The 110,062-nt window shown below is 68.3% G+C and carries 106 protein-coding genes and 1 other RNA gene (2 of these 107 only partly in view); 61 read left to right on the forward strand and 46 right to left on the reverse strand.

The window, feature by feature from the left end; genetic code table 11:
* Together cysD and cysN are read left to right on the forward strand one after the other, a co-directional pair.
* On the forward strand, nt 1-144 hold the 3' end of the coding sequence (gene cysD, locus BLT78_RS00570; RefSeq protein ID WP_090347120.1) for a sulfate adenylyltransferase subunit CysD. 774 nt of this gene lie to the left of the window's left edge; the window shows 144 of its 918 coding nt (coding positions 775-918); its start codon lies beyond the left edge, outside the window; the stop codon is at nt 142-144.
* Nucleotides 145-156: 12 nt separating this feature from the next.
* Complete coding sequence (cysN, locus tag BLT78_RS00575) at nt 157-2,058, forward strand: sulfate adenylyltransferase subunit CysN (RefSeq protein ID WP_090347121.1); 1,902 nt, start codon at nt 157-159, stop codon at nt 2,056-2,058.
* 122 nt (nt 2,059-2,180) lie between these two features.
* Here the strand turns inward: cysN and BLT78_RS00580 are convergent, their stop codons facing one another.
* Nucleotides 2,181-2,606: a YhcB family protein gene (locus tag BLT78_RS00580; RefSeq protein ID WP_090347122.1), complete on the reverse strand. Its 426-nt coding sequence runs from the start codon at nt 2,604-2,606 to the stop codon at nt 2,181-2,183.
* A gap of 147 nt (nt 2,607-2,753) precedes the next feature.
* Nucleotides 2,754-4,493 carry a group II intron reverse transcriptase/maturase gene (gene ltrA, locus BLT78_RS00585; RefSeq protein WP_090347123.1) on the reverse strand — a complete coding sequence of 580 codons (1,740 nt, stop codon included), beginning with the start codon at nt 4,491-4,493 and terminating at the stop codon, nt 2,754-2,756.
* Nucleotides 4,494-5,654: 1,161 nt separating this feature from the next.
* Between ltrA and BLT78_RS00590 the strand changes: the two genes are divergently transcribed.
* The 5 genes from BLT78_RS00590 (at nt 5,655) to BLT78_RS00610 (ending at nt 10,225) form a co-directional block, all read left to right on the forward strand.
* Complete coding sequence (locus BLT78_RS00590) at nt 5,655-6,290, forward strand: alpha/beta hydrolase (protein ID WP_090347124.1); 636 nt, start codon at nt 5,655-5,657, stop codon at nt 6,288-6,290.
* Between the two features lie 23 nt (nt 6,291-6,313).
* Nucleotides 6,314-7,660, forward strand: coding sequence for a tryptophan--tRNA ligase (locus BLT78_RS00595; protein ID WP_090352059.1), 1,347 nt, complete (start codon nt 6,314-6,316; stop codon nt 7,658-7,660).
* 177 nt (nt 7,661-7,837) lie between these two features.
* On the forward strand, nt 7,838-8,935 hold the full coding sequence (gene zapE, locus BLT78_RS00600; protein WP_090347125.1) for a cell division protein ZapE: 1,098 nt from the start codon (nt 7,838-7,840) through the stop codon (nt 8,933-8,935).
* Nucleotides 8,936-9,088: 153 nt separating this feature from the next.
* Entirely contained in the window at nt 9,089-9,676 is a 588-nt protein-coding gene (locus BLT78_RS00605) for a YajG family lipoprotein (protein ID WP_090347126.1), read from the forward strand.
* A 243-nt stretch (nt 9,677-9,919) separates the two neighbouring features.
* Complete coding sequence (locus tag BLT78_RS00610; RefSeq protein WP_090347127.1) at nt 9,920-10,225, forward strand: hypothetical protein; 306 nt, start codon at nt 9,920-9,922, stop codon at nt 10,223-10,225.
* Nucleotides 10,226-10,273: 48 nt separating this feature from the next.
* On the opposite strand, the gene BLT78_RS00615 is transcribed toward BLT78_RS00610, so the two are convergent.
* Nucleotides 10,274-11,434 (reverse strand): 1-acyl-sn-glycerol-3-phosphate acyltransferase, encoded by a 1,161-nt coding sequence (locus BLT78_RS00615; protein ID WP_090347128.1) that lies wholly within the window; start codon nt 11,432-11,434, stop codon nt 10,274-10,276.
* Nucleotides 11,435-11,528: 94 nt separating this feature from the next.
* On the opposite strand from BLT78_RS00615, the gene BLT78_RS00620 reads away from it, so the two are divergent.
* The 11 genes from BLT78_RS00620 to BLT78_RS00670 all read left to right on the forward strand — a co-directional run bounded on the left by BLT78_RS00620 (nt 11,529) and on the right by BLT78_RS00670 (nt 18,575).
* Complete coding sequence (locus tag BLT78_RS00620) at nt 11,529-11,711, forward strand: CPXCG motif-containing cysteine-rich protein (protein ID WP_090347129.1); 183 nt, start codon at nt 11,529-11,531, stop codon at nt 11,709-11,711.
* Complete coding sequence (locus BLT78_RS00625; protein ID WP_090347130.1) at nt 11,711-11,986, forward strand: putative signal transducing protein; 276 nt, start codon at nt 11,711-11,713, stop codon at nt 11,984-11,986. Before BLT78_RS00620 ends, BLT78_RS00625 begins: the two co-directional genes overlap by 1 nt.
* Before the next feature lie 31 nt (nt 11,987-12,017).
* Nucleotides 12,018-12,635 (forward strand): SOS response-associated peptidase, encoded by a 618-nt coding sequence (locus BLT78_RS00630; protein ID WP_090347131.1) that lies wholly within the window; start codon nt 12,018-12,020, stop codon nt 12,633-12,635.
* 76 nt (nt 12,636-12,711) lie between these two features.
* Entirely contained in the window at nt 12,712-13,533 is an 822-nt protein-coding gene (locus BLT78_RS00635) for a M48 family metallopeptidase (RefSeq protein ID WP_090347132.1), read from the forward strand.
* 253 nt (nt 13,534-13,786) lie between these two features.
* A complete protein-coding gene (gene rplM, locus BLT78_RS00640) occupies nt 13,787-14,215 on the forward strand; it encodes a 50S ribosomal protein L13 (RefSeq protein ID WP_090347133.1) in 429 nt (142 codons plus the stop codon).
* Nucleotides 14,216-14,230: 15 nt separating this feature from the next.
* On the forward strand, nt 14,231-14,623 hold the full coding sequence (gene rpsI / locus BLT78_RS00645) for a 30S ribosomal protein S9 (RefSeq protein WP_090211329.1): 393 nt from the start codon (nt 14,231-14,233) through the stop codon (nt 14,621-14,623).
* A 252-nt stretch (nt 14,624-14,875) separates the two neighbouring features.
* Complete coding sequence (gene petA / locus BLT78_RS00650) at nt 14,876-15,469, forward strand: ubiquinol-cytochrome c reductase iron-sulfur subunit (protein ID WP_090347134.1); 594 nt, start codon at nt 14,876-14,878, stop codon at nt 15,467-15,469.
* Entirely contained in the window at nt 15,469-16,680 is a 1,212-nt protein-coding gene (locus BLT78_RS00655) for a cytochrome b (RefSeq protein WP_090347135.1), read from the forward strand. The genes petA and BLT78_RS00655 overlap by 1 nt, the downstream gene beginning before the upstream one ends.
* Nucleotides 16,680-17,459 carry a cytochrome c1 gene (locus BLT78_RS00660; RefSeq protein WP_090347136.1) on the forward strand — a complete coding sequence of 260 codons (780 nt, stop codon included), beginning with the start codon at nt 16,680-16,682 and terminating at the stop codon, nt 17,457-17,459. Before BLT78_RS00655 ends, BLT78_RS00660 begins: the two co-directional genes overlap by 1 nt.
* Before the next feature lie 86 nt (nt 17,460-17,545).
* The gene (locus tag BLT78_RS00665) at nt 17,546-18,163 is read left to right on the forward strand and encodes a glutathione S-transferase N-terminal domain-containing protein (protein WP_090347137.1); all 618 of its coding nucleotides are present in this window, start codon (nt 17,546-17,548) and stop codon (nt 18,161-18,163) included.
* Between the two features lie 13 nt (nt 18,164-18,176).
* Nucleotides 18,177-18,575 carry a ClpXP protease specificity-enhancing factor gene (locus BLT78_RS00670; protein ID WP_090347138.1) on the forward strand — a complete coding sequence of 133 codons (399 nt, stop codon included), beginning with the start codon at nt 18,177-18,179 and terminating at the stop codon, nt 18,573-18,575.
* 71 nt (nt 18,576-18,646) lie between these two features.
* Here the strand turns inward: BLT78_RS00670 and BLT78_RS00675 are convergent, their stop codons facing one another.
* From BLT78_RS00675 to BLT78_RS00690, 4 genes are read right to left on the reverse strand one after another with little or no spacing between them, the layout of a single operon-like run.
* Entirely contained in the window at nt 18,647-19,180 is a 534-nt protein-coding gene (locus tag BLT78_RS00675; protein ID WP_090347139.1) for a BON domain-containing protein, read from the reverse strand.
* Nucleotides 19,177-19,770 (reverse strand): phosphoheptose isomerase, encoded by a 594-nt coding sequence (locus tag BLT78_RS00680; protein WP_090347140.1) that lies wholly within the window; start codon nt 19,768-19,770, stop codon nt 19,177-19,179. Before BLT78_RS00680 ends, BLT78_RS00675 begins: the two co-directional genes overlap by 4 nt.
* 25 nt (nt 19,771-19,795) lie before the next feature.
* A complete protein-coding gene (locus BLT78_RS00685; protein ID WP_090347141.1) occupies nt 19,796-20,170 on the reverse strand; it encodes a YraN family protein in 375 nt (124 codons plus the stop codon).
* Nucleotides 20,167-21,975, reverse strand: coding sequence for a penicillin-binding protein activator (locus tag BLT78_RS00690; protein ID WP_090347142.1), 1,809 nt, complete (start codon nt 21,973-21,975; stop codon nt 20,167-20,169). The genes BLT78_RS00685 and BLT78_RS00690 overlap by 4 nt, the downstream gene beginning before the upstream one ends.
* Before the next feature lie 121 nt (nt 21,976-22,096).
* On the opposite strand from BLT78_RS00690, the gene rsmI reads away from it, so the two are divergent.
* From rsmI to lpxC, 18 genes are all read left to right on the forward strand, one after another.
* Nucleotides 22,097-22,951: a 16S rRNA (cytidine(1402)-2'-O)-methyltransferase gene (gene rsmI / locus BLT78_RS00695; RefSeq protein WP_090347143.1), complete on the forward strand. Its 855-nt coding sequence runs from the start codon at nt 22,097-22,099 to the stop codon at nt 22,949-22,951.
* Between the two features lie 40 nt (nt 22,952-22,991).
* Nucleotides 22,992-23,339: RNase P RNA component class A (gene rnpB / locus BLT78_RS00700), an RNA gene on the forward strand.
* A 310-nt stretch (nt 23,340-23,649) separates the two neighbouring features.
* A complete protein-coding gene (gene mraZ, locus BLT78_RS00705; RefSeq protein WP_090347144.1) occupies nt 23,650-24,105 on the forward strand; it encodes a division/cell wall cluster transcriptional repressor MraZ in 456 nt (151 codons plus the stop codon).
* 3 nt (nt 24,106-24,108) lie between these two features.
* Complete coding sequence (rsmH, locus tag BLT78_RS00710; RefSeq protein ID WP_090347145.1) at nt 24,109-25,053, forward strand: 16S rRNA (cytosine(1402)-N(4))-methyltransferase RsmH; 945 nt, start codon at nt 24,109-24,111, stop codon at nt 25,051-25,053.
* 23 nt (nt 25,054-25,076) lie between these two features.
* The gene (ftsL, locus tag BLT78_RS00715; RefSeq protein ID WP_090352061.1) at nt 25,077-25,346 is read left to right on the forward strand and encodes a cell division protein FtsL; all 270 of its coding nucleotides are present in this window, start codon (nt 25,077-25,079) and stop codon (nt 25,344-25,346) included.
* Complete coding sequence (locus BLT78_RS00720) at nt 25,343-27,082, forward strand: peptidoglycan D,D-transpeptidase FtsI family protein (protein ID WP_090347146.1); 1,740 nt, start codon at nt 25,343-25,345, stop codon at nt 27,080-27,082. The genes ftsL and BLT78_RS00720 overlap by 4 nt, the downstream gene beginning before the upstream one ends.
* The gene (locus tag BLT78_RS00725; protein ID WP_090347147.1) at nt 27,082-28,548 is read left to right on the forward strand and encodes a UDP-N-acetylmuramoyl-L-alanyl-D-glutamate--2,6-diaminopimelate ligase; all 1,467 of its coding nucleotides are present in this window, start codon (nt 27,082-27,084) and stop codon (nt 28,546-28,548) included. Before BLT78_RS00720 ends, BLT78_RS00725 begins: the two co-directional genes overlap by 1 nt.
* Nucleotides 28,541-29,917 carry a UDP-N-acetylmuramoyl-tripeptide--D-alanyl-D-alanine ligase gene (locus tag BLT78_RS00730; RefSeq protein WP_090347148.1) on the forward strand — a complete coding sequence of 459 codons (1,377 nt, stop codon included), beginning with the start codon at nt 28,541-28,543 and terminating at the stop codon, nt 29,915-29,917. Before BLT78_RS00725 ends, BLT78_RS00730 begins: the two co-directional genes overlap by 8 nt.
* On the forward strand, nt 29,918-31,000 hold the full coding sequence (gene mraY, locus BLT78_RS00735; RefSeq protein WP_090347149.1) for a phospho-N-acetylmuramoyl-pentapeptide-transferase: 1,083 nt from the start codon (nt 29,918-29,920) through the stop codon (nt 30,998-31,000).
* A 5-nt stretch (nt 31,001-31,005) separates the two neighbouring features.
* A complete protein-coding gene (gene murD / locus BLT78_RS00740) occupies nt 31,006-32,367 on the forward strand; it encodes a UDP-N-acetylmuramoyl-L-alanine--D-glutamate ligase (protein WP_090347150.1) in 1,362 nt (453 codons plus the stop codon).
* Nucleotides 32,367-33,581, forward strand: a complete 1,215-nt coding sequence (gene ftsW, locus BLT78_RS00745; protein WP_090347151.1) for a putative lipid II flippase FtsW — start codon at nt 32,367-32,369, stop codon at nt 33,579-33,581. The genes murD and ftsW overlap by 1 nt, the downstream gene beginning before the upstream one ends.
* Nucleotides 33,571-34,641 carry an undecaprenyldiphospho-muramoylpentapeptide beta-N-acetylglucosaminyltransferase gene (gene murG, locus BLT78_RS00750; protein ID WP_090347152.1) on the forward strand — a complete coding sequence of 357 codons (1,071 nt, stop codon included), beginning with the start codon at nt 33,571-33,573 and terminating at the stop codon, nt 34,639-34,641. Before ftsW ends, murG begins: the two co-directional genes overlap by 11 nt.
* A complete protein-coding gene (murC, locus tag BLT78_RS00755; RefSeq protein WP_090347153.1) occupies nt 34,634-36,082 on the forward strand; it encodes a UDP-N-acetylmuramate--L-alanine ligase in 1,449 nt (482 codons plus the stop codon). Before murG ends, murC begins: the two co-directional genes overlap by 8 nt.
* Complete coding sequence (locus tag BLT78_RS00760; protein WP_090347154.1) at nt 36,079-37,020, forward strand: D-alanine--D-alanine ligase; 942 nt, start codon at nt 36,079-36,081, stop codon at nt 37,018-37,020. Before murC ends, BLT78_RS00760 begins: the two co-directional genes overlap by 4 nt.
* A gap of 3 nt (nt 37,021-37,023) precedes the next feature.
* Nucleotides 37,024-37,884 carry a cell division protein FtsQ/DivIB gene (locus BLT78_RS00765; protein WP_090347155.1) on the forward strand — a complete coding sequence of 287 codons (861 nt, stop codon included), beginning with the start codon at nt 37,024-37,026 and terminating at the stop codon, nt 37,882-37,884.
* Nucleotides 37,885-37,905: 21 nt separating this feature from the next.
* Entirely contained in the window at nt 37,906-39,150 is a 1,245-nt protein-coding gene (ftsA, locus tag BLT78_RS00770) for a cell division protein FtsA (protein WP_090347156.1), read from the forward strand.
* A gap of 55 nt (nt 39,151-39,205) precedes the next feature.
* A complete protein-coding gene (gene ftsZ, locus BLT78_RS00775; protein ID WP_090347157.1) occupies nt 39,206-40,372 on the forward strand; it encodes a cell division protein FtsZ in 1,167 nt (388 codons plus the stop codon).
* 111 nt (nt 40,373-40,483) lie between these two features.
* Nucleotides 40,484-41,395, forward strand: coding sequence for a UDP-3-O-acyl-N-acetylglucosamine deacetylase (lpxC, locus tag BLT78_RS00780; protein ID WP_090347158.1), 912 nt, complete (start codon nt 40,484-40,486; stop codon nt 41,393-41,395).
* 64 nt (nt 41,396-41,459) lie between these two features.
* Here the strand turns inward: lpxC and BLT78_RS00785 are convergent, their stop codons facing one another.
* On the reverse strand, nt 41,460-41,927 hold the full coding sequence (locus BLT78_RS00785) for a DUF721 domain-containing protein (RefSeq protein WP_090347159.1): 468 nt from the start codon (nt 41,925-41,927) through the stop codon (nt 41,460-41,462).
* 71 nt (nt 41,928-41,998) lie between these two features.
* On the opposite strand from BLT78_RS00785, the gene BLT78_RS00790 reads away from it, so the two are divergent.
* From BLT78_RS00790 to BLT78_RS00805, 4 genes are all read left to right on the forward strand, one after another.
* Nucleotides 41,999-42,919 (forward strand): M23 family metallopeptidase, encoded by a 921-nt coding sequence (locus tag BLT78_RS00790; protein WP_090347160.1) that lies wholly within the window; start codon nt 41,999-42,001, stop codon nt 42,917-42,919.
* Between the two features lie 115 nt (nt 42,920-43,034).
* Nucleotides 43,035-45,773, forward strand: coding sequence for a preprotein translocase subunit SecA (gene secA / locus BLT78_RS00795; protein ID WP_090347161.1), 2,739 nt, complete (start codon nt 43,035-43,037; stop codon nt 45,771-45,773).
* Nucleotides 45,774-45,876: 103 nt separating this feature from the next.
* Nucleotides 45,877-47,094, forward strand: a complete 1,218-nt coding sequence (gene argJ / locus BLT78_RS00800; RefSeq protein WP_090347162.1) for a bifunctional glutamate N-acetyltransferase/amino-acid acetyltransferase ArgJ — start codon at nt 45,877-45,879, stop codon at nt 47,092-47,094.
* Nucleotides 47,095-47,146: 52 nt separating this feature from the next.
* Entirely contained in the window at nt 47,147-48,088 is a 942-nt protein-coding gene (locus BLT78_RS00805; RefSeq protein ID WP_090347163.1) for a Nudix family hydrolase, read from the forward strand.
* Between the two features lie 123 nt (nt 48,089-48,211).
* Here BLT78_RS00805 and BLT78_RS00810 read toward each other — a convergent pair whose 3' ends face one another.
* The 4 genes from BLT78_RS00810 to BLT78_RS00825 are packed head-to-tail and all read right to left on the reverse strand — an operon-like array spanning nt 48,212 to nt 50,932.
* Nucleotides 48,212-48,436 carry a DUF3820 family protein gene (locus BLT78_RS00810; RefSeq protein WP_090347164.1) on the reverse strand — a complete coding sequence of 75 codons (225 nt, stop codon included), beginning with the start codon at nt 48,434-48,436 and terminating at the stop codon, nt 48,212-48,214.
* Nucleotides 48,433-49,011, reverse strand: a complete 579-nt coding sequence (locus BLT78_RS00815; protein ID WP_090347165.1) for a cob(I)yrinic acid a,c-diamide adenosyltransferase — start codon at nt 49,009-49,011, stop codon at nt 48,433-48,435. Before BLT78_RS00815 ends, BLT78_RS00810 begins: the two co-directional genes overlap by 4 nt.
* Before the next feature lie 50 nt (nt 49,012-49,061).
* Nucleotides 49,062-49,973: a putative 2-dehydropantoate 2-reductase gene (locus tag BLT78_RS00820; protein WP_172830754.1), complete on the reverse strand. Its 912-nt coding sequence runs from the start codon at nt 49,971-49,973 to the stop codon at nt 49,062-49,064.
* Nucleotides 49,970-50,932: a GGDEF domain-containing response regulator gene (locus BLT78_RS00825; protein ID WP_090347166.1), complete on the reverse strand. Its 963-nt coding sequence runs from the start codon at nt 50,930-50,932 to the stop codon at nt 49,970-49,972. Before BLT78_RS00825 ends, BLT78_RS00820 begins: the two co-directional genes overlap by 4 nt.
* 139 nt (nt 50,933-51,071) lie before the next feature.
* On the opposite strand from BLT78_RS00825, the gene BLT78_RS00830 reads away from it, so the two are divergent.
* On the forward strand, nt 51,072-51,551 hold the full coding sequence (locus BLT78_RS00830) for a YajQ family cyclic di-GMP-binding protein (protein WP_090347167.1): 480 nt from the start codon (nt 51,072-51,074) through the stop codon (nt 51,549-51,551).
* Nucleotides 51,552-51,626: 75 nt separating this feature from the next.
* On the opposite strand, the gene BLT78_RS00835 is transcribed toward BLT78_RS00830, so the two are convergent.
* On the reverse strand, nt 51,627-53,180 hold the full coding sequence (locus BLT78_RS00835) for an AmpG family muropeptide MFS transporter (protein WP_090347168.1): 1,554 nt from the start codon (nt 53,178-53,180) through the stop codon (nt 51,627-51,629).
* A gap of 40 nt (nt 53,181-53,220) precedes the next feature.
* Complete coding sequence (locus tag BLT78_RS00840) at nt 53,221-53,568, reverse strand: MGMT family protein (RefSeq protein WP_090347169.1); 348 nt, start codon at nt 53,566-53,568, stop codon at nt 53,221-53,223.
* Between the two features lie 122 nt (nt 53,569-53,690).
* Here BLT78_RS00840 and BLT78_RS00845 point away from each other — a divergent pair, with 122 nt between their 5' ends.
* Nucleotides 53,691-54,695 carry a DUF481 domain-containing protein gene (locus tag BLT78_RS00845; RefSeq protein ID WP_090352065.1) on the forward strand — a complete coding sequence of 335 codons (1,005 nt, stop codon included), beginning with the start codon at nt 53,691-53,693 and terminating at the stop codon, nt 54,693-54,695.
* A gap of 37 nt (nt 54,696-54,732) precedes the next feature.
* On the opposite strand, the gene BLT78_RS00850 is transcribed toward BLT78_RS00845, so the two are convergent.
* Nucleotides 54,733-55,491 carry an SDR family oxidoreductase gene (locus tag BLT78_RS00850; protein ID WP_090347170.1) on the reverse strand — a complete coding sequence of 253 codons (759 nt, stop codon included), beginning with the start codon at nt 55,489-55,491 and terminating at the stop codon, nt 54,733-54,735.
* A gap of 279 nt (nt 55,492-55,770) precedes the next feature.
* On the opposite strand from BLT78_RS00850, the gene BLT78_RS00855 reads away from it, so the two are divergent.
* The 3 genes from BLT78_RS00855 to groL all read left to right on the forward strand — a co-directional run bounded on the left by BLT78_RS00855 (nt 55,771) and on the right by groL (nt 58,392).
* A complete protein-coding gene (locus BLT78_RS00855) occupies nt 55,771-56,211 on the forward strand; it encodes an FxsA family protein (protein WP_090347171.1) in 441 nt (146 codons plus the stop codon).
* A gap of 193 nt (nt 56,212-56,404) precedes the next feature.
* Nucleotides 56,405-56,698, forward strand: coding sequence for a co-chaperone GroES (locus tag BLT78_RS00860; RefSeq protein ID WP_090347172.1), 294 nt, complete (start codon nt 56,405-56,407; stop codon nt 56,696-56,698).
* Between the two features lie 53 nt (nt 56,699-56,751).
* Complete coding sequence (groL, locus tag BLT78_RS00865; protein WP_090347173.1) at nt 56,752-58,392, forward strand: chaperonin GroEL; 1,641 nt, start codon at nt 56,752-56,754, stop codon at nt 58,390-58,392.
* A gap of 69 nt (nt 58,393-58,461) precedes the next feature.
* On the opposite strand, the gene BLT78_RS00870 is transcribed toward groL, so the two are convergent.
* The gene (locus tag BLT78_RS00870; protein ID WP_231975664.1) at nt 58,462-59,211 is read right to left on the reverse strand and encodes a phosphatase PAP2 family protein; all 750 of its coding nucleotides are present in this window, start codon (nt 59,209-59,211) and stop codon (nt 58,462-58,464) included.
* A complete protein-coding gene (locus BLT78_RS00875; RefSeq protein ID WP_090347174.1) occupies nt 59,211-61,190 on the reverse strand; it encodes an LTA synthase family protein in 1,980 nt (659 codons plus the stop codon). The genes BLT78_RS00870 and BLT78_RS00875 overlap by 1 nt, the downstream gene beginning before the upstream one ends.
* 164 nt (nt 61,191-61,354) lie before the next feature.
* Here BLT78_RS00875 and BLT78_RS00880 point away from each other — a divergent pair, with 164 nt between their 5' ends.
* From BLT78_RS00880 to BLT78_RS00900, 5 genes are all read left to right on the forward strand, one after another.
* Nucleotides 61,355-62,038: a response regulator transcription factor gene (locus BLT78_RS00880; protein WP_090347175.1), complete on the forward strand. Its 684-nt coding sequence runs from the start codon at nt 61,355-61,357 to the stop codon at nt 62,036-62,038.
* Complete coding sequence (locus BLT78_RS00885; protein ID WP_090347176.1) at nt 62,028-63,293, forward strand: sensor histidine kinase; 1,266 nt, start codon at nt 62,028-62,030, stop codon at nt 63,291-63,293. Before BLT78_RS00880 ends, BLT78_RS00885 begins: the two co-directional genes overlap by 11 nt.
* 92 nt (nt 63,294-63,385) lie before the next feature.
* A complete protein-coding gene (locus BLT78_RS00890; RefSeq protein WP_090347177.1) occupies nt 63,386-64,066 on the forward strand; it encodes a class I SAM-dependent methyltransferase in 681 nt (226 codons plus the stop codon).
* A gap of 3 nt (nt 64,067-64,069) precedes the next feature.
* Nucleotides 64,070-64,768: a lipopolysaccharide kinase InaA family protein gene (locus BLT78_RS00895; RefSeq protein WP_090347178.1), complete on the forward strand. Its 699-nt coding sequence runs from the start codon at nt 64,070-64,072 to the stop codon at nt 64,766-64,768.
* A gap of 3 nt (nt 64,769-64,771) precedes the next feature.
* Nucleotides 64,772-64,996, forward strand: a complete 225-nt coding sequence (locus BLT78_RS00900; protein ID WP_090347179.1) for a hypothetical protein — start codon at nt 64,772-64,774, stop codon at nt 64,994-64,996.
* 72 nt (nt 64,997-65,068) lie between these two features.
* On the opposite strand, the gene BLT78_RS00905 is transcribed toward BLT78_RS00900, so the two are convergent.
* The 4 genes from BLT78_RS00905 to BLT78_RS00920 form a co-directional block, all read right to left on the reverse strand.
* Entirely contained in the window at nt 65,069-66,169 is a 1,101-nt protein-coding gene (locus tag BLT78_RS00905) for a DUF1513 domain-containing protein (protein ID WP_090347180.1), read from the reverse strand.
* A 2-nt stretch (nt 66,170-66,171) separates the two neighbouring features.
* Entirely contained in the window at nt 66,172-67,242 is a 1,071-nt protein-coding gene (locus BLT78_RS00910) for an imelysin family protein (protein ID WP_090347181.1), read from the reverse strand.
* Nucleotides 67,243-67,252: 10 nt separating this feature from the next.
* On the reverse strand, nt 67,253-68,674 hold the full coding sequence (locus BLT78_RS00915) for a di-heme oxidoreductase family protein (protein WP_090347182.1): 1,422 nt from the start codon (nt 68,672-68,674) through the stop codon (nt 67,253-67,255).
* Between the two features lie 165 nt (nt 68,675-68,839).
* A complete protein-coding gene (locus BLT78_RS00920) occupies nt 68,840-70,177 on the reverse strand; it encodes an imelysin family protein (RefSeq protein WP_090347183.1) in 1,338 nt (445 codons plus the stop codon).
* 158 nt (nt 70,178-70,335) lie between these two features.
* Here BLT78_RS00920 and BLT78_RS00925 point away from each other — a divergent pair, with 158 nt between their 5' ends.
* Entirely contained in the window at nt 70,336-70,908 is a 573-nt protein-coding gene (locus BLT78_RS00925) for a LemA family protein (RefSeq protein ID WP_090347184.1), read from the forward strand.
* Nucleotides 70,908-71,813, forward strand: coding sequence for a hypothetical protein (locus BLT78_RS00930; RefSeq protein WP_090347185.1), 906 nt, complete (start codon nt 70,908-70,910; stop codon nt 71,811-71,813). Before BLT78_RS00925 ends, BLT78_RS00930 begins: the two co-directional genes overlap by 1 nt.
* Nucleotides 71,814-71,883: 70 nt before the next feature.
* Here BLT78_RS00930 and BLT78_RS00935 read toward each other — a convergent pair whose 3' ends face one another.
* Both BLT78_RS00935 and BLT78_RS00940 read right to left on the reverse strand, forming a co-directional pair.
* Nucleotides 71,884-72,465 carry a superoxide dismutase gene (locus tag BLT78_RS00935; protein WP_090347186.1) on the reverse strand — a complete coding sequence of 194 codons (582 nt, stop codon included), beginning with the start codon at nt 72,463-72,465 and terminating at the stop codon, nt 71,884-71,886.
* Nucleotides 72,466-72,644: 179 nt separating this feature from the next.
* Nucleotides 72,645-73,247, reverse strand: a complete 603-nt coding sequence (locus BLT78_RS00940) for a LysE/ArgO family amino acid transporter (protein ID WP_090347187.1) — start codon at nt 73,245-73,247, stop codon at nt 72,645-72,647.
* A gap of 98 nt (nt 73,248-73,345) precedes the next feature.
* Between BLT78_RS00940 and BLT78_RS00945 the strand changes: the two genes are divergently transcribed.
* Nucleotides 73,346-74,245, forward strand: a complete 900-nt coding sequence (locus BLT78_RS00945) for a LysR family transcriptional regulator ArgP (protein ID WP_090347188.1) — start codon at nt 73,346-73,348, stop codon at nt 74,243-74,245.
* A 9-nt stretch (nt 74,246-74,254) separates the two neighbouring features.
* Here BLT78_RS00945 and BLT78_RS00950 read toward each other — a convergent pair whose 3' ends face one another.
* Nucleotides 74,255-74,578 carry a hypothetical protein gene (locus BLT78_RS00950; protein ID WP_090347189.1) on the reverse strand — a complete coding sequence of 108 codons (324 nt, stop codon included), beginning with the start codon at nt 74,576-74,578 and terminating at the stop codon, nt 74,255-74,257.
* A gap of 228 nt (nt 74,579-74,806) precedes the next feature.
* Between BLT78_RS00950 and BLT78_RS00955 the strand changes: the two genes are divergently transcribed.
* Nucleotides 74,807-75,664 (forward strand): ATPase, encoded by an 858-nt coding sequence (locus tag BLT78_RS00955; RefSeq protein WP_090347190.1) that lies wholly within the window; start codon nt 74,807-74,809, stop codon nt 75,662-75,664.
* 66 nt (nt 75,665-75,730) lie between these two features.
* Here the strand turns inward: BLT78_RS00955 and BLT78_RS00960 are convergent, their stop codons facing one another.
* Nucleotides 75,731-76,780 carry an alkene reductase gene (locus tag BLT78_RS00960; protein ID WP_090347191.1) on the reverse strand — a complete coding sequence of 350 codons (1,050 nt, stop codon included), beginning with the start codon at nt 76,778-76,780 and terminating at the stop codon, nt 75,731-75,733.
* A gap of 24 nt (nt 76,781-76,804) precedes the next feature.
* Nucleotides 76,805-77,107, reverse strand: coding sequence for an ArsR/SmtB family transcription factor (locus BLT78_RS00965; protein ID WP_090347192.1), 303 nt, complete (start codon nt 77,105-77,107; stop codon nt 76,805-76,807).
* A gap of 142 nt (nt 77,108-77,249) precedes the next feature.
* Here BLT78_RS00965 and BLT78_RS00970 point away from each other — a divergent pair, with 142 nt between their 5' ends.
* Complete coding sequence (locus BLT78_RS00970; RefSeq protein WP_090347193.1) at nt 77,250-77,828, forward strand: acyl carrier protein phosphodiesterase; 579 nt, start codon at nt 77,250-77,252, stop codon at nt 77,826-77,828.
* Between the two features lies 1 nt (nt 77,829).
* Here BLT78_RS00970 and BLT78_RS00975 read toward each other — a convergent pair whose 3' ends face one another.
* Both BLT78_RS00975 and olsB read right to left on the reverse strand, forming a co-directional pair.
* Nucleotides 77,830-78,600, reverse strand: a complete 771-nt coding sequence (locus BLT78_RS00975) for a lysophospholipid acyltransferase family protein (protein WP_090347194.1) — start codon at nt 78,598-78,600, stop codon at nt 77,830-77,832.
* Complete coding sequence (olsB, locus tag BLT78_RS00980; protein WP_090347195.1) at nt 78,600-79,358, reverse strand: L-ornithine N(alpha)-acyltransferase; 759 nt, start codon at nt 79,356-79,358, stop codon at nt 78,600-78,602. Before olsB ends, BLT78_RS00975 begins: the two co-directional genes overlap by 1 nt.
* 248 nt (nt 79,359-79,606) lie before the next feature.
* Here olsB and BLT78_RS00985 point away from each other — a divergent pair, with 248 nt between their 5' ends.
* Together BLT78_RS00985 and BLT78_RS00990 are read left to right on the forward strand one after the other, a co-directional pair.
* Complete coding sequence (locus BLT78_RS00985) at nt 79,607-80,392, forward strand: oxygen-binding di-iron domain-containing protein (RefSeq protein ID WP_090347196.1); 786 nt, start codon at nt 79,607-79,609, stop codon at nt 80,390-80,392.
* 181 nt (nt 80,393-80,573) lie between these two features.
* Nucleotides 80,574-81,728, forward strand: coding sequence for a phospholipase D-like domain-containing protein (locus BLT78_RS00990; protein ID WP_090347197.1), 1,155 nt, complete (start codon nt 80,574-80,576; stop codon nt 81,726-81,728).
* Here BLT78_RS00990 and BLT78_RS21785 read toward each other — a convergent pair.
* From BLT78_RS21785 to BLT78_RS01035, 10 genes are all read right to left on the reverse strand, one after another.
* Nucleotides 81,703-81,837, reverse strand: a complete 135-nt coding sequence (locus tag BLT78_RS21785) for a hypothetical protein (protein ID WP_269458063.1) — start codon at nt 81,835-81,837, stop codon at nt 81,703-81,705. The two genes, BLT78_RS00990 and BLT78_RS21785, sit on opposite strands and share 26 nt — an antisense overlap.
* Before the next feature lie 167 nt (nt 81,838-82,004).
* Nucleotides 82,005-83,528 (reverse strand): fumarate hydratase, encoded by a 1,524-nt coding sequence (locus tag BLT78_RS00995; RefSeq protein WP_090347198.1) that lies wholly within the window; start codon nt 83,526-83,528, stop codon nt 82,005-82,007.
* 201 nt (nt 83,529-83,729) lie between these two features.
* On the reverse strand, nt 83,730-85,181 hold the full coding sequence (gene pyk / locus BLT78_RS01000; protein ID WP_090347199.1) for a pyruvate kinase: 1,452 nt from the start codon (nt 85,179-85,181) through the stop codon (nt 83,730-83,732).
* A 120-nt stretch (nt 85,182-85,301) separates the two neighbouring features.
* Complete coding sequence (locus tag BLT78_RS01005; RefSeq protein WP_090347200.1) at nt 85,302-86,222, reverse strand: universal stress protein; 921 nt, start codon at nt 86,220-86,222, stop codon at nt 85,302-85,304.
* Between the two features lie 148 nt (nt 86,223-86,370).
* Nucleotides 86,371-87,702, reverse strand: a complete 1,332-nt coding sequence (locus BLT78_RS01010; RefSeq protein WP_090347201.1) for a DUF58 domain-containing protein — start codon at nt 87,700-87,702, stop codon at nt 86,371-86,373.
* On the reverse strand, nt 87,699-88,790 hold the full coding sequence (locus BLT78_RS01015) for an AAA family ATPase (protein WP_090352069.1): 1,092 nt from the start codon (nt 88,788-88,790) through the stop codon (nt 87,699-87,701). The genes BLT78_RS01010 and BLT78_RS01015 overlap by 4 nt, the downstream gene beginning before the upstream one ends.
* Complete coding sequence (locus BLT78_RS01020; RefSeq protein ID WP_090347202.1) at nt 88,790-89,962, reverse strand: DUF4350 domain-containing protein; 1,173 nt, start codon at nt 89,960-89,962, stop codon at nt 88,790-88,792. Before BLT78_RS01020 ends, BLT78_RS01015 begins: the two co-directional genes overlap by 1 nt.
* On the reverse strand, nt 89,959-91,518 hold the full coding sequence (locus tag BLT78_RS01025; RefSeq protein WP_090347203.1) for a DUF4129 domain-containing protein: 1,560 nt from the start codon (nt 91,516-91,518) through the stop codon (nt 89,959-89,961). The genes BLT78_RS01020 and BLT78_RS01025 overlap by 4 nt, the downstream gene beginning before the upstream one ends.
* A gap of 79 nt (nt 91,519-91,597) precedes the next feature.
* Nucleotides 91,598-92,566, reverse strand: coding sequence for a stage II sporulation protein M (locus BLT78_RS01030; protein ID WP_090347204.1), 969 nt, complete (start codon nt 92,564-92,566; stop codon nt 91,598-91,600).
* On the reverse strand, nt 92,563-93,270 hold the full coding sequence (locus BLT78_RS01035) for an RDD family protein (RefSeq protein ID WP_090347205.1): 708 nt from the start codon (nt 93,268-93,270) through the stop codon (nt 92,563-92,565). Before BLT78_RS01035 ends, BLT78_RS01030 begins: the two co-directional genes overlap by 4 nt.
* A 115-nt stretch (nt 93,271-93,385) precedes the next feature.
* Here BLT78_RS01035 and sbcB point away from each other — a divergent pair, with 115 nt between their 5' ends.
* Complete coding sequence (sbcB, locus tag BLT78_RS01040; RefSeq protein WP_090347206.1) at nt 93,386-94,819, forward strand: exodeoxyribonuclease I; 1,434 nt, start codon at nt 93,386-93,388, stop codon at nt 94,817-94,819.
* A gap of 126 nt (nt 94,820-94,945) precedes the next feature.
* Here sbcB and mvaT read toward each other — a convergent pair whose 3' ends face one another.
* Nucleotides 94,946-95,332, reverse strand: a complete 387-nt coding sequence (mvaT, locus tag BLT78_RS01045) for a histone-like nucleoid-structuring protein MvaT (protein WP_090347207.1) — start codon at nt 95,330-95,332, stop codon at nt 94,946-94,948.
* 256 nt (nt 95,333-95,588) lie between these two features.
* Between mvaT and purU the strand changes: the two genes are divergently transcribed.
* From purU to BLT78_RS01060, 3 genes are all read left to right on the forward strand, one after another.
* A complete protein-coding gene (gene purU, locus BLT78_RS01050; RefSeq protein ID WP_090347208.1) occupies nt 95,589-96,440 on the forward strand; it encodes a formyltetrahydrofolate deformylase in 852 nt (283 codons plus the stop codon).
* Between the two features lie 84 nt (nt 96,441-96,524).
* Nucleotides 96,525-96,947 carry a CBS domain-containing protein gene (locus BLT78_RS01055; RefSeq protein ID WP_090347209.1) on the forward strand — a complete coding sequence of 141 codons (423 nt, stop codon included), beginning with the start codon at nt 96,525-96,527 and terminating at the stop codon, nt 96,945-96,947.
* Between the two features lie 72 nt (nt 96,948-97,019).
* Complete coding sequence (locus BLT78_RS01060; protein WP_090347210.1) at nt 97,020-98,507, forward strand: helicase HerA-like domain-containing protein; 1,488 nt, start codon at nt 97,020-97,022, stop codon at nt 98,505-98,507.
* Between the two features lie 172 nt (nt 98,508-98,679).
* Here the strand turns inward: BLT78_RS01060 and BLT78_RS01065 are convergent, their stop codons facing one another.
* From BLT78_RS01065 to chrA, 7 genes are all read right to left on the reverse strand, one after another.
* Complete coding sequence (locus BLT78_RS01065; RefSeq protein ID WP_090347211.1) at nt 98,680-101,013, reverse strand: FdhF/YdeP family oxidoreductase; 2,334 nt, start codon at nt 101,011-101,013, stop codon at nt 98,680-98,682.
* Between the two features lie 23 nt (nt 101,014-101,036).
* On the reverse strand, nt 101,037-101,864 hold the full coding sequence (gene fdhD / locus BLT78_RS01070; RefSeq protein WP_090347212.1) for a formate dehydrogenase accessory sulfurtransferase FdhD: 828 nt from the start codon (nt 101,862-101,864) through the stop codon (nt 101,037-101,039).
* Nucleotides 101,865-101,985: 121 nt separating this feature from the next.
* Nucleotides 101,986-102,876, reverse strand: a complete 891-nt coding sequence (locus BLT78_RS01075) for a LysR substrate-binding domain-containing protein (RefSeq protein ID WP_090347213.1) — start codon at nt 102,874-102,876, stop codon at nt 101,986-101,988.
* Between the two features lie 79 nt (nt 102,877-102,955).
* Nucleotides 102,956-103,435: a DUF7673 family protein gene (locus BLT78_RS01080; protein WP_090347214.1), complete on the reverse strand. Its 480-nt coding sequence runs from the start codon at nt 103,433-103,435 to the stop codon at nt 102,956-102,958.
* A 340-nt stretch (nt 103,436-103,775) separates the two neighbouring features.
* Nucleotides 103,776-107,711 carry a trifunctional transcriptional regulator/proline dehydrogenase/L-glutamate gamma-semialdehyde dehydrogenase gene (gene putA, locus BLT78_RS01085; RefSeq protein ID WP_090347215.1) on the reverse strand — a complete coding sequence of 1,312 codons (3,936 nt, stop codon included), beginning with the start codon at nt 107,709-107,711 and terminating at the stop codon, nt 103,776-103,778.
* Nucleotides 107,712-108,103: 392 nt separating this feature from the next.
* On the reverse strand, nt 108,104-109,360 hold the full coding sequence (locus BLT78_RS01090) for an aromatic amino acid transport family protein (RefSeq protein WP_090347216.1): 1,257 nt from the start codon (nt 109,358-109,360) through the stop codon (nt 108,104-108,106).
* A gap of 290 nt (nt 109,361-109,650) precedes the next feature.
* On the reverse strand, nt 109,651-110,062 hold the 3' portion of the coding sequence (gene chrA, locus BLT78_RS01095) for a chromate efflux transporter (protein WP_090347217.1). 947 nt of this gene lie beyond the right edge of the window; the window shows 412 of its 1,359 coding nt (coding positions 948-1,359); the start codon falls outside the window, past its right edge; it ends in the stop codon at nt 109,651-109,653.

Consider the following 110,062-nt stretch of genomic DNA (forward strand, 5'->3'; position numbering starts at 1 on the left):
GGCGCCGTGGAGTCCACCGCGACCACCCTGCCGGAGATCATCCAGGAGATGCTGCTGACCAGGACTTCCGAGCGCCAGGGCCGGGTGATCGACCACGATCAGGCCGGTTCGATGGAAGAAAAGAAACGTCAGGGCTACTTCTAAGGTTTTCGCATCATGTCGCATCAATCTGATCTGATCAGCGAGGACATCCTCGCCTACCTGGCCCAGCACGAGCGCAAGGAACTGCTGCGCTTCCTGACCTGCGGCAACGTCGACGACGGCAAGAGCACCCTGATCGGCCGCCTGTTGCACGACTCCAAGATGATCTACGAGGATCACCTGGAGGCGATCACCCGCGACTCCAAGAAGGTCGGCACCACCGGCGACGAGGTCGACCTGGCGCTGCTGGTCGACGGCTTGCAGGCCGAGCGCGAGCAGGGCATCACCATCGATGTGGCCTACCGCTACTTCTCCACCGCCAAGCGCAAGTTCATCATCGCCGACACCCCCGGCCATGAGCAGTACACCCGCAACATGGCCACCGGCGCCTCGACCTGCGACCTGGCGATCATCCTGATCGACGCCCGCTACGGCGTGCAGACCCAGACCCGCCGGCACAGCTTCATCGCCTCGCTGCTGGGCATCAAGCACATCGTGGTCGCCGTCAACAAGATGGACCTGATGGACTTCGATCAGGGCGTGTTCGAGGCGATCAAGGCCGACTACCTGCAGTTCGCCGAGCGCATCAACCTCAAGCCCAGCTCGCTGCACTTCGTGCCGATGTCGGCGCTGAAGGGCGAGAACGTGGTCAACAAGAGCGAGCGCGCGCCCTGGTACCAGGGGCCGACGCTGATGGAGATCCTCGAGACCGTCGAGATCGCCGCCGACCGCAACCTGACCGACATGCGCTTCCCGGTGCAGTACGTCAACCGCCCGAACCTCAACTTCCGCGGCTTCGCCGGCACCCTGGCCAGCGGCATCGTGCACAAGGGCGACGAGATCGCCGTGCTGCCGTCGGGCAAGACCAGCAAGGTGCGCTCCATCGTCACCTTCGACGGCGAGCTGGAGCAGGCGATTCCCGGCCAGGCGGTGACCCTGACCCTCGAAGACGAGATCGACGTGTCGCGCGGCGACATGCTGGTGCACGCCGACAACCGCCCGCAGGTCACCGACAGCTTCGACGCCATGCTGGTGTGGATGGCCGAGGAGCCGATGCTGCCGGGCAAGAAGTACGACATCAAGCGCGCCACCAGCTACGTGCCGGGCAACATCGTCGCCATCGAGCACCGTGTCGACGTCAACAGCCTCGAGCAGCTGGCCGCCAGCGAGCTGAAGCTCAACGAGATCGGCAAGGTGCGCGTCAGCCTGGATGCGCCCATCGCCCTCGACGGCTACGCGCACAACCGCACCACCGGCGCGTTCATCGTCATCGATCGCCTGACCAACGGCACCGTCGGCGCCGGCATGATCATCGCCGACCCGCTGGCCGGGCAGAACACCATCGGCCACCACGGCCAACTGGCCCACGTCAGCGCCGAGGAGCGCGCCGCGCGCTTCGGTCAGCTGCCGGCCACCGTGCTGTTCTCCGGTCTCTCCGGCGCCGGCAAGAGCACCCTGGCCTACGCCGTCGAGCGCAAGCTGTTCGACAGCGGTCGCGCGGTGTACGTGCTGGACGGTCAGAACCTGCGCCACGACCTCAACAAGGGCCTGCCGCTGGATCGCGCCGGACGTGCCGAGAACTGGCGGCGCGCCGCCCAGGTGGCCAGGCAGTTCAACGAGGCCGGTCTGCTGACCCTGGCGGCCTTCGTCGCCCCGGACGCCGAGGGCCGCGAGCAGGCCAGGGCGATCATCGGTGCCGAGCGGCTGATCACCGTGTACGTGCAGGCTTCGCCGCAGGCCTGCCGCGAGCGTGATCCGCAGGGGCTCTACGCTGCAGGTGGCGACCACATCCCCGGCGAGTCCTTCCCCTACGACGTGCCGCTGGATGCCGACCTGGTGATCGACACCCAGTCCACCTCGGTGGAAGAGGGCGTGAAGCAGGTTCTCGCCCTGCTGCGTTCGCGCGGCGCGATCTGATCCGTTCGTGCTGAAACGCCAGAGCCCCGGCAGCGCTGCCGGGGCTCTGGCGTTTTCGGGCAGGCAAAAAGAAGCCCCGCAAGGGCGGGGCTTCTTTTTGCCTGATCATCCTGATGCTGCGATCAGGCGTTCTTCAGCACCTGCTCGTCGCTGAGCACGCCGGAGTGACCGGGCGCGTAGTCCTTCGGAGGCTCGGTGCCGACCTGGCTGGTGATGCGCTCGCGGGCCGGTTGGCCGGATTCGCTGAGGGCGGCGAGCAGACGCTGACGCGACAGCTCGTCGAGGGCCAGGCGGCTGGCGCCCTCGGAGAGGTGCTCCTGGATCTCCTGGTAGTTCTGGCTCAGCTTCTGCATCAGGCTGGCGCTGGTGTTGAAGTGGCTGACCACTTCGCTCTGGTAGCTTTCGAAGCGTTCCTGCAGCTCGTCCAGCTGGTGCTGGACTCGGCCGGGGGCAGTGCCGGGCAGCAGGCGCGCCAGCAGGAAACCGATGGCCACGCCGACGATCAGGGCCAGGGCTGGCAGCAGCCAGGAGGCGATTGACTGTTCCACGAATCCTTCCTCTATACACGGGTCGGGTAGGGACAGGCCATTACTGGCCCGTCCCCCCCTAAGAACCGTACGTGCGAGTTTCCCCGCATACGGCTCAAGTTTATGAAAGCCAACCAAAGGGTTGGCCGGCAACGGCTGGCAACGATCTTAACACTTCAGACCGCTGTGTCGCAGTGTCACCTGTTGTTGCTGGCTGTGAACCAGCGCATGGCAGTTGGGGTGCAGCAGTGCACGGTTTTGCAAGGTATCCGGCCCGCCGTCCGCACGTCGGATGACGTGATGGTCGTGCCAACCGGTTTCCTTGCTGATCGCATGCCCGCACAGGGCGCAGTGGCCCTGCTGCCGACGGAAGAGGCTGAGGATTTCTCCGCGGTAACGCAGCTTGTGCTGCATTCGTTGGACTCTCAGCGCCTCCCATTTCAGCTCGTGCTCCGCGTCGTAGGGTTGGTACTCGCCCGGCAGACGCTTGTGGCGCACGATTGCGGTGTCCGCCAGCCTATACAGCTGTCGGAACTGTCGCTCGCCCTTGCCATTCTTGTAGGAGTGCGCGAACACCCAGTTTCGCCCGCCTATGGATCGGAAGTACTTGTTCCTGATCCAGTCAGCCGACTTCTTCGAGTGCCTGCGCTTCGCCCACCTCCAGACTCGCCAGAAGATCAGATGATCCAGCTTGCTGAAGGTCTGCTTTGCCACGACCGGGGAGTGGTATTGCGCCCACCCCTTCAGTACCGGGTTCAGTTGGCCGATCAACGCTTCCTGCGTCAGTTCCCCGCTGTGTTTGATGACCTCGCGCACCTTCCGATAGAACGCCGAGGCATTCTTCTTCGACGGCTTGATCAGCAGCTTGGCTTTCCTGTAGGGAGACTTCGGCACGTACTTCCTGAAATTCCACCCCAGAAAGTCGAAGCCTTCGGTGATGTGCGTGAGCCGCGTTTTCTCGCGGGACAGCGCAACCCCTCGTACCGACAGAAATTGCTCCACCCACGGTTTGACCTCCTCCTCCAGCAGCTCTTTCGAAGCCGCCAGAATCACGAAGTCGTCCGCGTAGCGCACACACTTCAACTTGGCTTTCTTGGCTCCGGCTTTGCCCAGCTTATCCGCCAGATGGCGTCTCAGCTGCGTTTCCAGGCCGTTCAGGGTGGCGTTGGCCAGACACGGCGAGATGATCCCGCCCTGTGGCGTCCCGGCCTCCGTGGCTGTGAACTGCTTTCTGTCGATGACTCCGACCTTCAACCACTTGCGCAGCACCGTCTTGTCCATGGGGATATTCCGGCACAGCCATTCATGGTTGATGTTGTCGAAGAAGCCCTTGATGTCGCCCTCCAGAACCCAGACTGGCGCCGTTTCCCGCGCCAGCAGGTAGAAGAGCTCGACCATCGCGTCGGTCGTCGAGCGATCCGGACGGAAGCCATAGCTCCTGGGATCGCTGGTACTTTCCACGACGGGCTCCAAGGCCAGCAGGTAGAGCGCTTGCATGGCCCGATCCAGCATCGTCGGGATGCCCAGCGGGCGCTTTTCCTGCTTGCCGGGCTTCGGGATCCACACCCGCCGTAGCGGTTGAGGCCGATAGCCGCGTTTCTTCGACAGTTGCATCACGGCCCGGAGCTTCGCACTTGGCGTTCCCCAGGTTTCACCGTCGACTCCCGGCGTCTTGCGACCCCGGTTCTCCGTTACTCGCCGCACGGCCAGACAGCGACCGTAGAACGAGTGGGTCAGCATCCGTTGCAGGCGTTTAACCCTGCGCCAGTGGCCTTCCCGTGTTGCCTGCGCGATTTGCAGCTGCGTTTTCCGAACGGCGCGCTGGATGGTGGCCCAGTCGAGACTGTGCCAATCCGTCACGCCATCGAAGGACGCAGACGAGAGCGGTGTTGCTGCTTGCGTTTTCATACAGTCCTCCTGAACAGAACAGACCTTCAGGACGGACTTCTCCCCCTATGGGCAGTCGTCCGCCCATAGGGTCGTTTTTGGTCGCTGGAATCAGCGGTGGTTTTCGCGCTCATAAACCAGATGCACGTCAGCCAGGGTTGCCCCTGCCGGTGATGTTTCAACCGGTATGCCGACCATTACAGGTGGCCCTTCGCTTCTTGCATCCTCCCATTCCCCACACTCCTCAGCGCCCCTTGCGGTTTGCCTGCCTGGCCGTTGTGCTGGTCAGGCGAGTGGTCGGGATTGCCACGTTCCCCGAGTCGCATCGATTCCCCGTTTAGGCTCCGTCTCTCCCCCGGCAGTCGTGTGGGTACCGCATCACCTCAAACCACGGTGATGTCCGATCTGCATTGCCATTTTGGCTGGGGCCAATAATTGCCGTAGGCCCGACCGTAATAACGAGGGTTCTGGCGACGATTCACATGCGTTAGCCGTGCGGGTTGGGTCACTAGCCTCCGGGCATCCGTGCAATTCGGACACCCAGCCGTCTCCGTTACCGGATCGGGCTTCTCTGACGAGACGAGACATTGTCGATCGGGCTTCATACCCCAGGGTTGGCCCCCGACGCATGCCGATCTAGTGAACTAATGGGTACACATTAGGCTCGGTACCTCCTGAATCAGCGAGGCTGAGCAATGCGATTCGGAGCTATCGCTCCGCGCCTTGAAGCAGCACCTCCAACGTCTCGCGACGGTGGCGATGGATTGCCGGAACATGTCCAGGCCGTTGAGGTGCGTTTGTTCGCCCCGTAGGGTGAAGTTGCACCCCTTGGGTTTGATATATTCCGTAACACTCTGGGTTGCCCAGAATGCGCTTTGCGGACCATGTGGCCCCCAAAATCGATCATAAAATGATCAGCCTGAGTGCTTTTTGTCTGCCATGAGAGTACGAGACTCATGTGGCAGGCTTTCTTGGTACCGTGGCAAAGCCAGGTGCTTGCTTGCTGTTTTTGACTTCAACCCTTTGATAACAAAAGGTTTTGGCGTCACGGCCAGCTACCACCAAGGCGCGACACGAGTATTCGTGTCGCACGATTTGCATTACGTTAACGGCTCAGGCCGGCGCTGTATAGCACTGGCATTAGAGACGAGTCTCCCCCGTCCGGGGTCACGGAGCTTTCCAGTGTCACTGACTGAAACCCCTTTGCTGCTCGACGGGCCCTGCGGCGCCCTCGAGGCGCTGTACCTGGATCGTGCCGATGCGTGCGGTCTGGCGCTGATCTGCCACCCCCATCCGTTGTTCGCCGGCACCATGCACAACAAGGTGGTGTCCACCCTGCAGCGCACTGCACGCGATGCCGGCTACGCCACCCTGCGTTTCAACTTTCGCGGTGTCGGCCAGAGCGCCGGCACGCACGCCCATGGCGAGGGCGAGATCGACGATGCCGAGGCCGCCGCGCGCTGGCTGCTCGCGCAGCGCCCCGGGCTGCCGTTGACCCTGCTGGGCTTCTCCTTCGGCGCCAGCGTCGCCGCCTGCCTGGGTGGCCGTCTGGAAGGGCAGGGCGTTCCCGTCGCGCGTCTGCTGATGCTGGCGCCGCCGGTCGAGCGTTTCGCCGTCGACGGCCGCCTGCCGCAGGATTGCCCGCTCACCGTGATCCAGCCGGAGGACGACGAGGTGGTCACGCCGGCGGCGGTGTACGCCTGGTCGGCGCAGCTTCCGCGTCCCCATGAGCTGCTCAAAGTGGCAGAATGCGGCCACTTTTTTCACGGCAAGCTGACCGAGCTGAAAGAGCTGGTGCTGCCGCGCCTCCAATCCTGATGCAGTCCGACAAGCGATCGACCATGACCACCCGTATCCTCACCGGCATCACCACCACCGGCACCCCGCACCTGGGCAACTATGCCGGCGCCATCCGCCCGGCCATCGTCGCCAGTCGCGCCAGCGACGCCGACTCCTTCTACTTTCTCGCCGACTACCACGCGCTGATCAAGTGCGACGACCCGCAGCGCATCCAGCGCTCGCGCCTGGAGATCGCCGCCACCTGGCTGGCCTGCGGCCTGGACCCGCAGCGGGTGACCTTCTATCGCCAGTCGGACATCCCCGAGATTCCCGAGCTGACCTGGCTGCTCACCTGCGTGGCGGCCAAGGGCCTGCTCAACCGCGCGCATGCCTACAAGGCCTCGGTGGACAAGAACGTCGAGGCTGGTGAGGACCCCGATGCCGGAGTGACCATGGGCCTGTTCAGCTACCCGGTGCTGATGGCCGCGGACATCCTTATGTTCAACGCCCACAAGGTGCCGGTCGGCCGCGACCAGATCCAGCACGTGGAGATGGCGCGCGACATCGGTCAGCGCTTCAACCACCTGTTCGGTCAGGGCCGCGAGCTGTTCACCCTGCCCGAGGCGGTGATCGAGGAGAGTGTGGCGACCCTGCCGGGTCTCGATGGCCGCAAGATGTCGAAGAGCTACGACAACACCATCCCGCTGTTCGGTACCAGCAAGCAGCTGAAGGACGCGGTGGCGCGCATCGTCACCGACTCGCGCCTGCCGGGTGAGCCCAAGGACGCCGACGGCTCGCACCTGTTCACCCTGTACCAGGCCTTCGCCACGCCCGCACAGAGCGCCGAGTTCCGCGCCGCTCTGGAAGGCGGCCTGGCCTGGGGCGAGGCCAAGCAGCAGCTCACCGCGCTGCTGGAAGCCGAGCTGGGCGAGGCCCGCGAGCGCTACAACGCGCTGATCGCCCGCCCGGCCGATCTCGAGGACATCCTGCTGGCCGGCGCCGCCAAGGCGCGCAAGACCGCCACGCCGTTCCTCGGCGAACTGCGCGAAGCGGTCGGTCTGCGCTCGTTCCGCAACGAGGTGCAGGTGGCCGCCAGCAGCAAGAAGAAGTCCGCCAAGGGCGCGCGCTTCGTCAGCTTCCGCGACGACGACGGCAGTTTCCGTTTCCGCCTGCTGGACGCCGACGGCAGCCAGCTGCTGCTCTCGGTGAGCTTCGCCGATGGCAAGGGCGCCGGTGCCGCGAGCAAGCGCCTGCAGGCCGGCGAGCTGGATCTGCGCGCCGAGGGCGAGGGCTTCGCCCTGTGGCTGGACGATGCGCCGGTGGCGCACAGCCCGGCCTACGCCGACGCTGCCACCCGCGAGGCGGCGATGACGCGCCTGAGCGAGGCGCTGGCACCGCAGGAAGACTGATCTTGCCATTCTCCCGGCGGCAGCCCGCCGCCGGGATTTGCCGGTACGCCCGGGGAGGGGCGCATCCGTAGCTTCGAGCCCAGCATGAGGGAGGCCGTGTTGAACGATCTGAGTAAATTGCCAATAGCCGAGGGCGCCGCTAAAGTGTCGACCCCGTTTTCCTACCCCGACGCCGCCATGACTCCGCTCGAACGCTACCAGGCCGATCTGAAACGTCCCGACTTCTTCCACGATGCCGCGCAGGAAAACGCCGTGCGTCACCTGCAGCGCCTGTACGACGATCTGGTGCATGGCGGTCAGCAGGACGCGGGGCTCTTGGGCAAGCTGTTCGGACGCAAGAAGCCGCAGGGGCCGATCAAGGGCATCTACTTCTGGGGCGGCGTCGGTCGCGGCAAGACCTACCTGGTCGACACCTTCTTCGATGCGCTGCCGTTCAAGCAGAAGATGCGCACCCACTTCCACCGCTTCATGAAGCGCGTGCACGAGGAAATGAAGACCCTCAAGGGCGAGAAGAACCCGCTGACCATCATCGCCAAGCGTTTCGCCGACGAGGCGCGGGTGATCTGCTTCGACGAGTTCTTCGTTTCCGACATCACCGACGCCATGATCCTCGCCACCCTGCTCGACGAGCTGTTCAAGAACGGCGTCAGCCTGGTGGCCACCTCCAACATCGTGCCGGACGGCCTGTATCGCGACGGCCTGCAGCGTGCACGCTTCCTGCCGGCGATCGCCCTGCTCAAGCAGCACACCGAGATCGTCAACGTCGACAGCGGCATCGACTACCGTCTGCGCGCCCTCGAGCAGGCCGAGCTGTACCACTTCCCGTTGGACGCCGAGGCCGAGCAGAGCCTGGAGCGCAGCTTCAAGAGCCTGCTCACCGAGAACTGCCACGTGGTGGAGAACGAGGTGCTGCTGATCGAGAACCGCGAGATCCGCGCCCGCAAGACTGCCAACGACGTGGCCTGGTTCGAGTTCCGCGAGCTGTGCGACGGCCCGCGCAGCCAGAACGACTACATCGAGCTGGGCAAGATCTACGGCGCCGTGCTGCTGGCCAACGTCGAGCAGATGAACGTGACCAAGGACGACATCGCCCGCCGCTTCATCAACCTGGTGGACGAGTTCTACGACCGCAACGTCAAGCTGATCATCTCCGCCGAGGTGGAGCTGAAGGACCTGTACACCGGTGGTCGCCTGGAGTTCGAATTCCAGCGCACCCTGAGCCGTCTGCTGGAGATGCAGTCCCACGAGTTCCTCGCCCGGCCGCACAAGCCGTGACTGCAAGACAAGGGCGCCGCTGGCGCCCTTGTCGTTGATGGCACGGAACCCGCGGCGCGATGGCAGGTCGCAATGACATGCCGCCCGTCGCGGCGAATGGAGCGGCTGGGTATACTGCCGCGCATTTCCCGTCCATTGCTCGGAGAACCCCACATGCTGCCCCGCCTGCTGCTTGGCCTGCTCGCTGCCGCCTGCCTGACCCTCGTCGGTTGTGCCCACAGTCCGCAACACCTGAGCCTGCAACCCATGGTGACCGCTCAGCTCAATCCGATCGGTCAGGGCCAGCCGGTGGTCGTGCGCGTGGTCGACGGCCGTCCCTCGCCGGTGCTCGGCACGCGCGGCGGCCTGTATCCGGAAACCAGCACCATCAGCGTGGCCAGTCAGGATCTGCTGCCCAAGCTGCAGGGCCAGGCCGAGGCGGCGGTGCGCCTGCTCGGCTTCACGCCGACGCCCAACGCCTACAATGCGCCGCAGCTGACCCTGACCGTGACCGACATGAAGTACCAGTCGCCGAAGGACGGCAGCTACGTCACCGAAGCCAATATCAGCGCCAGCATCCGTGCCGACGTGCAGAACAGCGCGCGCCGTTACAGCGGCCGTTACGCCGCGACCCTCAACCAGCGCTTCGGCATGGCGCCCAACCAGCAGACCAATACCAAGCTGGTCAGCGACGTGGTCAGCGATGCGCTGACCCGCGTGTTCAAGGATCCGACCATCGGCCAGGTGCTCAACAACCAGTGAGCGCGCCGGTAACCGGGCGATGCACGAGGCGGTGGCGTAGCCGCCGCCTTTTTTCTGCCCGGCGGAAGCTGCGCTGGTCGGAAAGACGGTGAACAGCGCCGGGGCCCGGCGCTAGACTGCGGCCTATTCTTGTATGGAAGGTGACTGCGCGCGCTGCCCTTTTCGTCGAGAGCCGAGTCTCTCTGTCGGCCCTGCCCGGTAGAAGGCCTGTCCTTGTCCCCTCACCCAGCCGGGAGGTCGTTGATGTCGTTGCAGCTGTTGTGGTCGTGGTGTCTGAGCTATCCGTCCCAGGTGGTCAACGGCCTGGCCCTGTTCCTGGCCCTGGCGGGGGGCTGGCTGTTGCTGGCCACCCGGCGTCGCGAGCAGCGGGCGGCCGCCCGCCTGCTGCTGGACGGCGAGCTGAGTACCCTGGATGAGGAGGCGGTCGGTGGGGACGCCCAGGTCGAGCGGCTCAACCGCTTCTTCTACCGCTTCGGCAGCCTGAGCCTGCTGGCGGCGCTGCTGCTGTCCTGGCTGAGCACCACCCTGCAGCCGGTCAGCGCTCTCTGAGTATCGGCCAGCGGCGCCGCTCCCGCCGCTGGCAAGCTTTGCTCGCGCTTACAGCAGGCCGGCGCGGCTGCGGTACTGGTTCCGCACCGGATTGGCGTACTGCATGATCAGGTACGGGCGGTGCTCCGCCGGGCAGGCGTCCAGGCGCCGCTGCCATTCCGCTTCGGCGCGGGCCAGTTCCTCGGCGCCGAACACATCACTGGCCGCTGGCACCGCCAGCTGCGCCTCGCGCTCTTCCCACATCGCATAGGCCAGGTAGTGCACCGGGAACAGTCGGTAATTGCCGAGAATCGCCTGGTCGATGCTCAGGGCCAGCTGCTTGGGGTCGGTATCCGGGGCGCTCACCTCCGGGGTGAAGCCGATGTGCACGCGCCCCTTGTAGCCGGTGATGCCCAGGGCGATGCTGGCGTCATCCTCGCCCGGCGCCTTGGTGTAGCTGCCGGTGGTGGCGCGCACGAACAGCTCGCGGGCCTTGGCCAGGTCGCAGGGGTCGTATTCGTAGCTGATCGACACCGGCACCAGATGCAGGTCGCGCAGCACCTCGGCGAACCCTTCGTCCTTGCGGCTCATGTGGAACATCTTGAGGATCGCCGAGTCGGTGCGGTCGTCACCGTCCTTGGCGCGTCCCTCGGCCTGGGCGATCCAGATCGACTCGCCATCGTGGCGGATCGAATGGTTGATGTAGGCGGACAGGGTCTGGTACGCCGCCAGCTTCTCGCGTCGACCGGTCAGCGAGCGGTGCACGATGAAGCTCTTGTTCAGCCGCATCAGATCGCTGACGAAGGGTTTCTGCAGCAGGTTGTCGCCGATGGCGATGCGCGGGGTGGGCATGCCGGCGTGGTATAGCGCATAGTTGGTAAAGGCCGGGTCCATCACGATATCGCGGTGGTTGGCCAGGAACAGATAGGCGCGGCCCTTCTGCAGGTGCTCGAGGCCCGAGTAGCTGATGCCGTCGCTGGCCTTCTCGATGCTGCGGTCGACGTAGGGTTCGATCTTGTCCTGCAGCTTGGCCACGCTGTCGACCCCCTGGATCTCTCGGCGCAGGTAATGCGCGATGACCGGCTTGAGCAGCCAGCCGAGCGGGCCGGCCAGACGGGGGAAGCGATAGCGGGTGAGCGTGGCGAGGAAGGCGTCGTCGGCGAGCAGGCGCTCAAGGACGGGTTTGACTTCCGCGTCGGCGTAGGGGCGGATGGCTTCGAACTCGGCCATGGGGGTCTCTTGAACAGGGAATGAGGTGTGCGGCGGCAGGCAGTGCCCCGCCCGGTGGGGCACCAATTATAAACAAGAAGTAACCGGAGGCGTCGTGCTGGAATTCGACTCCTACAGCTGTCCCTGGTGCGGTGAGCCGGCCGAGGCGGCGCTCGATCTGTCCGCGGGCGACCAGCAGTACATCGAGGACTGTCCGGTATGCTGCCGGCCGATTCTCTTCGATCTGCGCACCGACGGCGTGGCCTGGACCCTCGAGGTGCGTCGGGAGGACGACTGATGCAGCGTGTCCATGAGCCGCTGGCGCTGGGCGAAGGTGAGCTGCTGGTGCGCATGCTGGCCAGCGAGGGGATCCGCGCCCATCTGCTCGGCGAGCACCTGCTGGGTGCGCAGGGCGAGCTGCCGCTGGCCGGCCTGCTGGCCATCCTGGTGGCCGATGAGGACGCGCAACGCGCCCGTCGGTTGATAGCCGAGTACAATGCCGCCCTGCCGTTGCCGGCCGAGCCCGGCGAGGGCGATGCTTCCGGCAGTCAGCCCGACGTGCTGCTCTGCTGATCTTTCCTTTCTCGCTCCCGGTAGGCTTGCCATGTGTGGACGTTTCGCCCTGTTTCGCTGGTCGCCGGCGCTCGCCGCGTTGCCCGGGTTTCCGGACCGGCTCGAGCCGCGCTGGAACGTCGCCCCGGGGCAGCAGGTGCTGCTGGTGCGGGCGGGCGAGCAGGGACGCGAGGCGGGCCTGGTGCACTGGGGGCTGACCCCGGCCTGGCTCGCCGACCTGTCGCGGGCGCCGGCGCAGGCGCGTGCGGAGACCATCGCCGAGCAGCCGCTGTTTCGCGAGGCGTTCGTCCAGCGCCGCGGGGTGCTGCCCGCCAACGGTTTCTACGAGTGGCGGGGCGCGCGTCGGCGTCCGTACTGGATGAGTTGCGCCGAGCATCCGCAACTGGCGCTGGCGGCGCTGTGGGAGGCCTATCCGGTGGGTGGGCGGGTGTACCTGAGCGCTGCTGTGGTCACGGTGGCTGCGGGAGCGCAGCGGCGGCCGCTGCTCCTGGATGCCGAGAGGGAGGCGCTATGGCTGGATCCGCAGACCCCGTCCGATCGGTTGCAGGCTCTGCTGGCGGCGTCGCCCCTGGCGCTGCGCGAGCGCCTGCTCGCCGGGCTGGGCAACAGTCCCGCCGAGGAAGGACCGCAGTGCCTGACGCCGGCCTGAACTCCGCGAGGCGCGGATTGTCTGATTCGTGGTCGGGGCCTACGATGATGGCCTTGTGCTTTGGGGAGTGACGTTGATGAGGTCCGTGTTTCGCCTGGCCGGGGTGGCCGTTGCCCTGCTGCTGGCCGGCTGTCAGTCAGTGAATACCACCAGTGGCGGGGCGGTCGGCGTCAACCGCCAGCAGTACATGTTCAGCATGCTCTCCAGTGAGCAGCTGAACCAGATGTATGCCCAGTCCTACCAGCAGACCCTGAGCGAGGCGGCCAGTGCCGGCAAGCTGGATCGCAGCAGCGCTCTGGCGCAGCGGGTGAACAACGTCACCCGCCGGCTGATCGCGCAGACGCCGGTGTTCCGCCCCGATGCGGTGCGCTGGAACTGGGAAACCAATGTGATCGCCAGCGACGAGCTGAACGCTAACGTCGGCCCGGGCGGCAAGGTCATCGTCTACAGCGGCCTGATCCAGAAGCTGAACCTCACCGACGACGAACTGGCCGCGGTGCTGGGACACGAGATCGCCCATGCCTTGCGCGAGCACAGTCGCGAGGCCATGTCCAAGGCCTACGGCGCCGAGATCGCCAAGCAGAGCGCCGCGACGCTGCTGGGCCTGGGGCAGGTCGGCAGCGAGCTGACCGGGGCCGCGCTGCAGTACGGCATGACCCTGCCCAACAGCCGTGGCAACGAGAACGAGGCCGACCTGATCGGTCTCGAGCTGGCGGCGCGGGCCGGCTACGATCCCAACGCGGCGATCACCCTGTGGAACAAGATGAGCCGGGCCGGCAATGGTGCGCCACCGGAGTTCATGAGTACCCACCCGTCGTCCTCCACCCGCGTCGCCAACCTCAAGGCGGCCATCCCGCGCGTCATGCCGCTGTACCAGCAGGCGAGGGGGCAGCGCTGAAGGCAGGAGAAGGCTGCGATTGCGGCTTGTGTTTTTCGTGCGAATCGGTAAAATTCGCCAGCTTTCGTGACGGGGGATGCCTAGCCCGTCCTGCTCGGTGGGAATGCCTGGCCCGCCGATTTTGCTGAAGCAGACGCACTGACCCGAGCCCCCGATTAGTGTCTGCAGAGGCTGCCGTTGCCTTGAAAGAGGCAAGAACTGTCCAGTAAGATTCGCCGCTCAATTTTTTGGGTGGCCTCTGAGGCTATAACGAATGAAAACTTTCTCTGCGAAACCGGAAACCGTTAAGCGCGACTGGTACGTCGTCGACGCTGCTGGCCAGACCCTGGGTCGTCTGGCCACTGAAATCGCCAGCCGCCTGCGTGGCAAGCACAAGCCTGAGTACACTCCGCACGTCGATACCGGCGACTACATCGTCGTGATCAACGCCGAGCAGGTGCGTGTGACCGGTGCCAAGAGCTCCGACAAGATGTACTACCATCACTCCGGTTTCCCGGGTGGCATCAAGTCGATCAGCTTCGAGAAGCTGATCGCCAAGGCGCCCGAGCGCGTGATCGAGACCGCAGTCAAAGGCATGCTGCCGAAGAACCCGCTGGGTCGCGACATGTATCGCAAGCTGAAAGTGTATGCCGGTGCCAGCCACCCGCACACCGCTCAGCAGCCCCAAGAACTGAAGATTTAACGGAATAGGCTCAATATGTCGGCGACTCAAAACTACGGCACCGGCCGTCGCAAGACCGCTACCGCGCGTGTATTCCTGCGTCCGGGCACTGGCAAGATCTCCATCAACAATCGCAGCCTGGAGCAGTTCTTCGGCCGCGAGACCGCTCGCATGGTGGTTCGCCAGCCGCTCGAGCTGACCGAGAACGTCGAGAAGTTCGACGTCTACGTCACCGTTGCCGGTGGCGGCGTCAGCGGCCAGGCCGGTGCGATCCGTCACGGCATCACCCGCGCTCTGATCGAGTACGACGAAACCCTGCGCAGCCCGCTGCGCAAGGCCGGCTACGTCACTCGCGACGCCCGTGAAGTCGAGCGTAAGAAGATCGGTCTGCGCAAGGCGCGCAAGCGTCCGCAGTACTCCAAGCGTTAATTCCCGCGCTTGCGAAAAACGCCCAGACTCCTTTGGAATCTGGGCGTTTTTTTATGGGCGCGATTCGGCTGCGACAGTCTGTCGCAGCTCGAAAAGCCTTGTGCGGTAAGGGTTTGCCGGTATTTGTTGCCAGTTATTACCTTGTCAGCACAGGGGCTTTTCTTTACCATCTGGCGGATTTTTTGCGCAGCTGGTTTTAACTAGAGTGTGCCTGCCCCAGCAGGTCACAGAAAGCTGATGGGAGACGACTGAATGAGTAATGACGGCGTGAATGTGGGCCGGCGTCGGTTCCTCGTCGCTGCCACCTCGGTGGTGGGGGCGGCTGGAGCTGTCGGTGCTGCGGTCCCGTTCGTGGGGTCATGGTTCCCCAGTGCCAAGGCCAAGGCAGCCGGTGCCCCGGTCAAGGTGAACGTGGCGAAGATCGAGCCGGGTCAGCAGATCGTTGCTGAATGGCGCGGCAAGCCGGTGTTCATCGTGCGCCGCACCGACGAGATCCTGGCCAACCTGGCCAAGATCGAGGGTTCCATGGCGGATCCGGAGTCCAAGGCTTCCGTACAACCGACCTATGTGGATCCCAAGGTCCGCTCGATCAAGCCCGAGCTGCTGGTCGTCGAAGGCCTGTGCACCCACCTGGGTTGCGCGCCGTCCTTCCGTCCCGAAGTCGCCCCGGCTGACCTGGGTGCCGACTGGGTGGGCGGCTACTTCTGCCCCTGCCACGGTTCCCGCTACGACCTGGCCGGTCGCGTGTACAAGGCACAGCCGGCGCCGCTGAACCTGCCGGTGCCGCCGTACACCTTCGAGACCGATGAAGTCATCATCATCGGCGTGGATCAGGAGAAAGCCTGATGAGCAAATTCATGGAATGGGTTGACGCCCGCTTCCCCGCCACCAAGATGTGGGAAGATCATCTGAGCAAGTACTACGCTCCGAAGAACTTCAACTTCTGGTACTTCTTCGGCTCCCTGGCACTGCTGGTGCTGGTCAACCAGATCCTCACCGGCATCTGGCTGACCATGAGCTTCGAGCCGTCCGCCGAAGGCGCCTTCGCCTCCGTCGAATACATCATGCGCGATGTGGAGTACGGCTGGATCCTGCGCTACATGCACTCCACCGGCGCTTCGGCGTTCTTCGTGGTGGTGTATCTGCACATGTTCCGCGGCCTGATGTACGGCTCCTACCAGAAGCCGCGCGAGCTGGTGTGGATCTTCGGCATGCTGATCTACCTGGCGCTGATGGCCGAGGCCTTCATGGGCTACCTGCTGCCGTGGGGCCAGATGTCCTACTGGGGCGCCCAGGTGATCATCTCGCTGTTCGGTGCGATCCCGGTGATCGGTGCCGACCTGACCCAGTGGATCCGTGGTGACTACCTGATCTCCGGCATCACCCTGAACCGCTTCTTCGCCCTGCACGTGATCGCGCTGCCGATCGTCATCCTGGGCCTGGTCGTGCTGCACATCATCGCGCTGCACGAAGTGGGTTCGAACAACCCGGATGGCGTCGACATCAAGAAGAAGAAGGACGAGAACGGCATTCCGCTGGACGGCATTCCGTTCCACCCCTACTACACCGTCAAGGACATCGTCGGCGTGGTGGTGTTCCTGTTCGTGTTCTGCACCGTGATCTTCTTCTTCCCGGAGATGGGTGGCTACTTCCTCGAGAAGCCGAACTTCGAGACCGCGAACCCGTTCAAGACCCCGGCACACATCGCTCCGGTGTGGTACTTCACCCCGTTCTACGCCATCCTGCGCGCCGTTCCGGACAAGCTGCTCGGCGTGATCGCCATGGGCGCCGCCATCGCCGTACTGTTCGTCCTGCCGTGGCTGGACCGCAGCCCCGTGCGCTCCATGCGCTACAAGGGCTGGATGAGCAAGCTGTGGCTGCTGGTGTTCTGCGTGTCCTTCGTGATCCTCGGCGTGCTGGGCGTGCTGTCGCCGACCCCGGGCCGCACCCTGCTGTCCCAGGTCTGCACCATTCTGTACTTCGCCTTCTTCATCCTGATGCCGTTCTACACCCGGATGGAGAAGACCAAACCGGTTCCGGAAAGGGTGACTGGCTGATGAAAAAGCAATTTGCTGCACTGATTTTCGCGCTGCTGCCGGCCTTTTCCTTTGCCGCGAGCACCGAGTACCCGCTGGACAAGGTCGATGTCGACTTCACCGACAAGGCCGCCCTGCAGGATGGCGCGCGTACCTTCGCCAACTACTGCATGGGTTGCCACGGCGCCCAGTTCCAGCGTTACGAGCGCGTGGCCAAGGATCTCGGCATCCCTGAGCAGGTGATGATGGAGAACCTGGTCTTCACCGGCGCCAAGATCGGCGACCACATGAAGACCGGCATGCAGCCGCAGGACGCCAAGGTGTGGTTCGGCGCCGCGCCGCCGGACCTGACCCTGGTTGCCCGCGTGCGTGGCAACGACTGGCTGTATACCTACCTGCGCACCTTCTATGAAGACCCGGCGCGTCCGTATGGTGTGAACAACAAGGTGTTCCCGAACGTCGGCATGCCCAACGTGCTGAGCAGCCTGCAGGGCCGTCAGGTCATCGGCTGCAAGCAGGTCCAGGTGGTCGAGCACGGCAAGAAGGTGTTCGATCCGCTGACCGGTACCCCGGTGACCGAGGAAGGCTGCGACCAGCTGACCATCGTGCCGAAGACCGGTGAGCTGAGCGAGGCCGAGTTCGACGAGAAGGTCAAGAACCTGGTCAGCTTCCTGGCCTACTCGGCCAACCCGGTCAAGCTGGAGAGCCAGCGCATCGGTACCTACGTGCTGCTGTTCCTGGCGTTCTTCTTCGTGTTCGCCTACCTGCTGAAGCGTGAGTACTGGAAAGACGTCCACTAAGCCGTCCTTCCCGTTCTCAACCATGCGCGCCCTCCGGGGCGCGCATGTGTTTCTGCCGTCCTGAAATCTCTCGTCTGGAGGGAGCCATGGCTGCGTTCAATCGCCTGGCCTGTTTTTCCGATCCCGCCGATCACTATTCGCACCGGGTGCGCATCGTCCTCGCCGAGAAAGCGGTGGGGGCCGAGATCATCGAGGTGCCGGCCGGCCAGTTCTCCGCACAGTTGGTCGAGGTCAACCCTTACGGGAGCCTGCCGACCCTGGTCGACCGTGACCTGGCCTTGTACGAGCCGTCCGTGGTGATGGAGTATCTGGACGAGCGTTATCCGCATCCGCCTTTGTTGCCGGTGTATCCGGTGGCGCGTGCCAACAGCCGCTTGCTGATGCACCGCATCCAGCGTGACTGGTGCGTGCTGGTCGATCGCATTCTCGATGCGCGCAGCGCCGAAGCGGTACGCGCGCAGGCGCGCAAGGAGCTGCGCGAGAGCCTGATCGGCGTGGCGGCGCTGTTCGCCGGCAAGCCGTTCTTCCTCAGCGAGGAGTTCAGCATGGTCGATTGCTGTCTGCTGCCGATTCTCTGGCGTCTGCCGCTACTCGACATCGAGCTGCCGCGCCAGGCCAAACCCCTGCTGGACTACATGGAGCGGCTGTTCGCGCGCGACAGTTTCCAGGCCAGCCTGAGCGCCATCGAGCGCGCCATGCGCTGAAGGAGTCATAGAGATGAATTCGAATCGCCCCTACCTGCTGCGGGCTCTGTACGAGTGGATCGTCGACAACAACTGCACCCCGCACATCCTGGTGGCGGCCGAGTACCCGGGAGCGCGGGTGCCGGCTGGCTACGCCAAGGACGGCCAGATCGTCCTCAATATCTCGCCCAGCGCAGTGCGCTACCTGCAGATGGGCAACGAGGTGCTGACCTTCGAGGGGCGCTTCGGTGGCGTGGCGCAGAGCCTGTACGTGCCAGTCGGCGCGGTGCTGGCGATCTATGCGCGCGAGAACGGCCAGGGCATGGCCTTCGATCTGGAGGAGCCCGAGGCGGAAGCGGCCGACGAGGGGCCGTCGGGCGACGACGAGCCGCCGCGTCCCAGCGGCCGACCGAGTCTCAAGGTGGTCAAGTAAGCGCGCTGTTCGCGACAACAAACAAAAAAGGCGATCCGAGGATCGCCTTTTTTGTTGTCCGCAGCCGGCGCTCAGTCGGTGTATTCGAACAGGCGCACGATGCCCTGCACGCCGCCCACGCCCTGGACCACGGCGGTGGCCCGATTGGCTTCGGCGCGGGTGACCAGGCCGAGCAGGTAGACCATACCGTTCTCGGTGACCACCTTGATCTTCGAGCCGGGCACGGTGTTGTCGGCTAGCATGGCGGCCTTGATCCGGGTGGTCAGGCCGGCGTCGCTGCTGCGGGCCAGCGCCGAGGACGGCGGCAGGACCTGCAGGTGGTTGTGCACCTGCTTGACGTTCTGCACGCGGCGGGCGGCCTGCTCGGCGAGGCTCTTCAGCTCGGCGCGCGGGGTCTGGCCGGCGAGCAGGACCACACCGTTGTAGCTGGTCACCACGACGTGCGAGGTGGTGTCGTTGAGATCGGCGTGGCTGCGGCGGATCTCGTTGGCCACTTCGCTGGGAATGAACTGGTCGTCGATCTTGTTGCCGAGACTGCGCGCGCCGCAGCCGGCCAGCAACAGGCTGAGGCCCAGGGCGGCGAGGAACAGGGGGGTACGTTTCATTCTTCACTCCCGAACAGTTGGCGGTCGATCAGGTCGCACAGGCAGTGGATGGCCAGCAGGTGGACCTCCTGGATGCGCGCGGTGACGCGCGACGGCACGCGGATCTCGACATCCTCGGGCAGCAGCAGCGAGGCCATGTTGCCGCCGTCGCGGCCAGTCAGCGCCACCACGGTCATCTCGCGGTCATGGGCGGCCTGGATGGCCTGGATCACGTTGCCCGAGTTGCCGCTGGTGGAGATCGCCAGCAGCACGTCGCCGGGCTGGCCGAGGGCGCGGATCTGCTTGGAGAACACCTCGTTGTAGCTGTAGTCGTTGGCGATCGAGGTGATGGTCGAGCTGTCGGTGGTCAGCGCCACCGCCGGCAGGCTCGGGCGCTCGCGCTCGAAGCGGTTGAGCAGCTCGGAGGAGAAGTGCTGGGCGTCGCCGGCGGAGCCGCCGTTGCCGCAGGAGAGGATCTTGCCCTCGCTGAGCAGGGCATTGACCATCACCTGGCTGGCCTGCTCGATATGCGGGATGAGCACTTCCATGGCCTGGCGCTTGGTTTCGATGCTGTCCTGGAAAAGCTGGCGGATACGGGATTGCATGTCCATGGATGACCTTCGGTTGGGCGGCGGTTCAGGCGTCGAACGCACCGCGGATCCAGTTCAGTTGCGCGGGTGAACTGCGCTCGGCTGGGCCGATCGCGACCACGTCGAACCGGCAGGGGTGGCTGGCCCAGCGCGGCTGCTGTTGCAGGAATACCTGGGCGGCGACGCTGACCCGCGTGCGCTTGCGCGCATCGACACTGGTTTCGGCGCCGCCCCAGGCGCTGTGGCGGCGGTAACGCACTTCCACGAATACTACGGTATCGCCGTCGAGCATGACCAGATCAAGCTCGCCGAGCCGGCAGCGCCAGTTGCGCGCCAGCAGACGCAGGCCGTGCTCCTCGAGGTGGGTCAGTGCCCAGCCCTCGGCAGCCTGGCCGGTCTCCTGGCGCGTGCGCTCGTTCACCGGGTGGCGGCTTCCAGGCGGTAGAGCTGGCCGTCGCGGTACTCGGCCCACGGCAGGCTGCGGCTGATGCGCTGGCCGGGGGCGAGCTGCAGGCTGCCGGACAGGCCGTCGATCCGGGTGCTCGGCATGGTCTGCAGCTGACCGAGGCGCGGCGCCAGGCGGTAGGCGTCGGCGCCCATGGCGTACAGGCGGCCGAGGCTGCCGGCGGCGGCCGGCCACTGGCCGATCACCTGCTCGCGCAGCGGATCCGTCGCGCCGAGCAGCCAGGGGGTCTCGCAGAAGCGGATGCCGTCGAGATCGAGGTCTTGCGCCGGGTCGTTGCTGCCGCTGAACAGGTGCGAGGTGGCGTACACCGGCAGGTCGCCTGCGTACTGGAAGGCCAGGGTCGGCTTGATCTGCCGCGCCTGCGCCGGGGTGGCGGCGAGGAACACGAAGTCGACGTCCTGGCGCCGGGCCGGCTGGGCTTCGACCGGGCTGCCGAGCGTCTCGCCCAGGCGCTTGGCGCGTGTCTCGCTGGCGCGCAGCTGGAGCAGGTCGGCGATCTGCTGGGCCAGGCGCACTGGCTGGTCGACGTGCTCGGCGGCGATCAGGCTGCCACCGCGCGCCTGCCAGTCCTGGCGGAAGGCATTGAGCACGCGGGTGCCCCACTCGCCGCTGGGAACCAGGGCCACAGCGCGGCGCATTCCGTCCTTCCAGGCGCGTTCGGCGACTGCGCGGGCCTCGTCCTCGGCGGCGAGACCGAACTGGAAAAGCTGGGCAGGGCCTTCGCCGCCATTTTCGCTGTAGTTGAGTGCCAGGGTGGCGATCGGCAGCTGCGCGCGGCCGTTGAGCTGGTTGACCAGCGGCTTTTCCAGCGGGCCGACCACCAGCTGTACGCCGTCGGCCTGCGCCTGGCGGTAGAAGCTGTCGAGGTCGGTCAGGTTGCTGCTGTCATGCACGCTGATGTGCACCGGGTCGTTGCTCTGGTAGTGGGCAGCGAGGAAGCCGTCGCGCAGGGCCTGGGCGACGCTGGCGAGTTGGCCCTGTTGCGGCAGCAGCAGCGCCACGCGGGTCAGCGGGCGGGCGGCGATTTCCTGCAGCTGGACCAGCGGCTGCGGCAGCTGGCGGGCGGCCGGATGCTGCGGGTGCTGGGCCTGCCATTCGGTGATGGCGGCCACTTGCTGGGCGGGAGTGGCGTTGCTGCGCGCCAGGCGGCCCAGTTCCAGCCAGCCGGCAAGGTCATCGCCGGTGCCGGCGGGGGCCTCCAGCTGGCCGCTCGGCAGGCTGGCGACCAGGGTCCAGATCGCCTCGTGGTTGCTCGCGGCGGCCTGCTCCTTGAGCAGCGGAGCGATGAACACCCGCTCGCGGGTGGCGGCCAGCAGCTGTTCGTCGGCCTGCAGGGCATTGGCACGCGCCAGCTGGCTGCGCACCTGCTGGTGCACCGGCAGTTCGGCGAGGCGGGCGAAGCTCGGGTGCTGCAGGGCGGCGAGGGCGGCCTTGGGCTTGGCGCGGGCGATCGCCAGTTCGGCGCCGAGGGTGCTGGCGAAGATCTGCTGGGCGGGCGGCAGATCTTCCAGCTGGACCAGGTCGAGGATCTGCTGGGTCTGCGCCAGGTTGCCCTGGCTCAGTGCCAGGTCGGCCGCGGACAGGCGCAGCCGGCTGGCGTCTTCCGCTTTGCCCTTGGCGGCCTGTTGCAGCAGCTGTTCGATGCCGGCCTGGGGCTTGCCCGGCAGTTCGCCGAGGCCGGGGGCGGCTTGCTGGCCGGCGCAGGCGCACAGCAGGCTGGCCAGGCAGAGGACGGAAAGGGGACGCAGGCTGGCGATCATGTGAGGAATTCCGATTCGCAGTCTTGAAAGGCGGCAATTGTACCCAAGCCCCGCCGCGGGTGCGATCTTGGCTGGGCTAAACCGGTACAATGCCCGCTTTGACTGGCAACGGGATGGCGATGTGAAGGCTCCGGGTACTCTTTATGTGGTGGCGACGCCGATCGGCAATCTGGAGGACATCAGTGCAAGGGCGCTGCGCGTGCTGCGCGAGGTCGTGCTGATCGCCGCCGAGGACACCCGGCACAGTGCGCGCCTGATGCAGCACTTCGGCATCGCTACGCCGCTGGTCGCCTGCCACGAGCACAACGAGCGCGAACAGGGCTCGCGCCTCGTGCAGCGGCTGCTCGAGGGCGACGATCTAGCCCTGATCTCCGATGCCGGCACCCCGCTGATTTCCGATCCCGGCTATCACCTGGTGCGCAACGCCCGCGCCGCCGGCGTGCGGGTGGTTCCGGTGCCCGGTGCCTGCGCCCTGATCGCGGGGCTGTCGGCGTCCGGTCTGCCATCCGATCGCTTCGTCTTCGAGGGCTTCCTCCCGGCGCGCAGCTCCGGGCGCCGCCAGCGCCTGCTGGATCTGCACGAGGAGCCGCGTACCCTGATCTTCTACGAGGCGCCGCATCGTCTGCTCGAGTCGCTGGCCGACCTGCGCGAGGTCTTCGGCGCGGCGCGTCAGGCGGTGCTGGCCCGCGAGCTGAGCAAGACCTTCGAGACCATCAAGGGTGCGCCGCTCGGCGAGCTGCACGACTGGGTAGCGGCCGACGCCAACCAGCAGCGCGGCGAATGCGTGCTGCTGGTCGAGGGCTGGCAGGCGCCGGCGGGCGAGGAGGCGGTCGGCGCCGAGGCGCTGCGGGTGCTCGATCTGCTGCTCGCCGAGCTGCCGCTCAAGCGTGCCGCGGCCCTGGCGGCGGAGATCACCGGGGTGCGCAAGAATCTGCTCTACCAGCGGGCTCTGGAACGACAGAAGGACGCGGATTGAGCTTGTTATCCGGCGGCGCAGTGAGTACCCTGCGCGCCGGAGAGTCGGCCGGACAGTCGCTGCCCTGCTTGCAGGGGGGAGGAAAGTCCGGGCTCCATAGGGCAGAGTGCCAGGTAACGCCTGGGAGGCGCGAGCCTACGGAAAGTGCCACAGAAAACAACCGCCTAAGCGCGCAAGCGCCGGTAAGGGTGAAAAGGTGCGGTAAGAGCGCACCGCACGACTGGCAACAGTTCGTGGCTAGGTAAACCCCACTCGGAGCAAGACCAAATAGGGATCCATTGGCGTGGCCCGCGCTGGATCCGGGTAGGTTGCTTGAGGCCGTCAGCGATGGCGGTCCTAGAGGAATGACTGTCCTCGACAAAACCCGGCTTACAGGCCGACTCTCCGACCTTTCCTTCCGCATGAAATCGCTATTTTCCTCTTGTTCTTAATGCCGAAACGCTATTGCTCTTCATAAAGAGCTTTAAGTTAGTGGCGCCGCTCGTTGAATTGTCCCGTCTGAAGTTCCCGCTGTTTTCCCGCCGTTATTCCACTGGTCAGCTTTTTCTCTAAGTTGCGGTCCGGCAAGGGTTTTTCCCGTTGAGCTCGCCTTGACGGGGTGGAGAAGGCATTTCTATAGTGTGTGAAGGTGGGGGAAAGTGGGACAAAGTGGATTTCTAACGGTCAAGGAAGGCTGACCACAGCGAGGACGTGCAGCCGTGTTTCGCGGAGCCAATGCCATAAGTCTTGACGCCAAGGGTCGTCTGACGATGCCGAGTCGGTATCGCGACGAGCTCGTGGCGCGTTGCGCTGGCCAGCTCGTCGTGACCATCGATGCGGTAGACCCCTGCCTGAGCGTTTATCCCCTTGCCGAATGGGAACTGATCGAAGCGAAGCTGCGCGAGCTGCCGTCGCTGCGCGAGGAGAACCGGCGCCTGCAACGGCTGCTGATCGGCAATGCGGTGGATCTGGAGCTGGATAGCGCCGGTCGTTTCCTGGTGCCGCCGCGCCTGCGGGAGTACGCCGGCCTGGACAAGCGCGCGATGCTGGTCGGCCAGCTCAACAAGTTCCAGTTGTGGGACGAGGACGCCTGGGATGCGCTGTGCGCGCGGGATCTCCAGGCGATCAAGGAACCCGGCGGTCTGCCGGAAGAATTACGCAACCTGACGCTCTGAATTATGAATGCAGCCACCTTCAGCCATGTAACCGTCATGCTCCACGAGGCCGTCGAGGCGCTCGCCGTGCGCGCGGATGGCTGCTATCTGGACGGCACCTTCGGTCGCGGCGGACACAGCCGCCTGGTGCTGGCGGCGCTGGGCGCGCAGGGGCGACTGATCGGTTTCGACAAGGATCCGCTGGCCATCGCCACCGGCCTCGAGCTGATGGCCGCGGACAGCCGTTTCCAGATCGTCCAGCGCAGCTTCGCCGAACTGGGCGAGGAGGTGGTCGCGCGCGGCCTGCAGGGACGGGTCGACGGCATCCTCCTTGACCTTGGGGTGTCTTCGCCGCAGCTGGATGACCCCGAGCGTGGCTTCAGCTTCATGAACGACGGTCCGCTCGACATGCGCATGAACCCGGACGCCGGCGTCAGCGCGGCGCAATGGATTGCCACGGCCGACGAGGAAGAGATCGCCCGCGTGTTCTACGAGTACGGCGAGGAGCGCTTCTCGCGGCGCATGGCGCGCGCCATCGTGCAGCGTCGCAGCGAGCGGCCGTTCACCCGTACCGCTGACCTGTCTGAGGTGATTGCCGCTGCCAATCCGGCCTGGGAAAAGGGCAAGCATCCGGCCACCCGTGCCTTCCAGGGCCTGCGCATCCACATCAACAACGAACTGGGCGATCTCGAGCGCGGTCTCGAGGCGGCGCTCGAGGCGCTCGCCGTGGGCGGCCGGCTGGTGGTGATCAGCTTCCATTCGCTGGAGGATCGCATCGTCAAGCAGTTCATGCGCCGCCAAGTGAAAGGCGAGGCGGACAACCTGCCGCGCGACCTGCCGATCCAGCTGGCCAGGTTCGAGCCGCGCCTGAAGCTCCTCGGCAAGCCACAGTACGCCTCGGCGGCCGAGGTCAAGGCCAACCCGCGCTCGCGCAGTGCGGTGATGCGCGTGGCGGAGAAGCTGCGGTGATCCGCCAGGCCCGCGTCTCCGGCATGCCCAGCGGCAGCCTGCTGATGCTGGTGCTGTTCGGCCTCGTGCTGTGTTCGTCCGTCGCCGTGGCCTGGAGTGCGCACTGGAACCGCCAGCTGCTCAACCAGCTGTACGGCGAGCTCAGCGTGCGCGACAAGGTGCAGGCCGAATGGGGCCGGCTGATCCTCGAGCAGAGCACCTGGACCGCGCACAGCCGCATCGAGCTGCTGGCCAGCGAACAGCTGCGCATGCGCGTGCCCGAGCCGGGCGAAGTGCGGATGGTGGCACCATGATCAGCCTCGACGGAGCCCAGTACCCCTGGCGTTTCCGCCTGGTGATCGCGGTGCTGCTGGGCATGGTCGCGGTGATCTCCTGGCGCATCGTCGACCTGCATGTGTTCGACCATGATTTCCTCAAGGCCCACGGTGATGCGCGCAGCGTGCGCCATGTGCCGATCCCGGCGCACCGCGGGCTGATCACCGACCGCAACGGCGAGCCGCTGGCGGTCAGCACCCCGGTCATCACCCTGTGGGGCAACCCCAAGGAGCTGATGGTGGCCCGCGAGCACTGGCCGGCCCTGGCCGAGGCGCTCGGTCAGGATCTCGAAGCGCTGGGCAAGCGCCTGCAGCAGAACGCTGATCGCGAGTTCCTCTACCTGGCCCGCGGGCTGACGCCGGAGCAGGGCGATGCGGTGCTGGCGCACAAGATTCCCGGGGTATACAGCCTCGAGGAGTTCCGCCGTTTCTATCCCGCCGGCGAGGTCACCGCGCACCTGCTGGGCTTCACCGACATCGACGACCGCGGCCGCGAAGGGGTCGAGCTGGCCTTCGACCAGTGGTTGTCCGGCGTGCCTGGCAGCCGCCAGGTGCTCAAGGACCGCCGCGGCCGGCTGATCAAGGACGTCGGTGTGGCGCGCAATGCCAAGCCGGGCAAGGAGCTGGCGCTGTCCATCGACCTGCGCCTGCAATATCTGGCGCACCGCGAGCTGCGCAACGCCCTGGTGGAGAACAAGGCCAAGGCCGGCAGCCTGGTGATCCTCGACGTGCAGACCGGCGAAGTGCTGGCCATGGCCAACCAGCCGACCTACAACCCGAACAACAAGCGCAACCTGCAGCCGGCGGCGATGCGCAACCGCGCGATGGTCGACGTCTTCGAGCCGGGCTCGACGATGAAGCCGATCTCGATGATGGCGGCGCTGGAGAGCGGGCGCTGGAAGCCCTCCAACACCGTCGAGGTCTGGCCGCACAGCCTGCGTATCGGTCGCTTCACCATCCGCGACGTGTCCCGTGGCGGCGGTCCGGTGCTCGATCTGACCGGCATCCTGATCCGCTCCAGCAACGTCGGCATCAGCAAGGTCGCTTTCGATATCGGCGGCGAGTCGATCTACCACATGATGCAGCGGGTCGGCCTGGGCCAGGACACCGGCCTCGGTTTCCCCGGCGAGCAGGTCGGCAATCTGCCCAACCACCGCAAGTGGCCGCAGGCGGAAACCGCCACGCTGTCCTATGGCTACGGCCTGTCGGTGACGGCGGTACAGCTGGTACATGCCTACGCGGTGATCGCCAACAACGGACGCATGGTTCCGCTCAGTCTGGCGCGGGTCGACCGCCCGGCGACCGTCACCCAGGCGGTGCCCGAGGAGGTGGCCAGGACCATGCAGGGCATGCTCCAGCAGGTGGTCGAGGCGCCCGGCGGTGCCCACCGGGCCCAGGTGCCCGGTTATCACGTCGCTGGCAAGAGCGGCACTGCACGCAAGAACAGCGTGGGCAGCAAGGGCTACCAGCAAAATGCCTACCGCTCGCTGTTCGCTGGCTTCGGACCTACTAGCAACCCGCGCTATGCCATCGTCGTGGTGATCGACGAGCCCGGCGGCGAGGGTTACTTCGGCGGCCTGGTTTCCGCCCCGGTATTCAGCAAGGTGATGTCCGGCACCCTGCGCTTGATGAACGTAGCTCCGGACAACCTGCCGCCGCCGCTGCCCGAGCAGCCGCAGCTGAGCGGGTTGCCCGGCAATGGAGGACGCGGCTGATGCCGATGAGTCTGCTGAAGATGTTTCCCCAGGCTTCGCGCGACGCGCTGATTCGCGAGCTGAGCCTGGACAGCCGGGCGCTGCGCCCGGGTGACCTGTTTCTCGCCATTCCCGGTCACGTCAGTGACGGCCGGGCTTACATGGCCGATGCCATCGCCCGCGGCGCCGCGGCGATCGCCTACGAGGCCGAGGGCGCCGGCGAGCTGCCGGAGGCAGGCGATACCGTGCTGGTCCCGGTCCGCGGCCTGAGCGCCCAGCTGTCGGCCATCGCCGGGCGCTTCTACGGCGATCCCAGCCGCAGCCTCGAGTTGGTCGGCGTCACCGGCACCAACGGCAAGACCAGCGTCAGCCAGCTGCTGGCCCAGGCGCTCGACCTGCTCGGCCAGCGCTGCGGCCTGATCGGCACCCTCGGCGTCGGTTTCCACGACGACCTGCAGTGCGGCCGCCACACCACCCCCGACCCGCTGGCCGTGCAGGCCCAGCTGGCGCGCCTCAAGCAGGCCGGTGCCCGGGCGGTGTCCATGGAAGTGTCGTCCCACGGCCTGGATCAGGGCCGGGTCGAGGCGCTGGACTTCGACGTGGCGGTGTTCACCAACCTGTCGCGCGATCATCTCGACTACCACGGCGACATGGCCGCCTACGGCGAGGCCAAGGCGCGCCTGTTCGCCTGGCCGGGCCTGTGCTGCCGGGTGATCAACCTCGACGACCTGTTCGGTCGCGAGCTGGCCGCGCGTCCGGCGCCGTCGCGGCTGATCAGCTACAGCCAGATCGACCCGAACGCCACGCTGTATTGCACCGAGGCGCAGTTCAGCGAGGAGGGCGTGCGTGCCCGGCTGATCACCGCCCAAGGCGACGGTCTGCTGGTCAGCCCGCTGCTCGGCCGCTTCAACCTGAGCAATCTGCTGGCGGTGGTCGGCGCGTTGATGGGCCTCGATCACCCGCTCGACGAGATCCTCAAGGTACTGCCGCAGCTCAAGGGGCCGGTCGGGCGCATGCAGCGTCTCGGCGGCGGCGCCCAGCCACTGGTGGTGGTCGACTACGCGCACACCCCGGATGCCCTGGAGAAGGTGCTCGAGGCCCTGCGTCCGCACACCCGCGGCCGCCTGCTGTGCCTGTTCGGCTGCGGCGGTGACCGCGATCGCGGCAAGCGCCCGCTGATGGCCGCCGCCGTCGAGGGGCTGGCTGATGGCGTCTGGGTGACCGACGACAATCCGCGCAGCGAGCCGACCGAGCAGATCATCACCGACATCCGTGCCGGCTTCCGCGATCCCGATCAGGTGACCTTCGTCCCCGGACGCGGCGCGGCGATCCATCGGCTGATCGCCAGCGCGGCGGCCGACGATGTCATCCTGCTGGCCGGCAAGGGTCACGAGGATTACCAGGAAATCGCCGGGGTGCGCCATCCGTTCTCCGACATCGAGCAGGCCGCCAGCGCGCTGGCCGCGCGGGAGGTGGGCAATGCTTGAAGCCTGGATGCTGAGCAGCGTGCTGGCGGCACTCAAGGGCCGCCTGGCGGGTGCCGATGCCTTCTTCCGTGGGGTGAGCATCGACAGCCGCAGCGTCGAGGCGGGGCAGCTGTTCGTCGCCCTGTCCGGCGAGCGCTTCGACGGCCATGACTTCCTCGAGCAGGTCGCGGCGAAGAGTGCCGCCGCCGCGCTGGTCGAGCGCGAGGTCGAGGAAGTCGAACTGCCGCAACTGGTGGTGGCCGATACGCGCAAGGCCCTCGGCCAACTCGGCGCGCTCAACCGTGCGGCCTTCCACGGCCGCCTGGCGGCCGTCACCGGCTCCAGCGGCAAGACTACGGTCAAGGAGATGCTCGCCAGTATCCTGCGCGCCGATCACGGCGGCGATGCCGACGCGGTGCTGGCCACCCGTGGCAACCTCAACAACGAGCTGGGCGCGCCGCTGACCCTGCTCGAGCTGGCGCCGCAGCACCGCAGTGCGGTGATCGAGCTGGGCGCCTCGCATCTGGGCGAGATCGCCTACACCGTCAGCCTGACCCGACCGCAGGTCGCCATCATCACCAACGCCGGTACCGCGCATGTCGGCGAGTTCGGCGGCCCGGAGAAGATCGTCGAAGCCAAGGGCGAAATTCTCGAGGGGCTGGCGGGCGATGGCGTGGCGGTGCTCAATCGCGACGATCCGGCCTTCGCCACCTGGGTGCAGCGTGCCGCCGGCCGGCAAGTGCTGAGTTTCGCCCTGCATGCCGCGGCCGACTTCACCGCGCGCGACCTGGACCGTGACGCTCGCGGCTGCCCGGCCTTCACCCTGGTCGGTCCGGCTGGCGAGGCGCGCATCCAGCTCAACCTGCTCGGCGAGCACAACGTCGCCAATGCCCTGGCCGCGGCGGCCGCCGCCCACGCCCTCGGTGTGTCGCTGGCGGCGACCCGGGCCGGGCTGGAAGCCCTGCAGGCGGTCAAGGGGCGCGCCCAGGCGCAACTCGCCCCCTCTGGAATGCGGGTTATCGACGACAGTTACAACGCCAACCCTGCCTCGATGATGGCCGCCGTTGATATACTGACCGGCTTTTCCGGGCGTACCGTTCTGGTGCTCGGCGACATGGGCGAACTGGGGGCCTGGGCCGAACAGGGGCACCGCGAAGTGGGCGAGTACGCCCGCGGCAAGGTGACTGCACTGTACGCGGTCGGCCCGCTGATGGCCCATGCCGTGGCGGCCTTCGGTAGCGGCGGGCGGCATTTTGCCACTCAGGCTGAACTCATCGCCGTGCTGACTGCCGAACAGTCTCCGGAAACCACCCTGTTGATCAAAGGCTCGCGCAGCGCGGCGATGGATAAAGTCGTGGCTGCGCTGTGCGCCTGTGCTGGAGAACACTAAATGCTGCTGCTGTTGGCCGAGTACCTGCAACAGTTCCACAAGGGCTTCGCGGTCTTTCAGTACCTGACCCTGCGTGGAATCCTCGGCGTGCTCACCGCCCTGGCCCTGGCGCTGTGGCTGGGCCCCTGGATGATCCGCACCCTGCGCACCCGCCAGATCGGCCAGGCGGTGCGTGACGACGGCCCGCAGTCGCACCTGTCGAAGAAGGGCACGCCGACCATGGGCGGCGCGCTGATCCTCTCGGCCATCGCCATCAGCACCCTGCTGTGGGCGGACCTGACCAACCGCTACGTGTGGGTGGTGCTCGGTGTCACCCTGCTGTTCGGCGCCATCGGTTGGGTCGACGACTACCGCAAGGTCATCGAGAAGAACTCGCGCGGCCTGCCGAGCCGCTGGAAGTACTTCTGGCAGTCGGTGTTCGGCCTCGGCGCGGCGGCGTTCCTGTATATGACCGCCGCCACTCCGGTGGAAACCACCCTGTTCCTGCCGCTGTTGAAGAACATCGAGATCCCCTTGGGGATCTTCTTCGTGGTGCTGACCTACTTCGTGATCGTCGGCTCGAGCAATGCGGTCAACCTGACCGACGGCCTCGACGGCCTGGCGATCCTGCCGACCGTGCTGGTCGGCGGCGCTCTGGGCATCTTCTGCTACCTGGCCGGCAACGTGCGCTTCGCCGAATACCTGCTGATCCCCTACGTGCCGGGCGCCGGCGAGCTGATCGTGTTCTGCGGGGCGCTGATCGGCGCCGGCCTCGGCTTCCTGTGGTTCAACACCTACCCGGCCCAGGTGTTCATGGGCGACGTCGGCGCCCTGGCCCTCGGCGCGGCGCTGGGCACCATCGCGGTGATCGTTCGTCAGGAGCTGGTGCTGTTCATCATGGGCGGCGTGTTCGTCATGGAAACCCTGTCGGTGGTGATCCAGGTCGCCTCGTTCAAGCTCACCGGTCGCCGCGTGTTCCGCATGGCGCCGATCCACCACCACTTCGAACTCAAGGGCTGGCCGGAGCCGCGGGTGATCGTGCGCTTCTGGATCATCACCGTGGTGCTGGTGCTGATCGGCCTGTCCACCCTGAAGCTGAGGTAATCGAGATGACGCTGATCGCTTCCGACCAGTTCCGCATCGTCGTCGGTCTCGGCAAGAGCGGCATGTCGCTGGTGCGCTTCCTCGCCCGCCAGGGCGTGCCCTTCGCGGTGGCCGATACGCGCATGAGCCCGCCGGAGCTGGCCACCCTCAAGGCCGAGTACCCGCAGGTCGAGGTGCGCTGCGGCGCCCTCGATGTGGACTTCCTCTGCCGCGCCAGCGAGCTGTACGTCAGCCCGGGGCTGCCGCTGAGCACCGAGGCCCTGCAGGCGGCGGCGGTGCGCGGCGTCAAGCTGTCCGGCGACATCGATCTGTTCGTCCGTCACGCCAAGGCGCCGATCGTCGCCATCACCGGCTCCAACGCCAAGAGCACGGTGACCACCCTGGTCGGCGAGATGGCCGCAGCCGCCGGCAAGCGGGTCGCCGTCGGCGGCAACCTCGGCACCCCGGCGCTGGACCTGCTGGCCGACGACGTCGAGCTGTACGTGCTCGAGCTGTCCAGCTTCCAGCTGGAAAGCACCGAGCGGCTGAGCGCCGAGGTGGCCACCTGCCTCAACGTCAGCGACGACCATATGGACCGCTACAGCGGCATGCAGACCTATCACCTGGCCAAGCACCGCATCTTCCGCGGCGCCCGCCAGGTGGTGATCAACCGCCAGGATGCGCTGTCGCGACCGCTGATCGCCGACCAGGTGCCGTGCTGGAGCTTCGGCCTCGACAAGCCGGACTTCAAGTCGTTCGGCATCATTGAGGAGGGCGGCGAGAAGTTTCTCGCCTTCCAGTTCAGCAAGCTGATGCCGGTGCGCGAGCTGAGGATCCGCGGCGCACACAACCAGGCCAACGCCCTGGCGGCGCTGGCCCTCGGTCATGCCGTCGGCCTGCCGATGGCGTCGATGCTGGATACCCTGCGCCGCTTCACCGGCCTGGCGCATCGCTGCCAGTGGGTGCGCGAGCGCGACGGGGTGACCTGGTACGACGACTCCAAGGCGACCAACGTCGGCGCCGCACTGGCGGCGATCGACGGTCTCGGCGCGGAGATCGACGGCAAGCTGCTGCTGATCGCCGGCGGCGACGGCAAGGGCGCCGATTTCAACCCGCTGCGCGCCAGCGTGGCGCGCTACTGCCGTGCGGTGGTGCTGCTCGGCCGCGATGCCGAACTGATCGCCGGTGCGCTGACCGCCAGCGATGGCCAGCCGGTGGTGCCGCTGGTACGTGTCGCCAGCCTCGACGAGGCCGTGCAGCGTTGCGCCGAGCTGGCCGCCGCGGGTGATGCCGTGCTGCTGTCGCCGGCCTGCGCGAGTCTGGACATGTTCAAGAACTTCGAGGAGCGCGGCCGGCTGTTCGCCAAGGCCGTGGAGGAGCTGGCCTGATGCTCGCCCTGCTGCGCCTGTCGCCATCGCCGCTGCTCAGCCGCCGCGGCGTCGACCTCGACTTCCCGCTGCTGGCGGGTTGTCTGGCGCTGCTCGGCCTCGGTTTCGTGATGGTGTCCTCCGCCTCCTCCGAGGTGGCGGCGGCGCAGTCCGGCACTCCGCTGTACTACATGATCCGCCATCTGGTGTACCTGGCCATCGGCCTGAGCGCCGGGGCGGTGACCCTGCTGGTGCCGATCGCCACCTGGCAGAAGCACGGCGGCAAGCTGTTGCTCGCCGCCTTCGCCCTGCTGGTGCTGGTGCTGGTGCCGGGCATCGGCCGCGAGGTGAATGGCGCACGGCGCTGGATCGGCTTCGGCATCGCCAACATCCAGCCCTCAGAGCTGGCCAAGCTGTTCACCGTGATCTACCTCGCCGGCTATCTGGTGCGCCGCCAGGCGGATGTGCAGCGCAAATGGAAAGGCCTGCTGATGCCGCTGATCGTGCTCGGCCTGATGGCCGGTCTGCTGCTCTCCGAACCGGACTTCGGCGCCACCGTGGTGCTGGTCGGCGCCGGCATCACCATGCTGTTCCTCGGCGGGGTCAGCCTGTGGCGTTTCCTGCCGATGGTCGCCGGCGTGCTGGCGATCGGTGTGGTGGTGATGACCAGCCAGGCCTACCGCCTCAAGCGCCTGACCAACTTCATCGACCCCTGGGCCGACCAGTTCGGCGCCGGCTACCAGCTCAGCCAGGCGCTGATCGCCTTCGGCCGCGGCGAGTGGCTGGGCGTGGGTCTGGGCAACAGCGTGCAGAAACAGTTCTACCTGCCGGAGGCGCACACCGACTTCGTGTTCGCCGTGCTCGCCGAGGAGCTGGGCATGGTCGGCGCGCTGCTCACCGTCGCCCTGTTCGTGCTGGTCACCCTGCGTGCCCTGTACCTCGGCCTGCAGGCGGAGAAAAGCCAGCAGTATTTCTCGGCCTACGTGGCCTACGGTCTGGCGATCCTCTGGGTCGGCCAGTTCCTGATCAACATCGGCGTGAACGTCGGCCTGCTGCCGACCAAGGGGCTGACCCTGCCGTTCCTCAGCTACGGCGGCAGTTCGCTGGTGATCTGCTGCATCAGTCTCTGCCTGTTGCTGCGCCTGGACTGGGAGCGGCGCAACCAACTGGGCAACGCCGAGATCGAATTCACCGAAGAAGATTTTGCCGATGAGGAGCTGCGTCATGCCCGGTAACGTGCTGATCATGGCAGGCGGTACCGGTGGCCACGTGTTCCCGGCGCTGGCCTGCGCCCGAGAGTTCCAGGCGCGCGGCTACAGCGTGCACTGGCTGGGCACCCCGCGCGGGATCGAGAACGAGCTGGTGCCGCAGGCCGGTCTGCCGCTGCACCGCATCGAGGTCAGCGGCGTGCGCGGCAAGGGTCTGCTGTCGCTGCTCAAGGCGCCGCTGCAGGTGTTCAAGGCCCTGCTGCAGGCGCGCAAGGTGGTGCGCGAGCTGCAACCGGTGTGCGTGCTGGGCATGGGCGGCTTCGTCACCGGCCCCGGTGGGGTCGCCGCGCGTCTGGTCGGTGCGCCGCTGATCATCCACGAGCAGAATGCCGTGGCCGGTACCGCCAACCGCGGTCTGGTGCCGTTCGCCAGCCGCGTCTGCGAGGCGTTCCCGGACACCTTCGCGGCCAGCGCCAAGCGCCGTACCACCGGCAATCCGGTGCGCGAGGAGCTGTTCCTCGAGACGCCGCGGCAGAACCTGGGCAATCGCCAGGTGCGCCTCCTGGTGCTCGGCGGCAGCCTGGGCGCCGAACCGCTCAACAAGCTGCTGCCGGTGGCGCTGGCCAAGGTCGCCGCCGAGTTGCGCCCGCAGGTCTATCACCAGGCTGGCAAGAAGCATGCCGAGGTGACCCGCGAGCGCTACCGCGAGGCGGGCGTCGAGGCCGAGGTGCAGCCCTTCATCAAGGACATGGCCCGCGCCTATGCCTGGGCCGACCTGGTGATCTGCCGCGCCGGCGCGCTGACGGTCAGCGAGCTGGCTGCCGCCGGCCTGCCGTCGATGCTGGTGCCGCTGCCGCACGCCATCGACGATCACCAGACCCGCAATGCCGAATATCTGGCCAAGGCCGGCGCCGCCGTGCTTTTGCCGCAACATGCCACTGACGCGGCCGCGCTGGCCGCGCAGCTGACCGAGGTCCTGATGCACAGCGAAAAACTCGCGGCCATGGGCGCCACCGCGCGCCGCCTGGCCAAGCCCGACGCCACCCGCAGCGTGGTCGACATCTGCCTGGAGGTGGCCAATGGCTGAGGCGCCCCTCGACAACGCGGCCGAGCTGCGCCGCATGCGTCGCATCCGCCGCATCCACTTCGTCGGCATCGGCGGCGTGGGCATGTGCGGCATCGCCGAGGTGCTGCTCAACCTCGGCTACCAGGTGTCCGGCTCCGATCTCAAGACCTCGCCGGTGACCGAGCGTCTGGCCAGCTTCGGCGCGCAGATCTGCATCGGCCACCGTGCCGAGAACGCCGAGCAGGCCGACGTGCTGGTGGTGTCCAGCGCCATCAACCCGGCCAACCCGGAGGTCGCCCATGCCCTGGAGCGGCGCATCCCGGTGGTGCCGCGCGCCGAGATGCTCGCCGAACTGATGCGCTACCGCCACGGCATCGCGGTGGCCGGCACCCATGGCAAGACCACCACCACCAGCCTGATCGCCTCGGTGTTCGCCGCCGCGGGCCTCGATCCGACCTTCGTCATCGGTGGCCGCCTGAATGCCGCCGGCACCAATGCCCAGCTCGGCGCCAGCCGCTACCTGGTGGCCGAGGCCGACGAGAGCGACGCCAGCTTCCTGCACCTGCAGCCGATGGTCTCGGTGGTCACCAACATCGACGCCGACCACATGAGCACCTATGGCGGCGACTTCAACAAGCTGAAGAAGACCTTCGTCGAGTTCCTCCACAACCTCCCGTTCTACGGCCTGGCGGTGCTCTGTGTCGACGATCCGGTGGTGCGCGAGATCCTGCCGCAGGTCAGCCGGCCGATCGTCACCTACGGCTTCGCCGAGGATGCCGACCTGCGCGCCATCAACGTGCGCCAGGAGGGCATGCGCACCTTCTTCACCGTGCTGCGCAAGGACCGCGAGCCGCTCGACGTATCGGTGAACATGCCGGGCAACCACAACGTGCTCAATGCGCTGGCGACCATCGCCATCGCCAGCGACGAGGGCATCGGCGACAACGCCATCGTCGCCGGGCTGTCCGGCTTTCAGGGCGTCGGCCGGCGCTTCCAGGTCTACGGCGAGCTGCCGGTCGACGGCGGCAGCGTGATGCTGGTCGACGACTACGGCCACCACCCGCGCGAAGTCGCCGCGGTGATCAAGGCCGTGCGCGGCGGCTGGCCGGAGCGCCGTCTGGTGATGGTCTACCAGCCGCACCGCTACAGCCGCACCCGCGACCTCTACGACGACTTCGTGCAGGTGCTCGGCGAGGCCAACGTGCTGTTGCTGATGGAGGTCTACCCGGCCGGCGAGGAGCCGATCCCCGGCGCCGACAGCCGCCAGATGTGCCACAGCATCCGTCAGCGCGGCGTGCTCGACCCGATCTACGTCGAGCGTGGCACCGACCTGGCGCCGCTGCTCAAGCCGCTGCTGCGCGCCGGCGACATCCTGCTCTGCCAGGGGGCCGGCGACATCGGCAGCGTCGCGCCGCAACTGATCAAACATCCGCTGTTCGCTGGGCAAGGTGAGTCGAAATGAGTCTGCAATCCAACCTCGATCCCCGGGCCTTCGGCCGGGTCGCCGTACTGTTCGGTGGCAGGAGCGCCGAGCGCGAGGTGTCGCTGAAGTCCGGCCGGGCTGTGCTCGAGGCGCTGCAGGGCGCCGGGGTGGACGCCTTCGGCATCGATGCCGGCGCCGACCTGCTGCAGTGTCTGGCCGGCGAGCGCATCGACCGCGCCTTCATCGTCCTGCACGGCCGTGGTGGCGAGGACGGCAGCATGCAGGGGCTGCTCGAGTGCCTGGACATCCCCTACACCGGCAGCGGCGTGCTGGCCTCGGCGCTGGCCATGGACAAGCTGCGCACCAAGCAGGTGTGGCAGAGCCTCGGTCTGCCGACCCCGCGCCACGCGGTGCTGGCCTCGGCCGACGACTGCGCCCGCGCCGCCGCCGAACTGGGCTTCCCGCTGATCGTCAAGCCGGCCCACGAGGGCTCGAGCATCGGCATGGCGCGGGTGGAGACGCTGGAGCAGCTGCTCGCCGCCTGGCAGAGCGCGCGCGAGTACGACCCGCAGGTGCTGGTCGAGCAGTGGATCAGCGGTCCGGAGTTCACCGTGGCCGTGCTGCGCGGCGAGGTGCTGCCGCCGATCCGCCTGGGCACCACCCACAGCTTCTACGACTACGAGGCCAAGTACCTGGCCGACGACACCCGCTATCAGATCCCCTGCGGTCTGGCCGCGGACAAGGAAGAGGAACTCAAGGCGCTCGTCGCACGCGCCTGCGAAGCGGTCGGCACCCGCGGCTGGGCCCGCGCCGACGTAATGCAGGATGCCGACGGGCAATTCTGGCTGCTGGAGGTCAACACCGTCCCAGGCATGACCGACCACAGCCTCGTCCCCATGGCCGCTCGGGCGGCCGGCCTGGATTTCCAGCAACTGGTGCTGGCGATCCTCGCCGACAGCCTGGAGGCAAGGAGCTGATCCATGATCGCCCTGCTGCGTCACCAGCGTCCGGCCCCCATCGGGCCGCTGCGCAAGCCGGTTCCCCGTGGGGCCAGCCGGATGGTGGTGCGCGAACCGCTGCGCAAGCGTCTGCCGCGCCTGTCATTGGCCAGCCTGCAGAGTCTCGTCTGGCCCTTGCTGCTGCTTGGCCTCGGCTATGGCGCCTACGTGGCCGGTCAGCGCCTGTTGCCGTACGCCGATCAGCCGATCGCGCGGGTCAGCGTGCAGGGCGAGTTGCATTACGTCGGCCGCGAGGATGTGGCGCGGCAGCTGGCTCCCCTGGTGCAGACCAGCTTCTTCAAGGTCGACCTTGACGCGCTGCATGCTGAGCTTCGGCGCATCCCGTGGATCGCCGATGCCCAGGTGCGCCGGGTCTGGCCGGATCAGGTGCTGATCCAGCTGGAAGAGCAGCTGCCGGTGGCCCGCTGGGGCGACGAGGCACTGCTCAACAACCAGGGTGTGGCTTTCGCGCCGGGCGAGCTGAGCGGTTACGAGCACCTGCCCAAGCTGTGGGGCCCGCAGCGCGCCCAGCAGCAGGTGATGCAGCAGTACCAGATGCTCAGCCAGCTGCTGCGCCCGCTGGACATCAGCGTGGCCAGCCTGGAGCTGCGCGAGCGCGGCAGCTGGTTCGTTACCACTGGTCGGGGCATGGAGCTGCTGCTCGGTCGCGATCACGTGGTGGAAAAACTGCGGCGCTTCATCAGTGTCTACGAGAAGAGCCTGAAGCAGGACAGTGAGAATATCGCGCGCGTCGACCTGCGCTACCCCAACGGCATGGCCGTGGCGTGGCGTCAGCCGCCGGCGGCGCCGACTCCCGGCGACAAGGCCGGCGAGCGGCAGTGAATTGAGGAGATAGATCGGATCATGGCAAGCGCGCAGAGCGGCAAGATGATCGTCGGCCTGGATATCGGCACCTCCAAGGTGGTGGCGTTGGTTGGCGAGGTGGCGGCCGACGGCCAGTTGGAAATCGTCGGCATCGGTACCCATCCCTCGCGGGGGATGAAGAAGGGCGTGGTGGTCAACATCGAATCCACCGTGCAGTCCATCCAGCACGCCATCGACGAGGCGCAGCAGATGGCCGGCTGCCGCATCCACTCGGCCTTCGTCGGCGTGGCCGGCAGCCACATCCGCAGCCTGAACTCCCACGGCATCGTCGCCATTCGCGACCGTGAGGTCAGCCGCGCGGACATCGAGCGGGTGCTGGACGCCGCCCAGGCGGTGGCGATTCCCGCCGATCAGCGGGTGCTGCACACCCTGGCCCAGGACTATGTGATCGACAACCAGGAAGGCGTGCGCGAGCCGCTCGGCATGTCCGGGGTGCGCCTGGAAGCCAAGGTGCACGTGGTCACCTGCGCGGTCAACGCCGCGCAGAACATCGAGAAGTGCGTGCGTCGCTGCGGCCTCGAGGTGGACGACATCATCCTCGAGCAGCTGGCCTCGTCCGACTCGGTACTGACCGACGACGAGAAGGAACTGGGCGTGTGCCTGGTAGACATCGGCGGCGGCACCACCGACATCGCCATCTTCACCGAGGGTGCGATCCGTCACACTGCTGTTATCCCGATCGCCGGCGACCAGGTGACCAACGACATCGCCATGGCCCTGCGCACACCGACTCAGTATGCTGAGGAGATCAAGATTCGCTACGCCTGCGCACTGGCCAAACTGACCGGCGCCGGTCAGACCATCAAGGTGCCGAGCGTCGGTGATCGGCCGCCGCGCGAGCTGTCGCGCCAGGCGCTGGCCGAGGTGGTCGAGCCGCGTTACGAGGAGCTGTTCTGCCTGGTGCAGGGCGAACTGCGCCGCAGTGGCTACGAGGACATGCTCCCGGCCGGGATCGTCCTCACCGGTGGCACCGCGAAGATGGAGGGTGCCGTCGAGTTGGCCGAGGAAATCTTCCACATGCCGGTACGTCTGGGCCTGCCGCAGGGAGTCAAGGGCCTGGAGGACGTCGTGCGCAATCCCGCCTATGCAACCGGTGTCGGGCTGTTGCTGTACGGCCTGAACAAGCAGGGCATGCCGGGGTTCACCGGCTCCGCGGGTACTACCGAAGAGAGCAAGCCGCCCGTATTCGAGCGCCTCAAGCGCTGGGTGCAGGGCAATTTCTGATCGCTGGCAGTCGCGCGTTCAGAGAAAAATATAAAGAGGGAGAGGAGAGGGAAAAATGTTCGAAATGGTCGATAGCGTTCAATCGAATGCAGTCATCAAGGTCATCGGCGTCGGCGGCGGCGGTGGCAATGCGGTCAACCACATGCTGCGCTGCGGGGTCGAGGACATCGACTTCATCTGCGCCAACACCGACGCCCAGGCGCTGAAGAAGGTCGAGGCCAAGACCATTCTGCAGCTGGGCATGAACGTCACCAAGGGCCTGGGTGCCGGCACCAATCCGGATATCGGCCGCCAGGCCGCGATCGAGGACCGCGAGCGTATCGCCGAGGTCCTGCAGGGCGCCAACATGGTGTTCATCACCACCGGCATGGGCGGCGGCACCGGTACCGGTGCGGCACCGGTGATCGCCGAGGTGGCCAAGGAGATGGGCATCCTCACCGTGGCCGTGGTCACCCGCCCGTTCCCCTTCGAAGGTCGCAAGCGCATGCAGATCGCCGACGAGGGCATCCGCGCCCTGTCCGAGCATGTCGACTCGCTGATCACCATCCCCAACGAGAAGCTGCTGACCATCCTCGGCAAGGACGCTTCCCTGCTGTCCGCCTTCGCCAAGGCCGACGACGTGCTGGCCGGCGCGGTGCGCGGCATCTCCGACATCATGCAGCGTCCGGGTCTGATGAACGTCGACTTCGCCGACGTGCGCACCGTGATGAGCGAGATGGGCATGGCGATGATGGGTACCGGCCACGCCAGCGGCCCGAACCGCGCCCGCGAGGCGGCCGAGGCGGCGATCCGCAACCCGCTGCTGGAAGACATCAACCTGCAGGGCGCCCGCGGCATCCTGGTCAACATCACCGCCGGTCTCGACCTGTCGCTGGGCGAGTACACCGAAGTCGGCAGCATCATCGAGCAGTTCACCTCGGAGCTGGCCACCGTCAAGATCGGCGCGGTCATCGACCCGGAAATGCGCGACGAGCTGCACGTCACCGTGGTCGCCACCGGCCTCGGCGCGCGGATGGAGAAGCCGGTCAAGGTGGTGGAAACCGCTCCGGCCGCCGCTCCGGCTCCGCAGAGCTCCTCGCTCAACTACCGCGACTTCGATCAGCCGACCGTGATGCGCAGCAAGTCCAGCGCCGGCGGTGCCGCCGCCGCGGTGAAGATCAACACCCAGGAAGACCTCGAGTATCTGGATATTCCGGCCTTCCTGCGTCGTCAGGCCGATTGATTTCCTATATCAGAGGTGTTGACGTGATTGGTGTTCAGTAAAGGCGGGCTCTGCTATCATGCCCGCCATTGCTGAGAACAGTTCACAACTTGTGCAGATACGGCCAAAGCCATGATCAAACAACGCACTTTGAAGAACACGATCCGTGCCACGGGCGTCGGCTTGCATTCGGGGGAGAAGGTCTACCTCACCCTGAAGCCGGCTCCGGTGGATACCGGCATCGTGTTCTGCCGCACCGATCTCGATCCGGTGGTGGAAATCCCGGCCCGGGCCGAGAACGTCGGTGAGACCACCCTGTCGACCACGCTGGTCAAGGGTGACGTCAAGGTGGATACGGTTGAGCACCTGCTTTCGGCCATGGCTGGCCTGGGCATCGACAACGCCTACATCGAGCTGTCGGCGTCGGAAGTGCCGATTATGGATGGCAGCGCCGGTCCCTTCGTGTTCCTGATCCAGTCCGCTGGTCTGCAGGAGCAGGAAGCGCCGAAGAAGTTCATCCGCATCAAGCGCAAGGTCACCGTCGAGGAGGGCGGCAAAAGCGCCACCTTCCTGCCGTTCGACGGTTTCAAGGTGAGCTTCGAGATCGACTTCGACCACCCGGTGTTCCGCGGTCGCACCCAGCGTGCCTGCGTCGATTTCTCCAGCACCTCGTTCGTCAAGGAGGTCAGCCGGGCGCGGACCTTCGGTTTCATGCGCGACATCGAGTTCCTGCGTTCGCAGAACCTGGCACTCGGCGGCAGCGTCGACAACGCCATCGTGGTCGACGAGTTCCGCGTGCTCAACGAAGACGGCCTGCGTTACGAGGACGAGTTCGTCAAGCACAAGATCCTTGACGCCATCGGCGACCTGTATCTGCTCGGCAACAGCCTGATCGGCGAGTTCCGCGGCCACAAGTCCGGTCACGCCCTCAACAATCGTCTCCTGCGCACCCTGATCGCCGAGACGGATGCCTGGGAGGTGGTGACCTTCGACGACGCCAGCACCGCGCCGATCTCCTACATGCGTCCCGCTGCTGCCGTCTGAAACAAAAACTCTCCCCCTATTTCTCAAGGCCACCCTCGGGTGGCCTTTTTTTTCGTCCGCGCGTTCAGGGGCGCTTCGGATCCCGCTCGGCCGTGTGACTGGCCAGGCGCTCGAGGGCGGCGCGCAGGCGGGGATCCTCGATGCCGCTGGCAGCGCTGAGCAGGGTATGGGCGGCCGAGCTGGACAGGGTCGGATTTCGACCGGTGGCATGCCTTTCGGCAGCTGTTGGTTGAACTTTGAACAGGATCTTCGCTAAGTTCTCGAACTCCCTGAAGTTCCGCAGCTGGCGCAGCAGGCGTTTCTGCTGATAGCGCAGGTGGGTGGCCCACTGGCCATCAGTGACTATCAGCAGCAGGCAGCCGTCGCGCCAGGTGGCCACCCGGCAATGCGGGCGGGCCGCCGGTTGCAGCTGACTTTCCAGCAGTTGTTGCAGGTGGGCGAGGCGTTGCGTCTCGCCCAGCAGGTTCTTGAGTGTCCTGGTTTCGCGCAGCAGGGCGGCGGGGGCTCGGGCGGGTAGGGGACGCAAAGACATGGCAGGACGCCTGGAACAAAAGGTGCGGTCATCTTAGCAAAACGACCGCGCCCCTTCTTACAGGATGCGCCATGCACATCATCTTCATGAGTCGTCGCCACGGCGCGGCACGCTCGCTGACCCTCGCCCCGCGTCATGGCCTGTTGCTGGTCAGCCTGCTGCTGGGTTGCACCCTGGCGGCGGGCATCGCCCTGGGTGCCTGGTTGCGACCGCAGGGCGGGCCGGGCGCCGCTGCTCTGGCCGAGCCGCCCCGGGTATTGCCGCAGGAGCTGGCCGAGGCGCGCGCCACCGCCCAGCGCCAGCTGGATGCCCTGGGTGTGCACCTGGCCGAGCTGCAGGCACGCATGACCCGTCTGGATGCCCTGGGCGAGCGCCTGGCGGAACTGGCCGAGGTGGATGGCGAGGAGTTCGACTTCAGCCTGCCGGTCGGCCAGGGCGGTCCCGAGGAGTTGCTCGACAGCGAGCCGTTCAGCGACGGCGAGGTGCTCGGCAGTCTGGATGCGCTGCTGGCGCGAGTCGACAACCGCGAGCAGCAGCTGGAGGCCATGGAGCGGGTGTTCGCCGAGCGGCGCCTCGAGGAGTCGCGGCTGATCGCCGGTCGCCCTTTGATCGGTGGCTACCAGTCCTCGGACTTCGGCCGGCGCCGCGACCCGTTCCACGGCCGCGCGCGGATGCACAAGGGGGTCGACTTCGCGGCGCGTCCCGGCACCGAGATCGTCGCGGTGGCGGCCGGCGTGGTCACCTGGTCCGGGCGCAAGTCCGGTTACGGCTGGGTCGTCGAGATCGGCCATGCCGACGGCTATACCACCCTGTACGGGCACAACCAGCGCAACCTGGTGAAGGTCGGCGATCTGGTCCAGCGCGGCCAGGTCATCGCCCTGGTCGGCAGCACCGGTCGCTCCACCGGACCGCACCTGCATTTCGAGGTGAAGAAGAACGGCCAGCAGGTCGATCCGCAGGCCTATATTGCCCGTACTCCGCGTAGTGATTGAGGCGACTTTCCTCGCCGGCATTTCCGAGTAGAATGCCCGCTTCGCTGCCGCACATGCGGCGCTGGGCACTCCGCGGGGGTGCCCTCCATTTCCACAGATGGAAGACCCTCCCGATATGTTTGCGCCTTTGTTGAAGAAACTCTTTGGAAGCAAGAACGAGCGTGAAGTCAAGCGCATGACCAAGGCGGTCCAGGCGATCAACGCCCTGGAAGAGCAGATGGTCGCGCTCTCCGACGAGCAGCTCAGGGCCAAGACCGAAGAGTTCAAGGCGCGCCTGGTCAAGGGCGAGACGCTCGACAAGCTGCTGCCCGAGGCCTTCGCCGTGGCCCGCGAGGCCGGCAAGCGGGTGATGGGCATGCGTCACTTCGACGTGCAGCTGATCGGCGGCATGACCCTGCACGAAGGCAAGATCGCCGAGATGCGCACCGGCGAGGGCAAGACCCTGGTGGGCACCCTGGCGGTGTACCTCAATGCCCTGGCCGGCAAGGGCGTGCACGTGGTCACGGTCAACGACTACCTGGCCCGTCGCGACGCCAACTGGATGCGCCCGCTGTACGAGTTCCTCGGGCTTTCCGTCGGTGTGGTCAGCCCGTTCCAGGACCCGGTAGACAAGCGTGCCGCCTACGCCGCCGACATCACCTACGGCACCAACAACGAATTCGGCTTCGACTACCTGCGCGACAACATGGCCTTCAGCCTGGATGACAAGTTCCAGCGCGAGCTGAACTTCGCCGTGGTCGACGAAGTGGACTCCATCCTCATCGACGAGGCGCGCACTCCGCTGATCATCTCCGGTCCGGCCGAGGACAGCTCGCGCCTGTACATGCAGATGAACCAGCTGATCCCGCAGCTCAAGCGCCAGGTCGCGGGCGAAGACGGCGAGGTGCAGCAGGAAGGCCACTACAGCATCGACGAGAAGGCCCGTCAGGTCGAACTCACCGAGCAGGGGCACCAGTTCATCGAAGACATGCTCACCCAGTCCGGTCTGCTCGCCGAAGGCGAGAGCCTCTACTCGGCGCACAACCTCAGCCTGCTGACCCACGTCTATGCGGCGCTGCGTGCGCACACCCTGTTCCACCGCAACGTCGAATACATCGTGCAGAACGGCCAGGTGGTGCTGATCGACGAGCACACCGGGCGCACCATGCAGGGCCGCCGCCTGTCCGAGGGCCTGCACCAGGCCATCGAGGCCAAGGAGGGCGTGCAGATCCAGGCCGAGAGCCAGACCCTCGCCTCGACCACCTTCCAGAACTACTTCCGCCTGTACGGCAAGCTGGCCGGCATGACCGGCACCGCCGATACCGAGGCCTTCGAGTTCCGCCAGATCTACGGTCTCGACGTGGTGGTGATCCCGACCAACAAGCCGATCGCGCGCAAGGACTTCAACGACCTGGTCTACCTGACCCAGGACGAGAAGTACGCGGCGATCATCGCCGACGTCAAGGAGTGCCAGGCTCAGGGCCGTCCGGTGCTGGTCGGTACCGCCTCGATCGAGAGCTCCGAATACGTTTCCCAGCTGCTGCTGAAGGAAGGCATCGAGCACAAGGTGCTCAACGCCAAGTACCACGACAAGGAAGCCGAGATCATCGCCCAGGCCGGTCGTCCCGGCGCGGTGACCATCGCCACCAACATGGCCGGTCGCGGTACCGACATCCTGCTCGGTGGCAACTGGGAGGTGGAAGTCGCCGCCCTGGAGCAGCCGAGCGAGGAGCAGATCGCCCGGATCAAGACCGAATGGCAGAAGCGCCACCAGCAGGTGATCGAGGCCGGCGGCCTGCACGTGATCGCCTCCGAGCGCCACGAGTCGCGGCGTATCGACAACCAGCTGCGTGGCCGCGCCGGTCGCCAGGGTGACCCGGGCTCCAGCCGCTTCTACCTGTCGCTGGAAGACAACCTGATGCGCATCTTCGCCTCCGACCGGGTGAAGAACTTCATGAAGGCCCTTGGCATGCAGTCCGGCGAGGCCATCGAGCACCGCATGGTGACCAACGCCATCGAGAAGGCGCAGCGCAAGGTCGAGGGCCGCAACTTCGACATCCGCAAGCAGCTGCTCGAGTTCGACGACGTGGCCAACGAGCAGCGCAAGGTGATCTACCACATGCGCAACAGCCTGCTGGCCGCGGAGAACGTCGGCGAGACCATCGCCGAGTTCCGCGCCGAGGTGCTGGCACGGGTCATCGACGCGCACATTCCGCCGCAGTCGCTGCCCGAGCAGTGGGACGTGGCCGGCCTTGAGGCCGCCCTGCAGGGGGACTTCGGTCTGCACCTGCCGGTCCAGCAGTGGCTCGACGAGGACGAGAGGCTGTACGAGGAAACCCTACGCGAGCGCATCCTCGCCGAACTGGTCAAGGCCTATCAGGAGAAGGAAGAGCTGGCCGGCGCCGAGGCGCTGCGCACCTTCGAGAAGCAGATCCTGCTGCGTGTGCTCGACGATCTGTGGAAGGAACACCTGTCCACCATGGATCACCTGCGCCACGGTATCCACCTGCGCGGTTACGCGCAGAAGAACCCCAAGCAGGAGTACAAGCGCGAGTCCTTCGCCCTGTTCCAGGAGCTGCTGGAAAGCATCAAGCGCGACGCCATCCGCGTGCTGTCCCACGTCCAGGTACGTCGCGAGGATCCGGCCGAAGAGGAAGAGCGCCTGCGCCGCGAGGCCGAGGCCCTGGCTGCGCGCATGCAGTTCCAGCACGCCGCCGCGCCGGCGCTGGACCAGCCGGAGGCGGATGCCGCCGCCGCGGGCGAGCCGGCCGAGGTGGCCGTCGCCGTGCGCCAGGAGCCGAAGATCGGCCGCAACGAGCCGTGCCCGTGCGGCTCCGGCAAGAAATACAAGCACTGCCACGGTCAGGTAAGCTGACCGTCCGCTGGCTTGCCCACGCCGCGACCGGCCCAGCCGCTCGCGGCGTTTTCCATAGTGATTCCATCATTCTTGCGCGTGTGCGCCTTTCAAGGAGTTTCCCATGGCTGTCGGTCTTGGCCCTCTGCCCACCCTGCACCCGGTTCCCGGCTTCGAACTCGGCATCGCTTCGGCCGGCATCAAGCGCGTCGGTCGCAAGGACGTGGTGGTGATGCGTTGCGCCGAGGGCTCGACCATCGCCGGCGTGACCACCACCAATGCCTTCTGCGCCGCGCCGGTGCTGATCACCCGTGAGCGCCTGGCCGGCGAGGTGCGCTACCTGCTGACCAACACCGGCAACGCCAACGCCGGCACCGGCCCGGACGGCCTGGTGCGTGCCCGTCGCGCCTGCGCCAAGCTCGCCGAGCTGGCCGGTGTGGCAGAGAGCGCCGTGCTGCCGTTCTCCACCGGGGTGATCGGCGAGCCGCTGCCGGTCGAGAAGATCGAGGGCGCCCTGGCCACCGCGCTGGCCGACCTCAGCGTCGACCACTGGGCGCAGGCCGCCGAAGGCATCATGACCACCGACACCCTGCCCAAGGGTGCCAGCCGCCAGTTCCAGCACGACGGCGTGACCGTCACCGTCACCGGCATCAGCAAGGGCGCCGGGATGATCCGTCCGAACATGGCTACCATGCTCGGCTACATCGCCACCGACGCCAAGGTCGCCCGTGAGGTGCTGCAGGACCTGGTGCGCGACGCCGCCAACAAGTCGTTCAACCGCATCACCATCGATGGCGACACCTCGACCAACGACTGCTGCATGCTGATCGCCACCGGCCAGGCCGCCCTGCCGGAGATCACCGAGAAGAGCGGCGAGCTGTACGCCAAGCTCAAGCAGGCGGTGTTCGAGGTGTTCATGGAAGTGGCCCAGGCCATCGTCCGCGACGGCGAGGGCGCCACCAAGTTCGTCACCGTGCAGGTCAACGGCGGCGGCAACCACCAGGAGTGCCTGGACGTCGCCTATGCCGTGGCCCACTCGCCGCTGATCAAGACCGCGCTGTTCGCCTCCGACCCCAACTGGGGGCGCATCCTCGCCGCCGTCGGCTACGCCGGCGTGCCCAACCTGGATGTCAGCCTGATCGACGTGTTCCTCGGCGAGGTGTGCATCGCCAGCCAGGGCGGCCGTGCCGCCACCTACACCGAGGAGCAGGGCGCGGCGGTGATGGCCCGCGAGGAGATCACCATCCGCATCGAGCTGGGCCGCGGCGAGTGCAGCGAGACCATCTGGACCACCGACCTGTCCCACGAGTACGTGCGCATCAACGCCGAGTACCGTTCCTGACCTGCAGGAGCGCGCCGCCAGCCGGCGGCGCGCTGCGCGGAGCCATTCCGAGATGAAACGACTGCACGTGGCCGCGGCGGTGATCCGCGGCGCCGACGGCCGGGTGCTGATCGCCCGGCGTCCCGAACACAAGCACCAGGGCGGCCTGTGGGAGTTCCCCGGCGGCAAGGTCGAGGCCGGCGAGGCGGTGGAGGTCGCGCTGGCGCGCGAGCTGCACGAGGAGCTGGGCATCGAGGTTACGGCCTCCCGTCCGCTGATCCAGGTGCGTCACGACTATCCCGACCTCGCGGTGCTGCTCGATGTCCACGAGGTGTCCGCCTTCACCGGCGAGCCCCATGGTGCAGAGGGCCAGCCGCTGGCCTGGGTGGCGCCGCGCGAACTGGCCGACTACGCGTTTCCCGAGGCCAACCGGCCGATCGTCGCCGCCGCCCGTCTGCCGGCGCAGTACCTGATCACCCCGGACGATCTCGCCCCCGCCGAGCTGCTGCGTGGCGTGGGCCAGGCGCTGGCCGGCGGCGTCCGCCTGCTACAGCTGCGTGCGCCGAACATGTACAGCCCCGAATATCGCGATCTGGCCACCGACATCCAGGGCCTGTGCGCCGGCAAGGCGCAGCTGATGCTCAAGGGACCGCTGGAGTGGCTGGGCGATTTCCCCGCCGCCGGCTGGCACCTGACCGCGGCGCAGCTGCGCAAGTACGCAGCCAACGGCCGGCCGTTCCCTCGCGAGCGCTGGCTGGCGGCCTCCTGCCATACTGCCGAGGAGCTGGCGCTGGCGGCGCAGATGGGCGTCGACTTCGTCACCCTGTCGCCGGTCCAGGCCACCCGCAGCCATCCCGAGGCCACTCCGCTGGGCTGGGAGGTGGCAGAGGAGCTGATCCGCGGTTTCAACCAGCCGGTGTTCCTGCTCGGTGGCGTCGGCCCTGCCGATGCCGAGCGGGCCTGGCGGGTCGGCGCCCAGGGCGTGGCCGGCATCCGCGCCTTCTGGCCGGAGTGAGTGGCGAAGCTGGCAGCCATGTCTGCCGGCTGGGGTAGGGTGGGCAACTCGCGCAGCGATTGCCCACCGCGTGGCGCGGGGACGAGGTGAGTCGGTAGAAAACCGCTGCGCGGGTTTTCTACCCTACGGCTGCTGCGGTGGCCGGCGCAGCGGCTCGAGCAGACCACGCAGACCGTTGTGGTCGATCTCGTGCATCAGCGCCAGCAGCCGTCCCAGTTCGCCGCGCGGGAAGCCCTCGCGGGCGAACCAGGCCAGGTAGTGGCCGGGCAGCTCGCTGATCAGCCGCCCCTGGTACTTGCCGAACGGCATCTGCCGGCGGACCAGCAGCAACAGGTCTTCCGGCTTCACTCGCTGCGCGCCTCGGCCTGCCAGAGCACTTCGGCGACATTCTGCCGGCGGGCGATCAGCCGGGCGGCGACGAACAGCAGATCGGAGAGACGGTTGAGATAGGCCAGGCACTCGCCGCGCAGCGGCTCGACCGCGTTGAGGTGCTGGCAGCGGCGTTCGGCGCTGCGCGCGAAGCTGCGGCAGACGTGCGCCTGGGCCACCAGGCGCGTGCCGCCGGGCAGGATGAAGTTGGTCAGCGGGCCGACCTCCGCGTTCCAGGCGTCGATGGCCCGTTCCAGGCGCGCCACCTCCGGCTGCTGCAGCGCCTGGTACTCCGGCATCGCCAGCTCGCCGCCGAGGTCGAACAGCCGGTGCTGGCAGGGGGCCAGCGCCTCGCTGATCTCGAGCAGACCCGGCCACTGGGTCTGCTGTTCGGCCAGTTCGGCGAGCAACAGGCCCAGTTGGCTGTTGAGGGTGTCGACTTCGCCCATCGCCTCGATGCGCGGGTGGTCCTTGGTCACCCGGCGGCCGTCGGCCAGGCCGGTTTCCCCGGCATCGCCGGTGCGGGTGTAGATCTTCGACAGGCGGTAGCCCATGCTCGGTATCCTGTTGACTGGCAAGCGCGAGCCGGCAGGGTAGCGGTCTGTCAGTCCTGGGGCAATCCGCGCGCGGCCAGATGGGCGCGCAGGCGCTGCGCGAGCCCCTGCAGGAGCGGCAGGTCGAGCTGCTGGCGCTCGGCTTCGCGGCAGGCGTGGCCGAGCAGGTAGGCGATCTCGGTGCGCCGGCCGGCGGCGACATCCTGGTACATCGACGAGTAGTTGGCGGCGGTGGCGGCGATCACCCGCTCGACTTCTTCCCGCAGGCCTGCGGCGGCCCCGGGCTGCCCGCAGGCGCTCAGCAGCGCGCCCAGCTCCGCGCAGAGTGCCGCCACTTCGCCGGCATGCGCCTGCAGGCCGCCGTTGCGGCAGGCGTACAGCACCGTCAGCGGGTTGATCGCGCAGTTCAGCGCCAGCTTGCGCCACAGTCGCTCCAGGATGTCGGTGCTCCAGGTGACGGGAATCCCGGCCAGCGCCAGCTCGCCCAGCCAGTCCGGCGCGGCGGAGGGTGGCACCGTACCGAGCCAGGTGTGCCCGGCGCCGGCGAAGGTGACCTCGAAGGCGCCACTGCGGAAGGCCCCCTCGGTGCTCGAGGCGAAGATGCAGCGCGCCTGCGGCAGTAGCGCGGCGACCTGCTCCTGGCTGCCAAGTCCGTTCTGCAGCAGGATCACCTCGGCGTCCGGCGCCAGCCGCGGCGCCAGGCTGCGGGCGGCGGCGATGGCGTCGTAGGCCTTGGTCGCCAGCAGCAGCCGCCGGATCGGGGCGGCGTCGGCGAGGGTTTGCGCGGGCAGGGCCAGGGTCTGACGCTGGCCGTCGTGCTCGAGGGTCAGACCGCTGGCGGCGCGAAACTGCGCGAGGCGTTGCGGATCACGCAGCAGCAGGGCGACCGGCAGGCCCGCCCGGGCCAGGCGCGCCGCCCACAGCCCGCCCAGGCTGCCGGCGCCCAGCACGTGCCAGGTCAATGGGAGCTCGCGGTGCGCTGCAGGCGCTGGCTGGCGATGCGCCCGCTGCGCCGGGCCTCCTCGACCTGGCGGGAGGCGGCCTGGATGACCTCGTCGACCTTCAGCGGACAGTCGCTGGCGTCGATGCAGACCATGCCGACCGCCGCCTGCAGGCTGAAGAAGCCGCTGCTGACCTTCAGCGCCTTGAGGTTGAGACCGTCATGCACGCGGCGGAAGCTGCTGGAACTGCATTCGCGCAGGTCGTCGACCATAGCCACGGCGGCGAAGTAGCGATCGTCGAGGCGCGCCACCGCGTCCAGCGGGCGCAGCATCTGCTGCAGGCGACGGGCGACGTTGTACTGCACCTCGCGCTGCAGGCCCTCGTCCTGGCCGGCGAGGTTCTCCAGGCTGATCAGCAGGTAGCACAGTGCGCCGCCGCGCGACTCGAGCTGACGCAGCGCGGTGGCGAGGTGCTGGCGCAGGTAGCGCTGGTTGCCCACCCCGGTCAGCGCATCGACGACGTTGCGCTGTTCGAGATTGGTGATGTTGTGCGCCAGCTGGCGCTTCTCGCGCAGCAGGCGCTGCATGGCGCTGCACAGGCGGTCGGCGGCCTGTACACGCGGCGCCAGCTGCTCGTTCACCGTGGCCTTGTTGACGAAGTCGTCGACGCCGCGGTCGAAGGCTTCGGCCACCAGCTTGTCGCCCTCGTTGCCGGTGAGCAGGATGATGTAGGTGTAGTGCTCGCTGGAGTCGTCGAGCTGGCGTACCTGCGAGGTCAGCTCCAGTCCGTCCATTTCCGGCATCATCCAGTCGACCAGCAGCACGTTGGCGGCGCGCTGGTCGAGAGCGGCAAGCGCTTCGCTGGCGCTGCTGGCGTAGCGGATGTCGTGGTAGCCGGCCTGCTGGAGGAGACGCCCAATCAGCATGCTGGAGAACCGGGCATCGTCGACCACGAGGATGCTGAGGTTGGGATCGGTCATCGGTAGGCGTCGCGTGCGGGATCTGGCGGTGCGCGAAGTGGCACCTGGCGGGCCTCAGTTATAATGAGCGCTCTTTCTTACCGCAAGCCAGGCGCGACGCATCCGTGAAGCCCGTCGCGCCGTTCATCGGAGAGTACCCATGCCCTCGTTCGACATCGTGTCCGAACTGGACAAGCACGAAGTCACCAACGCCGTCGACAACGCCATCAAGGAGCTGGACCGCCGCTACGACCTGCGCGGCAAGGGCAGTTTCGAATTCAAGGACAAGACGGTCACCCTGACCGCCGATGCCGACTTCATGCTCGAGCAGATGATCGAGATCCTCAAGCTGGCCCTGGTCAAGCGCAAGATCGACATCCAGTGCCTGGAGTACAAGGACCCCTATGCCTCCGGCAAGGTGGTCAAGCAGGACGTGGTGATGCGCGAGGGCATCGACAAGGAGCTGGCGAAGAAGATCGTCGCGCTGATCAAGGACGCCAAGCTCAAGGTCCAGGCCGCCATCCAGGGCGAGCAGGTGCGCGTCACCGGCAAGAAGCGCGACGACCTGCAGGAAGCCATCGCCCTGCTGCGTGGTCAGGAGCTGGGCATGCCGCTGCAGTTCAACAACTTCCGCGATTGAGCCGCGTTCGTCCGGGGCACATGCAGGGGCCAGCCTCGACGGCTGGCCCCTGGCGTTTCAGGCGGGGCAAACGTCTCAGGTGCCGGACGGCGGCTCGCTGGCGGCCGCGCCGTGGCTGCCGTTGGGCTGCTGGCGAGCGCGTCCCCACTGCAGGCCGATCAGCAGCAGGGTGGGCACGCCGATCAGCGCGGTGACCAGGAAGAAGTCGGCGTAGCCGAGCTTCTCCACCATCACCCCCGAGTAGCCGCCGATCAGGCGCGGCAGCAACAGCATGATCGAGCTGAGCAGCGCGTACTGGGTGGCGGAGAACTGCAGGTTGGTCAGGCTCGACAGGTAGGCGACGAAGGCGGCGGTGGCCAGCCCGCCGCTGAAGTTGTCCGCGGAGATGGTCAGCACCAGCATCTGCAGGTTGGGGCCCATGGCGGAGAGCATGGCGAACAGCAGGTTGGTGGCTGCCGAGGCGAGGCCGCCGAGGAACAGGATCGGCATGATGCCGAAGCGCACGATCAGCAGCCCGCCGACCCCGGCGCCGAACAGGGTCATCACCAGGCCGAACAGCTTGCTGACACTGGCGATCTGGTCCTTGCTGAAGCCCAGGTCGACATAGAACACGTTGGCCATCACTCCCATCACCGTGTCGGACATGCGGTAGGTGGCGATCAGGCCGAGCAGGATCAGCGCCTGCCAGCGGTAGCGGTGGATGAAGTCGCTGATCGGCGTCAAGACCGGGGCGAGGCCGCGGCGGCCGAGCGACGACAGGCACAGCAGGGTGAGCACGGTGTACAGGGTGGCGCGCAGGAAGGCGCGGTCCTCGCGGAAGAGGTCGAGCAGGGTCACCTTGTCGAGCAGCATGCTGTGCACGTCGCTGCGGTAGAACTGGGTGAACATCGCCGGCACCGAGATCAGCAGGACGATCAGCACCAGCACCGAGAGCAGCTGGTGGACCAGTCCGTAGCGGGCGGCCGCCAGCTGGGTCTGCTGCGGTACCGGCGGCTCCTTCATCCACAGGGTGGTGAGCAGGCCCGGCAGCATCAGCAGGGCGAACAGCAGGTAGGTCCCGGCCCAGGCCGGATACTGGTAGTTGCCGCTGACCGAGCCGAAGCCCTCGGCGACGAACAGTGCGCCGGCGGTGGCGAGCAGCATGGCCACCCGGTAGCCGGTGGTATAGCAGGCGGCCAGCGCGGCCTGCTGGGTATCCTCGGCGATTTCCAGGCGATAGGCGTCGAGGGCGATGTCCTGGGTGGCCGAAGCGAAGGCCACCAGCACGGCCACGGCGATCAGCCAGGCCAGGTGGGTCTGCGGATCGAACAGCGCCATGCCGGCCAGGCCGCCGGCGACCAGCAGCTGCGACAGGGCCAGCCAGGAGCGGCGGCGGCCCAGGCGGCCGAGCAGCGGCAGGCGCCACTGGTCGAGCAGCGGCGACCATACCCACTTGAAGGCATAGGCCAGGCCGATCAGGCTGGCGTAGCCGATGGTTTCCCGCGCCACCCCGGCCTCGCGCAGCCACACCGACAGGGTGGAGAACACCAGCACCATCGGCAGGCCGGCGGCGAAGCCGAGCAGGAGAAGGGCAAGGGCAGAGGGGCTGGCATAGGTGGCGAAGGCTTCGCGCCAGGTTCGACGGGGCATGGAGTGCTGCTGGATCCGCTGCGGGTGCAAAACGCGCACTCTAACCGCTCTGCCGTGCGGGATGCCAGCCGTACCGACGGATGTCCAGGCGGTTGGCCATGAGTACTACGCCCTCTGCCTGCAGGCGACGGCGCTGTTCGTCGCCGGCGGGCGTGCCGGACGGCAGGGACAGGCGGCCACCAGCGGCCACCACCCGGTGCCAGGGCAGGGTGGTGGCCGCCGGCAGCTGGCTGAGGCAGCGGCCCACCCAGCGTGCCGCACGGCCGAGTCCGGCCAGTTCGCCGAGCTGCCCGTAGCTGAGCACCTGCCCTGGCGGGATCTGGGCCAGGGTGGCGTAGAGGGCGCTGCGACGCGGATCGACAGGGGTGACGCTGGAGTCTGGGTGCATGCGCGATCTCCCGGGCGGCGGTTGATGTCCAGAGCATACCCCCTGCTGCGCCGCCGCGGGTTGTCCGCGCAGCGCGACTGCGGATAATGGCGCGCTTTCCGCCTGCCTGTACCTGCATGCCCATGCGTCCGCTCTCCCTGTTGCTGCTTGTCTGCCTGTCCCTGACCACCGTCCCGGCCCTGGCCGATACCGTCTGGCTTAACAATGGCGATCGCCTGACGGGACGTATCCAGCTGTTCGATGGCGACAGGCTGCTGTTCGAGACCGACTACGCCGGCAGCGTGAGCCTGGACTGGAAACAGGTGGCCAGCCTGGAGAGCGAGCAGGCGCTGCTGGTCAGGCTCGACGACGGTGCGGGCGAGCATGCCCGCGGGCTGCGGCGGGCTGCCGATGGTCGGGTCGAACTGGTCGACGGTGCGGCTCGCAACGTGGCGCTGGCGCGGATCAGGCAGATTCTGCCGCCGCGGTCCTTGGTCGAGGACTGGGTGTGGAGCGGTAGTGCCGACTTCGCCTTCGAATACGAGCAGGCCGACAAGGATGTCGAGGAGTTCGACGTCGACCTGCGCACCAAGGCCCGCCATGGCCAATGGCGGCACAACCTCAGCGCCAGCTACGACCGCGAATCCAAGGATGGGGCGGAAACCGAGGACAGCGCCGCTGCCGAGTATGCGCTCGATCGCTTCCTCGGCGAGCACTGGTTCTGGCAGGGCAAGTTCGAGTACGAGCGCGACCGCATCGGCGAGCTGCGGATCCAGCGCACCCTGGGTAGCGGCCCGGGATACCAGTTCTGGGACAACGAGCTGGGGGCGTTCTCGGTGGTGTCGCTGCTCAATCGCCACGACCTGGACTTTGCCACGGGGGGCGACGAGCGCCTGTACGCACTGGGCTTCAAGTGGGACTACAACCGCTTCCTGTTCGGCAAGCGCTTCGAGCTGTTCAGCCACGGCGAGCTGGGCGTGCCGTTCATCGATGCCATCGACTACAAGCTCGAGAGCGACCTGGGCCTGCGCTACAGGATCACCAGCTGGGCCTCGCTGCACCTCAAGGGCGAATGGGATCAGTTGCGTGGCGAGCAGGGGGCTATCGACGAGTCGACCTACAGCGTCGGCTTCGGCGTCGGCTGGTAGCGCGGGCGCCGGGGCGCCCGCGCTACGCTGGCCGGCCTTACAGGCGGATACCGCCGTCGAGGTCGAGCACCCGGCCGGTGAAGTAGTCGTTCTCGAAGATCCACGCCGCGGCATGGGCGATCTCTTCCGGCTGGCCCAGGCGCTTGAGCGGGATGGCCGAGGCCATCTTGTCCAGCGCCTCGGGCTTCATGCTGGCGACCATCTCGGTGGCGATGAAGCCGGGGGCGATGGCGCCGACGCGGATGCCGTAGCGCGCCAGCTCCTTGGCCCACACCACGGTCAGCGAGGCGACCCCGGCCTTGGCGGCGGAGTAGTTGCTCTGCCCCATGTTGCCGGCGCGCGAGACCGAGGAGATGTTGACGATGGCGCCCTCGCACTTCAGTTCGATCATCTTCGCCGCCACTTCGCGGGTGCACAGGAACACCCCGGTCAGGTTGACGTCGATCACCGCCTGCCACTGCGCCAGCGACAGCTTCTGGATCTCGCCATCCTTGACTTTGAGCAGCAGGCCATCGCGCAGGATGCCGGCGTTGTTGACCAGGCCGTGGATGGCGCCGAAGTCGCTGGCGACCTGCTGGACCATCTGCTCGACCTGCGCTTCGTCGGCGACGTTGCAGATGTAGGCGCGCGCCTCGACGCCCTTGGCCTGGCAGGCGCTCACCGCCTGGTCCAGCTTTTCCGGGTTGAGGTCTACGAGCGCCAGTTTTGCGCCGCGGCAGGCAAGGGCTTCGGCCATGGAGCGGCCGAGGCCCTGGCCGCCGCCGGTGACGATGATGACTTTTTCTTGTAGTTGCATGAGGAAACCCCGAATAGGTCTGTTTATAGCGCCTGGCTGGCCCTCGCTAGGGTGCCGTGAAGGCCGCTCCGCGACGGCGGAGACTGCCGAGGCGTTGCTTCTTGGTCGGCTTTTGCAGTGCAGCATAACGAGTGGGCGGCGTCAACAGGATGATGTCGCGGTGCAGGCACGCCCGTGGCGCAGGACGACGGGCGGCGGCGGTGTGGCTTGAATTCCCTAGGCAGCGGCGCCATCTACTGTCACAGTCGGGCGTTGTGCCCGTTCAGGAACCCCGAACCGATGCGCCCACTGCTGTTCGCTTTCATCCTCTTCCCGCTGCTCGAGCTCGCCGTGCTGATCAAGGTCGGCAGTAGCATCGGCGTCCTTGCCACCCTGCTGCTGATCGTCGCCAGCGCCCTGGCCGGCGGTTTCCTGCTGCGCATCGCCGGGCCGGCCACCGCCTGGCGGGCGCGTGCGCGCCTGCTCAGCGGCGAGGCGCCCGAGGAGGAAATGCTCGACGGCCTGCTGCTCGCGCTGGGCGGCTTCCTGCTGCTGCTGCCCGGCTTCATCAGCGATGTGCTCGGCCTGCTGTGCCTGCTGCCGTTCACCCGTCACGCATTGCGCGAGCGTCTGGTGCGCCGCGCCGGCCGGCGTAGTGCGCATCCCGGCCAGTCGCAATCGGAAGCGGGCCAGTCGCGGCCCCGGGTCATCGAGGGCGAGTGGCAGCGCCACGACGACTGAAAAAATTTTCGCGGCGGCCCTTGAAATGCCCTTGCCGGCCCTCATCTAGCCGTCAGCGCAGGATTGCTTGAGGCAATCGACGCCCAGACTTTCGCGCCGCGCCCCGCGCAGCGCTCCCGGCAACGCCGGAATCTACCAACCCGCCGGTGAAACTCGCCGGTAGCTGGAAACAACCTGTTAGGAGAGATCGACAATGAAGCTTCGTCCTCTGCATGACCGCGTCGTGATTCGTCGCAGCGAAGAAGAAACCAAGACCGCAGGTGGCATCGTCCTGCCGGGTTCCGCTGCCGAAAAGCCGAATCGCGGTGAAGTCGTCGCTGTCGGCGCCGGTCGTATTCTGGACAACGGCGAAGTGCGCCCGCTGGCCGTCAAGGTCGGTGACAAGGTGGTGTTCGGCCCGTACTCGGGCAGCAACACCATCAAGGTCGACGGCGAAGACCTGCTGGTGATGGGCGAGAGCGAAATCCTCGCCGTCCTGGAAGACTGATTTCCCGCCGCTTTTCGCGCATTTCCTGAATTCCAATCGAGGTTTAGAAGAACATGGCTGCTAAAGAAGTCAAATTCGGCGATTCCGCTCGCAAGAAGATGCTGGTCGGCGTGAACATCCTGGCTGACGCCGTCAAGGCCACCCTCGGCCCGAAGGGCCGCAACGTGGTGCTGGACAAGAGCTTCGGCGCGCCGCTGATCACCAAGGACGGCGTGTCCGTGGCCAAGGAAATCGAGCTGAAGGACAAGTTCGAGAACATGGGCGCCCAGCTGGTCAAGGACGTGGCCTCCAAGGCCAACGACCAGGCCGGTGACGGCACCACCACCGCCACCGTGCTGGCCCAGGCCATTGTCAACGAAGGCCTCAAGGCCGTCGCTGCCGGCATGAACCCGATGGACCTCAAGCGCGGCATCGACAAGGCGACCATCGCCATCGTCGCCCAGCTCAAGGAACTGGCCAAGCCGTGCGCCGACTCCAAGGCCATCGCCCAAGTCGGCACCATCTCCGCCAACTCCGACGAGTCCATCGGCAACATCATTGCCGAAGCCATGGACAAGGTCGGCAAGGAAGGCGTGATCACCGTCGAGGAAGGTTCGGGCCTGGAGAACGAGCTGTCGGTCGTCGAAGGCATGCAGTTCGACCGTGGCTACCTGTCGCCCTACTTCATCAACAAGCCGGACACCATGTCCGCCGAGCTGGAAAACCCGCTGCTGCTGCTGGTCGACAAGAAGATCTCCAACATCCGCGAAATGCTGCCGGTGCTGGAAGCCGTCGCCAAGGCCGGTCGCCCGCTGCTGATCGTCGCCGAGGACGTCGAGGGCGAGGCCCTGGCCACCCTGGTGGTCAACAACATGCGCGGCATCGTCAAGGTCGCCGCGGTCAAGGCGCCGGGCTTCGGCGATCGCCGCAAGGCCATGCTGCAGGACATCGCCATCCTCACCGGCGGTACCGTGATCTCCGAGGAAGTCGGCCTGTCGCTGGAAGGCGCCGGTCTGGAGCACCTGGGTAACGCCAAGCGCGTGGTCCTGAACAAGGAAAACACCACCATCATCGACGGTGCTGGCGCCCAGGCCGACATCGAAGCCCGTGTGGCGCAGATCCGCAAGCAGGTCGAGGAAACCTCCTCCGATTACGATCGCGAGAAGCTGCAAGAGCGTCTGGCCAAGCTGGCCGGCGGTGTTGCCGTGATCAAGGTCGGTGCGGCCACCGAAGTCGAGATGAAAGAGAAGAAGGCCCGCGTCGAAGACGCCCTGCACGCTACCCGCGCTGCCGTGGAAGAAGGCGTGGTGCCTGGCGGTGGTGTCGCCCTGGTGCGTTCCCTGCAGGCCATCGAAGGCCTGAAGGGCGACAACGAAGACCAGAACGTCGGTATCGCCCTGCTGCGCCGCGCCGTCGAAGCGCCGCTGCGCCAGATCGTCGCCAACGCCGGCGACGAGCCGAGCGTGGTGGTCGACAAGGTCAAGCAGGGTAGCGGCAACTTCGGCTACAACGCCGCCACCGGCGTGTACGGCGACATGATCGAGATGGGTATCCTCGACCCGGCCAAGGTGACCCGTACTGCCCTGCAGTCCGCCGCCTCCATCGCCGGCCTGATGGTCACCACCGAAGCCATGGTTGCCGACATTCCGGAAGACAAGGCCGCTCCGGCCATGCCGGACATGGGTGGCATGGGCGGCATGGGCGGCATGATGTAAGCCGACCGGCCTCTCCAGCCCCATAAAAAAACCCCGCGCCTGGCGCGGGGTTTTTTTATGCCCGGGTGGCTAACGGACGGGTTCGTGCTCGGCCACCAGGTCGCGCGCAATGCTCTGCGCTAGCGCTTGCTGCGGGCGATACAGCAGCAGGCGATAGCAGCCGAGGCAGATCAGCCAGTCGAACAGCGCGGTCCACAGGTTGTGCGAGAGGAAGTGCGCCCCCTGCATCACCCGGCCGATGGAGAACACGCTGCCCAGGCCGAGGGCGAACAGCAGGGCGGCGCGCGCCAGGCGCGGCCGCCGGTCGCGCAGGACGAAGTACAGGGCGAACAGGGTGAAGCCGCTGCTGGCATGGCCGCCCGGCCAGCAGCGCCCGGGATGCAGGGTGGGTGCCCGCTCGGCGAGCAGCGGCGTGAAGGTCTCCGCGCCGCCGTAGCGGCTGAGGTCCCATGGGCAGTGCACTCCGGTGAGGGTCTTGATCGGGTTGACGATCGCCGTGGACAGGCCCATGCCCAGCACCAGATAGCCGAAGGTGCGCCGCCAGGCCGCCCACGGGCGATGTAGCCAGCTGGCCAGCAGGCCGACGATGGCCACGACGCCGATGAGGATCACGCCCTGCTTGGCGCGATCGTGCAGGAAGTCCTCGAGGAAGGCGCTGTGTCGTCCGCTGAAACCGACGCCCGGCTGGTAGAACAGGTCCGACAGGGCGAAGTCGAGCCGGGTCGGCTCGACGATCAGCAGCAGAGCCATCAGGCCCAGCGGCAGGCCCAGCGCCAGCCAGGTGCGCAGCGGGCGCGAGTGGAGCAGGGGACGGCGCATCAGTTGTGCTCCTGCTGGCGGCGCTGGGCGCGCTCGGCCAGGCTCAGGCGCGGCCCGCCATGCCAGGCCAGCAGGCCGTGGCTGAAGTCGTAGCTGGCGGCCTGGTAGTAGGCGATGTCACGCGCGATCAGCGCATCGTCGCGCCGGGCGGCGTGCTCGCGGCTGGCGCCGAGGGCGTCGTCATGCCGGCGCATCAGGCGATTGGGACTGAGGATCGCCAGATCGTGGCCGTCGAACAGGCCCAGATGCTGGTAGTTGCCGATCAGCACCCGTGGCGGATTGCTGTGCGGCTGCAACAGGTCGCGACCGAAGAAGGTCGACTCGTAGTCTGCCCCGAGCAGGCCGAGCAGGGTCGGCGCCAGGTCGATCTGGCTGGCCAGCTGACCGTCCTCGCGAGCCGCGACCCATTTCGGCGCATGGATGAACAGCGGGATGTGGTAGTTGGCGACCGGCAGGTCCTCCATGCCCGCACTGCCCGCGCAGTGGTCGGCGACGAAGACGAACACGGTGTTGTCGAACCAGGGCTTCTGCCGCGCCTTGGCGAGGAAGTCGCCGATCGCCCAGTCGGTGTACTTCACCGCGCCTTCGCGACCGTCGCCGGAAGCGATGTCGATGCGCCCGTCCGGGTAGGTGTAGGGGCGGTGGTTGGAGGTGGTCATCAGTTGCAGCAGGAACGGCTTGCCGGCGGCATGATCGGCGTCGGCCACCTTCAGCGCCTGGGCATACAGATCCTCGTCGGCCATGCCCCAGGCATTGGCGAAGTGGATGTCCTGCTTCGGCACGCTGCTCTGGTCAACGATGCGGTAGCCGTTGCCGCCGAAGAAGGCGTTCATGTTGTCGAAGTAGCCGCGTCCGCCATAGACGAACACGCTGTCGTAGCCCTGGGCGGCGAACTGTTGGCCGAGGCTGGCGTAGCCGCTTTCGCGCCCGATGCGCTTGACGATGGAGCGCCCCGGCGTGGGCGGCACCGACAGGGTGATGGCCTCCAGGCCGCGGTCGGTACGGGTGCCGGTGGCGTAGAAGTTACTGAAGAACAGGCTTTGCTGGCGCAGGCGGTCCAGGTTGGGGGTCAGGCCGCGCGGGTCGCCGAAGCTGCCCAGATACTTGGCGGACAGGCTCTCGATGGTCACCAGCACGACGTTGAGCTTGCTGGGTGGGCCGGGGTTGTCGATCTGCCGGCGGATATCCAGCGGCGCGCGCTCGTCGAAGCGCGCATTCGGCTCCTGCAGCTCGTCACGGAGGATCTTGGCCGCCTGCTCGTCCGCAAGGGTGGGGTAGAACTGCGGGTAATCCAGTTCGTTGTTGCGGAAGGCGGCGAAGAACTGGTACGGGCCGTTGTTGGCCAGCTCGTGCTGGTAGGCGTTGCCGCCCAGCCCGCGTGGATGCTGCTGGTCGAGCAGCCCCAGAGCCAGGCCGGCACCGGCAGCCAGCACGGCGACAGCCGCCAGGCGTTGGCGCGGCGTCGGCATCGCGCTGGCCAGGGCGCGACCGCTCAGGGGGCGCAGGAGCAGGGCGAGTGCTACGGCCAGGGCTGCGATGGCGCCGAGCAGGCGAAATACCGGATAGGACTCGAGGATGTTGTGCAGCACTTCGTCGGAGTAGACCAGGTAGTCGACGGCGATGAAGTTGAAGCGCACGCCGAACTCGTCCCAGAACAGCCACTCGGCCAGCGCGGTGAACAGCATGGCGAACAGGCTGGCGGCCAGCAGCGCGTGCAGCCACAGGCGGTGGCCCGGGCGTTGCCACAGGCCGGCCGGGCAGAGCAGCAGGTACAACCCCAGCGGCAGGCTGGCATAGGCGAGGAAGCCGAGGTCGTAGGCCAGGCCGGTCAGATATAGCCGCGCTAGGCCGGCGGCGGAGGTGGCGGCTTCCGACCAGTGCGTGATCAGCAGGGCGCTGCGGGTCAGGACGAAGACTCCCAGCCAGCAGGCGAGGAGCAGCGATAGATAGCGAAGCGGGGCGGAGCGCGGCAATGGCATGGGACGGTTCCGGAAAGTTTGAGCGCGCGCAGCCTGCTCCCGTAGCCGTTGGCGGGGCGTGAGCGAGGGGTGAAAAAACTGTAAAACCCGGCCCTCGTTGGTTAACGTGGCAGCCCTGAGCAATCCCAACCCTGCCGCGCCAGGCGGCGGCAAGAGGCAAGCACATGCGTATCCTGCTGGTCGAAGACAACCGCGACATCCTGGCCAACCTGGCCGACTACCTGACCCTCAAGGGCTACAGCGTCGACTGCGCCCAGGACGGGCTATCCGGCCTGCATCTGGCGGTCAGCAACCACTACGACCTGCTGGTGCTCGACGTCATGCTGCCGGGCCTCGACGGCTACAGCCTGTGCCGCCGGTTGCGCGAGGAGGCGCGCAGCGGCGTGCCGGTGATCATGCTGACCGCCCGCGACCAGCTCGACGACCGCCTGCAGGGCTTCCAGTCCGGCGCCGACGACTACCTGATCAAGCCGTTCGCCCTGTCCGAACTGGCCGCGCGCATCGAGGCGGTGCTGCGCCGCAGTCATGGCGGCGCGCGGCGCGAGCTGCAGGTCGCCGACCTGCACTACGATCTCGACACGCTGGAAGTGACCCGCGCCGGCCGGCGTCTCAAGCTCAACCCGCTGGGCCTCAAGCTGCTCGCCCTGCTGATGCAGAAGAGCCCGCACGTGCTGCGCCGCGAGTCGCTGGAGGAATCGCTGTGGGGCGACGACTGCCCGGACAGCGACAGCCTGCGCAGCCACATCCACCAGCTGCGCCAGGTGATCGACAAGCCGTTCCCGCGCCCGCTGCTGCACACCGTGCACGGCGTCGGCTATCGCCTGGCCGAGAGTTCCGATGAAGTTTAAGCCCAGCCTCGCCCAGCGCATCGTCATCGGCTTCGTGCTGGTCACCCTGCTGGTGGCCGGCACCTTCGCCGTCGGTACCGTGGTCACCGTGCACCTGGTCGAGGAGCGCCTGCTCTCGGCGCAGCTGGGGCGCGATCTCGACCGCCTGCTGAAGATGGAGACCATGGACGAGTGGCGTGCCCAGCCGCGTCCCGACCAGCTGTTCCACTTCACCGACGGTCTCGAGGAATTCGCCATGCCGGCCGATCTCGAGGGGCTGGGCGAAGGCTTCCACGAGGTGTTCCGCAGTGACAGCTCCTGGCACGCTATGGTCCGCATCGTCGATGGTCGCCGCTACGTGCTGTTGCAGGATCAGAGCGACTTCGAGCGGCGCGAGCTGCTGATGTACGTGGTGGTGGTGGTCGGCTTCCTGGTCAGCCTGCTGCTCGCCGCGCTGCTCGGCTGGTTGCTGGCGCGTCGGGTGATGTCGCCGGTGATCCGTCTGGCGCGCCAGGTGCGGCACCGCGACCAGTTGCTGGCGCTGGCCCCGCCGCTGGCGCCGGACTACGTGCCCGACGAGGTCGGCCAGCTGGCCGCGGCCTTCGACGCCACCCTCAGCCAGCTGCGCCAGGCGCTCAACCGCGAGCAGCTGTTCACCAGCGACGTCAGCCACGAACTGCGCACGCCGCTGATGGTGCTGGCCAGCTCCTGCGAGCTGCTGCTCGAGTACCCGGGGCTCAACGAGCCGGCCAGGCGCCAGGTGCAGCGCATGGCCCGCGCCACCGGCGAGATGCGCGAACTGGTGCAGACCTTCCTGCAGCTGGCGCGCGCCCAGTCCGGCCAGGACAGCGGCACGCCGCAGGCGACCCTGCGCCAGATCGCCGACGAGCTGGTGGCGCAGTGGCGCGAGCCGATCGAGGCCAAGGGCCTGCGCCTGGACTATGTCGCCGCCGACGACGCCCCCACGCTGTACAACGCGCCGCTGCTGCGCGCGGTGCTCGGCAACCTGCTGCGCAACGCCTGGCACTACACCGAGAGCGGCTACATCCGCCTGAGTCTGCGCACCGATGGCGCCAGCGTCGAGGACAGCGGTGCAGGGATTCCCGAAGCGCTGCGCGAGTCGGTGTTCGAGCCCTTCGTGCGTGGCGAGCGCGAGCGCGGCGACGGCCTGGGGCTGGGTCTGTCGCTGGTGCAGCGGATCTGCGCCCAGGAGGGCTGGCGGATTCGCCTGCTGCCGGTCGAGCCGCACGGCTGCCGGTTCGAGGTGGCCCTGTAACGGCGTTTGACGGTTTTTTCACAAGGGCATGACGGGCGGATGACGGTGCCGGACCTAGGCTGCACGGGTCTCTTCAAGCCGGAAGCCGTCCCATGTCCGACCCCGTCGATCTCGCCTTTTCGCGCAAATACGACGCCGAACACGCCCAGCAGTACTTCGAGAAGCACCAGGACGGCCTGGCCCGCCGGCTGTCGCACTGGCGCGACGTGCAGCTGGCGCGGCGCGCCCTCAAGCGCGCCGGCGATCCCGGCCTGGTCCTCGACCTGCCGTGCGGGGCCGGGCGGTTCTGGCCGCTGCTGGCGGAGAAGGCCAACCGGGTGATCATCGGCGCCGACAACTCGGCGCAGATGCTGGAGGTGGCCTGCGCCTCCCTGCCGGCGGAGGTGGTGCGCCGGGTCAAGCCGCTGCAGACCTCGGCCTTCGCCATCGATTTGCCGGACAACGCCGTGGACAGCATCTTCTGCATGCGCCTGCTGCACCACATCGGCGAGGCCGCCGACCGCGCGCTCATGCTCCGCGAGTTCCACCGGGTGAGCCGCGACAGCGTGATCCTCTCGCTGTGGGTGGACGGCAACTACAAGGCCTGGAAGCGGCGCCGCCTCGAGCGTCGGCGCCGCGCCGCGGGCAAGGTCGGCGACTACCAGAACCGCTTCGTGATCGCCCGCCAGCAGATCGAGCAGGAGTTCCACGCCGCGGGCTTCCGCATCGACGGTCACTCCGATTTCCTGCCCGGCTACGCCATGTGGCGGGTCTACGTGCTGCGCAAGGTGTGAAGCATGAGCAGCGTACTGGCCAGGCTGCCGGGACTGCCGCAGCCGGATGAATTCGAACGCTGGCTGGACTTGCCCGGCGAATGGGTCGAGGCGCCCAACCAGCGCCGTGGCGGACAGAGCGGCGTGCAGCGCCTGCGCACGCTCGATGGCCGCCTGCTGTACCGCAAGCAGCAGGTCGATCACTGCTACCGCGACTGGCGGCATCCCTTCGGCGAGCCGACCGTGCTGCGCGAGCAGCGCGCTCTGCAGGCGTTCGCCGCACTCGGCGTGCGGGTGCCGCAGCTGGTCTACTGCGCTACCCGCCGGCAGGCTGGCCGCCAGCAGGCGTTGCTGGTCACCGCCGCGCTGGACGGCTTCGACAGCCTGGAGGCGATCTATGCCCGTGGCGAGGCGCAGCACTGGGACGACGCCTTGCGCGCGCGCATCTTCCGCCAACTGGGCGGCTTGCTGGCGCGTCTGCACCGGGCGCGCTGGCAGCACGGCTGCCTGTACGCCAAGCACATCTTCCTGCGCATCGACGCCCACGGGTGGGTCGAGCTGGCGCTGCTCGACCTGGAAAAGAGCCGGCGCCGGCTGACCCGCCGCCTGGCGGCGCGCCACGACCTGCGCCAGCTGCGCCGTCATTCGTCGTGGGGCGCGGCGGAATGGGAAAGTCTGGAGCACGGTTACCTTCAGGCCGGTGGCCAGCACCTCGAGGGGTAACGCATGAGCACATCCATCGCCCGTAGCCTGTTTCTCGCCGCCGCCTGCAGCGTGCTGGGGCTGGCGGCCAGCAACTGGTGGGAACCCGGCCTGACCGTGGTCCACAGCCGCGCCGCCGACTACCAGCCGCTGGAACGGATCGCCGCACATGGACTGCAGGCGCGCCAGGCGGGCGATCCGCAGGGGTTGCTGATGCTGTTCGGCCTGGTGCAGGGCATGCGCAGCTGAGGACGGGCGCCGGCTCGCCGCATTGCCCAAAGGCCGTCCGCGGCATGCCGGACGGCCGTGCCGCTGGCGAACTCAGGCCAGGCGCAGGTGGTTGTCCCACAGCGCCGCCGGCAGCTCCAGCGCCTGCATGCGGATCTCCGTCTGGCGGCAGTCGTACAGACGGCAGCGGCTCTGCCCGGAGCTGACCACGAAGCCCTCGGCGCAGGCAGCCACCCCGGCGCAATCGGCCAGCGGCGCATCCAGGCGTACCGCCGCGCTGTCCAGATCCCAGATGAACAGCCGGTTGCCGCGCGGCGCGGTGATCGCCAGCAGGCGCAGCGCGCTGTTGATCGCCACGCTGGCGGTGTACTGGTGCATCGCCAGGCGCTGCGCCTCGCCGAGCGGGAAGGGCTGGAACGGCTGGCCGGGGCGCTTGATCGCCACCAGCGGCGCGGCGCCCCGCGGATCGCCCTCGTACTGCTGGCCGCTGACCACGGTGCCGTCGCTGGCCACCGCCAGGTGGCGCACGCTGTTCATCCGATCGGGCAGCTGCTCCTTGCTCAGCAGCGTGCCGTCGCGGCGCAGCAGCACCAGGCTCGGCTCCATGGCGTCGAGATTCATCTTCTCGCGGCTGTCGGCCTCGGTGCGGATGCCGCCGTTGGCCACCACCAGGGTCTCGCCGTCGGGCAGCCACAGCAGCTGGTGCGGGCCGATGCCGTGGGTCGACAGCTCGCCCTCGCGGACCAGGCGCGCGCCGTTGTTCAGGCGCCAGACGCCGATCACCCCGCGACCGGGCTCGCGGGTGTCGTTCTCGGTGCTGTAGAGCAGCTCGCCGCCGCGGTGGAACACCGCGTGGCCGTAGAAGTGGCGATCGGCCGGACTGGCGACGGTCTGCAGCAGACGGCCGTCGCGGGTGTCGATCAGGTAGCTCTCGCGGCTCGGCCGGCGGCCGACGAACAGCGCCAGCGGCAGGGACGGATGCGGCACCACGTCGTGGCAGCGCTCCGCGACCGCGGTGGCGAACTGCTGGTGGCCGTCGAGGCGGTAACCGACCGCGTAGTGGCGGCCGTCGGCGTCGTTGCGTGCCGACAGCAGCAGCGGCGTCTGGTCGGCGCTGCGGCCGAGGGTCCAGCCGCCGAGGGCGGAAGCGGCGAGCAGCGCGCCGCCGAGGCCGAGGAAGGTGCGTCGTTGCATGATCAGTCGCCGTCGTGCGCGTTGAAGCCCAGCTGGATGCCGAGGGCCTTGGCCAGTTCCGCCTCGTGCAGGCGGTGCAGGGTATCGAGGCTGTCGTAGAGCTGGTCGAGGCTGGCGCGCCCGGCCTCGTCGGCGAGCAGGACGGTGAGCGGCTGGCCGAGGGCGGCGATGCGCTGGCGGGTCTCGTGGAACGCGGCGTCGATGCGCGTGGCCAGGTCGGCCTGCTCCTTGCCCAGCAGGGCGCGCACGCCATCGCGCCACAGCGCTTCGGCGCTGGCCAGGCTGGCGTCGATCAGCGCCAGCGAGGCGCCGCTGCGCCAGGCCTCGGCCTGGTACGGCTGCGGCTGGGCCTTGCTGCCGCGCGACAGCGGGGTGCCGAGCTTCTTCTTCAGGCCGTCGAGGGCGCTGACCTGGACGCGCAGCACCTCGGCCACCGCCTCGCGGCCCTCGGTGTAGCGGCTGTTGGGGAAGCTCTTCAGCTGGGCGGCCAGGCCCTGCTCGCCGAGCCAGGCGGCCAGCACCTTGGCCGCCAGGGCCTGCTGATGGCTGCCGATGGCCAACAGCAGCGGGCAGTAGCGGCGCTTCTGCTCGAGGTCGGCGAGATCGATGCCCTGATCGAACAGCAGGTATTCGTAGGCGGTGAGGCCCTGCACCACCACGCTGGCCTGTTCCAGGTCGGCCTGCTTGAGCTGCGGCTTGCTGGTCAGCAGGGTGTTGACCTGGCGGGCCACCAGATTCTTCTTGTCCGGCCAGAACTGTACCTGCCAGGCCAGGTTGCCTTCGCTGAGCGGGCCGACCGCCAGCGGCTGCACGGCTGCCCAGGCCGTATGGGCGGCGAGGTAGGCCTGGCGCGCGGCGGCCAGGTCCTGCTCGCCGGCACAGAAGGCGCGGGCGCTGTCGGCCAGCTGGCGGTCGCTGTCGGTCCAGCGGGTATAGGCCGGCAGCAGCACGGTGTCGGTCATGGCGGCGCTGGCGGCGGCGAAGGGCTCGACCTTCGGCTGCGGCGGCTCGCTCTTCGAGCAGCCGGCGAGGGTGGCCAGCACGGTCAGGGACAGCAGGGCGGGGCGCAGCATGAACAGCTCCTTAGAGGGATTCGAGGAAGGCCAGCAGGGCGGCGCGTTCGCCGGCGTCGAAGGCCATCACCTTCTGCCGGGCGGCTTCGGCCTCGCCGCCGTGCCAGAGGATGGCCTCCAGCAGGTTGCGGGCGCGGCCGTCGTGGAGGAAGCGGGTGTGGCCGTTGACCGTCTCGGTCAGGCCGATCCCCCACAGCGGCGGGGTGCGCCATTCGCGGCCGCTGGCCTGGAATTCGGGGCGATTGTCCGCCAGTCCGGCGCCCATGTCATGCAGCAGCAGGTCGCTGTAGGGGCGGATCACCTGGCCGGCCAGCTCCGGTTCGGCGGCATCGGCGGCGGTGGTGAACTTCGGCGTATGGCAAGACTGGCAGCCGGCCTGGTGGAACAGACCCTTGCCGGCGAGTACCTGCGGGTCGTCGACCTTGCGACGTGCCGGCACGCCGAGGTTGCGGGTGTAGAACAGCACCTGGGCGAGGATGTTGTCGCTGACCTCCGGTTCGCCGCCGTGCGGCTGGGCCAGGCAGTCGGCCTGGCTGGCGGTGCAGCTGCTGCCGGCGAGCAGCGCGGTGCTCAGCCCCATGTCGTTGAAGAAGGCGTCGGCGTTCTGCTGGTCGAGCGACGGCTGGCCGGCCTTCCAGCCGAAGCGGCCGAGGCGCGTACTCTGGCTGGCGTGCTCCCAGACTCGGTTGGCGCGCCCGGAGATGCCGTCGCCGTCACGGTCGTCCGGGTCGGCGTTGGCGAGGATCGCCGCCTCGGGAATCGCCTCGAGCAGGCCCAGGCCGATCATCGGCGGCGCCACGCGCAGGGAGAACAGGGTGTGCGGGTGCAGTTCGCCGTAGGCCAGCTGATCGAGTTCCAGCGTCGGCTGCTGCAGCTCGACGCGCGTGCCGTCGGCCAGGGTGACCACCTCGCTGCGGTAGCCGACGCGCAACCTGCCCTCCGGGGCCAAGCCGGGCACGGCCATGTCCTGCAGCTGGCCGCCGTAGCGCGGTTCGGGGATCAGTCCCTGGCGCTCGAGCAGCGCCTCCTGGCCGGGCTGGGCGGGAATCGACAGGCGCAGCAGGCTGGACACCGCATTGTCGGTGACGCTGCCGGGGGGATGGCCGCGCCCGTCCTTGACGTGGCAGTTCTGGCAGGCGTTGGTATTGAACAGCGGGCCGAGGCCGTCGCGGGCGATGGTGGTCGACGGCGCGATCACCCAGGGATTGCGGAAGAAGCTGTTGCCGACACTGAAGTCCACCCGGCGCAGGGGCGAGAGGTTGGCCGAGGGCTGGGAGAAGGCATCGCGGTCGCTGCGGTTGACGGTGGCGACGCCGCCGGAGAGCTGTTCGCCGGGTTCGGCGGCGGTGAAGCGCGGTCCCTGATCGCAGGCGCTCAGCACCAGGCCCAGGGTGAGCGGGGCGAGCAGGCGCAGGGCGGGCTGTACGGGCATGCGGGAATCTCAGGATGAACGGGGCGAGTGTAACAGCATGTTACCTGGCGAATAAGAGGGATTTGCATTTGTCGCCGCGCGGCAGGCGGCACGACACGGGCCCGTGCCGGCCTGCGGCACTCGGCCGCAGGCTTGGCGGCGGCCCTGCACGGGCCGCCGGGTGGCTCAGAACTGGTGGTCGGCGGTGTCCGGGTTGAGGTCGCCGATGCCCAGCTTGGAGGCGGCCAGCTCGATGCTGGCAGTCTGCTTGACCAGCGCGGCGATGGTGTCGCGGATGATCTGCTGGCCGGCGACGTTGTCGGCGGCGATCAGCTGGTCGAAGTGCACGCCGTCCTTCTCGGCGCTATCGACCATCTTCTGCAGGGCGGCCTGGCTGGCGTCGAGGTCGGCCTTCAGCGCGGCATCGGCCTGGGCGTCGGCCTTGGCCACTAGGCCGGACAGGCTCGGGCCGTTCAGCAGGCTGCCGTCGATGCGCTTGTACTCGCCGAGGTAGACGTTGCGGATGCCCAAGGCGTCGTAGAAGTGCGAGTTGTGGGTGTTGTCGCTGAAGCAGTCCTGCTCGTCCTCGGTGGAGTTGGCCTCCAAGGCCACCTTCATGCGCTCGCCGGCCAGCTCGCCCAGCGACAGGCTGCCCATGCCGAACAGCATCTTGCGCAGGCCGTTCTCGGCCGGCTCGGCTTCCAGCTTGGCACGGTAGTTGTCGGCCACGCCGGCCTGCCACTGGCCGACCATGTACTCCAGGTCGCTGACCAGCAGGGCGGTGGCGGCCTTCAGGTATTCGCGGCGGCGCTCGTTGTGGCCGCCGGTGGCACCTTCGCCGACCCGATAGTCGCTGGCCGGGCGGTTGCCGGCGCCGGGGTTGCTGCCGTTGAGGTCCTGGCCCCAGAGCAGGAACTCGATGGCGTGGTAGCCGGTGGCGACGTTGGCTTCCGAGCCGCCCAGCTCGTTCAGGCTGGCCAGCAGTTCGCCGGTGATGGCGCTGGCGTCGAGCTTGTCCTCGCCGACCTGGATCGACGGGTTGGCGATGATGTTGGCGGTGGCGCCGGGGTTGCCCAGGGCGTGCTGGTAGTCGCTGGCGACGTAGTCGATCAGGCCCTCGTCCAGCGGCCAGGCGTTGAGCTGGCCTTCCCAGTCGTCGACCACCGGGTTGCCGAAGCGGAACACCTCGCTCTGCATGTAGGGCGCGCGGGCGGCGATCCACGCCGCGCGGGCGGCCTGGAGGGTGGCCTCGTCGGGGTTGGCGAGCAGGGCGTCGACCGCCTGCTGCAGGGTCTTGGCGCTGCTCAGGGCGTCGCCGAACACCGCCGCAGCCAGTTCGGCATAGTGGCCGACCACCGCCTTGGCGGCTGCCGGTTCGACGCCGCCGGCCGGAGCCGGGGCTGCCGCCGGGGCGCTGGCCGGTGCGGCGGCCTGGGCGGGCGCTTCGGGCTTCTTGTCCTCGCCGCATCCGGCGAGTGCGATGGACAGGGCGAGCAGACTGGCGGCCAGGGGCAGACGCGACATGGGGTGATCCTTGGGATGATGAGGGTGGACTGGCGAAAGATTGTGTCGAAACATAATGCGAAATATTCGCATTTTGCAAGGGCTTGTTGTGCGCTGCCGCTCGGCCATGCCGGCACGGTGCCGCTACAATGGCCGGCATTTCACAGGGAGTTCCGCGCATGAGTCTGGGTAGCGTCGCCGTTGTGGTAGCCATCGTCCTGCTGGCGGGTTACGCCGTGCAGATCTACAACGCCCTGGTGCGCCTCAAGCACGGGGTGAGCAAGGCCTGGTCGAACATCGACGTGCTGCTGCGCCAGCGTCACGAGGAGCTGCCCAAGCTGGTGGAGACCTGCCGCCAGTACATGCAGCACGAGCGCAATACCCTGGAGGCGGTGATCGCCGCGCGCAGCGCGGTGGCGAGCGCCCGCGAGCGCGGCGACGTCGCCGCCCTGGGCCGCGCCGAGAGCGGTCTGCGCGCCGGTCTCGGCCAGCTGTTCGCGGTGGCCGAGAACTATCCGCAGCTCAAGGCCAACGAGAGCTTCCAGCACCTGCAGCAGCGCATCACCGGACTGGAGAACGGCATCGCCGATCGCCGCGAGCTGTACAACGAGTCGGTCAATCTCAACAACGTGCGCATCGAGCAGTTTCCCGACGTGCTGATCGCCCGCCTGTGCGGCTTCCGGGCCGCCGAGCTGTTGCAGTTCAGCGAGGCGCAGAAGAGCGACGTCGACCTCCGGCAGTTGTTCGGCTGATGCCGGTCGATCCGGGCCTGCTGGTCGCCCTCGGCATGGCCGGCGCGGCCACGCTGGGCGGCGGCTGGTGGTGTCTGCAGCGGCTGGGCCAGGCGCGCCTGCTGCAGGACATGCCGACCTCGAAGATCCGCTCGGCGGCGCAGGGCTACGTCGAGCTGTACGGCGTGCTGCTGGCGGGGCCTGGCGAGCCGCTGTGCGCGCCGCTGACCGGCACGCCGTGCCTGTGGTGGCGCTATCGCATCGAGGAGTACCGCAAGAGCGGCAAGCACAAGTCCTGGCGGGTGGTGGAATCGGCGAGCAGCGAGGGCTGGCTGGGCTTCGAGGACGGCTCCGGCCAGTGCCTGATCAATCCGCTGGGCGCCGAGGTGCGTCCGGCGCGGCGCCAGGTCTGGCACGGCGATCAGCGCCACCCGCGGCGGGACCATCCCGATGGCCTGCTGGCGGCGGTGCTGAAGATGGGCAAGCGCTACCGCTACATCGAGGAGCGTCTGCACGCCGGTGATCCGCTGTACGTGCTGGGCGAGTTCCGCAGCTCGGGCGGCGGGCGCCAGGGCCTCGACCTGCCGGAGGCGCAGGCGGCGGTGGTGCGCGAGTGGAAGCGCGACTTCCAGGGTCTGCTGGCGCGTTTCGACCGTGACGGCGACGGTGCGCTGAGCGAGCCGGAGTGGCGCCTGGTGCGTCTGGCCGCGCAGCTGGAGGCCGAGGATCGCCACCGCGCGGCCAGCCAGGCCCCCGAGCAGCACCACCTGCACCGTCCGCCGGAAGGTTTGCCGTTCCTGCTCTCGTGCAAGGGCGAGGACGAGCTGGTGCGGGTATTCCGCTGGCAGGCTCTGGCCGGGGCGCTGCTGTGCCTGGGCGGGGCGCTGGCGGCGGCCTGGCTGCTGGGCCAGGCGCAGTTGTCGTGAGCGACCGCCGGCCGCAAACGAAGAAGCCCGGCGGGGCCGGGCTTCTTCAGACGTTGGTGCGGGGCAGTGCTCAGGCGGCGTAGTTGGCGGCCACGAAGTCCCAGTTCACCAGGTTCCAGAACGCCTCGACGTACTTCGGACGCAGGTTGCGGTAGTCGATGTAGTAGGCGTGTTCCCAGACGTCGCAGGTCAGCAGCGGGGTGTCGCCGCTGGTCAGCGGGCAGCCGGCGCCGATGGTGCTGGCCAGGGCCAGGGAGCCGTCGGCCTTCTTCACCAGCCAGGCCCAGCCGGAGCCGAAGGTGCCGATGGCGGTCTTGGTGAACTCTTCCTTGAACTTGTCGAAGGAACCGAAGGCGGCGTTGATGGCGTCAGCCAGGGCGCCGGTCGGCTGGCCGCCGCCGTTGGGCTTCAGGCCGTTCCAGTAGAAGGTGTGGTTCCACACCTGGGCGGCGTTGTTGAAGATGCCGCCCGAAGAGGTCTTGACGATCTCTTCCAGGGTCTTGCCTTCGAACTCGGTACCCGGGATCAGGTTGTTCAGGTTCACCACGTAGGTGTTGTGGTGCTTGCCGTAGTGATACTCGAGGGTTTCGGTGGAAATGTACGGCTCGAGAGCATTCTTCTCGTACGGCAGCGGCGGCAATTCGAAAGCCATGGTTATCTCCCTTTCATCGTCAGGTGTATGCAGGCGCAAGGTGCGGAAAGCCGGCGCACGGTGCCGGTCGGCAAAGCCATCACGGGCGGCTTCGCGCCGCGCTGATACGCGCGGTCAGCGCCGCATCATAGCACCGGCCCCAGGCCTTATCCACGCAGCAGCCGTGGGGATAAGGCGCCCTAGAGCGAGCGCAGCAGCTGCGCCGCGACGGCGAGCATCATCAGCGCCACGCCCAGATCGATCAGCCGCCAGGTGACCGGCCGGGCCAGCCAGGGTGCCAGCCAGGCCGCGCCCAGGGCGAGGCTGGCGAACCACAGCAGCGAGGCGCTGGCCGCGCCCAGGGCGTAGGCGCCGGGCACTGCCTGCTGGGCGCCGAGCGAGCCGATCAGCAGCACGGTGTCGAGGTAGACGTGCGGGTTGAGCAGGGTCACCGCCAGGGCACTGAGCAGCACCGCGCGCCGCGAGCGCGGCAGGCCGCCGCCCTGGGCGGCCAGACTGTGGTTGTGCCAGGCGCGGCGCAGCGCCTGGGCGGCGTAGCAGAGCAGGAAGGCGATGCCGCCCCAGCGGGCGACGGCCAGCAGGGGCGGGCTCTGCACCAGCACGCTGGCCAGGCCGAACACCCCGGCGGCGACCAGCACGGCGTCGCACAGCACGCAGAGCGCGGCCACCGCCAGGTGATGCTCGCGGCGCAGGCTCTGGGCGAGGACGAAGGCGTTCTGCGCGCCGATGGCCATGATCAGGCCGGCGGCGACCAGCATGCCGTTGCTGTAGCTCTGCCACATCTGTGGAACTCCATGGGGAATCGGAAACGTGGCCACTCTAGGCAGGCTGGATGTATAAGAGAAACGAATTTTGCTGATCAGGCATTAGAGGAGTCGATATGTTCGACTACAAGCTGCTCGCCGCCCTGGCCACCGTGGTGGAGCAGGCCGGCTTCGAGCGCGCGGCGCAGCGCCTGGGGCTGTCGCAGTCGGCGGTGTCGCAGCGCATCAAGCTGCTGGAGATGCGCCTCGGCCAGCCGGTGCTGGTGCGCAGCACGCCGCCGCAACCGACCGCGCTGGGCCAGCGCCTGCTCAACCACGTGCAGCAGGTGCGCCTGCTGGAGGGCGACCTGCAGCAACTGGTGCCGACGCTGGACGAGGAGGCGCGCACCGAACGCCTGCGCGTGGCGCTCAATGCCGACAGCCTGGCGACCTGGTGGGTGGAGGCCGCCAGTGGCTTCTGCGACGAGTCGGGGGTGCTGCTCGACCAACTGGTGGAGGACCAGGCGGTGGGCCTCAAGCGCATGCGCGCCGGCGAGGTGGCCGCCTGCCTGTGCGCCAGCGCGCGGCCGGTGGCCGGCGCGCGCGCCCTGGCGCTGGGTGCCATGCGCTACCGGGCGCTGGCCAGCCCGGCGTTCGTCGCCCGGCACCTGGCCGGCGGCATCGACGGCGCGGCGCTGGCGCGGGTGCCGGCGATCGTCTACGGCCCGGACGACCGCCTGCAGCATCGCTACCTGGCGGCGCTGGGCGTGGAGGGCGGCTTCCTCCACCACCTGTGTCCGTCGTCGGAAGGCTTCGTGCGCATGGCCGAGGCCGGTCTCGGCTGGGGGCTGATTCCCGAACTGCAGGTGCAGCGGCAACTGGCGGACGGGCGCCTGCGGGACGTGCTGCCGGGGCGCTGCATCGATGTGCCGCTGTACTGGCACAGCTGGCGGATGGGCGGCGAGCACCTGGAGCGCCTCACCCGCCATGTCGAGCGCACCGCGCGGCGCTGGCTGGTGGCGCCGGCGGCGCTCTGAACCGCCGGCTCAGACGTAGATGCGCTGTCCGCGGTAGATGCGCACCTGGCGCTCGTCGACCGCGGCGGGGGCCACCTCGGTGCGCTGCGGGTTGGGGATCTGACCGCGATACAGCGGCTGGCTGCGCGCCGCTGCGGCGCTCGGCGCCAGGCCGCAGAGCTGGGCCAGCTGCTCGCCGAGGCGGTGGGTCTGGATCGAGTCGCTGCGCTGGCAGGCTTCCAGCAGGGCACTGATCACATCCTCCTGACTCAGGTGGATGTTCTCTCCCAACTCCTCGCGCAGGCGGCGCCGCAGGGTCTGCATGCAATCGAGCACGGGCTTGGTCAGTTCCATGGGTCTCTCCTTGGCGCAGTCGGGCGATGAGCAGGGAGCAAGCAAATGGCATACCAGCTTTCGTGCGGCGCAACCATGCCGCTTGCGACAGGCTCTGATGCATTTGCGGCCTCGTCGCGGTGCAGGCCGCACCGCGACGAGGCAGAGCCCGGCACCCTGGCTCTGCCGGTATACTGTCGCGGTTACCCCGGTGAAATGCCGCTGACTCTCAAGACAGGTTGTGTTGGTATGCGTAACGATTCCCTCGACGAACTGGACGATCTGCCCAGCCTGACCATCGATGGCCGCGAACCCGCCGCCCAGGAGGCGCCGGCAGCCGCGCCGGCCGTGCGTCGCCCGGTCGCCGCCGTGGCGCCGCCGGCGTCCCGTGGCAGTCGCCTGCCCTGGCTGCTGGTCGGCGCACTGCTGGCGGCCCTGGCCGGGCTCGGCTGGTGGAGCCAGCAGCAGCTGGCGCGTCTGGAGCAGCAGCTGGTCGCCACCCAGGAAAGCTTCGCGCGGATCAGCGAGGATGCGGCGGGGAGCCTCAAGGACATCACCAGCAAGGTGGTGGCCACCGAGTCCAGCGTGACCAGCGAGAGCGAGGCGCTCAAGCTGCGGGTCAAGCAGCTGGAGACCCGGCTGGCTCAGCTCGGCAAGCAGCAGCAGGCCGCCGACGAGCGCCAGGACGGTCAGGGCCGCCAGCTGGAGCAGCTGCGCGGCGAGCTGAAGAACCAGCAGGCCGGTGCCGGGCAACTGGCCGCGTCGCTCAAGGAACAGCAGGCCGGCGTCGCCAGCCTGGAGAGCCGCGTGCAGGGGCTGGCCGGCGAGCAGGCCGCGCTGAAGGCGGCGCAGGGCGAGCTGGGCAAGCTGGACGGTCGCCTGGAAGGCCTGGCCGGCGAGGTCGCCGCGCTGAAGAAGCAGGGCAATCCCAACCAGGCGATCAGCCGTCTGGAGTCGGACCTGCTGGTCCTGCGCAGCCAGCTGGACAACCGCCCGGCCGCCGCTGGCACCGCCGAGCTGGACGCCTTCCGCGCGCAGATGACCCGCAACATCACCACCCTGCAGGCGCAAGTGCAGAACCTGCAGCAGCAGCTCAACGCGCGCTGAGTTGCGCGCCTCGGACAAAAGCCCCGGCGGCCGACGGCAACCGGGGCTTTTGCATGGCGGCGGGACTTACAGCGTCGGGTAGTCGATGTAGCCGGCCGGGCCGGCGGCATAGAAGGTGCTGCTGTCCGCCTCGTTCAGCGCTGCGTCGGCGGCCAGCCGCGCCGGCAGGTCGGGGTTGGCGATGAAGGGAATGCCGAAGGCCACCGCGTCGGCCTTGCCCTCGGCCAGCCAGCGCGCGGCCTGCTCCCTGGTGAAGCGCTCGTTGGCGATGTACACGCCGCCGAAGGCCTGCTTGAGCTGCGGGCCGAGGCTGTCGGCGGCCTCGTGCTCGCGGGCGCAGATGAAGGCGATGTCGCGCTTGCCCAGCTCGCGGGCGACGTAGGCGAAGGTCTCGGCGCGGTTGGCATCGCCCATGTCGTGGGCGTCGGCGCGCGGCGCCAGGTGCATGCCGACGCGGCCGGCGCCCCACACGCCGATGCAGGCGTCGGTGACTTCCAGCAGCAGCCGCGCGCGGTTCTCCAGCGAGCCGCCGTACTGGTCGCTGCGCTGGTTGGTACTGTCCTGGAGGAACTGGTCGAGCAGGTAGCCGTTGGCGCCGTGGATTTCCACGCCGTCGAAGCCGGCGGCCTTGGCGTTCGCCGCGCCCTGGCGGTAGGCCTCGACGATGCCGGCGATCTCCGCCGTCTCCAGCGCGCGCGGGGTGACGTATTCGCGCTTGGGGCGGATCAGGCTGACGTGGCCCTTGGGCTGCACCGCGCTGGGTGCCACCGGCAGCGCGCCGTCCAGGTAGCAGGGATCGGAGATGCGGCCGACGTGCCACAGCTGCAGGAAGATGCGCCCGCCGGCGGCGTGCACCGCGGAGGTGACGTTCTTCCAGCCCTGCACCTGCTCCTCGGACCAGATGCCGGGGGTGTCCGGGTAGCCGACGCCCATCGGCGTCACCGCGGTGGCCTCGCTGATGATCAGGCCGGCGCTGGCGCGCTGCACGTAGTACTCGGCCATCAGCGCGCCGGGCACGCGGCCGGGTTCGGCGCGGCAGCGGGTCAGCGGGGCCATGATGATGCGGTTGGGCAGCTCGAGATCGCCTACCTGGATGGGGTCGAACAGAGTCGGCATGGTCGGTTTCCTTGCTGGGTGAAGTCAGAGTTCGTCATCGAGCCGGCGCAGGAAGGCCTGGATGGTCTCCTCGTTGCGCCGGAAGAAGATCCACTGGCCGACCTTGCGGCTGCTGACCAGGCCGGCGCGCTGCAGGGTGGCCAGGTGCGCCGACACGGTGGACTGCGACAGGCCGGTGCGGCGGTCGATCATGCCGGCGCACACGCCGACCTCCAGCGAGTGCTCCTGGTCGGCGAAGTAGCGCTCGGGCTGCTTCAGCCAGTGGAGGATCTGGCGGCGCACCGGGTGGGCCAGGGCCTTGATGATTTCGTCGGTATCGAATGACATGGATGGCAGTAACTGTTTATCGCGATAGAACGAAATTTATATCGGTATTTCGCGAAATACAAATATGCTTTCGCGCTGAACGTCCGTCCGTTCATGCTGAGTGTCGCTATCGGGGGCGGCGCCATGGCGCTAAGCTGGCGGCATGAACTACCTCGCCCATCTGCATCTCGGCGGTCCGCGACCGGCGCAGCTGCTCGGCAGCCTGTACGGCGACTTCGTCAAGGGCCCGCTGGCCGGGCGCTTCCCGGCGGACGTCGAGGCCGCCATCCGCCTGCACCGGCGCATCGACGCCTTCACCGACAGCCACCCGCTGGTGCGCGCGTCGGTGGCGCGCTTTCCCGCCGAACGCCGGCGCTACGCCGGCATCCTTCTCGACCTGTTCTTCGACCACTGTCTGGCCAGTTGCTGGGACGACTACGCCGACGAGCCGCTGCAGCGCTTCAGCGCCCGGGTCTACGGCGTGCTGGCGACCGAGGCCGAGTTGCCCGGGCGCCTGGCGCTGATCGCACCGCGCATGGCCGAGCAGGACTGGCTGGGCGGCTACCGCGAGTTCGCCGTGCTGGAGCGGGTACTGCTGAACATGCAGCGGCGCCTGTCGCGCCCGCAGGCGCTGGACGGCGCGCTGGCCGAGCTGGAGCGCCTGTATCCCTGGCTGCTCGACGATTTCCGCGCCTTCTATCCCGTGCTGCAGGCCTTCGCCCGGGCGGCGCGGCAGGCCTGACTCAGGCGGCTTCGCGTTCGCCCTGCTTCTCGACGGGACAGACCACCGTGGCGATGGCGGCATGGGCGCGGCGCGCCAGCTCGCTGCGCGTGAGTCCGGCCACGGCGATCGGCTCGAGCAGGTCGATCTCCACCACCGCCCGCTCGGCGGCCAGCAGGCGCAGCAGGTGCGCCGGCAGCTCGTCGTCGCCGACGAAGGGCGCCAACTGGTCGCGCGTGCCGGCGCGGCGGTAACGCAGCGCCACCGGCTGCACGGAGGCACCGCTGTCCAGGGCGGCGGCGAGCAGGCGCGGGTGGAAGCGCAGCACGGCGCTGCCATCGGAGCTGGTGCCTTCGGGGAAGATCGCCAGGTGGTGGCCCTGTTGCAGGTGCCCGGCCAGCTGACGGCCGAGATCGAGGGCTTCGCCCGCGCCGCGGCGGATGAACAGGGTGCCGGCCTGGCGCGCCAGCCAGCCGGCCAGCGGCCACTCGCCGACCTCGGCCTTGGCCAGGAACGACAGCGGGCGCAGGGCGCCGAGCACGGCGATGTCGACCCAGGACACATGGTTGGCCAGCCACAGCACCGGCGTGTCCGGCAGCCGGCCGCGCACCTCAACGCTGAACGGCAGGGCGGCCTGCAGGTGGCGCATGAAGCGCCAGGTCAGGCGCTGGCGCAGCGCCAGCGGGGCGCCGCCGCAGCGCTCGCGCAGGCCGACCCAGGCGGCGTACAGCGCGCCCTCGCCGAGCACGGCGAACAGCCGCAGCAGACGTCCGTACAGGCGCAGGCGGGCCATCAGCCGGCCGCCTTGAAGTGGCGGGCGTAGCGCGGGCACAGCTCGTCGCGCTTGAGCAGGATGAATACGTCGGCGACCTGGAAGTCCGGATCCCAGCACGGCTCGCCGCAGATCTTCGCGCCCAGGCGCATGTAGGCCTTGAGCAGCGGCGGCAGTTCGGCGGTGAGGTTGTCGTCGGGTACCGGCAGGCTGGGCAGCGGCTGTAGCGGTTCGGCATGCAGCAGTTCGGTGCACAGGTAGCGCTCGCGCAAGCGCTGCATCACCGCGCGCGCCTGGATGCCCCCATCGCGCATCGGAATGCTGGCGCAACCCATCAGGTAGCGGTAGCCGCCCTCGTTGAGGATCTCCGCCAGCGCGCCCCACAGCACGGCGATGGTCGCGCCGTTGCGGTAGTCGGCGGCGACGCAGGTGCGGCCGATCTCCAGCGCCGGGCCGCCGAGTCTGCTCAGGCCGTGCAGGCGGAATTCGCCCTCGCTGTAGAACCGCCCCAGGCGGCGGGCGGCACCGTGATCGAGCAGGCGGGTGGTGGCGACCAGCTCGCCGTTGGCCAGGTCGCGCACGCCGAGATGGCTGCAGTGGACGTCGAAACCGTCGCAGTCGAGGCCCAGTTCGGCGCCTTCCAGGCGGGCGCCGAACTCCGTGCCGAACACCCGGTAGCGCAGGGCCTGGGCTTCGAGCAGGGCTTCGGTGCCGTGCAGGCGCTCGGCCTGCAGGCGGCGGGTGGCACTGGCGTCGCGGGATAGTGCAGTGGCGGACATGCAGATCCTCCGGGCAGCCGTCGGTGGCCGCTTCCTTGTTGTGTGCATGGCCATGCTGGCAATCGCGCATGTCGGCGCGGTGACGTGGCGGTGATGCTTCTGTGACTGCCCACGCACCCCGCCGGAGGGCGGCGGAGTAGAGTGGGGCGCACCCCGCGAGGTCGGCGGCACAGGCGTGCTTGATGCAGGTCAGTGCCTTGGCAGAGCCGCCCCGCTAAGCTGATCCGGCCCAAGAATTCGAGGTTGCCATGCGTCGCGAACCCATAGTCCTGTTTGATAACGGCACCCACCAGTGCCTGTGCTTCGATGATCTGGTCAGCGGGGAAGGTGTACAGACCAACCAGTTCCTGATCGTCGACAACGAGCAATACATGCTGCTCGATCCGGGCGGCGACCTGACCTACACCCCCCTGTCGCTGGAGCTGTCCAAGCACATTCCGGTGCAGGACCTGACCTACATCTTCGCCTCGCACCAGGACCCGGACATCATCGCCGCGCTGGACAAGTGGCTGCTGCACACCAAGGCCAAGGTCATCTGCTCGCGCCTGTGGGCGCGCTTCCTGCCGCACCTGACCGCCAACTACCTGGCCGTCAGCCACGGCATCTCCACCTACGATCGCATCATCGCACTGCCCGACCGCGGCCAGTCGCTGCCGCTCGGCAAGTGCCAGCTCAAGGCGGTGCCGGCGCACTTCCTGCACTCGGTCGGCAACTTCCAGCTCTACGATCCGGTGAGCAAGATCCTGTTCTCCGGCGACATGGGCGCCTCGCTGGTCGACGACGCCCAGCCGGTCACCGACTTCGCCGCCCACCTGTCGAGCATGGAAGGCTTCCACCGCCGCTACATGGCCAGCAACAAGGTCTGCCGCCTGTGGGCCGAGATGGTGCGCAAGATGGACGTCGAGATGATCGTGCCGCAGCACGGTCGCCCCTTCATCGGCAAGGCGATGATCAACGCCTTCCTCGACTGGATCAGCCAGCTCGAGTGCGGCCTGGACCTGATGGGCCCGGCCGACTACGCCCTGCCGCGCTGATTCGCGCGCGTCCGCGCCATCGCCAGCGCCGGCGTCCCGTCCACGGGCGCCGGCGTTGTCGTTTGTGCCGACTGCCTCCTTGAGCGCGCTGCGCTCCCCGGCTATGTTGCGCTGAGGAGATTGTCACGCGAGGAGCCGATGTCCCCCCTTTCCCCCTTCCTGCCGGCACGGCGCTAGCGCCGTGCATCCGGCCGTTTTCCCCTGGCGCGAGGGCAACCGCTTCCAGTTGCTGGTCGACGGCGAGCGCTTCTTTCCACGCATGCTGGCGGCCATCGACGGCGCGCAGCGGCAGGTCGAGGTGGAGCTCTACCTGGTCGAGGCAGGCAGCTGCGCCAGCCAACTGATCGACTGCCTGACGCGCGCCGCCGGTCGCGGTGTGCAGGTCCGCTGCCTGTTCGACGCCTTCGGCAGCCGGCAGCTCGGCAGCCGGCTGGGCGGCCGCCTGCGCGAGGCCGGCGTCGAGCTGCGCCTGTACAACCCGATCGGCTGGCGTAGCGGGCTGGGCAACCTGTTTCGCGACCATCGCAAGCTGCTGCTGGTCGACCAGACGCTGGCCTGGGTGGGCGGCGCCGGCGCCACCGACGATTTCTGGATGCCGGAATCAGGCAGCAGCCGCTGGCACGAACTGATGGTGGAGATCGCCGGCCCGGCGGTGGCCGACTGGCAGACGCTGTTCGAGCGCCAGTGGCAGGCCTGCGAGGAGCCGCAGGCCTGGCGGCCGTACATCCGCCCGCTGCGTCACCTGCCGCCGCGCCCGGCGCCCGGCGCCGGACTCGGGCGGGTCGCCTATGCCGACGCCCTGCAGCACCGCGACATCCTGCGCTCGCTGCTGCGCAACCTCGGCCACGCACGCGGGCGGGTGTGGCTGGCCACGCCCTACTTCCTGCCCAGCTGGCGGGTACGCAAGGCCCTGCGCAAGGCGGCGCAGCGCGGGGTGGACGTGCGCCTGCTGCTCAGCGGCCGCCTCACCGACCACGGCCCGGTACGCTACGCCGGGCAGCGCTACTACCCGCGCCTGCTGAAGAGCGGCGTGCGCATCTTCGAATACCAGCCGCGCTTCCTGCATCTCAAGGCGGTGCTGGTCGACGACTGGGTGAGCATCGGTTCGTGCAACTTCGACCACTGGACCCTGCGCTTCAACCTGGAAGCCAATCTCGAGGCGCTCGATCCGGGCTTGACCGCCGAGCTGACGCAGAGCTTCGCCGTCGACTTCGCGCGCAGCCGCGAGATCACCCTGGAGGACTGGTTCGCCCGGCCGCTGGCGATGCGCATCCACCAGCGCCTATGGGGCTGGCTGGATCGCGTGGTGGTCAACCTGCTGGACCGCTGGCGCTGAGGCCGACGCGGTACATCCAGAAGTTGGGATGTTCGCCGGCGGGGGCGGGCGCGCTGTCGGGCTGCGGCTGGCGGCGGATCTGCTGGAGCAGTTGTCTGAGCTGACGCATGGGGTTCTCCCGTGAGGTGGCCTGGTGCATGGCGCGATGATCGCGCCAGGCCGTACGGGAATGAACTCGATTGTGCCTATGGCGGTGATCGGGAATTTCCGCTTGCCAGAATGCAACAAGGCCCGGCTCTCGGGAGAGGGCCGAGCCTTGCGCGACAGGCGGGGGGCTTACTTCACTTCCACCGCCAGGCTGTCGGCGATCTTCTGCTTCCAGATCTGCGGGCCGGTGATGTGCACCGACTCGCCGTTGGCGTCGACCGCCACGGTGACCGGCATGTCCTTGACCTCGAACTCGTAGATCGCTTCCATGCCGAGTTCCGGGAAGGCCAGCACCTCGGCCTTCTTGATCGCCTGGGCGACCAGGTAGGCGGCGCCGCCGACGGCCATCAGGTACACGGCCTTGTTGTCGCGGATCGCGTCGATGGCGATCGGGCCGCGCTCGGACTTGCCGATCATGCCGAGCAGACCGGTCTGCTCGAGGATCTGGCGGGTGAACTTGTCCATGCGGGTCGCGGTGGTCGGGCCGGCCGGGCCAACCACCTCGTCACGTACCGGATCGACCGGGCCGACGTAGTAGATGAAGCGGCCCTTGAGGTCCACTGGCAGTTGTTCGCCGGCGTTGAGCATGTCGACCATGCGCTTGTGCGCGGCGTCGCGGCCGGTCAGCATCTTGCCGTTGAGCAGGACGGTCTCGCCCGGCTTCCAGCTCTGCACTTCTTCCGGAGTGATGGTGTCGAGGTTGACGCGACGGGCGCTCGGGCCGGCTTCCCAGACGATTTCCGGGTAGGCGTCCAGCGGCGGCGGGGTCAGCTCGGCCGGGCCGGAGCCGTCCAGCACGAAGTGGGCGTGACGGGTGGCTGCGCAGTTGGGGATGATGCACACCGGCAGCGAGGCAGCGTGGGTCGGGTAGTCCTTGATCTTCACGTCGAGGACGGTGGTCAGGCCGCCGAGGCCCTGGGCGCCGATGCCCAGCTGGTTGACCTTGTCGAACAGCTCGAGGCGCAGTTCCTCGATGCGGTTCTGCGGGCCGCGCTTCTTCAGCTCATGGATGTCGATCTCCTCCATGAGCGATTCCTTGGCCAGCAGGGCGGCCTTCTCGGCGGTACCGCCGATGCCGATGCCCAGCATGCCCGGCGGGCACCAGCCGGCGCCCATTTCCGGCACGGTCTTCAGCACCCAGTCGACGATCGAGTCGGACGGGTTGAGCATGCCCATCTTCGACTTGTTCTCCGAGCCGCCGCCCTTGGCCGCGACGTCGATCTCCACGGTGTCGCCGGGGACAATCTGGTAGTGGATCACCGCCGGGGTGTTGTCCTTGGTGTTCTTGCGGGCACCGGCCGGGTCGGCCAGGATCGAGGCGCGCAGGACGTTGTCCGGGTTGTTGTAGGCGCGACGCACGCCCTCGTTGATCATGTCGTCCAGGCTCAGGGTGGCGCCGTCCCACTGGACGTTCATGCCGACCTTGACGAAGACGGTGACGATGCCGGTGTCCTGGCAGATCGGACGGTGGCCGGTGGCGCACATGCGCGAGTTGATCAGGATCTGGGCGATGGAGTCGCGGGCCGCCGGCGACTCCTCGCGCAGGTAGGCCTCGTGCATGGCCTGGATGAAGTCGACGGGGTGGTAGTAGGAGATGTACTGCAGGGCGTCGGCGACGCTCTGGATCAGGTCGTCTTGCTTGATCACGGCCATGGAACGCGGTCCTCTATCAGGCGGAACTTCACGGCGCGCCACCGCAGGCGGCGCAAAAAAACGGCGCGGCAGTATAGCGCGCAGGCGGCATGGCGGACACCTGCCCGCCGTCGACCTTGGTCGATTGGCGAACGCTGCGTCGCTCGTCCGCCACCAAGCAGAAGGCCGCCCGAGGGCGGCCTTCTACATGTGCGGTGCCGGTCAGGCCAGCGGCTCGCCGACGTGGAGGATCTTCAAGGTGTTGGTGCCGCCGATGGTGTCGTAGCTGTCGCCCTTGCTCATGATCACCCAGTCGCCCGGCTCGACCACGCCGCGCTTGAGCAGCTCGTCGACCGCGGCCTGGCTGACCTTCTCCGGCGGCAGTGCCGCGGCGTCGAAGGGGATGGTCTGCACGCCGCGGAACAGGGCGACGCGCGCCTGGGTCTCTCGGTGCGGCGAGTAGGCGAAGATCGGCACCGAGGAGCGGATGCGCGACATGATCAGCGGGGTGTAGCCGCTTTCGGTGAGGGCGATGATCGCCTTGACGCCGGGGAAGTGGTTGGCGGTGTACATGGCGGCCAGGGCGATGCTCTCGTCGCAGCGCTCGAAGCTCAGGCCCATGCGGTGGGTGGACTTCTGGCTGGTCGGGTGTTTCTCGGCGCCGACGCAGACGCGCGCCATGGCCTTGACCGCTTCCACCGGGTAGTCGCCGGCGGCGCTCTCGGCCGACAGCATCACCGCGTCGGTGTAGTCGAGCGCGGCGTTGGCCACGTCGGACACCTCGGCGCGGGTCGGCATCGGGCTGTGGATCATCGACTCCATCATCTGCGTGGCGGTGATCACCACTTTGTTCAGGCGGCGGGCGTGGGCGATGATCTTCTTCTGGATGCCGACCAGCTCGGCGTCGCCGATCTCCACGCCGAGGTCGCCACGGGCGACCATCACGCCGTCGCTGGCGCGGATCAGCGCATCCAGCGATTCGTCGTCGGCCACCGCCTCGGCGCGCTCGATCTTGGCGATCAGCCAGGCGTCGCTGCCGGCCGCGTCGCGCAGCTGGCGGGCGTAGTGCATGTCGGCGGCGTCGCGCGGGAAGGACACCGCCAGGTAGTCCAGCTCCATTTCGGCGGCCAGCCGGATGTCGGCCTTGTCCTTGTCGGTCAGCGCCGGCGCGGTCAGGCCGCCGCCGCGGCGGTTGATGCCCTTGTGGTCGGACAGCGGACCGCCGACGGTGACCTTGCACAGCAGCTCGCTGGCGGTGACCTGCTCGACCTGCATGATCACCCGGCCGTCGTCGAGCAGCAGCTCGTCGCCGACCTTGCAGTCCTTGACCAGGTCCGGGTAGTCGATGCCGACCACTTCCTGGGTGCCGGCGTCGCGCGGGTGGCTGATGGAGAAGCGGAACTCGTCGCCTTGCTGCAGCTCGATGCGCTTGTTGGCGAACTTGGCGATGCGGATCTTCGGGCCTTGCAGGTCGCCGAGCAGGGCGACGTGGCGATCGTGCTTGGCGGCCAGCTCGCGCACCAGGCGGGCGCGGGCCTTGTGCTCCTCGGGGCTGCCGTGGGAGAAGTTCAGGCGAGCGACGTTCATCCCGGCGAGGATCAGCTGCTCCAGCACTTGCGGCGAGCTGCTGGCCGGGCCGAGGGTGGCGACGATCTTGGTACGGCGAAAGGGCATCAGGGGTCTCCTGGTCGATAGCGGGGTAACGCCGGCGCTCCCGCTTGTGGCGGCGGGCGCCGGAGTGTTCGGTTGCAGCGTGCGGGCGGACGGCCCGCGGCGCGGAAAGAGCGGGGCGCCTCAGTTGGCGCCGGTCGGTTGCGGCTTGAGCACCAGCAGGTCGCAGTTGACGCCCTCAAGCACGCGCTCGGCGGTGTGGCCGATCAGTGCGGTGTCGAGGTGGCCGCGGGCGATGGCGCCCATCAGCAGCAGGTCGACGGCATTCTCCTCGACGAAGCGCGGCAGGGTTTCCTCGGCGAAGCCCTGCAGCAGGTGCGTGCGCGGCTTGGCGATGGCGTGACTGCCGAGCAGCTGCTCGAAGGCCTCGCGGTGACGCTCGCCGGTGCGCTCCACATAGTACTCGTAATCGGCCACCAGTTCGGCATCGAATACCAGGGTGCGCGGCAGCGGCGCATAGCTGTGCAGGAAATGCTCCTCCAGACCCAGCTTCTTGCCCAGCGTCTGCGCCACCTCGATCAGCTGGTGGTCGAGGGTCGCCGGCTTGTCGGCGCTGTGGGTCGGGTCGAGGGCCACGGCCATTTTCCGGCCGAGCCATTCGCCGTGCGGCTTGACCAGCCACAGCGGCGCCGGACAGTAGCGGATCAGCTGCCAGCAGGTGTTGCTGAGCAGCAGGCGGTGCAACAGGCCATGGCTGTGCGCGGTCTTCAGCACCAGGTCGGGTTTCAGCTCCTCGGCGCGGGCGATGATCATCTTGTGCAGCGGCTTGCCCCAGCGCACCTCGCTGGTCACCTGCAGGCCTTGCTGACGCAGCGGCGCGGCCAGTTGCTCCAGCCACTCCTTGCGTTGTCTGAGCAGCGAGTGGCGCGCCTTGTCCAGCGCCGGGGCGTCGAACAGCAGGCCGCTGTCCAGCGAGCTGTTGAACTCGCAGATCAGCAGCTCGAGGGCGGCGCCACTCTGCCGGGCGATCCAGGCCGCGCGTTCGAGCGCCGGTTGCGGATTCTGGGTGGGATCGATGATCACCAGCAGCTGGTGGAGTTGCATGACGGATTCCTCGGCCGGATAGGTGGAGACCCCAGGGCGCGCACGCCGGGGGTGGTCGGCTTGATTCGCTCAGCCTAGCGCCAGCGACAGTGGACATGCAAACCGGTGACGGCGGCGTGACAGAGCCCCCGGCGGCGCTGGTTGCGGCTCAGAATGTGCCGGCCGCCTTCCACTGCAGGTAGCGGTTGACCAGCTCGGGGCCCAGCTCGGCGGGACGCACGTCGAGCACCGGCAGGCCCTGGGCGGCGAGGCGCTCGTGCAGGGCGTCGCGGGCGGCGGCGTAGTCGACGCTGCCGCAGTAGGCCAGCGCCTGGCGATAGCTGTCCACCGGCTGCTGGCGCTGGCGGTCGAGCACTTCCTCGCGCAGGCTGGCGATCAGCAGGCGGTGGCGGCGGGCGATCTGCGCGGCGGCCAGCGGCAGCTGCTGGTCGTCCTCGTCGCGCAGGTTGCTGAGCAGCAGCACCAGCGCGCGGCGCGGCTGGCGCGCGAGCAGCTCGCCGGCGGCGGCCAGGTAGTCGCCGGGCAGGCGCCCAGGTTGCAGGTCGTAGACGCCGTTGAGCAGCGCGTTGAGCTGGCGCTGGCCCTTGGCCGGCGGCAGGTAGCGCGGGGTCTCGCCGGCGAAGGCCAAGAGGCCCACCGCGTCGCCCTGGCGCAGGGCGACGTGGGCGAGCAGCAGGCAGGCGTTGAGGGCATGGTCGAAGTGGCTGAGGTCGCCGTCCTGGCTGCGCATGCGCCGGCCGCTGTCGAGCAGGAAGATGATCTGCTGGTCGCGCTCGTCCTGATAGTCGCGGGCGATCGGCTGGTGCTTGCGCGCGGTGGCCTTCCAGTCGATCAGGCGCAGGCTGTCGCCCTGGCGGAACTCGCGCAGCTGGTGGAACTCCAGGCCGCTGCCGCGGCGCGGGCGCTGGCGTACGCCGAGGCGGCCGAGCCAGCTGTCCACCGCCATCAGCTGCGCGCCGTGCAGGCGGGCGAAGTCGGGATAGACGCGGCTGAGGCCGGGCAGCTCGACATGGCGGCGCGCCTGCCACAGGCCGAGGCGGCTGGGCAGGCCGATCTCGCAGCGGGCGAAGCGGCTGTCGCCGCGCTGGCGCGGGCGCACCCGGTAGCGCAGCTCGACGCCCTGTTCGCGTGGCAGGGGCACGCGCTGCGGCAGGCCCTGGAACTCCAGCTCCGCCGGCACATGGTCGAACACTTCCAGCCAGGGCAGCGGTTCGCCGCCGGGGGTGATGCGCAGCGCCACCTCGTTCCAGCGGTCCAGCGCCAGATGGCCGGGCAGCACGCGCTCCACCTGCGGCGCCGGCAGGCGGCGCAGCCACAGCGCATCGAGCAGCGCCAGCAGGCCGAGGCTGAGCAGCGCGACCTGCCAGGTACGCTGGCTCCAGGCGGGCAGGGCGACGCCGAGCAGCGGCAGGGCGCCGAGCAGGATGGCGGCCAGCAGCAGGGCGGCGCTCAGGCCGAGCAGGCGGGGCGTGGGTTTCATGAGCGCGGCGCGGCCACCTGGTCGAGCAGCTGGGCGAGCACTTGGTCGACCTCGCGGCCCTCGATCTCCAGCTCCGGCGCCAGGCGCACGCGGTGGCGCAGCACCGCCGGCGCGCAGGCCTTGAGGTCGTCGGGGGTGACAAACTCGCCGCCGCGCAGTAGGGCGCGCGCGCGCGCGCAGCGCACCAGGGCGATGGAGGCGCGCGGCCCGGCGCCGAATACCAGCCCCGGCCAGTCGCGGGTGGCGCGCACCAGGCGCACGGCGTAGTCGAGCACCTGGGCGTCGAGCGGCAGCTCGGCACAGATCTTCTGCAGCACCGGCACGTCGCGCTCGCGCAGCAGCGGACGCAGGGCGGCGACCTCGAGCATGTCGCTGCGCGCCGAGCGGGTCACCTGGCGCACCAGCTCCAGCTCCTCCTCGTGCTCGGGATAGTCCATGCGCAGCTTGAGCATGAAGCGATCCAGCTCGGCCTCGGGCAGCGGATAGGTGCCCTCCTGCTCGATCGGGTTCTGGGTGGCCAGCACCATGAATGGCCGCGGCACCGCCAGGGCGTTGCCCTCCAGGGTGACCTGGCGCTCCTGCATCACCTCGAGCAGTGCCGCCTGGGTCTTGGCCGGCGCGCGGTTGATCTCGTCGGCCAGCAGCAGGTTGGTGAACACCGGCCCCTGGCGCAGCTTGAACTGCTCGCTGGCCAGGTCGTAGACGGCGTGGCCGGTGACGTCGCTGGGCATCAGGTCGGGGGTGAACTGGATGCGCGCGAACTGGCCGCCGAAGCAGCGCGCCAGGGCGCGCACCAGCAGGGTCTTGCCCAGGCCGGGGACGCCCTCGATCAGCACGTGGCCGCCGGCGAGCAGGGCGCAGAGCACCTCGTCGATCACCGTCTGCTGGCCGATCAGCGCCTTGCCCAGTTCGTCGCGTACCGCCCGCACCAGCTGGGTGGCGCGCTGGAACTGGCTGACCGCCGGCTTGTCGGCGTTGGCGGCCGGTTCGGCCGGGGCCGCGGTTTCGGTCGGCGCGGGCGCGGCGGCGTGGCTGGCCGCGTCGCTGTCGACCGGATCGATGGGCTGGGTGGAGGATTCTTCGCTCATCATAGGGCATTCCTGAGTCGTTGCAGGTCGGCGACCTGGCGGGTGAAGCGGGCGGGATCCGGGTGCTGCTCGCCGAGCGGGCGCATGGCCTGGCGCACCAGGGCGGAGTCCAGGCGGCTGAGGCGGGTCAGCAGTTGCCACTGTTCGGTGACCGGCAGGCGCTCGAAGCCGGGATGGCGCTGGCGGGCGCGCTGGCGGATGTCGCCCTGCAGTTGGGCGATCAGCGTGGCGTGCCCCTGGTGGCGGGCGAGGAACTCGGCGCAGGCCAGCAGGTGTTCGCCGAGCTGGCGGCGCGCCGGTTGCGGGTCTGCCTGCAGCGGGCCGTGGCGCAGGCCGAAGTGCCAGAGCGCCAGGGCGATGAGCAGGGCGAGGGCCAGCAGGGCTGCGGGGAAGTGGCGCAGCAGCAGGGCGAGCAGATGCTCGGCCTCGAGGCGCTGCAGGAAGATCACCTCGCTGTCCTGGGTCAGGTACCAGAGCAGCCAGGCATGGTCGTGCGCGCCGATGCGCTCGTTGTGCCACAGGCCGGCGTCGCTGAGCACGGTGACCAGGCCGTCGCCCCAGGCCAGCTGCAGCAGATGGGTGGCCCGGGCGCTGCCGGCCCAGGCATGGGCGCGGTTGCCGGTGTCCTCGAGGTGGTAGCGGGTGTCGAAGGCGAAGTAGGCCGGCGCGTCCTCGTTCTCCAGGTACAGCCGGGTCAGCTGCGGCCAGGGATCGTCGGCCGCCTCGGCCGGCGCTTCCGCGTCGCTCAGGCTGCTGCTCGGCAGGCGGCGCACCTCCAGCAGGTCGAGCAGCAGGTCGTCGCTGCGCTGGCGCTGTTCGCTCCAGTTGGCCTGGGCCACCACGATCAGGTGGCCGCCGTTGGCGGTCCAGTCGAGCAGACGCTGGCTCTGCGCGGCGCTCAGCTGGCGGCGCGAGCCGAGCAGCACCAGGCTGTGCCCGGCGGCCGGGGTGTCGTCGAGGATGGCGGTGAGGTTGTCGGTGCGGCTGACCACCAGGTCGCGCTGGCGCAGGAACTGCTCGGCGGCCAGCCAGGGATTGGCGCGCGCCTCCGGCGCCGGGCCGAGGTCGACCAGGCGGCGCTGCGGGTCGAGTCGACCGAGCACGAGGGCGGCCACGGCGGCGAGCAGGCACAGGCCGGCGAGGATCAGCCACAGGCGTTGGCGGGCATTCATGCGGCCACCTCGGGTTTTTCGGCCGGGGCGGCGGCGAACCGGCGCCACTCGGCGCACAGTTCGGGACCGAGCTCGGCCGGCGGCGGTCGGCTGCCGTAGGCCAGCGCCTGCCAGGCATCGAGCAGACGGGCGGCGAAGGCGGCGAGCGCGGCATCGTCCAGCCGTTGCACCAGCACCAGCACTTCGCCCTCGGTGTGCGCGGCCCTGAGCGGCAGCCGACGCGCATGCAGCAGGTGGCTGAGCAGGCCGCGATAGAGCAGGGCGAGGGCGGCGCGCGGATCCTGCGGCCACAGCCGCTCGACCGCGGCGGGCAGGTCGGCCGGCAGGCTCGACGGGGCGACGGCGAGGCCGAACAGCTGCGCCGGCGGCGGGGCTGGCTGCGCCGTGCGCGGGGTGCGGCTGGCGAACAGGCGCAACCAGTCGCGATAGCGCCAGGCCAGCACGGCGGCGACCACCAGCAGGCTCCACAGCAGCGCCTCGACCAGCTGGGCGGCGCCCTGCAGCCACGAGGACGGCGGGACGCGCTCGCGTGACGTATTGTCCTCGCGTTGCGGCCAGCCCCAGTCGAAGCGCTCCTCGACGCGGTGGAATGGCGGCTGGCCGAGCAGCGCGCGGATCTCCGTCTGCGCCTGGCTGCTGGTCAGCGGCTGGCGGGTCAGGCGCGGCGCATCGGGGCCGGGGTTGTCTGCGCTGGGCAGCGGACAGAGCGCGCCGTCGGCACTGGCGGGCACCTCGGCCAGCGCCGGCGGGCTGGCCAGCAGCGGGCCGAGGCCGAGCGCGAGGGCAAGGAGCAGGGCCAGGCTGGTCTGGCCGAGGCGCTCGACCAGGCGGCGGAAGGCCAGTTCGAGGTCCCAGGCTTCCAGTTCGCTGCGCCGGTTGAGGTAGAGGCTGAAGCCGCAGGCGACGTAGATCGGTTCCCAGACCACCAGCACCAGGGCGTAGCAGGCGTTGCTCAGGTGCTCCAGCCACAGCAGTTCCTCGGGCGGGCGCAGCAGCAGGCCGAGCCAGTTGTCCGGATCGCTCAGTCGCTCCGGCAGGAACAGCCAGATCAGCAGCAGCAGGCCGCTCCACAGCAGCAGCTCGACATGCATGCCGAGCACGGTCAGCCAGCGCGCCACGCCGCTGCGCCGGCCGAGGTCATGCAGGCGCTGGCGGCGCGCCGGGCCGCGCAGGTTCTCCAGTTGCACCAGCGGCAGGGTGAAGCTGCGGCTGAGGCTGAAGCGCCGCCAGGTCAGGCTGGCCAGCAGCTCGCCGCGCAGCTGGGCGGGCCAGGCGCGCAGGGCCTGCCCCAGGCTGGGCGTGGCGCCGAACAGGGCGCGGGCGAGGATGTGCAGGGCCAGGCGCTCGAAGGCCGGCTTCAGCCACCAGAACAGCAGCAGGACCACGCTCGGCCAGCGCCACAGCAGCAGGCTGAGCACGGTCAGCAGCGGCAGGGTGAGCAGCGCCCAGCTGCCCAGCAGCAGGCCGGCGTGGCGCTGCACCAGATGCACGCCGAGGTCGACGGCCTCCCAGGGGCTGCGCGGGCGCAGGGTCGCTTCGGCGGAGCTCAGCGGCATGCCGGGTCCTGCCGAAGCGGCGGGCGGGCGAATGAAATGACGTTCACGACGACTCCCTGTGAGGCAAGACCTGTCCCGTTCAGCTGCGCCGCCCGCCGAGCAGGAAATAGGCGCCGACCAGCGCCCAGAGCGCGGCGCCGACGGCGTACTTCACCGCCGGGGCGAAGCGGGTGATCGACGACCAGTAGGCCTCGACGAAGGCGGCGATCAGCAACAGGCCGATCACCCCGGCGATCAGGCCGACGCAGTCCCTGGCCGCCGCGTGCAGCGCGGCGCGCCGGCTGCGCCGGCCGGGTATGAGCAGGGCGCCGCCCAGCTGCAGGCCGGCGGCGCCGGCGAAGGTTATGGCAGTCAGCTCGAAAGCGCCATGGCCGACGACGAAACCGAGGAAGGTTTCGTCGTAGCCGATGCGCAGCAGGTGACCGGCGATGGCGCCGATGTGCAGGCCGTTGCTGAGCAGGAAGAACAGCGAGCCGACGCCGAGCAGCAGGCCGCTGGCGAAGGTCTGAAAGGCGATGCCGATGTTGTTCATGATGTAGTAGCCGAACATCAGCCAGTCGTCGCCACTGCCGCGCTCGGACCAGGGGCCCAGGCGGCTGGCGTCGGGGTCGTACATCCGTTCCATGCCGGCGACCTGCTGCGGGGACAGCAGGCTGTAGATCAGGTCGGGGAACAGGTAGACCAGCAGGCCCATGAGCAGCAGGCTGCCGTAGAACAGCAGGCTGGCCAGCAGGATGCTGCGCCAGGCCGCGCGCACCTGGCGTGGGAAGCCGGCGAGCACGAAGGCCAGCAGGCGGGCGCCGAGCGGCTGGTTCGACCGGTACAGCTGCTGGTGGGCGCGCAGGTTGAGCCGCTGCAGGCGCTCGACCAGGCTGGCGCTGTAGGCGCGGCTCTCCGCCAGGGCCAACTGCTGGCACAGGCGCCGGTAGGCGGCGGCGAAGCTCGCCGCCTGCGGCCCGGCCGTGCGGCTCTTCTCCAGCTCGGCGAGACGCGTGTCCAGCGCCTGCCATTCGCCCTGGTGGCGGGCCTCGAACTGCGCCTGCTTCATGCGCTACCCCGCAGGCCGGCGGCGATGCGCTGCAGACGCACGGCCGCCTCGTCGGCCGGCACGCCGAGCAGCGGCGCGAGCAGGCCGGCCAGCTCGTCGCGGCGGGCCGGCGACAGGCTGCGCTGGCGCTCGTCGAAGTCGAGCAGGCTGCGCTGCTCCTCGGCGCTCAGGGCGAAGGGCGCGGCCAGCGGGGCAACCGGCTCCAGGACCGGGGGTTGCAGCGGACGCGGCTGGTGGATCACCAGGGTGCCGGCGGCGAGATCGCCGAGGCGCTGGAAGCGCGGGTTGGCCAGGCTGGCGAGCAGGCCGCAGCAGTAACCCAGCGGCAGCATGTCGACGAACCGCAGCAGGTTGCGCAGCAGCGCCGCGCCCCAGCCCACCGGCGTGCCGTCCTCGTGGACCACGCGCAGGCCGAGCAGCTGCTTGCCGGGCGAGCGGCCCTGGTTGAACACCTCGAACAGCACCATGTACCACCAGTTGAGCAGGAACAGCAGGATCAGGCCGAGGCCGATGCCCAGCTCGCCGAGCCGGCCGAGCACCAGCAGCACGCCGAGGCTCAGGGCGCCGCGCAGGGCGAGGTCCACGGCGAAGGCGCGCGAGCGCGCCAGCGGACCGGCCGGCGACAGCAGCAGGTCGACGCCCTCGGGCGTTTCCACCCGCAGGCGGGTGTCCAGCAGCGGGCTGGCGGGCAGGGGAGCGGGCATGGCGGCAAATGGCTCGGGAAAAGTGGGGATGCTAGCGAGGCGGCCTTGCCGACGGCAATGGTTTCGCCGCGCGCTGCGTTAGACTGCCGCAGTTCTTGAGCCTGGAGCCTGTCCCGTGACCGCAAGCATCTTCTGGTACGACTACGAAACCACCGGCATCGACCCGCGCCGCGACCGGCCGCTGCAGGTAGCCGGCATCCGTACCGACGAGGCACTCAACGAGATCGGTGCGCCGCTCAACCTCTATTGCCGGCCGAGCGACGACATCCTGCCGCACCCGATGTCCTGCCTGATCACCGGCATCGACCCGGCGCGGCTGGAACAGCAGGGCCTCGGCGAGGCCGAGTTCATGACCCGCCTGCACGCCGAGCTGGCGCGTCCCGGCACCTGCAGCGCCGGCTACAACAGCCTGCGCTTCGACGATGAGGTCACCCGCTACAGCCTGTACCGCAACTTCTTCGATCCCTACGCCCGCGAGTGGCAGGGCGGCAACAGCCGCTGGGACCTGATCGACCTGGTGCGCACCGCCTACGCGCTGCGCCCGCAGGGCATCGAGTGGCCGCAGGAAGAGGGCCGGGTCAGCCTGCGCCTGGAGAAGCTCACCGCGGCCAACGGCATCGAGCACGGTCAAGCCCACGACGCGCTGGCCGACGTGCGCGCCACCATCGCCCTAGCGCGTCTGCTGCGCGAGCGCCAGCCGCGCCTCTACGCGTGGTGCTACCAGTTGCGCAGCAAGCCGCAGGTACTCGAGCAGATCCGCCTGCTGCAACCCATGGTGCATATTTCCGGGCGCTTTTCCGCGCAGCGGCACTTCCTCTCCGTGGTATTGCCGCTGGCCTGGCATCCGCGCAATCGCAACGCATTGATCGTCTGCGATCTGCAGGCGGATATTGCGCCGCTCCTGGAGTTGCCCGCGGAAGTTCTCGCCAAACGCCTGTATACCCGTCGCGAAGAGCTGGGCGAGGATGAACTTCCGGTGCCGCTGAAGCTGGTGCAGATCAATCGCTGCCCGATTGTCGCGCCGCTGGCGGTATTGCGCCCGGAAGATCGCGAGCGTCTGGGCGTAGATATGCTGCAGTGCACTGCGCGGGCGCAACTGCTGGAGCAACAGCGGACAGTGTGGGCGGATAAACTGCCGCAGATCTTTGCCGAAAATGGTTTCGCGGCCAGCGCGGACCCGGAACAGCGCCTGTATGACGGCTTTATTGGCGACCGCGATCGCGGTCTGTGCGTGCAAGTGCGCGACAGCGATCCGCAGCAGCTGGCCAAGTACGCCGGGCAGTTCACCGATGAGCGTCTGGTCGAATTGCTGTTCCGCTATCGGGCGCGCAATTTCCCGCAAACTTTGAGCGAGGCCGAACAGTTGCGCTGGATGGAGTTCTGCCGTCTGCGCCTGAGCGACAGCAGTGCCGGTGCGCCGAATACCCTGGCGCAATTCGAACAGGCAATGGGCGAACTGCCGGGCGCTGCCGATCCCGCGCAACGGGCGTTGCTGGGGGCCTGGCAGGCCCATGCCCAGGGCCTGCGCCAGCGCTACGGGCTGGGCTGAAGCGCCCGGCGCCGTGCGCCGCGCCTTTTGCCGTGGGCGGGCCTGCCGCCGCAGGAATAAAGGCGGCACAATAAAAAACGCCAGCAGTGCTGGCGTTTTTTATTGTGCGAGCGGCAGGCTGGCAAATCAGCCGAGCAGGGTGGCCCAACCTTCGACGGTATCGGCGCCCCAGTTGGCTTTCCACTCTTTCAGGGTCTTGTGGTTGCCGCCCTTGGTTTCGATGACTTCGCCGGTGTGCGGATTCTTGTATTGCTTGACCTTGCGGGTACGCTTGGTCGGCGCTTCAACTTTGGCGGCGCGGGCCGGGCGGCCGGCCTTGGCGACTTTGCCTTCGGCATCGAGCAGGGCGAGGATATCCGGCAGGGACTTGCCATATTGGGCCATCAGCTCGCGCAGCTTGGCTTCGAAGTCCAGCTCCTTCTGCAGTTTGTCATCCAGCTTGAGGGCTTGCAGACGCTCCTGCAGTTGCTTGATGGCGGCTTCGGTCGAGCGGTATTCGTTGATCAGGGACATGTCGGTTACCTTGGGATAATTGGTCTGCAGGATCCGCAGTGGTGAACGAATAATAGACACAGGTATTTAACGAGTAAATAGCGGAGAAGACTTTCCGAACAATATGCGAAAAATAACGGCAGCTGTGCTGCGCAAGGAATGGAAGGCGGATTGCTTGCGCGTCACAACTCTGCAGCGCCAAGGGCGCTTCGGGATTGCTGTAGTTTTTCCTCCGGCTGGCTAGAATGCCCGCTTTCGATGTTTGCGGAGTTACCCCATGCGTACTTTCCGGTTGGTCATCGCCTGCCCTGACCGGGTCGGCATCGTGGCCAAGGTCAGCAACCTGCTGGCGACCTACAACGGCTGGATCACCGAGGCGAGCCACCACTCGGATCTGGACAATGGCTGGTTCTTCATGCGCCACGAGATCCGGGCCGACTCCCTGCCGTTCGATCTGGAAGGCTTCCGCCATGCCTTCGCGCCCATCGCCCGCGAGTTCGGCATGCGCTGGGAGGTCTACGACTCGGCGGTGAAGAAGCGCGTGGTGCTGATGGCCAGCCGCGAGTCGCACTGTCTCGCCGATCTGCTGCACCGCTGGCACAGCGGTGAGCTGGATTGCGAGATCCCCTGCGTGATCTCCAACCACGACGACCTGCGCAGCATGGTCGAATGGCACGGCATTCCCTATTTCCACGTGCCGGTCGATCCGCATGACAAGGCGCCGGCCTTCGCCGAGGTCAGCCGCCTGATCGCCGAGCACCAGGCCGACTGCGTGGTGCTGGCGCGCTACATGCAGATCCTGCCGCCGACCCTGTGCCAGGACTACGCGGGACGGGTGATCAACATCCACCACAGCTTCCTGCCCTCGTTCGCCGGCGCCAAGCCCTACCACCAGGCGGCCAAGCGCGGGGTCAAGCTGATCGGCGCGACCTGCCACTACGTCACCGAGGAACTCGACGCCGGCCCGATCATCGAACAGGACGTGGCCCGCGTCACCCACCGCCAGCAGGCCGAGGACATGGTGCGCATCGGCAAGGACGTGGAGCGTCGGGTACTGGCCCGTGGACTACGCTATCACCTGGAAGACCGGGTAGTGGTGCACGACAACAAGACCGTGGTATTCGACTGATTACGCCACCGAAAGCGGACTTCGCGGGGCGCCACGGACAGGCCGGGCGCCCTGTGACAATTCAAGGACAAGAGGAGTAACGCCATGCTCAAGTCGATCAAGGTGCGCGACTACATGACCCGCCACCTGGTGACCTTCCGCCCGGAAATGGACCTGTTCACCGCCATCAACCGTCTGCTCGAGCACACCCTGGCCAGCGCGCCGGTGGTGGATGCGCAGGGCCATCTGATCGGCATGCTGTCGGAGAGCGACTGCCTGCGGGCGATTCTCGCCGGCGCCTACTTCGACGACGCCCACGGCACGGTCGGCGGCTACATGACCCCGGCGGTGGACACCATCGATGCCGACGCCGACGTCATCCAGGCGGCGGAGACCTTCCTGCGCGGCCAGCGCCGGCGTCTGCCGGTGCTGGAGAACGAGCGCCTGGTCGGCCTGATCAGCCGCCACGACGTGCTGCGCGCGGTCAAGGAGTTCGCCCAGCACGAGAAGGGCAAGCCGAACGACTGAACGACGACCGGCGGACGCGACCGGTCGCCCCGGGGGTTGGCGGTCGCGTCCGCCACACTGGGGAAAGGGAAGATGCCTGAAAATCGTCAACTGCTGCTCGGCGCCGATCCGGCGGGGCAGCCCGTCGGCCAGCTGCTGCGCCTGGCCAATCGCCACGGCCTGATCGCCGGCGCCACCGGCACCGGCAAGACCGTCACCCTGCAGCGCCTCGCCGAAGCCTTCAGCGACGCGGGTGTCGCGGTGTTCGCCGCCGACATCAAGGGCGACCTGTGCGGCCTCGGTGCCGTCGGCGAGCCCAAGGGCAAGATCGCCGAGCGCATCGCCGGCATGCCCTGGCTGGCGCATCGGCCGCAGGCCTATCCGGTGACCCTGTGGGACGTCGCCGGGCAGAGCGGCCATCCGCTGCGCACCACCCTCAGCGAAATGGGCCCGCTGCTGCTCGGTGCGCTGCTCGAACTCACCGACAGCCAGCAGGCTGCGCTGTATGCCGCCTTCCAGGTCGCCGACCGCGAAGGCCTGCTGCTGCTCGATCTCAAGGACCTCAAGGCGCTGCTCAACCACCTGCAGGCCCATCCCGAGGTGCTCGGCGAGGACCGCGCGCTGTTCACCGGCGCATCCGGGCAGGCGCTGCTGCGCCGTCTGGCGACCCTCGAGCAGCAGGGCGCCGAGGCATTGTTCGGCGAGCCGGCGCTGCAGCTGGAGGACCTGCTGCAACCGGCGGCGGACGGTCGCGGGCGCATCCACCTGCTCGACGCCAGCCGCCTGGTGCACGAAGCGCCCAAGGTCTACGCCACCTTCCTGCTCTGGCTGCTGGCCGAACTGTTCGAGCAGCTGCCCGAGCGCGGCGACGCCGACCGGCCGCTGCTGGCGCTGTTCTTCGACGAGGCGCACCTGCTGTTCGCCGATACGCCCAAGGCGCTGCAGGAGCGCCTCGAGCAGGTGGTGCGGCTGATCCGCTCCAAGGGCGTCGGCGTCTACTTCGTCACCCAGTCGCCGGGCGATCTGCCGGACGCGATCCTCGCCCAGCTCGGCCTGCGCATCCAGCACGGCCTGCGCGCCTTCACCGCCAAGGAGCAGAAGGCCCTGCGCGCGGTAGCCGACGGCTTCCGTCCCAATCCGGGGTTCGACAGCCTGGCGGTGCTCACCGAACTGGGCATCGGCGAGGCGCTGGTCGGTACCCTGGAGGACAAGGGCACCCCGGCCATGGTGCAGCGCGTGGCCATCGCTCCGCCGCAGTCGCGCATCGGCCCGCTCGGCGAGGGCGAGCGCGCCGCGCTGATCCGCCAGTCGCCACTGGCCGGGCGCTACGACCGGCCGGTGGACCGCGAGTCGGCCTACGAGCTGCTCACCGCCCGTGCCGCGCAGGCCGGGGCGCCGGCGGTCAAGGGCAAGGCCGGCGCGGCGCAGGAGGAGCCATCGTTCGGCGCCATGGCCGGCGAGCTGCTCGGCAGCGCGGTCGGTCAGGCGATGAAGAGCGCGGTGCGCCAGGCGGCCAACCAGCTCGGCCGCGAGCTGGTGCGCGGGCTGATGGGGTCGCTGCTGGGTGGCAAGCGGCGCTGACGATGCATCGCGCGACCGGCGGTCGCGATGGTGGGTTACGCCGCTGTGCGGCTAACGCACCCTACGGGAGCAGGGCCTTGGCCAACGTGCGGGCATCACGGACGTAGGGTGGGTTAGGCCTCCGGCCGTAACCCACCAACCAGGCCGCAGGCCTGGCTGCATTCGATCCGGCTCAGCTGGCCCGGGCGATCAGCCCCGACTCCCGCGCCGGCAGCACGCGGATGGCGACGAACTTCGAAGTCGGCGTGTGGCTGCCCGCGCCGACGCTCCCCAGCGGCACCAGCGGATTGGTTTCCGGGTAGTAGGCGGCGGCCTGGCCCGGCGGGGTGTCGTAGGCGAGCAGGGTGAAGCCGGAGACCCGTCGCTCGATGCCGTCGTCCCACAGCGACAGCAGGTCGACCTTCTGCCCGGGGGCGAGGCCCAGCCGCTGGATGTCCTGTGGATTGACGAACAGCACCTCGCGCATGCCCTTGACCCCGCGGTAGCGGTCGTCGAGGCCGTACAGGGTGGTGTTGTACTGGTCGTGGGAGCGCAGGGTCTGCAGGATCAGGTCGGGCTGCTCGCCCCGGCGGCGCACCTGTTCGGGCACCAGGTCGTCCGGCAGCGCGTGGCTGTGGAACTCGGCGCGGCCGCTGGCGGTGTGCCACTGCCGGCGCGCCGCGGCGTTGCCGAGATGGAAACCGCCCGGCCGGGTCAGGCGCTGCTCGAAGTCGGCGAAGCCGGGGATGGTCTCGCCGATCAGGCGGCGGATGCGCGCGTAGTCCTCGACCAGCCACAGCCAGTCCACCGGTTGGCGGCCGAGGCTGGCCGCGGCGATGCCGGCGATGATCGCCGGCTCCGAGCGGATCTGCGCCGACAGCGGTTCGAGCTGGCCCCATGAGGCGTGCACCATGCTGAACGAATCCTCCACCGTCACCGCCTGCGGGCCGCCGGCCTGGCGGTCGATGTCGGTGCGCCCCAGGCAGGGCAGGATCAGCGCCTGCTTGCCGGTGACCAGGTGGCTGCGGTTGAGCTTGGTGCTGATCTGCACGGTCAGCGCGCAGCTGCGCAGCGCCCGGTGGGTACGCGGAGTATCCGGGGTGGCCTGGGCGAAGTTGCCGCCCAGGCCGATGAACACCCGCACCCGGCCGGCGAGCATGGCCTCGATGGCCTCCACGGTGTTGTGGCCGTTGCGGCGCGGCACCTTGAAGGCGAAGCGCTTTTCCAGGGCATCCAGCAGCGCCGCCGGCGGCCGCTCGTTGATGCCCATGCTGCGGTCGCCCTGCACGTTGCTGTGGCCGCGCACCGGGCAGGCGCCGGCGCCCGGCTTGCCGACGTTGCCGCGCAGCAGCAGCAGGTTGACGATCTCCTGGATGGTCGCCACCGAATGGCGGTGCTGGGTGATGCCCATCGCCCAGCAGACGATCACCCGCCCGGCGTTGCGGTAGATGCGCGCCGCCTGCTCGATCTCGGCTAGCGTCAGGCCCGACTGCGCCTCGATCTGCGTCCAGGGTGTTGCCTCCACCGTGGTCAGGTAGTCGTCCAGGCCGGTCGTATGCTCGGCGAGGAAGGCATGGTCGAACACCGCCGGCCGGCCGTCGCGCTGCGTCTCGCGCTCCCACTGCAGGAGGAACTTGGCCATGCCGCGCAGGGCCGCCAGATCGCCGCCGAGTCTCGGCCGGAAGTAGGCGCTGTGGGTCGGTGCGGCGCCGTTGGCGAGCATCTCCAGGGCCTTCTGTGGATGCTGGAAGCGCTCCAGACCGCGCTCCTTGAGCGGGTTGAAGCACACCACCTGGGCGCCGCGCTGCACCGCCTCGCGCAGCGGTTCGAGCATGCGCGGGTGGTTGGTGCCGGGGTTCTGGCCCATCACGAAGATGGCGTCGGCGTGCGCGAAGTCGGCGTAGGTGACGGTGCCCTTGCCGACTCCCAGGCTCTCGCCGAGGCCGACACCACTGGCCTCGTGGCACATGTTCGAGCAGTCGGGGAAGTTGTTGGTGCCCAGCGCGCGGCCGAGCAGCTGGTAGAGGAAGGCCGCCTCGTTGCTGGCCCGCCCGGAGGTGTACAGCTCCAGCTGGTCGGGGTGCTGCATGGCCCGGAGTTCTGCGGCGATCAGCCGGAAGGCCTCGTCCCAGCCGATCGGCAGGTAGTGGTCGCTGGCGGCGTCGTAGCGCAGCGGCTCGGTCAGGCGGCCCTGATATTCCAGCCAGTAGTCGCTCTGCTCGGCGAGCTGGCGCACGCTGTAGCGGGCGAAGAACTCGGCGCCGATGCCGCGCTTGGTGGCCTCCCAGTTCACCGCCTTGGCGCCGTTCTCGCAGAAGTTCACCGCGTGCTTGCCGGGCGCCTCGCCCCAGGCGCAGCCGGGGCAGTCGAAGCCGCCGTTCTGGTTGGTCTTGAGCAGGGTGCGGATGTTCTTCAGTGCGTTGTCGCTGCCCAGCCAGGCGCGGGTCACGCTGCGCAGCGCGCCCCAGCCGCCGGCCGGGCCGGGGTAGGGCTGGAAGTGGGCGGCGGGCTGGAAGCGGTCGGTCATGGCGGTTCCCTTGCCTGGATGGATCAGGCGGCTGGCGGCGCCGGGCTGTAGACCCGCGGCGCGCTGTGGTGGGGCAGGTGGATCAGGTTGAGGTTGTGCGCGCGCGCCCACTGCACGGTCAGCGCGGTGGGCGCCGACAGGCACACCAGGGTGGCGATGCGTGCGCGCACCGCCTTGTGGATCAGCTCCAGGCTGCAGCGGCTGGTGACCGCCACGAAGCCGTCGTCGGGCGCACTGGCCGCGCCATGCAGGGCGCCGATCAGCTTGTCCAGCGCGTTGTGGCGGCCGATGTCCTCGCGGCAGCGGAGCAGGCGTCCGCTGCCGTCGACCTGCAGCGCGGCATGCACCGCGCCGCTGTGGCGGGCCAGCGTCTGCGCGCTGGCGATGCGCTCGCGCAGGCCGGCGAGATGCTCGGCCGGCGGCAGCGGCCGGCCGGGCAGCGTGGCGAGCGGCGGCAGCGCCTGCTCCAGCGCCTCGACGCCGCACAGGCCGCAGCCGCTGGTGCCGGCCAACTGGCGGCGCTGGCGTTTCAGCGCCCAGAAGGCGCGGCTGGAGATCTGCACCTCGGCGCGGCGCGTGGCGCCCTCGCCGTGGAGGCTGAGGTCGTAGATTTCATCGAGACTGTCGATGATGCCGCTGCTCAGGGTGAAGCCGAGCACGAAGTCCTCGAGATCCTGCGGGGTGACCATCATCACCGCCTGGCTGAGGCCGTTGTAGACGAGGGCCAGGGCGCATTCCTCGGCCAGCGGAGCGGCGGCCTGCGCGGCTTCCGGCGTCAGTTCGGCATAGCTGTAGCCCTGCAGGTCGGCGCTGGCCGGCGGTACGGCGGGTAGAGCGGTGGCGCGTGGCATGGCAGGGCCCCTGCGACAATTCGACCCGGTCAGCCTATGGCGATTGGCCAGGGGCGTCCAATCGCTGTTGCCGATACCATGATCGAGCGAGTCTATCGAGGCGCGGAGCAACGCCCCGAGGCTAGCCGGACAAGCCCAGCAGCGTCGCCGCTTCGGCGAAGCAGGCCTCGGCCAGCGCCAGGCGCGGCGCGCTGCGGCGCAGGATCAGGCCGAGCGGGGCGAGGGTGTGGGCGGCCTCGATGGGCGTCAGGCCGAGGTACTCGGTCAGCCGGTCCAGGCCGCTGTCCAGCGGCATCACCGCACAGCACAGGCCGGCGCTGACGGCCTGCAGCAGCTGGTGCACGGCATCGGTCTCCAGGCGTGGCTGCGGGCTGAGGCCGCGGCTGCGCAGGGCGTGATCGATGGACTGGCGAAAGTGCATGCCGCTGGACAGCAGCCCGAGCGGCAGGGCGGCCACCGCTTCCCAGTCCAGGGGCGCCTGCGCGAAGTGGAAGTGACGGCGGTCGTGCAGCAGCCCCATGCGCGTTTCCGCCAGCTCCAGGCTGTCGAAGTGTTCGCGATCGAGCCGGTCGAGGTAGGAAATTCCCAGATCGAGCTGGTTGCGCCCGAGGCGCTCGAGAATCTGCTCGCTGCTCAGGGAGAACAGCTGGAAGCGCAGTTCCGGATGGCGCTCGGCGAACAGCTGCACCAGGCGCAGCGGATCGAACCCCGCCAGCGGCACCACGCCCAGGCGCAGGGTGCCGACCAGTTGGCCGCGGCAGGCCGCCGCTTCGGCGTACAGGCCGTCCTGGGCCGCGAGCAGGCTGCGCGCCCAGGCGAGGATGCGCTCGCCCTCGGCGGTGAAGCCCTCGAAGCGCTGGCCGCGGCGCACCAGCTCGAGGCCCAGCTCCTCCTCCAGGTTGCGCAGGCGCATCGACAGGGTCGGCTGGGTGACATGGCAGCGCGCCGCCGCCTGGCCGAAGTGGCGGGTTTCGTCGAGGGCGACGAGAAAGCGCAGTTGCTTGATGTCCATCGGCGGCGTGGTCCGGGCGCAGGGATGGCGCGACTCTGCCATAACCCTGCGCCGGGCGCATCGTCTTGTCGGGAGGGCGTCAGGTGGCCGTGAGGCTGGTGTAGTCCGCGATCTCGGGAGCTTCGTCGCACCGACGCTGGTGGGTCTGCAGTTGTTGCCAGATGCGTTCGCCGTCCTTGATGCACAGATGGATCGGCGAGAGGGAAAACTGGTGGAGTTGCAGCACGGCGATGCAGTCCTGCCACTGCTCGATCTCCAGGCGCCGCAGCCTGGCAAGGTTGAAGAGGTGTTCCTGGCCGCTCCACAGGCCGAGCAGGAAGTCCCGGCAGATTTCACTCTGCCCGTCTCCCGTGCCGCTGAGGGCGGCTTCCAGCAGTCTGGCGAGGGCTTCCTGCGCCTGGGGAATCATCGTCCGTTGCTCTGAACGCCAGCGTTCGTACCGCGCCATGCGCGCTTCCAAAGCGTGTTCGATCTCGGCTTCCTCGCGGGCGCGGCGGGCGCGCTCGATATCGTTGGCCGGGCGCTTGATCGGGAGGGGTACTGCAGCATCGTCACTCATCGAGACCTCCCACAACTGACCGCTGCCGAACCGGTGGCAGCGGGTTTCCACTCAACAACAGTGTGAAGTCTGTATGCAATTAGACTGCAGTCAAGTTGACGTCTGAATGTTGACGACGAGCGGGGAGGGAGCGACGGAACGAGAGGTTTTGGGGTGGGGAGCTGGCTGGTGGTGGCGGGTGTCGGTCTGTCGGCGTTCTGCTGGCGGAAAGTCGACGGTTATCCGCCGTCGATCGGGGTAACGTCGGCCAGGCCGGAGTCGCGCAGGCGAGCGGGAAAACCCCACCCGCCTGCGGCGATGTCCCTTGCCGGCCAGTCGCCGGCAAGGGGCAGGGCAACGCTTAGCCGATGGTCATCAGGCTGGCGTTGCCGCCGGCGGCGGCGGTGTTGACGCTCAGGGCGTGCTCGACCAGCAGGCGCTCCAGCGGGATGTCGCTGTCGCCCTTGTTCAGGCCGTTGACGCCGACGATCGCCCCCGGGCGCTTGGCGGCCAGCTGGCAGACTTCGCGCAGCTGGTCGGAATCGCCATGGTGGATGATGGCGTCGAAGGCCAGTTCGCAGGTGGTCCAGTCGCCGACCAGCTGGATGCGCTGCTGCACTTCCCTGGGCAGCTGGCCGAGCAGCTTGCGGTTGGCCGCGTTGTCCTGCCACAGCACCTGGCAGCCCACCGCCAGCACGGCGGCCAGCTGGGTCAGCAGGTCCTGGGCGTCGTCGGCCAGGCACAGCACGCGCTCGCGCGGCAGCAGGCTGTAGCTGTTGCGCTCGCCGGTCGGGCCGGTCAGCAGCTGGATGATGCCGCTGGCGGCCAGCGCCGCGTAGCGCTCGGCCAGTTCAGCCAGTTCGGGCTGCTGCTTGCGCGCCCAGTCCAGCAGGGCCTGGAACACCGGGCCGCGCGACTCCGGACGCTGCACCTCGCCTTCCTGCAGCTGCTTGCTGACCGCATCCTGCGGGCGGGTGGCGAGCAGGCGGTACAGGTACAGCGGGCCGCCGGCCTTCGGGCCGGTGCCGGACAGGCCCTCGCCGCCGAACGGCTGCACGCCGACCACCGCGCCGACCATGTTGCGGTTGACGTAGAGGTTGCCGACCTTGGCGGTATCCACCACCTGGGCGATGGTCTCGTCGATGCGGGTGTGCACGCCGAGGGTCAGGCCGTAGCCGCTGGCGTTGATCTGCGCCAGCAGCTCGTCCAGCTCGGCGCGGCGGTAGCGCACCACGTGCAGCACCGGGCCGAAGATCTCGCGCTTGAGCTCGTCGAAGCTGTCCAGCTCGATCAGGGTCGGCATCACGAAGGTGCCGCGCTTGATTTCCTCGCCGTTGGCGCGCGACAGCTGGTGCACCTTGCGGCCCTTGTCGCGCATGGCCTGGATGTGCCGCTCGATGTTGCCCTTGGCCTCCTCGTCGATCACCGGACCGATGTCGGTGTTGAGGCGCTCCGGGTTGCCCAGGCTGTACTCGGCCATGGCGCCCTTGAGCATCGCCAGCACGCGGTCGGCGACGTCTTCCTGCACGCACAGCACGCGCAGCGCGGAGCAGCGCTGGCCGGCGCTGTCGAAGGCGGAGGCGATCACGTCGACCACCACCTGCTCGGTCAGCGCCGAGGAGTCGACGATCATCGCGTTCTGCCCGCCGGTCTCGGCGATCAGCGGCAGCGGGCGGCCCTGGGCGTCGAGGCGGCCGGCGAGGTTGCGCTGGATGATCCCGGCGACCTCGGTGGAGCCGGTGAACATCACCCCGCGGATGCGCTCGTCGGCGATCAGCGCGGCGCCCACGCTCTCGCCGCGGCCCGGCAGCAGCTGCACGGCGCCGGCCGGCACGCCGGCCTCGAGGAGGATGCGTACCGCCTGGGTGGCGATCAGCGGGGTCTGCTCGGCGGGCTTGGCCAGCACGGTGTTGCCGGCGGCCAGCGCGGCGGCCACCTGGCCGCTGAAGATCGCCAGCGGGAAGTTCCACGGGCTGATGCACACCACCGGGCCCAGCGGGCGGTGGGTGTCGTTGCTGAAGTGGTTGCGCGCCTGCGCCGCGTAGTAGCGCAGGAAGTCGACCGCCTCGCGCACCTCGGCGATGGCGTTGGCGAAGGTCTTGCCGGATTCGCGCACCAGCAGGCCCATCAGCTGCTGGATCTCGGCCTCCATCTGGTCGGCGGCGCGTTCCAGCACGCCGGCGCGCTCGGCCGGCAGGGTGGACTGCCAGATCTGCCCGCTGGCCACCGCGCACAGCACGGCGCTGCGCACGTCCTCGAGGCTCGCCTCGTGCACCTGGCCGACGATGTCGCGGTGGTCGGCGGGGTTCTTCACCGGTTGCGCCGCGGCGGGGGCGGCGCTGTCGCAGCCGAGCATCGGCAGCGCCTGGTACTGGTGGTTGGCGGTCGACAGCAGCGCCGAGGACAGCGAGCCCAGACGATGCTCGTTGGCCAGGTCGATGCCGCTGGAGTTGACCCGCGCCGCGCCGTACAGGGCGCGCGGCAGCGGGATGCGCGGGTGCGGCAGGCCGAGGGTGCCTTCCTGGGCGGCCATCTGCTCGACCTGGGCGACCGGATCCTCGACCAGATCCTTGAGCGAGATGCTGTGGTCGGCGATGCGGTTGACGAACGAGGTGTTGGCGCCGTTCTCCAGCAGGCGGCGCACCAGGTAGGCGAGCAGCGTCTCGTGGCTGCCGACCGGGGCGTAGATGCGGCACGGGCGGTTCAGCTTGCCGTCGGCGACCTTGCCGACCACCTGCTCGTAGAGCGGCTCGCCCATGCCGTGCAGGCACTGGAACTCGTACTGGCCGGGGTAGTAGTTCTGCCCGGCGAGCTGGTAGATGGCCGACAGCGAGTGGGCGTTGTGGGTGGCGAACTGCGGGTAGATCGCCTCCGGCACCGCCAGCAGCTTGCGCGCGCAGGCGATGTAGGACAGGTCGGTGTACGGCTTGCGGGTGTACACCGGGAAGCCTTCCAGGCCCTCGACCTGGGCGCGCTTGATCTCGCTGTCCCAGTAGGCGCCCTTGACCAGGCGGATCATCAGGCGGTGGCGGCTGCGCTTGGCCAGGTCGATCACGTAGTCGATCACGTACGGGCAGCGCTTCTGGTAGGCCTGGATGACGAAGCCGATGCCGTTCCAGCCGGCCAGCTTGGGCTCGAAGCACAGGCGCTCGAGCAGGTCCAGCGACAGCTCCAGGCGGTCGGCCTCCTCCGCGTCGATGTTGATGCCGATGTCGTACTGGCGGGCCAGCAGGGTCAGGCCGAGCAGGGTCGGATACAGCTCGTCCATCACCCGCTCGTGCTGGGCGCGGCTGTAGCGCGGGTGCAGGGCGGACAGCTTGATCGAGATGCCCGGACCCTCGTAGATGCCGCGGCCGTGGGAGGCCTTGCCGATGGCGTGGATGGCCTGCTCGTAGGAGGCCAGGTAGCGCTTGGCGTCATCAAAGGTCAGCGCCGCCTCGCCGAGCATGTCGTAGGAGTAGCGGAAGCCCTTGGCTTCCAGGCTGGCGGCGTTGGCCAGCGCCTCGGCGATGGTCTCGCCGGTGACGAACTGCTCGCCCATCAGGCGCATGGCCATGTCCACGCCCTTGCGGATCACCGGCTCGCCGCTCTTGCCGATGATGCGGTTGAGCGCGGCGGTCATGCCGCTCTCGTTGTGGGTGGAGACCAGCTTGCCGGTGATCAACAGGCCCCAGCTCGCCGCGTTGACGAACATCGACGGGCTCTGGCCGAGGTGCTGGCTCCAGTTGCCGTTGGCGATCTTGTCGCGGATCAGGGCGTCGCGGGTGGCCTTGTCCGGGATGCGCAGCAGCGCCTCGGCCAGGCACATCAGCGCCACGCCTTCCTGCGAGGACAGCGAGAACTCCTGCAGCAGGCCCTGCACCAGACCCTGGCGGCCGCCGGCGTTCTTCTGGTTGCGCAGCTTCTCGGCCAGGCTCAGCGCCAGCTTCTGGCTGGCCTCGGCCAGCTCGCGCGGCATGCGCGCCTGCTCCAGCAGCATCGGCACCGCCTCGGTTTCCGGGCGACGGTAGGCGGCGGTGATCGAGGCGCGCAGCACCGACTGCGGCAGGATGCTCTCGGCGAAGTGCAGGAACACCTGCAGGCCCTGCTCGGTCAGCGCTTCCAGCGGCTCCTCGCCGGCGGCCACGGCCAGGCCGTTGTGCTCGGCCGGGGTTGCACCGCTCTCGATCTGCTCGAGGTAGTTGAAGATCGCCTGTTTGATCAGCCAGTGCGGCGTGCGGTCGATCTGCTGGGCGGCCTTCTTCAGGCGGTCGCGGGTGGCGTCGTCGAGTTTCACGCCAAGAGTGGTGCTTGCCATGACGGGGATCCTGTCTTGTTGTGTGCGCAGGGAGTGCGTGGCGGAAGATTAAGCGCAACCCTGTACCGGGTGCAACCCAGGTGCAACCGAGTCATCGGTTGCTGCCGACGAGTTGCGCTTCTGGATCCGAGGCGCACTGGCCGTCGGTCGTGCCGCGTGTGGCACAGGCCTGGAGCAAGGATAGGAGAAATCGCCGGTTGCGCGAGGACGCTGGTCGGAAGGCGCGGGCTGGTCGAGGGGTGAAACCGGTTGCCGGAATCGGTTGCGCCTGGTTCCGGGCGGGCGCGGCGGGCGGTGAGGTGCAACCGCCGGATGGCGGCGCCGAGGACGGTGGGCGGCGCGGTCGGGGGGGGAGGGGCGGAAGCCCGGGCCCGGGCTTCCGCAGAGCCGGCTTACCAGCCGGCCGGCAGCAGCTCCAGGGAGCTGCAGATCGCGTAGGCGGCGCTGGCCAGGTAGATCAGCACGATGGCGATCTGGATCGCCGGATGGGCGATCCAGCCGCACTGCCAGGCCGGCTGCAGGTCGCCCTGGCGGCGCGCGGCGCGCAGCATCAGGATCGGCATGATCGACAGGATCACGCCGCTGAAGGCGCCGGCGAAGTACAGCGCGTTGACGAAGCCGACCATGCCGCTGTAGGCCAGCACGAAGGGCGGCACGCAGACCAGGCCGAGCACCACCAGGCGGGTCTTGGGCTGGGTTTCCGCGCCGAGGGAGTGGAACTTGTCGAAGATGTTGGTCAGGAAGCTGCCGCCCAGGCCCCAGTAGGAGGTCAGCATGGCGCACAGGGCGAAGGTGTTGGCGGTGTAGAACGCCCACTGGCCGAGCGCCTGGCCCCAGGCCAGGGTGGCCACCTCGGTCTGGTTCTCCAGGCCGGTGAGGGCGATCACCGACATAGGCACGATCGACAGCAGCACGAAGGTCAGGCCCATGCCGGTGATCACCGCCTTGGGCAGGCGCTCGGGGGCATGGCTGAAGCCGCGCGCCATCTCCGGCACGATGTACTGGGCGGAGAAGCAGAACACCGCGATGTTGAACACCGGCACCATGTACACCCAGTCGCCCTCGAACAGGCGGGCGGCGTCGGTGTTCTCGTTGACCAGGGTGGCGATCACCAGGATGACGATCATGCTGACCATGCCGATGCTGATGAACTTCTCGCCCTTGCCGATGGCGCCCAGGCCCATGTACAGCACCAGCGCCGCCGGCACGAAGAACAGCAGGCTGCCGAGCGCCGGGTCGATGCCGAGGAAGGCGCTGAGGATCTTGCCGCTGCCGCTCATGTAGGCGATCAGCGCGCCGATGCTGTTGACCGCCACCGAGGCGAAGATCGCCCAGGCGCCGAACGAGCCCACGTAGCGCTGGGCCAGGCCGCTGAGCTGGTTGTGGGTGCGGGTGCGCAGCGCGGTTTCCGACACGTAGAGCATGGAAATGGTGGTGAACACGCCGGCCACCGCCAGCCAGATCAGCAGCGGCATGAAGCCGGCCTTGCGGCTGGCGTAGGCCATCGACAGCACGCCGGCGCCGATGTTGGTGCCGACGATCATCGCCACGGCTTCGAGGAAGCTCAGGCGCTTGACCTCGAGGCCCGACGCGTCGACGGCCTCTCCTGCAGCCTGATCCTGGAAGTTCTGGACCCGGGTATTACTCATGACAGCATCCTCAGATGAACATTCAACCAACAGAAGGCCCTGACCTTGAGCTGCCTGGCCTTTGCGTCTGCGAACGAACGAGGGCACTGCGGGACAACGGTGGGGAAGGGGCCTCCTGGCAATCGTCCTGATTCCGGCTGGGGTGCGGAGGCAGGGTGCGGGCGCACGGCTCCGGACCGCCGGTTTCAAGCGGGCGGTGAAAATATCACACGGGATGTTGTTTTATTTGAAATGCCTGATTCGACTTTGGTCGAATCAGGCCAGGACAGGGCACGACCTTTGCCAGCGGCTCAGTTCAGCGCCAGATGCACCAGCAGCCCCGCCAGCGCGCAGCCGCCCAGCACCTCGATCACCCCGCGCTGGAAGCGCAGCAGGGCCAGCGCGGCGGCCAGGGCGATCAGCGCCGACGGCCAGTCGAAGCGGCCGGCGAAGCCTTCCGGCCACAGCACGTGGTAGCCGAAGAACAGCGCCAGGTTGAGGATCACCCCGACCACCGCGGCGGTGATGCCGGTCAGCGGCGCGGTGAAGCGCAGCTCGCCGTGGGTCGACTCCACCAGCGGCCCGCCGGCGAGGATGAACAGGAACGACGGCAGGAAGGTGAACCAGGTGACCAGGCAGGCGGCCACGGCGCCGGCGAGGAACGCCTGCTCCGGGCCGAACAGCTCCAGCACGTAGCCGCCGACGAAGCCGACGAAGGCCACC

The organism is Pseudomonas oryzae, from assembly GCF_900104805.1.
Taxonomy (GTDB): domain Bacteria; phylum Pseudomonadota; class Gammaproteobacteria; order Pseudomonadales; family Pseudomonadaceae; genus Geopseudomonas; species Geopseudomonas oryzae.

Bases quoted from the DNA above. Each gene is read 5' to 3' on its own strand.
- BLT78_RS01010 (WP_090347201.1), bottom strand. From the start codon at position 87,702: ATGAAACCCACGCCCCGCCTGCTCGGCCTGAGCGCCGCCCTGCTGCTG.
- BLT78_RS00945 (WP_090347188.1), top strand. From the start codon at position 73,346: ATGTTCGACTACAAGCTGCTCGCCGCCCTGGCCACCGTGGTGGAGCAG.
- purU (WP_090347208.1), top strand. From the start codon at position 95,589: ATGCGTACTTTCCGGTTGGTCATCGCCTGCCCTGACCGGGTCGGCATC.
- BLT78_RS00940 (WP_090347187.1), bottom strand. From the start codon at position 73,247: ATGTGGCAGAGCTACAGCAACGGCATGCTGGTCGCCGCCGGCCTGATC.
- ftsZ (WP_090347157.1), top strand. From the start codon at position 39,206: ATGTTCGAAATGGTCGATAGCGTTCAATCGAATGCAGTCATCAAGGTC.
- BLT78_RS00890 (WP_090347177.1), top strand. From the start codon at position 63,386: ATGTCCGACCCCGTCGATCTCGCCTTTTCGCGCAAATACGACGCCGAA.
- BLT78_RS01030 (WP_090347204.1), bottom strand. From the start codon at position 92,566: ATGAAGCAGGCGCAGTTCGAGGCCCGCCACCAGGGCGAATGGCAGGCG.
- BLT78_RS00785 (WP_090347159.1), bottom strand. From the start codon at position 41,927: ATGTCTTTGCGTCCCCTACCCGCCCGAGCCCCCGCCGCCCTGCTGCGC.
- ftsA (WP_090347156.1), top strand. From the start codon at position 37,906: ATGGCAAGCGCGCAGAGCGGCAAGATGATCGTCGGCCTGGATATCGGC.
- BLT78_RS00765 (WP_090347155.1), top strand. From the start codon at position 37,024: ATGATCGCCCTGCTGCGTCACCAGCGTCCGGCCCCCATCGGGCCGCTG.
- ftsW (WP_090347151.1), top strand. From the start codon at position 32,367: ATGCTCGCCCTGCTGCGCCTGTCGCCATCGCCGCTGCTCAGCCGCCGC.
- BLT78_RS01020 (WP_090347202.1), bottom strand. From the start codon at position 89,962: ATGAATGCCCGCCAACGCCTGTGGCTGATCCTCGCCGGCCTGTGCCTG.
- BLT78_RS00880 (WP_090347175.1), top strand. From the start codon at position 61,355: ATGCGTATCCTGCTGGTCGAAGACAACCGCGACATCCTGGCCAACCTG.
- mvaT (WP_090347207.1), bottom strand. From the start codon at position 95,332: ATGTCCCTGATCAACGAATACCGCTCGACCGAAGCCGCCATCAAGCAA.
- petA (WP_090347134.1), top strand. From the start codon at position 14,876: ATGAGTAATGACGGCGTGAATGTGGGCCGGCGTCGGTTCCTCGTCGCT.
- BLT78_RS00840 (WP_090347169.1), bottom strand. From the start codon at position 53,568: ATGCACCCAGACTCCAGCGTCACCCCTGTCGATCCGCGTCGCAGCGCC.
- BLT78_RS00670 (WP_090347138.1), top strand. From the start codon at position 18,177: ATGAATTCGAATCGCCCCTACCTGCTGCGGGCTCTGTACGAGTGGATC.
- BLT78_RS00875 (WP_090347174.1), bottom strand. From the start codon at position 61,190: ATGCCATTGCCGCGCTCCGCCCCGCTTCGCTATCTATCGCTGCTCCTC.
- BLT78_RS00665 (WP_090347137.1), top strand. From the start codon at position 17,546: ATGGCTGCGTTCAATCGCCTGGCCTGTTTTTCCGATCCCGCCGATCAC.
- BLT78_RS00805 (WP_090347163.1), top strand. From the start codon at position 47,147: ATGAAACGACTGCACGTGGCCGCGGCGGTGATCCGCGGCGCCGACGGC.
- BLT78_RS00630 (WP_090347131.1), top strand. From the start codon at position 12,018: ATGTGTGGACGTTTCGCCCTGTTTCGCTGGTCGCCGGCGCTCGCCGCG.
- murC (WP_090347153.1), top strand. From the start codon at position 34,634: ATGGCTGAGGCGCCCCTCGACAACGCGGCCGAGCTGCGCCGCATGCGT.
- fdhD (WP_090347212.1), bottom strand. From the start codon at position 101,864: ATGCCACGCGCCACCGCTCTACCCGCCGTACCGCCGGCCAGCGCCGAC.
- murD (WP_090347150.1), top strand. From the start codon at position 31,006: ATGACGCTGATCGCTTCCGACCAGTTCCGCATCGTCGTCGGTCTCGGC.
- BLT78_RS00950 (WP_090347189.1), bottom strand. From the start codon at position 74,578: ATGGAACTGACCAAGCCCGTGCTCGATTGCATGCAGACCCTGCGGCGC.
- mraY (WP_090347149.1), top strand. From the start codon at position 29,918: ATGCTGCTGCTGTTGGCCGAGTACCTGCAACAGTTCCACAAGGGCTTC.
- BLT78_RS00870 (WP_231975664.1), bottom strand. From the start codon at position 59,211: ATGCGCCGTCCCCTGCTCCACTCGCGCCCGCTGCGCACCTGGCTGGCG.
- lpxC (WP_090347158.1), top strand. From the start codon at position 40,484: ATGATCAAACAACGCACTTTGAAGAACACGATCCGTGCCACGGGCGTC.
- BLT78_RS00915 (WP_090347182.1), bottom strand. From the start codon at position 68,674: ATGCCCGTACAGCCCGCCCTGCGCCTGCTCGCCCCGCTCACCCTGGGC.
- cysN (WP_090347121.1), top strand. From the start codon at position 157: ATGTCGCATCAATCTGATCTGATCAGCGAGGACATCCTCGCCTACCTG.
- BLT78_RS01055 (WP_090347209.1), top strand. From the start codon at position 96,525: ATGCTCAAGTCGATCAAGGTGCGCGACTACATGACCCGCCACCTGGTG.
- BLT78_RS00660 (WP_090347136.1), top strand. From the start codon at position 16,680: ATGAAAAAGCAATTTGCTGCACTGATTTTCGCGCTGCTGCCGGCCTTT.
- BLT78_RS00910 (WP_090347181.1), bottom strand. From the start codon at position 67,242: ATGCTGCGCCCCGCCCTGCTGTCCCTGACCGTGCTGGCCACCCTCGCC.
- BLT78_RS00635 (WP_090347132.1), top strand. From the start codon at position 12,712: ATGAGGTCCGTGTTTCGCCTGGCCGGGGTGGCCGTTGCCCTGCTGCTG.
- putA (WP_090347215.1), bottom strand. From the start codon at position 107,711: ATGGCAAGCACCACTCTTGGCGTGAAACTCGACGACGCCACCCGCGAC.
- BLT78_RS00965 (WP_090347192.1), bottom strand. From the start codon at position 77,107: ATGTCATTCGATACCGACGAAATCATCAAGGCCCTGGCCCACCCGGTG.
- secA (WP_090347161.1), top strand. From the start codon at position 43,035: ATGTTTGCGCCTTTGTTGAAGAAACTCTTTGGAAGCAAGAACGAGCGT.
- BLT78_RS00885 (WP_090347176.1), top strand. From the start codon at position 62,028: ATGAAGTTTAAGCCCAGCCTCGCCCAGCGCATCGTCATCGGCTTCGTG.
- BLT78_RS01025 (WP_090347203.1), bottom strand. From the start codon at position 91,518: ATGCCGCTGAGCTCCGCCGAAGCGACCCTGCGCCCGCGCAGCCCCTGG.
- BLT78_RS00985 (WP_090347196.1), top strand. From the start codon at position 79,607: ATGCGTCGCGAACCCATAGTCCTGTTTGATAACGGCACCCACCAGTGC.
- olsB (WP_090347195.1), bottom strand. From the start codon at position 79,358: ATGTCCGCCACTGCACTATCCCGCGACGCCAGTGCCACCCGCCGCCTG.
- BLT78_RS00595 (WP_090352059.1), top strand. From the start codon at position 6,314: ATGACCACCCGTATCCTCACCGGCATCACCACCACCGGCACCCCGCAC.
- BLT78_RS21785 (WP_269458063.1), bottom strand. From the start codon at position 81,837: ATGCGTCAGCTCAGACAACTGCTCCAGCAGATCCGCCGCCAGCCGCAG.
- BLT78_RS00995 (WP_090347198.1), bottom strand. From the start codon at position 83,528: ATGGCCGTGATCAAGCAAGACGACCTGATCCAGAGCGTCGCCGACGCC.
- pyk (WP_090347199.1), bottom strand. From the start codon at position 85,181: ATGCCCTTTCGCCGTACCAAGATCGTCGCCACCCTCGGCCCGGCCAGC.
- rplM (WP_090347133.1), top strand. From the start codon at position 13,787: ATGAAAACTTTCTCTGCGAAACCGGAAACCGTTAAGCGCGACTGGTAC.
- BLT78_RS00920 (WP_090347183.1), bottom strand. From the start codon at position 70,177: ATGTCGCGTCTGCCCCTGGCCGCCAGTCTGCTCGCCCTGTCCATCGCA.
- BLT78_RS01090 (WP_090347216.1), bottom strand. From the start codon at position 109,360: ATGAGTAATACCCGGGTCCAGAACTTCCAGGATCAGGCTGCAGGAGAG.
- BLT78_RS00975 (WP_090347194.1), bottom strand. From the start codon at position 78,600: ATGGCCCGCCTGCGCCTGTACGGACGTCTGCTGCGGCTGTTCGCCGTG.
- ftsL (WP_090352061.1), top strand. From the start codon at position 25,077: ATGCCCAGCGGCAGCCTGCTGATGCTGGTGCTGTTCGGCCTCGTGCTG.
- BLT78_RS00615 (WP_090347128.1), bottom strand. From the start codon at position 11,434: ATGGCCGAGTTCGAAGCCATCCGCCCCTACGCCGACGCGGAAGTCAAA.
- BLT78_RS00905 (WP_090347180.1), bottom strand. From the start codon at position 66,169: ATGCAACGACGCACCTTCCTCGGCCTCGGCGGCGCGCTGCTCGCCGCT.
- BLT78_RS00815 (WP_090347165.1), bottom strand. From the start codon at position 49,011: ATGGGCTACCGCCTGTCGAAGATCTACACCCGCACCGGCGATGCCGGG.
- BLT78_RS00625 (WP_090347130.1), top strand. From the start codon at position 11,711: ATGCAGCGTGTCCATGAGCCGCTGGCGCTGGGCGAAGGTGAGCTGCTG.
- BLT78_RS00860 (WP_090347172.1), top strand. From the start codon at position 56,405: ATGAAGCTTCGTCCTCTGCATGACCGCGTCGTGATTCGTCGCAGCGAA.
- BLT78_RS00605 (WP_090347126.1), top strand. From the start codon at position 9,089: ATGCTGCCCCGCCTGCTGCTTGGCCTGCTCGCTGCCGCCTGCCTGACC.
- BLT78_RS01080 (WP_090347214.1), bottom strand. From the start codon at position 103,435: ATGAGTGACGATGCTGCAGTACCCCTCCCGATCAAGCGCCCGGCCAAC.
- BLT78_RS01035 (WP_090347205.1), bottom strand. From the start codon at position 93,270: ATGCCCGCTCCCCTGCCCGCCAGCCCGCTGCTGGACACCCGCCTGCGG.
- BLT78_RS00960 (WP_090347191.1), bottom strand. From the start codon at position 76,780: ATGCCGACTCTGTTCGACCCCATCCAGGTAGGCGATCTCGAGCTGCCC.
- BLT78_RS00655 (WP_090347135.1), top strand. From the start codon at position 15,469: ATGAGCAAATTCATGGAATGGGTTGACGCCCGCTTCCCCGCCACCAAG.
- BLT78_RS00935 (WP_090347186.1), bottom strand. From the start codon at position 72,465: ATGGCTTTCGAATTGCCGCCGCTGCCGTACGAGAAGAATGCTCTCGAG.
- BLT78_RS00730 (WP_090347148.1), top strand. From the start codon at position 28,541: ATGCTTGAAGCCTGGATGCTGAGCAGCGTGCTGGCGGCACTCAAGGGC.
- BLT78_RS01060 (WP_090347210.1), top strand. From the start codon at position 97,020: ATGCCTGAAAATCGTCAACTGCTGCTCGGCGCCGATCCGGCGGGGCAG.
- BLT78_RS00825 (WP_090347166.1), bottom strand. From the start codon at position 50,932: ATGACCGATCCCAACCTCAGCATCCTCGTGGTCGACGATGCCCGGTTC.
- BLT78_RS00690 (WP_090347142.1), bottom strand. From the start codon at position 21,975: ATGATCGCCAGCCTGCGTCCCCTTTCCGTCCTCTGCCTGGCCAGCCTG.
- BLT78_RS00790 (WP_090347160.1), top strand. From the start codon at position 41,999: ATGCACATCATCTTCATGAGTCGTCGCCACGGCGCGGCACGCTCGCTG.
- rsmH (WP_090347145.1), top strand. From the start codon at position 24,109: ATGAATGCAGCCACCTTCAGCCATGTAACCGTCATGCTCCACGAGGCC.
- BLT78_RS00970 (WP_090347193.1), top strand. From the start codon at position 77,250: ATGAACTACCTCGCCCATCTGCATCTCGGCGGTCCGCGACCGGCGCAG.
- BLT78_RS00850 (WP_090347170.1), bottom strand. From the start codon at position 55,491: ATGCAACTACAAGAAAAAGTCATCATCGTCACCGGCGGCGGCCAGGGC.
- BLT78_RS00760 (WP_090347154.1), top strand. From the start codon at position 36,079: ATGAGTCTGCAATCCAACCTCGATCCCCGGGCCTTCGGCCGGGTCGCC.
- BLT78_RS00680 (WP_090347140.1), bottom strand. From the start codon at position 19,770: ATGGACATGCAATCCCGTATCCGCCAGCTTTTCCAGGACAGCATCGAA.
- groL (WP_090347173.1), top strand. From the start codon at position 56,752: ATGGCTGCTAAAGAAGTCAAATTCGGCGATTCCGCTCGCAAGAAGATG.
- ltrA (WP_090347123.1), bottom strand. From the start codon at position 4,493: ATGAAAACGCAAGCAGCAACACCGCTCTCGTCTGCGTCCTTCGATGGC.
- BLT78_RS00930 (WP_090347185.1), top strand. From the start codon at position 70,908: ATGCCGGTCGATCCGGGCCTGCTGGTCGCCCTCGGCATGGCCGGCGCG.
- argJ (WP_090347162.1), top strand. From the start codon at position 45,877: ATGGCTGTCGGTCTTGGCCCTCTGCCCACCCTGCACCCGGTTCCCGGC.
- zapE (WP_090347125.1), top strand. From the start codon at position 7,838: ATGACTCCGCTCGAACGCTACCAGGCCGATCTGAAACGTCCCGACTTC.
- BLT78_RS00855 (WP_090347171.1), top strand. From the start codon at position 55,771: ATGCGCCCACTGCTGTTCGCTTTCATCCTCTTCCCGCTGCTCGAGCTC.
- BLT78_RS00900 (WP_090347179.1), top strand. From the start codon at position 64,772: ATGAGCACATCCATCGCCCGTAGCCTGTTTCTCGCCGCCGCCTGCAGC.
- BLT78_RS00895 (WP_090347178.1), top strand. From the start codon at position 64,070: ATGAGCAGCGTACTGGCCAGGCTGCCGGGACTGCCGCAGCCGGATGAA.
- BLT78_RS01075 (WP_090347213.1), bottom strand. From the start codon at position 102,876: ATGGACATCAAGCAACTGCGCTTTCTCGTCGCCCTCGACGAAACCCGC.
- BLT78_RS00830 (WP_090347167.1), top strand. From the start codon at position 51,072: ATGCCCTCGTTCGACATCGTGTCCGAACTGGACAAGCACGAAGTCACC.
- BLT78_RS01005 (WP_090347200.1), bottom strand. From the start codon at position 86,222: ATGCAACTCCACCAGCTGCTGGTGATCATCGATCCCACCCAGAATCCG.
- BLT78_RS01015 (WP_090352069.1), bottom strand. From the start codon at position 88,790: ATGAGCGAAGAATCCTCCACCCAGCCCATCGATCCGGTCGACAGCGAC.
- BLT78_RS00725 (WP_090347147.1), top strand. From the start codon at position 27,082: ATGCCGATGAGTCTGCTGAAGATGTTTCCCCAGGCTTCGCGCGACGCG.
- BLT78_RS00835 (WP_090347168.1), bottom strand. From the start codon at position 53,180: ATGCCCCGTCGAACCTGGCGCGAAGCCTTCGCCACCTATGCCAGCCCC.
- BLT78_RS00610 (WP_090347127.1), top strand. From the start codon at position 9,920: ATGTCGTTGCAGCTGTTGTGGTCGTGGTGTCTGAGCTATCCGTCCCAG.
- BLT78_RS00845 (WP_090352065.1), top strand. From the start codon at position 53,691: ATGCGTCCGCTCTCCCTGTTGCTGCTTGTCTGCCTGTCCCTGACCACC.
- BLT78_RS00955 (WP_090347190.1), top strand. From the start codon at position 74,807: ATGCGTAACGATTCCCTCGACGAACTGGACGATCTGCCCAGCCTGACC.
- BLT78_RS00720 (WP_090347146.1), top strand. From the start codon at position 25,343: ATGATCAGCCTCGACGGAGCCCAGTACCCCTGGCGTTTCCGCCTGGTG.
- BLT78_RS00675 (WP_090347139.1), bottom strand. From the start codon at position 19,180: ATGAAACGTACCCCCCTGTTCCTCGCCGCCCTGGGCCTCAGCCTGTTG.
- murG (WP_090347152.1), top strand. From the start codon at position 33,571: ATGCCCGGTAACGTGCTGATCATGGCAGGCGGTACCGGTGGCCACGTG.
- BLT78_RS01065 (WP_090347211.1), bottom strand. From the start codon at position 101,013: ATGACCGACCGCTTCCAGCCCGCCGCCCACTTCCAGCCCTACCCCGGC.
- BLT78_RS00925 (WP_090347184.1), top strand. From the start codon at position 70,336: ATGAGTCTGGGTAGCGTCGCCGTTGTGGTAGCCATCGTCCTGCTGGCG.
- rpsI (WP_090211329.1), top strand. From the start codon at position 14,231: ATGTCGGCGACTCAAAACTACGGCACCGGCCGTCGCAAGACCGCTACC.